At 44.1% G+C, this 115,343-nt stretch carries 114 protein-coding genes, 17 tRNA genes, 3 pseudogenes and 1 riboswitch (2 of these 135 only partly in view); of the genes and pseudogenes, 41 read left to right on the top strand and 93 right to left on the bottom strand.

Going from position 1 to position 115,343, the window contains the following annotated elements; translation table 11 throughout:
- The 4 genes from sbcE to MKX71_RS05410 form a co-directional block, all read right to left on the bottom strand.
- Positions 1–899, bottom strand: partial view of a DNA repair/recombination ATPase SbcE gene (sbcE, locus tag MKX71_RS05425; protein ID WP_339231823.1) — the beginning only. The gene continues 1,993 nt to the left of window position 1, outside the view; 899 of the gene's 2,892 nt are visible here — the first part of the coding sequence; its start codon is at positions 897–899; the stop codon falls past the left edge of the window.
- Between the two features lie 4 nt (positions 900–903).
- Positions 904–2,130: an exonuclease SbcCD subunit D gene (locus MKX71_RS05420; protein ID WP_339231822.1), complete on the bottom strand. Its 1,227-nt coding sequence runs from the start codon at positions 2,128–2,130 to the stop codon at positions 904–906.
- Between the two features lie 106 nt (positions 2,131–2,236).
- The gene (locus MKX71_RS05415; protein ID WP_003244912.1) at positions 2,237–3,496 is read right to left on the bottom strand and encodes an ABC transporter permease; all 1,260 of its coding nucleotides are present in this window, start codon (positions 3,494–3,496) and stop codon (positions 2,237–2,239) included.
- Complete coding sequence (locus tag MKX71_RS05410; protein ID WP_339231821.1) at positions 3,489–4,385, bottom strand: ABC transporter ATP-binding protein; 897 nt, start codon at positions 4,383–4,385, stop codon at positions 3,489–3,491. Before MKX71_RS05410 ends, MKX71_RS05415 begins: the two co-directional genes overlap by 8 nt.
- 126 nt (positions 4,386–4,511) lie before the next feature.
- Between MKX71_RS05410 and MKX71_RS05405 the strand changes: the two genes are divergently transcribed.
- Complete coding sequence (locus tag MKX71_RS05405; RefSeq protein WP_003233264.1) at positions 4,512–4,697, top strand: YhzD family protein; 186 nt, start codon at positions 4,512–4,514, stop codon at positions 4,695–4,697.
- Positions 4,698–4,717: 20 nt separating this feature from the next.
- Here MKX71_RS05405 and MKX71_RS05400 read toward each other — a convergent pair whose 3' ends face one another.
- Complete coding sequence (locus MKX71_RS05400; RefSeq protein ID WP_015252445.1) at positions 4,718–5,485, bottom strand: enoyl-CoA hydratase; 768 nt, start codon at positions 5,483–5,485, stop codon at positions 4,718–4,720.
- Positions 5,486–5,649: 164 nt separating this feature from the next.
- Between MKX71_RS05400 and khtS the strand changes: the two genes are divergently transcribed.
- The 3 genes from khtS (at position 5,650) to khtU (ending at position 7,773) form a co-directional block, all read left to right on the top strand.
- Positions 5,650–5,988, top strand: a complete 339-nt coding sequence (khtS, locus tag MKX71_RS05395; protein WP_010886463.1) for a K(+)/H(+) antiporter modulator KhtS — start codon at positions 5,650–5,652, stop codon at positions 5,986–5,988.
- A 63-nt stretch (positions 5,989–6,051) separates the two neighbouring features.
- Positions 6,052–6,549 carry a K(+)/H(+) antiporter subunit KhtT gene (gene khtT / locus MKX71_RS05390; RefSeq protein ID WP_003233269.1) on the top strand — a complete coding sequence of 166 codons (498 nt, stop codon included), beginning with the start codon at positions 6,052–6,054 and terminating at the stop codon, positions 6,547–6,549.
- A gap of 6 nt (positions 6,550–6,555) precedes the next feature.
- Complete coding sequence (khtU, locus tag MKX71_RS05385) at positions 6,556–7,773, top strand: K(+)/H(+) antiporter subunit KhtU (protein ID WP_181216935.1); 1,218 nt, start codon at positions 6,556–6,558, stop codon at positions 7,771–7,773.
- A 17-nt stretch (positions 7,774–7,790) separates the two neighbouring features.
- Here khtU and MKX71_RS05380 read toward each other — a convergent pair whose 3' ends face one another.
- Complete coding sequence (locus tag MKX71_RS05380; protein ID WP_339231819.1) at positions 7,791–9,296, bottom strand: coproporphyrinogen III oxidase; 1,506 nt, start codon at positions 9,294–9,296, stop codon at positions 7,791–7,793.
- A 111-nt stretch (positions 9,297–9,407) separates the two neighbouring features.
- Positions 9,408–10,274, bottom strand: coding sequence for a Cof-type HAD-IIB family hydrolase (locus tag MKX71_RS05375; protein WP_003233277.1), 867 nt, complete (start codon positions 10,272–10,274; stop codon positions 9,408–9,410).
- Between the two features lie 485 nt (positions 10,275–10,759).
- Between MKX71_RS05375 and MKX71_RS05370 the strand changes: the two genes are divergently transcribed.
- Positions 10,760–11,833, top strand: coding sequence for a DNA alkylation repair protein (locus MKX71_RS05370; protein WP_167408020.1), 1,074 nt, complete (start codon positions 10,760–10,762; stop codon positions 11,831–11,833).
- Positions 11,834–11,876: 43 nt separating this feature from the next.
- Here MKX71_RS05370 and MKX71_RS05365 read toward each other — a convergent pair whose 3' ends face one another.
- Positions 11,877–12,230, bottom strand: a complete 354-nt coding sequence (locus MKX71_RS05365; protein ID WP_003224239.1) for a YlbF family regulator — start codon at positions 12,228–12,230, stop codon at positions 11,877–11,879.
- Between the two features lie 92 nt (positions 12,231–12,322).
- On the bottom strand, positions 12,323–13,456 hold the full coding sequence (locus MKX71_RS05360) for a DUF445 domain-containing protein (protein ID WP_339231817.1): 1,134 nt from the start codon (positions 13,454–13,456) through the stop codon (positions 12,323–12,325).
- 266 nt (positions 13,457–13,722) lie between these two features.
- Between MKX71_RS05360 and spaC the strand changes: the two genes are divergently transcribed.
- The 6 genes from spaC (at position 13,723) to MKX71_RS05330 (ending at position 17,834) form a co-directional block, all read left to right on the top strand.
- The gene (gene spaC / locus MKX71_RS05355) at positions 13,723–14,814 is read left to right on the top strand and encodes a spore coat associated protein SpaC (RefSeq protein WP_021479650.1); all 1,092 of its coding nucleotides are present in this window, start codon (positions 13,723–13,725) and stop codon (positions 14,812–14,814) included.
- Positions 14,804–16,165, top strand: a complete 1,362-nt coding sequence (gene yheD, locus MKX71_RS05350; RefSeq protein WP_003245015.1) for a spore coat associated protein YheD — start codon at positions 14,804–14,806, stop codon at positions 16,163–16,165. Before spaC ends, yheD begins: the two co-directional genes overlap by 11 nt.
- A gap of 149 nt (positions 16,166–16,314) precedes the next feature.
- A complete protein-coding gene (locus MKX71_RS05345) occupies positions 16,315–16,533 on the top strand; it encodes a YheE family protein (RefSeq protein WP_010886462.1) in 219 nt (72 codons plus the stop codon).
- Positions 16,534–16,741: 208 nt separating this feature from the next.
- Positions 16,742–16,945, top strand: a complete 204-nt coding sequence (sspB, locus tag MKX71_RS05340; RefSeq protein WP_003233287.1) for a beta type acid-soluble spore protein SspB — start codon at positions 16,742–16,744, stop codon at positions 16,943–16,945.
- A 104-nt stretch (positions 16,946–17,049) separates the two neighbouring features.
- On the top strand, positions 17,050–17,175 hold the full coding sequence (locus MKX71_RS05335) for a hypothetical protein (protein WP_003245136.1): 126 nt from the start codon (positions 17,050–17,052) through the stop codon (positions 17,173–17,175).
- A gap of 38 nt (positions 17,176–17,213) precedes the next feature.
- Positions 17,214–17,834: an SDR family oxidoreductase gene (locus MKX71_RS05330; protein WP_161621456.1), complete on the top strand. Its 621-nt coding sequence runs from the start codon at positions 17,214–17,216 to the stop codon at positions 17,832–17,834.
- A 49-nt stretch (positions 17,835–17,883) separates the two neighbouring features.
- Here MKX71_RS05330 and bmrD read toward each other — a convergent pair whose 3' ends face one another.
- The 3 genes from bmrD to MKX71_RS05315 form a co-directional block, all read right to left on the bottom strand.
- Positions 17,884–19,905, bottom strand: coding sequence for a multidrug resistance ABC transporter ATP-binding protein/permease BmrD (bmrD, locus tag MKX71_RS05325; RefSeq protein ID WP_339231816.1), 2,022 nt, complete (start codon positions 19,903–19,905; stop codon positions 17,884–17,886).
- Positions 19,902–21,659 carry a multidrug ABC transporter ATP-binding protein BmrC gene (bmrC, locus tag MKX71_RS05320; protein WP_167408016.1) on the bottom strand — a complete coding sequence of 586 codons (1,758 nt, stop codon included), beginning with the start codon at positions 21,657–21,659 and terminating at the stop codon, positions 19,902–19,904. Before bmrC ends, bmrD begins: the two co-directional genes overlap by 4 nt.
- A 119-nt stretch (positions 21,660–21,778) precedes the next feature.
- Positions 21,779–21,940 carry a hypothetical protein gene (locus MKX71_RS05315; RefSeq protein WP_010886461.1) on the bottom strand — a complete coding sequence of 54 codons (162 nt, stop codon included), beginning with the start codon at positions 21,938–21,940 and terminating at the stop codon, positions 21,779–21,781.
- A gap of 163 nt (positions 21,941–22,103) precedes the next feature.
- Here MKX71_RS05315 and MKX71_RS05310 point away from each other — a divergent pair, with 163 nt between their 5' ends.
- Both MKX71_RS05310 and nhaC read left to right on the top strand, forming a co-directional pair.
- Entirely contained in the window at positions 22,104–22,604 is a 501-nt protein-coding gene (locus tag MKX71_RS05310) for a universal stress protein (protein ID WP_041851027.1), read from the top strand.
- 126 nt (positions 22,605–22,730) lie between these two features.
- A complete protein-coding gene (gene nhaC, locus MKX71_RS05305; RefSeq protein WP_029317547.1) occupies positions 22,731–24,092 on the top strand; it encodes a Na+/H+ antiporter NhaC in 1,362 nt (453 codons plus the stop codon).
- A 42-nt stretch (positions 24,093–24,134) separates the two neighbouring features.
- Here nhaC and dat read toward each other — a convergent pair whose 3' ends face one another.
- Complete coding sequence (gene dat, locus MKX71_RS05300) at positions 24,135–24,983, bottom strand: D-amino-acid transaminase (protein WP_327846957.1); 849 nt, start codon at positions 24,981–24,983, stop codon at positions 24,135–24,137.
- 284 nt (positions 24,984–25,267) lie between these two features.
- On the opposite strand from dat, the gene MKX71_RS05295 reads away from it, so the two are divergent.
- Positions 25,268–26,116 (top strand): polysaccharide deacetylase family protein, encoded by an 849-nt coding sequence (locus tag MKX71_RS05295; protein ID WP_032725295.1) that lies wholly within the window; start codon positions 25,268–25,270, stop codon positions 26,114–26,116.
- A gap of 23 nt (positions 26,117–26,139) precedes the next feature.
- Here MKX71_RS05295 and srtN read toward each other — a convergent pair whose 3' ends face one another.
- The 3 genes from srtN to MKX71_RS05280 form a co-directional block, all read right to left on the bottom strand.
- Positions 26,140–26,883 (bottom strand): sirtuin NAD-dependent deacetylase, encoded by a 744-nt coding sequence (gene srtN, locus MKX71_RS05290; protein WP_101172526.1) that lies wholly within the window; start codon positions 26,881–26,883, stop codon positions 26,140–26,142.
- A gap of 69 nt (positions 26,884–26,952) precedes the next feature.
- Entirely contained in the window at positions 26,953–28,068 is a 1,116-nt protein-coding gene (gene mscY, locus MKX71_RS05285) for a small-conductance mechanosensitive channel protein MscY (protein WP_015252461.1), read from the bottom strand.
- Positions 28,069–28,216: 148 nt separating this feature from the next.
- On the bottom strand, positions 28,217–28,324 hold the full coding sequence (locus tag MKX71_RS05280; RefSeq protein ID WP_009966908.1) for a YhdX family protein: 108 nt from the start codon (positions 28,322–28,324) through the stop codon (positions 28,217–28,219).
- A gap of 233 nt (positions 28,325–28,557) precedes the next feature.
- On the opposite strand from MKX71_RS05280, the gene MKX71_RS05275 reads away from it, so the two are divergent.
- Genes MKX71_RS05275 through crcB form a run of 3 tightly spaced genes read left to right on the top strand, consistent with a single transcriptional unit; the run spans position 28,558 to position 30,024 of the window.
- Entirely contained in the window at positions 28,558–29,289 is a 732-nt protein-coding gene (locus MKX71_RS05275) for a glycerophosphodiester phosphodiesterase family protein (protein ID WP_101172527.1), read from the top strand.
- Positions 29,276–29,671 carry a CrcB family protein gene (locus MKX71_RS05270; protein WP_029317545.1) on the top strand — a complete coding sequence of 132 codons (396 nt, stop codon included), beginning with the start codon at positions 29,276–29,278 and terminating at the stop codon, positions 29,669–29,671. The genes MKX71_RS05275 and MKX71_RS05270 overlap by 14 nt, the downstream gene beginning before the upstream one ends.
- Positions 29,668–30,024, top strand: a complete 357-nt coding sequence (gene crcB, locus MKX71_RS05265) for a fluoride efflux transporter CrcB (protein ID WP_015252464.1) — start codon at positions 29,668–29,670, stop codon at positions 30,022–30,024. The genes MKX71_RS05270 and crcB overlap by 4 nt, the downstream gene beginning before the upstream one ends.
- Positions 30,025–30,037: 13 nt before the next feature.
- Here crcB and MKX71_RS05260 read toward each other — a convergent pair whose 3' ends face one another.
- Both MKX71_RS05260 and MKX71_RS05255 read right to left on the bottom strand, forming a co-directional pair.
- Positions 30,038–31,423 carry a hemolysin family protein gene (locus MKX71_RS05260; protein ID WP_339231814.1) on the bottom strand — a complete coding sequence of 462 codons (1,386 nt, stop codon included), beginning with the start codon at positions 31,421–31,423 and terminating at the stop codon, positions 30,038–30,040.
- A 326-nt stretch (positions 31,424–31,749) separates the two neighbouring features.
- Positions 31,750–32,931 (bottom strand): pyridoxal phosphate-dependent aminotransferase, encoded by a 1,182-nt coding sequence (locus tag MKX71_RS05255; RefSeq protein WP_032721240.1) that lies wholly within the window; start codon positions 32,929–32,931, stop codon positions 31,750–31,752.
- A gap of 157 nt (positions 32,932–33,088) precedes the next feature.
- Here MKX71_RS05255 and cueR point away from each other — a divergent pair, with 157 nt between their 5' ends.
- Both cueR and MKX71_RS05245 read left to right on the top strand, forming a co-directional pair.
- Positions 33,089–33,520: a Cu(I)-responsive transcriptional regulator gene (cueR, locus tag MKX71_RS05250; protein WP_010886460.1), complete on the top strand. Its 432-nt coding sequence runs from the start codon at positions 33,089–33,091 to the stop codon at positions 33,518–33,520.
- Between the two features lie 60 nt (positions 33,521–33,580).
- A complete protein-coding gene (locus MKX71_RS05245; RefSeq protein WP_009966903.1) occupies positions 33,581–34,915 on the top strand; it encodes a hemolysin family protein in 1,335 nt (444 codons plus the stop codon).
- A gap of 68 nt (positions 34,916–34,983) precedes the next feature.
- Here MKX71_RS05245 and MKX71_RS05240 read toward each other — a convergent pair whose 3' ends face one another.
- Positions 34,984–35,583 (bottom strand): 1-acylglycerol-3-phosphate O-acyltransferase, encoded by a 600-nt coding sequence (locus MKX71_RS05240; protein WP_003233335.1) that lies wholly within the window; start codon positions 35,581–35,583, stop codon positions 34,984–34,986.
- 134 nt (positions 35,584–35,717) lie between these two features.
- Positions 35,718–36,713, bottom strand: coding sequence for an aldo/keto reductase AkrN (gene akrN / locus MKX71_RS05235; protein ID WP_003245422.1), 996 nt, complete (start codon positions 36,711–36,713; stop codon positions 35,718–35,720).
- A 196-nt stretch (positions 36,714–36,909) separates the two neighbouring features.
- Here akrN and sigM point away from each other — a divergent pair, with 196 nt between their 5' ends.
- Genes sigM through MKX71_RS05220 form a run of 3 tightly spaced genes read left to right on the top strand, consistent with a single transcriptional unit; the run spans position 36,910 to position 38,745 of the window.
- Positions 36,910–37,401: an RNA polymerase sigma factor SigM gene (gene sigM, locus MKX71_RS05230; protein WP_003224177.1), complete on the top strand. Its 492-nt coding sequence runs from the start codon at positions 36,910–36,912 to the stop codon at positions 37,399–37,401.
- A complete protein-coding gene (locus MKX71_RS05225) occupies positions 37,391–38,467 on the top strand; it encodes an anti-sigma factor (protein WP_010886459.1) in 1,077 nt (358 codons plus the stop codon). The genes sigM and MKX71_RS05225 overlap by 11 nt, the downstream gene beginning before the upstream one ends.
- The gene (locus MKX71_RS05220) at positions 38,455–38,745 is read left to right on the top strand and encodes an anti-sigma-M factor (RefSeq protein ID WP_003233341.1); all 291 of its coding nucleotides are present in this window, start codon (positions 38,455–38,457) and stop codon (positions 38,743–38,745) included. Before MKX71_RS05225 ends, MKX71_RS05220 begins: the two co-directional genes overlap by 13 nt.
- 30 nt (positions 38,746–38,775) lie before the next feature.
- Here MKX71_RS05220 and MKX71_RS05215 read toward each other — a convergent pair whose 3' ends face one another.
- Positions 38,776–39,204, bottom strand: a complete 429-nt coding sequence (locus tag MKX71_RS05215; RefSeq protein WP_009966899.1) for a GNAT family N-acetyltransferase — start codon at positions 39,202–39,204, stop codon at positions 38,776–38,778.
- Between the two features lie 109 nt (positions 39,205–39,313).
- Between MKX71_RS05215 and MKX71_RS05210 the strand changes: the two genes are divergently transcribed.
- The gene (locus MKX71_RS05210; protein ID WP_144482627.1) at positions 39,314–40,723 is read left to right on the top strand and encodes a PLP-dependent aminotransferase family protein; all 1,410 of its coding nucleotides are present in this window, start codon (positions 39,314–39,316) and stop codon (positions 40,721–40,723) included.
- A 35-nt stretch (positions 40,724–40,758) separates the two neighbouring features.
- Here the strand turns inward: MKX71_RS05210 and MKX71_RS05205 are convergent, their stop codons facing one another.
- From MKX71_RS05205 to citA, 4 genes are all read right to left on the bottom strand, one after another.
- Positions 40,759–42,114: a sodium-dependent transporter gene (locus MKX71_RS05205; protein ID WP_064671178.1), complete on the bottom strand. Its 1,356-nt coding sequence runs from the start codon at positions 42,112–42,114 to the stop codon at positions 40,759–40,761.
- Positions 42,115–42,231: 117 nt separating this feature from the next.
- Positions 42,232–43,629: a branched-chain amino acid transporter BcaP gene (bcaP, locus tag MKX71_RS05200; protein ID WP_003245791.1), complete on the bottom strand. Its 1,398-nt coding sequence runs from the start codon at positions 43,627–43,629 to the stop codon at positions 42,232–42,234.
- A gap of 251 nt (positions 43,630–43,880) precedes the next feature.
- On the bottom strand, positions 43,881–44,750 hold the full coding sequence (locus tag MKX71_RS05195; RefSeq protein ID WP_339231811.1) for an SDR family oxidoreductase: 870 nt from the start codon (positions 44,748–44,750) through the stop codon (positions 43,881–43,883).
- 73 nt (positions 44,751–44,823) lie between these two features.
- On the bottom strand, positions 44,824–45,924 hold the full coding sequence (gene citA, locus MKX71_RS05190; protein WP_015383204.1) for a citrate synthase CitA: 1,101 nt from the start codon (positions 45,922–45,924) through the stop codon (positions 44,824–44,826).
- Between the two features lie 108 nt (positions 45,925–46,032).
- Here citA and citR point away from each other — a divergent pair, with 108 nt between their 5' ends.
- Positions 46,033–46,908 carry a transcriptional regulator CitR gene (citR, locus tag MKX71_RS05185; RefSeq protein ID WP_003233357.1) on the top strand — a complete coding sequence of 292 codons (876 nt, stop codon included), beginning with the start codon at positions 46,033–46,035 and terminating at the stop codon, positions 46,906–46,908.
- 70 nt (positions 46,909–46,978) lie between these two features.
- On the opposite strand, the gene lytE is transcribed toward citR, so the two are convergent.
- Complete coding sequence (gene lytE, locus MKX71_RS05180; protein ID WP_063334956.1) at positions 46,979–47,983, bottom strand: peptidoglycan endopeptidase LytE; 1,005 nt, start codon at positions 47,981–47,983, stop codon at positions 46,979–46,981.
- A gap of 528 nt (positions 47,984–48,511) precedes the next feature.
- On the opposite strand from lytE, the gene phoA reads away from it, so the two are divergent.
- Complete coding sequence (phoA, locus tag MKX71_RS05175; RefSeq protein ID WP_339231807.1) at positions 48,512–49,897, top strand: alkaline phosphatase PhoA; 1,386 nt, start codon at positions 48,512–48,514, stop codon at positions 49,895–49,897.
- Between the two features lie 29 nt (positions 49,898–49,926).
- On the opposite strand, the gene spoVR is transcribed toward phoA, so the two are convergent.
- Positions 49,927–51,333 carry a stage V sporulation protein SpoVR gene (spoVR, locus tag MKX71_RS05170; protein ID WP_003233364.1) on the bottom strand — a complete coding sequence of 469 codons (1,407 nt, stop codon included), beginning with the start codon at positions 51,331–51,333 and terminating at the stop codon, positions 49,927–49,929.
- A 30-nt stretch (positions 51,334–51,363) separates the two neighbouring features.
- Here spoVR and MKX71_RS05165 point away from each other — a divergent pair.
- The 3 genes and pseudogenes from MKX71_RS05165 (at position 51,364) to lytF (ending at position 55,191) form a co-directional block, all read left to right on the top strand.
- Positions 51,364–53,024 (top strand): annotated as a pseudogene (locus MKX71_RS05165) (mechanosensitive ion channel).
- Between the two features lie 107 nt (positions 53,025–53,131).
- A complete protein-coding gene (gene nsrR / locus MKX71_RS05160; RefSeq protein WP_014479293.1) occupies positions 53,132–53,572 on the top strand; it encodes a nitric oxide-sensing transcriptional repressor NsrR in 441 nt (146 codons plus the stop codon).
- Between the two features lie 152 nt (positions 53,573–53,724).
- The gene (gene lytF, locus MKX71_RS05155; protein ID WP_338732963.1) at positions 53,725–55,191 is read left to right on the top strand and encodes a peptidoglycan endopeptidase LytF; all 1,467 of its coding nucleotides are present in this window, start codon (positions 53,725–53,727) and stop codon (positions 55,189–55,191) included.
- A gap of 41 nt (positions 55,192–55,232) precedes the next feature.
- Here the strand turns inward: lytF and MKX71_RS05150 are convergent, their stop codons facing one another.
- Entirely contained in the window at positions 55,233–55,556 is a 324-nt protein-coding gene (locus MKX71_RS05150) for a YqzG/YhdC family protein (protein WP_003233371.1), read from the bottom strand.
- Positions 55,557–55,756: 200 nt separating this feature from the next.
- Between MKX71_RS05150 and MKX71_RS05145 the strand changes: the two genes are divergently transcribed.
- Complete coding sequence (locus tag MKX71_RS05145; protein ID WP_003233373.1) at positions 55,757–55,999, top strand: YhdB family protein; 243 nt, start codon at positions 55,757–55,759, stop codon at positions 55,997–55,999.
- Between the two features lie 14 nt (positions 56,000–56,013).
- Here MKX71_RS05145 and yhdA read toward each other — a convergent pair whose 3' ends face one another.
- The 13 genes from yhdA to MKX71_RS05080 all read right to left on the bottom strand — a co-directional run bounded on the left by yhdA (position 56,014) and on the right by MKX71_RS05080 (position 70,342).
- Positions 56,014–56,538, bottom strand: coding sequence for an FMN-dependent NADPH-azoreductase (gene yhdA / locus MKX71_RS05140; protein WP_339231806.1), 525 nt, complete (start codon positions 56,536–56,538; stop codon positions 56,014–56,016).
- Positions 56,535–57,182, bottom strand: a complete 648-nt coding sequence (yhcZ, locus tag MKX71_RS05135) for a two-component system response regulator YhcZ (RefSeq protein WP_015252479.1) — start codon at positions 57,180–57,182, stop codon at positions 56,535–56,537. Before yhcZ ends, yhdA begins: the two co-directional genes overlap by 4 nt.
- Positions 57,179–58,318: a two-component system sensor histidine kinase YhcY gene (gene yhcY / locus MKX71_RS05130; RefSeq protein WP_032721229.1), complete on the bottom strand. Its 1,140-nt coding sequence runs from the start codon at positions 58,316–58,318 to the stop codon at positions 57,179–57,181. The genes yhcZ and yhcY overlap by 4 nt, the downstream gene beginning before the upstream one ends.
- A 148-nt stretch (positions 58,319–58,466) precedes the next feature.
- Entirely contained in the window at positions 58,467–60,212 is a 1,746-nt protein-coding gene (gene pgcA, locus MKX71_RS05125) for a phospho-sugar mutase (protein WP_247471441.1), read from the bottom strand.
- Positions 60,213–60,341: 129 nt separating this feature from the next.
- Positions 60,342–62,009 (bottom strand): glycerol-3-phosphate dehydrogenase, encoded by a 1,668-nt coding sequence (gene glpD, locus MKX71_RS05120; protein WP_021479678.1) that lies wholly within the window; start codon positions 62,007–62,009, stop codon positions 60,342–60,344.
- A 140-nt stretch (positions 62,010–62,149) separates the two neighbouring features.
- Positions 62,150–63,640 (bottom strand): glycerol kinase GlpK, encoded by a 1,491-nt coding sequence (gene glpK / locus MKX71_RS05115; RefSeq protein ID WP_339231804.1) that lies wholly within the window; start codon positions 63,638–63,640, stop codon positions 62,150–62,152.
- An 18-nt stretch (positions 63,641–63,658) separates the two neighbouring features.
- Positions 63,659–64,483, bottom strand: coding sequence for a glycerol uptake facilitator protein GlpF (glpF, locus tag MKX71_RS05110; protein WP_003233386.1), 825 nt, complete (start codon positions 64,481–64,483; stop codon positions 63,659–63,661).
- A 178-nt stretch (positions 64,484–64,661) separates the two neighbouring features.
- Positions 64,662–65,240, bottom strand: coding sequence for a glycerol uptake operon antiterminator GlpP (gene glpP / locus MKX71_RS05105; RefSeq protein WP_003233388.1), 579 nt, complete (start codon positions 65,238–65,240; stop codon positions 64,662–64,664).
- 27 nt (positions 65,241–65,267) lie between these two features.
- Positions 65,268–66,620 carry an aspartate aminotransferase family protein gene (locus MKX71_RS05100; RefSeq protein ID WP_339231802.1) on the bottom strand — a complete coding sequence of 451 codons (1,353 nt, stop codon included), beginning with the start codon at positions 66,618–66,620 and terminating at the stop codon, positions 65,268–65,270.
- A 420-nt stretch (positions 66,621–67,040) separates the two neighbouring features.
- Positions 67,041–68,582 carry a bifunctional GNAT family N-acetyltransferase/carbon-nitrogen hydrolase family protein gene (locus tag MKX71_RS05095; protein ID WP_003245514.1) on the bottom strand — a complete coding sequence of 514 codons (1,542 nt, stop codon included), beginning with the start codon at positions 68,580–68,582 and terminating at the stop codon, positions 67,041–67,043.
- Between the two features lie 15 nt (positions 68,583–68,597).
- Positions 68,598–69,260, bottom strand: a complete 663-nt coding sequence (locus tag MKX71_RS05090; RefSeq protein ID WP_003245030.1) for an HAD family hydrolase — start codon at positions 69,258–69,260, stop codon at positions 68,598–68,600.
- 127 nt (positions 69,261–69,387) lie between these two features.
- The gene (locus tag MKX71_RS05085; protein WP_003245462.1) at positions 69,388–69,810 is read right to left on the bottom strand and encodes a CBS domain-containing protein; all 423 of its coding nucleotides are present in this window, start codon (positions 69,808–69,810) and stop codon (positions 69,388–69,390) included.
- Positions 69,811–69,946: 136 nt separating this feature from the next.
- Complete coding sequence (locus MKX71_RS05080) at positions 69,947–70,342, bottom strand: YhcU family protein (RefSeq protein ID WP_317679989.1); 396 nt, start codon at positions 70,340–70,342, stop codon at positions 69,947–69,949.
- Positions 70,343–70,452: 110 nt separating this feature from the next.
- Between MKX71_RS05080 and MKX71_RS05075 the strand changes: the two genes are divergently transcribed.
- Positions 70,453–71,361 carry an RluA family pseudouridine synthase gene (locus MKX71_RS05075; protein ID WP_339202445.1) on the top strand — a complete coding sequence of 303 codons (909 nt, stop codon included), beginning with the start codon at positions 70,453–70,455 and terminating at the stop codon, positions 71,359–71,361.
- Between the two features lie 29 nt (positions 71,362–71,390).
- On the opposite strand, the gene srtA is transcribed toward MKX71_RS05075, so the two are convergent.
- Both srtA and yhcR read right to left on the bottom strand, forming a co-directional pair.
- The gene (srtA, locus tag MKX71_RS05070) at positions 71,391–71,990 is read right to left on the bottom strand and encodes a sortase SrtA (RefSeq protein WP_339231800.1); all 600 of its coding nucleotides are present in this window, start codon (positions 71,988–71,990) and stop codon (positions 71,391–71,393) included.
- Positions 71,987–75,613, bottom strand: coding sequence for an endonuclease YhcR (gene yhcR / locus MKX71_RS05065; RefSeq protein WP_339231798.1), 3,627 nt, complete (start codon positions 75,611–75,613; stop codon positions 71,987–71,989). The genes srtA and yhcR overlap by 4 nt, the downstream gene beginning before the upstream one ends.
- 82 nt (positions 75,614–75,695) lie before the next feature.
- Between yhcR and MKX71_RS05060 the strand changes: the two genes are divergently transcribed.
- Positions 75,696–76,349, top strand: a complete 654-nt coding sequence (locus MKX71_RS05060; RefSeq protein ID WP_009966881.1) for a spore coat protein — start codon at positions 75,696–75,698, stop codon at positions 76,347–76,349.
- Here MKX71_RS05060 and MKX71_RS05055 read toward each other — a convergent pair.
- Positions 76,281–77,250: pseudogene (locus MKX71_RS05055) on the bottom strand (hypothetical protein). The gene MKX71_RS05060 and the pseudogene MKX71_RS05055 overlap by 69 nt on opposite strands.
- Before the next feature lie 120 nt (positions 77,251–77,370).
- Positions 77,371–77,940 carry a YhcN/YlaJ family sporulation lipoprotein gene (locus MKX71_RS05050; RefSeq protein WP_003245125.1) on the bottom strand — a complete coding sequence of 190 codons (570 nt, stop codon included), beginning with the start codon at positions 77,938–77,940 and terminating at the stop codon, positions 77,371–77,373.
- A gap of 149 nt (positions 77,941–78,089) precedes the next feature.
- On the opposite strand from MKX71_RS05050, the gene MKX71_RS05045 reads away from it, so the two are divergent.
- Positions 78,090–78,536, top strand: a complete 447-nt coding sequence (locus tag MKX71_RS05045; RefSeq protein WP_339231796.1) for a hypothetical protein — start codon at positions 78,090–78,092, stop codon at positions 78,534–78,536.
- Positions 78,537–78,575: 39 nt separating this feature from the next.
- Here MKX71_RS05045 and tcyP read toward each other — a convergent pair whose 3' ends face one another.
- Positions 78,576–79,967, bottom strand: coding sequence for an L-cystine transporter TcyP (gene tcyP, locus MKX71_RS05040; protein ID WP_003244685.1), 1,392 nt, complete (start codon positions 79,965–79,967; stop codon positions 78,576–78,578).
- Between the two features lie 171 nt (positions 79,968–80,138).
- Between tcyP and dgcK the strand changes: the two genes are divergently transcribed.
- Positions 80,139–81,218: a diguanylate cyclase DgcK gene (dgcK, locus tag MKX71_RS05035; protein ID WP_144482638.1), complete on the top strand. Its 1,080-nt coding sequence runs from the start codon at positions 80,139–80,141 to the stop codon at positions 81,216–81,218.
- A gap of 2 nt (positions 81,219–81,220) precedes the next feature.
- Here dgcK and MKX71_RS05030 read toward each other — a convergent pair whose 3' ends face one another.
- Positions 81,221–82,051 (bottom strand): MetQ/NlpA family ABC transporter substrate-binding protein, encoded by an 831-nt coding sequence (locus MKX71_RS05030; protein WP_327845385.1) that lies wholly within the window; start codon positions 82,049–82,051, stop codon positions 81,221–81,223.
- A 435-nt stretch (positions 82,052–82,486) separates the two neighbouring features.
- Here MKX71_RS05030 and cspB point away from each other — a divergent pair, with 435 nt between their 5' ends.
- Complete coding sequence (gene cspB, locus MKX71_RS05025; RefSeq protein WP_003224086.1) at positions 82,487–82,690, top strand: cold shock-like protein CspB; 204 nt, start codon at positions 82,487–82,489, stop codon at positions 82,688–82,690.
- Between the two features lie 91 nt (positions 82,691–82,781).
- Here cspB and MKX71_RS05020 read toward each other — a convergent pair whose 3' ends face one another.
- The 19 genes and pseudogenes from MKX71_RS05020 to queG form a co-directional block, all read right to left on the bottom strand.
- Complete coding sequence (locus tag MKX71_RS05020; RefSeq protein WP_015715559.1) at positions 82,782–83,723, bottom strand: ABC transporter permease; 942 nt, start codon at positions 83,721–83,723, stop codon at positions 82,782–82,784.
- Complete coding sequence (locus MKX71_RS05015; protein WP_339231794.1) at positions 83,716–84,633, bottom strand: ABC transporter ATP-binding protein; 918 nt, start codon at positions 84,631–84,633, stop codon at positions 83,716–83,718. The genes MKX71_RS05020 and MKX71_RS05015 overlap by 8 nt, the downstream gene beginning before the upstream one ends.
- Before the next feature lie 16 nt (positions 84,634–84,649).
- Positions 84,650–85,348, bottom strand: a complete 699-nt coding sequence (locus tag MKX71_RS05010; protein ID WP_003233423.1) for an ABC transporter ATP-binding protein — start codon at positions 85,346–85,348, stop codon at positions 84,650–84,652.
- A 1-nt stretch (position 85,349) separates the two neighbouring features.
- Complete coding sequence (locus MKX71_RS05005) at positions 85,350–85,715, bottom strand: GntR family transcriptional regulator (RefSeq protein ID WP_003233424.1); 366 nt, start codon at positions 85,713–85,715, stop codon at positions 85,350–85,352.
- 2 nt (positions 85,716–85,717) lie between these two features.
- The gene (locus tag MKX71_RS05000) at positions 85,718–86,479 is read right to left on the bottom strand and encodes a hypothetical protein (protein ID WP_003245465.1); all 762 of its coding nucleotides are present in this window, start codon (positions 86,477–86,479) and stop codon (positions 85,718–85,720) included.
- A gap of 4 nt (positions 86,480–86,483) precedes the next feature.
- Positions 86,484–86,640 (bottom strand): annotated as a pseudogene (locus MKX71_RS04995) (hypothetical protein).
- The gene (locus MKX71_RS04990; RefSeq protein ID WP_339231793.1) at positions 86,640–87,014 is read right to left on the bottom strand and encodes a hypothetical protein; all 375 of its coding nucleotides are present in this window, start codon (positions 87,012–87,014) and stop codon (positions 86,640–86,642) included. The pseudogene MKX71_RS04995 and the gene MKX71_RS04990 overlap by 1 nt, the downstream one beginning before the upstream one ends.
- Positions 87,015–87,026: 12 nt before the next feature.
- Complete coding sequence (locus tag MKX71_RS04985) at positions 87,027–87,557, bottom strand: NAD(P)H-dependent oxidoreductase (protein ID WP_003233428.1); 531 nt, start codon at positions 87,555–87,557, stop codon at positions 87,027–87,029.
- A 22-nt stretch (positions 87,558–87,579) separates the two neighbouring features.
- Complete coding sequence (locus tag MKX71_RS04980; RefSeq protein ID WP_003233429.1) at positions 87,580–89,178, bottom strand: MFS transporter; 1,599 nt, start codon at positions 89,176–89,178, stop codon at positions 87,580–87,582.
- A 40-nt stretch (positions 89,179–89,218) separates the two neighbouring features.
- A complete protein-coding gene (locus tag MKX71_RS04975; protein WP_014476241.1) occupies positions 89,219–89,884 on the bottom strand; it encodes an HlyD family efflux transporter periplasmic adaptor subunit in 666 nt (221 codons plus the stop codon).
- Between the two features lie 35 nt (positions 89,885–89,919).
- Positions 89,920–90,384: a MarR family transcriptional regulator gene (locus MKX71_RS04970; RefSeq protein WP_003233431.1), complete on the bottom strand. Its 465-nt coding sequence runs from the start codon at positions 90,382–90,384 to the stop codon at positions 89,920–89,922.
- 159 nt (positions 90,385–90,543) lie between these two features.
- Positions 90,544–91,722 (bottom strand): sporulation protein YhbH, encoded by a 1,179-nt coding sequence (gene yhbH / locus MKX71_RS04965; RefSeq protein ID WP_003233432.1) that lies wholly within the window; start codon positions 91,720–91,722, stop codon positions 90,544–90,546.
- Positions 91,723–91,901: 179 nt separating this feature from the next.
- Complete coding sequence (prkA, locus tag MKX71_RS04960) at positions 91,902–93,797, bottom strand: serine/threonine protein kinase PrkA (RefSeq protein ID WP_003233433.1); 1,896 nt, start codon at positions 93,795–93,797, stop codon at positions 91,902–91,904.
- A gap of 349 nt (positions 93,798–94,146) precedes the next feature.
- The gene (locus MKX71_RS04955) at positions 94,147–94,854 is read right to left on the bottom strand and encodes a polymer-forming cytoskeletal protein (RefSeq protein ID WP_041851047.1); all 708 of its coding nucleotides are present in this window, start codon (positions 94,852–94,854) and stop codon (positions 94,147–94,149) included.
- A gap of 11 nt (positions 94,855–94,865) precedes the next feature.
- Positions 94,866–95,579: a polymer-forming cytoskeletal protein gene (locus MKX71_RS04950; protein ID WP_041851048.1), complete on the bottom strand. Its 714-nt coding sequence runs from the start codon at positions 95,577–95,579 to the stop codon at positions 94,866–94,868.
- Complete coding sequence (locus MKX71_RS04945) at positions 95,570–96,211, bottom strand: YhbD family protein (RefSeq protein ID WP_339231792.1); 642 nt, start codon at positions 96,209–96,211, stop codon at positions 95,570–95,572. Before MKX71_RS04945 ends, MKX71_RS04950 begins: the two co-directional genes overlap by 10 nt.
- Before the next feature lie 125 nt (positions 96,212–96,336).
- A complete protein-coding gene (gene trmL, locus MKX71_RS04940; RefSeq protein ID WP_003233442.1) occupies positions 96,337–96,819 on the bottom strand; it encodes a tRNA (uridine(34)/cytosine(34)/5-carboxymethylaminomethyluridine(34)-2'-O)-methyltransferase TrmL in 483 nt (160 codons plus the stop codon).
- Positions 96,820–96,856: 37 nt separating this feature from the next.
- A complete protein-coding gene (locus MKX71_RS04935) occupies positions 96,857–97,792 on the bottom strand; it encodes an amidase domain-containing protein (RefSeq protein WP_031315024.1) in 936 nt (311 codons plus the stop codon).
- 66 nt (positions 97,793–97,858) lie between these two features.
- Positions 97,859–99,019 carry a tRNA epoxyqueuosine(34) reductase QueG gene (gene queG / locus MKX71_RS04930; protein ID WP_003245522.1) on the bottom strand — a complete coding sequence of 387 codons (1,161 nt, stop codon included), beginning with the start codon at positions 99,017–99,019 and terminating at the stop codon, positions 97,859–97,861.
- Positions 99,020–99,101: 82 nt separating this feature from the next.
- Here queG and MKX71_RS04925 point away from each other — a divergent pair, with 82 nt between their 5' ends.
- A complete protein-coding gene (locus MKX71_RS04925; protein ID WP_003245517.1) occupies positions 99,102–99,725 on the top strand; it encodes a B3/4 domain-containing protein in 624 nt (207 codons plus the stop codon).
- Between the two features lie 90 nt (positions 99,726–99,815).
- On the opposite strand, the gene MKX71_RS04920 is transcribed toward MKX71_RS04925, so the two are convergent.
- Positions 99,816–99,889 (bottom strand) — tRNA-Gly (locus tag MKX71_RS04920).
- A 193-nt stretch (positions 99,890–100,082) separates the two neighbouring features.
- On the opposite strand from MKX71_RS04920, the gene MKX71_RS04915 reads away from it, so the two are divergent.
- On the top strand, positions 100,083–100,283 hold the full coding sequence (locus MKX71_RS04915; protein WP_009966860.1) for a helix-turn-helix transcriptional regulator: 201 nt from the start codon (positions 100,083–100,085) through the stop codon (positions 100,281–100,283).
- A gap of 1 nt (position 100,284) precedes the next feature.
- Positions 100,285–100,758, top strand: a complete 474-nt coding sequence (locus MKX71_RS04910; RefSeq protein WP_003245008.1) for a lipoprotein — start codon at positions 100,285–100,287, stop codon at positions 100,756–100,758.
- Between the two features lie 17 nt (positions 100,759–100,775).
- Here MKX71_RS04910 and rpsN read toward each other — a convergent pair whose 3' ends face one another.
- The 6 genes from rpsN to MKX71_RS04880 form a co-directional block, all read right to left on the bottom strand.
- Positions 100,776–101,045, bottom strand: a complete 270-nt coding sequence (gene rpsN, locus MKX71_RS04905) for a 30S ribosomal protein S14 (RefSeq protein WP_003233455.1) — start codon at positions 101,043–101,045, stop codon at positions 100,776–100,778.
- 111 nt (positions 101,046–101,156) lie between these two features.
- Positions 101,157–101,693, bottom strand: coding sequence for a hypothetical protein (locus tag MKX71_RS04900; protein ID WP_339232033.1), 537 nt, complete (start codon positions 101,691–101,693; stop codon positions 101,157–101,159).
- A 103-nt stretch (positions 101,694–101,796) separates the two neighbouring features.
- Complete coding sequence (ssuD, locus tag MKX71_RS04895) at positions 101,797–102,927, bottom strand: FMNH2-dependent alkanesulfonate monooxygenase (protein ID WP_003245787.1); 1,131 nt, start codon at positions 102,925–102,927, stop codon at positions 101,797–101,799.
- A 22-nt stretch (positions 102,928–102,949) separates the two neighbouring features.
- Positions 102,950–103,780 carry an ABC transporter permease gene (locus MKX71_RS04890; protein ID WP_010886451.1) on the bottom strand — a complete coding sequence of 277 codons (831 nt, stop codon included), beginning with the start codon at positions 103,778–103,780 and terminating at the stop codon, positions 102,950–102,952.
- The gene (locus tag MKX71_RS04885; protein ID WP_003245431.1) at positions 103,777–104,775 is read right to left on the bottom strand and encodes an aliphatic sulfonate ABC transporter substrate-binding protein; all 999 of its coding nucleotides are present in this window, start codon (positions 104,773–104,775) and stop codon (positions 103,777–103,779) included. The genes MKX71_RS04890 and MKX71_RS04885 overlap by 4 nt, the downstream gene beginning before the upstream one ends.
- Before the next feature lie 17 nt (positions 104,776–104,792).
- A complete protein-coding gene (locus MKX71_RS04880) occupies positions 104,793–105,560 on the bottom strand; it encodes an ABC transporter ATP-binding protein (RefSeq protein ID WP_010886450.1) in 768 nt (255 codons plus the stop codon).
- A gap of 407 nt (positions 105,561–105,967) precedes the next feature.
- Here MKX71_RS04880 and katA point away from each other — a divergent pair, with 407 nt between their 5' ends.
- Entirely contained in the window at positions 105,968–107,419 is a 1,452-nt protein-coding gene (gene katA, locus MKX71_RS04875; protein ID WP_014476225.1) for a catalase KatA, read from the top strand.
- A gap of 26 nt (positions 107,420–107,445) precedes the next feature.
- On the opposite strand, the gene senS is transcribed toward katA, so the two are convergent.
- Positions 107,446–107,643 (bottom strand): transcriptional regulator SenS, encoded by a 198-nt coding sequence (senS, locus tag MKX71_RS04870; RefSeq protein ID WP_003245192.1) that lies wholly within the window; start codon positions 107,641–107,643, stop codon positions 107,446–107,448.
- Positions 107,644–107,893: 250 nt separating this feature from the next.
- Between senS and MKX71_RS04865 the strand changes: the two genes are divergently transcribed.
- On the top strand, positions 107,894–109,249 hold the full coding sequence (locus MKX71_RS04865; RefSeq protein WP_181216910.1) for an FAD-binding oxidoreductase: 1,356 nt from the start codon (positions 107,894–107,896) through the stop codon (positions 109,247–109,249).
- Between the two features lie 39 nt (positions 109,250–109,288).
- Here MKX71_RS04865 and thiC read toward each other — a convergent pair whose 3' ends face one another.
- Both thiC and MKX71_RS04855 read right to left on the bottom strand, forming a co-directional pair.
- Positions 109,289–111,061 carry a phosphomethylpyrimidine synthase ThiC gene (thiC, locus tag MKX71_RS04860; protein ID WP_015715545.1) on the bottom strand — a complete coding sequence of 591 codons (1,773 nt, stop codon included), beginning with the start codon at positions 111,059–111,061 and terminating at the stop codon, positions 109,289–109,291.
- 132 nt (positions 111,062–111,193) lie between these two features.
- Positions 111,194–111,301: riboswitch (TPP riboswitch) on the bottom strand.
- A gap of 69 nt (positions 111,302–111,370) precedes the next feature.
- Complete coding sequence (locus MKX71_RS04855; RefSeq protein ID WP_003245002.1) at positions 111,371–112,063, bottom strand: Type 1 glutamine amidotransferase-like domain-containing protein; 693 nt, start codon at positions 112,061–112,063, stop codon at positions 111,371–111,373.
- 41 nt (positions 112,064–112,104) lie between these two features.
- On the opposite strand from MKX71_RS04855, the gene MKX71_RS04850 reads away from it, so the two are divergent.
- Positions 112,105–112,377 carry a spore coat protein gene (locus MKX71_RS04850; protein WP_010886449.1) on the top strand — a complete coding sequence of 91 codons (273 nt, stop codon included), beginning with the start codon at positions 112,105–112,107 and terminating at the stop codon, positions 112,375–112,377.
- Between the two features lie 84 nt (positions 112,378–112,461).
- Here MKX71_RS04850 and MKX71_RS04845 read toward each other — a convergent pair whose 3' ends face one another.
- Positions 112,462–112,665, bottom strand: coding sequence for a hypothetical protein (locus MKX71_RS04845; protein ID WP_003233478.1), 204 nt, complete (start codon positions 112,663–112,665; stop codon positions 112,462–112,464).
- A gap of 141 nt (positions 112,666–112,806) precedes the next feature.
- Between MKX71_RS04845 and spo0M the strand changes: the two genes are divergently transcribed.
- A complete protein-coding gene (gene spo0M / locus MKX71_RS04840) occupies positions 112,807–113,583 on the top strand; it encodes a sporulation control protein Spo0M (protein ID WP_003233481.1) in 777 nt (258 codons plus the stop codon).
- Between the two features lie 78 nt (positions 113,584–113,661).
- On the opposite strand, the gene MKX71_RS04835 is transcribed toward spo0M, so the two are convergent.
- From MKX71_RS04835 to MKX71_RS04760, 16 genes are all read right to left on the bottom strand, one after another.
- Positions 113,662–113,743: transfer RNA gene (locus tag MKX71_RS04835), tRNA-Leu, on the bottom strand.
- 265 nt (positions 113,744–114,008) lie between these two features.
- Positions 114,009–114,097: transfer RNA gene (locus tag MKX71_RS04830), tRNA-Leu, on the bottom strand.
- A 7-nt stretch (positions 114,098–114,104) separates the two neighbouring features.
- A tRNA-Cys gene (locus MKX71_RS04825) sits at positions 114,105–114,175 on the bottom strand.
- Positions 114,176–114,180: 5 nt separating this feature from the next.
- Positions 114,181–114,255: transfer RNA gene (locus tag MKX71_RS04820), tRNA-Gly, on the bottom strand.
- 49 nt (positions 114,256–114,304) lie between these two features.
- Positions 114,305–114,376: transfer RNA gene (locus MKX71_RS04815), tRNA-Gln, on the bottom strand.
- A gap of 9 nt (positions 114,377–114,385) precedes the next feature.
- Positions 114,386–114,461: transfer RNA gene (locus tag MKX71_RS04810), tRNA-His, on the bottom strand.
- Positions 114,462–114,485: 24 nt separating this feature from the next.
- A tRNA-Trp gene (locus tag MKX71_RS04805) sits at positions 114,486–114,559 on the bottom strand.
- Positions 114,560–114,564: 5 nt separating this feature from the next.
- Positions 114,565–114,649, bottom strand: a tRNA-Tyr gene (locus MKX71_RS04800).
- 22 nt (positions 114,650–114,671) lie between these two features.
- A tRNA-Thr gene (locus MKX71_RS04795) sits at positions 114,672–114,744 on the bottom strand.
- 5 nt (positions 114,745–114,749) lie between these two features.
- A tRNA-Phe gene (locus tag MKX71_RS04790) sits at positions 114,750–114,825 on the bottom strand.
- Positions 114,826–114,837: 12 nt separating this feature from the next.
- Positions 114,838–114,914, bottom strand: a tRNA-Asp gene (locus MKX71_RS04785).
- Between the two features lie 11 nt (positions 114,915–114,925).
- Positions 114,926–115,002 (bottom strand) — tRNA-Met (locus tag MKX71_RS04780).
- Between the two features lie 9 nt (positions 115,003–115,011).
- Positions 115,012–115,087: transfer RNA gene (locus tag MKX71_RS04775), tRNA-Val, on the bottom strand.
- A gap of 9 nt (positions 115,088–115,096) precedes the next feature.
- Positions 115,097–115,168: transfer RNA gene (locus MKX71_RS04770), tRNA-Glu, on the bottom strand.
- A 34-nt stretch (positions 115,169–115,202) separates the two neighbouring features.
- Positions 115,203–115,294, bottom strand: a tRNA-Ser gene (locus MKX71_RS04765).
- A gap of 5 nt (positions 115,295–115,299) precedes the next feature.
- Positions 115,300–115,343: transfer RNA gene (locus tag MKX71_RS04760), tRNA-Asn, on the bottom strand; it runs 31 nt beyond the window's last position.

Here is a 115,343-nt window from a genome sequence, read left to right as displayed (position 1 = left end):
TCCAACTCCGCCATCTTCACCCGAAGCGCCTCAAGCTGTGCTGATTTCGGGTGAAGATGGGATTCATATTTTTCCAGCTGATGCAGTCCGTCAGCAGGAAATTGTACTGCGTGTTCCGGAAATTCTGCAATCACCTGTTCGAGTGTCGCTTTTTCATTTAGCAGCGGCTTTCGCTCAATCGCTCCCTCAATCATTCGGATATGTCCCGCCGTCTCTTTCAATTCGGTTTCCGCGGCTGCAAGGCGGGCTTCAAGCGTTCGTTTTTCCTCGAGAAGCTGATGATAGCCCGCTTCCTCTGCTTCAGCCTGTTTTAGCTTAACTGCCAGCTGCTTAAGCGTTTCCAGCTCCTGATTCAATTGAGGGTTTCGCCCATTTGGTTTATAGAGCCTTTCGCTTTCCTTCGTCAGCCTTGAATCAAGCTTTGATACGGCTTCAGCACCAAACAAGCTGGAAAAGAGCAAAAATTCCCCTATCTTGTCCCGATTAAAGGCGTGAATTTCCTGCAGCCCGAATACGTCGAACGAATATATGGCTTTGTACAACGACCTGTCTGTGCCCTGGAACAGCTGCTTTAAAACATCTCCCTGCTTTACTTCGCCCTTTTCTGTGTACACGCTTAGTTTTTCGGCAGTCCCTTTCGTCCGTTCGATCTTCAGCACCCCATACTCAGGATGTTCAGCTTCAAGAACACCGCCGTAGACACCGCCTGTTTTCGGTTCATACTTTTTCGTTTTCGGAAAACCGAACAGCATGCTTTCAATGAATGACATCATCGTCGTTTTTCCTGCCTCATTTAATCCGTAGATGACTTGGACAGGAGAGGCGGAAAAGTCAAAGGTCCGATTGGAAAATTTTCCGTATTGGTAGATATGTAAAGATATAATTCGCAAAGCTGTCACCGCCTCATGTATCAAGCACCTTAAGCTGTCTTTTCAATAATATCTGTGCCTGCTCTTTTATTTCCTTTACCTCCTCTTGGCTAAACCGGTCCGCGTGCCTTCTATACACTGGATGCCGCTCAAGCCCTTCCAGCACGTCTGACAGATCGCTGCGATCAATGTCTTCAAATAAACCGCCAAAAAAAGGATCAAGGTTTGTTAGGTTTGCTTCGTTTTCTGTCTCATCGTCCAATCTAAGAGGCCAAACGAAACGTTCCTCCTCCGCTTCTTGCTCCTGAAGAGCTTCAAGAAACTCATCCAAGGTGCCTTTTGGCGCCTCCAGCAGCCATTCCGGCGCCGTCCCTTGTAAAACAAGCCTTACACAAACAGGGCTCCCCTTTTTCCGCAGCCTCGAAAACGTGTTCTCCACCATTTGAAAGAGGGCGGTCATATTCTTTGCCTCCGTCACATCAACCGCCGCTTTTTCCCACAGGACATCATGCGCTCTCTGAAATTCATAAGATATATCTCCGTTTGTCACATGAACGAGATAATAGCCTTTATCTCCCGTCTCCTTCATATGGCGTGCTTGCGTGTTTCCCGGGTAAATGACTGCCGGATGCTCGGCAGATAGAACCTGGCGTTTATGTATATGGCCAAGCGCCCAATAATCCATCCCGCTTTTCATGAGGTCGTCATGTGTAAACGGGCAATACGGATCGTGTCCTTCAGATCCTGACAGCGTGCCGTGGAGCATGCCGATATGAAACGGTGCATCAGTTGATCTCCGATAGCGGGCGGCTTGGTTTTCCGTCACTGCTCTGGCCTGATAGCTGAAGCCGTAAATGCTTGCTATGCGCCTGCCTTCTTTAAAAAACGATTTTTCTTCTGGAACAGCGGACGAAAAAATATGGACATTCTCAGGCCATTCAATCGGCGTCCACTCCCCGCCAAGATGATCGTGATTCCCAAAGATGACGTATACCGAAATCCCGCACTCTCTGAGTCTTTCAAACTGTTTTTTCAAAAAGAGCTGAGCCTTTAAGCTTCGATTGGCTTCATCAAACAGATCTCCCGCCAGCAAAATGAAATCAACGTGCTCTCTCACTGCAGCGTCTATCATATGTCTCACGCTTGCAAACGTGCTTTCTTTAATCCGGGCAAAAATCGGCTCCGGCAGATGCGATATCCCGTAAAACGGGCTGTCAAGATGAAGATCTGCCGCATGAATAAAGGTTAGTTCAGTCAACATTCTGCTCCTTTCCAGGATGAAGTACCCTTATTTTAGCACCGAATTCTTGCGAATGCACGTTCTGTCAATAAAGAAACAGCCTGAGAATCCCCAGGCTGTTTTCCAATCAGTTTTTCGCTAAACGTAGCGCTTGTTTGATCGCTTTGAACGCGCTTGAATTGCCGTAAATTAATACACCGCCTTTATAAATTCTGGCGCCGATAACGGCCAGTATGACAATGGTGAGCAGTGTGATTCCGATTCCGACAGCCGCCTGCCAGAACGGAATATCAAGCATGCCGACGCGCAGGAACATAATCATTGGCGTAAAGAACGGAATAAACGAAGTTACCGTAATAAATCCTGCGTCAGGTGCATTCAAACCGAACATCGCGATCATAAAACCGGCGACAACCAAAAGCGTCATCGGCGTGATCGTTTGCTGCACGTCCTCTATTCTGCTGACGACACTGCCGAGAAACGCGGCAAGTGTCGCGTACAAAAAGTATCCGAGCAAAAAGAAAATGACAGCATAGATGACAGTGGTTGCAGATACGTCGGTCAAATTAAGGAATCCGCCGACAGATGAAGCCGTTTCGCTCTTTTGGTTCAGCTTAAGCGACAGAGAGCCGGCTCCTATAATAATAGCAAGCTGTGTGATCCCGACAAGCCCGATACCAAGCAGCTTTGCAAACATTTGCTGGATCGGCGGCATACTTGAGATCAGGATTTCCATAACTCGCGAAGATTTTTCGGTTGCGACCTCCATCGCTATCATGCTGGCATACATAATCACTGAAAAATAAATGACGAACAGCATAATGTAAACAAGCCCTACCGTCTGGCCAAGCTCTTCCTCAGACTTTGCCCCTTCTTTCAGCGCCTTCTGCCCCACAGTAACGGGCGCATAAAGGCTGCTGATCGTTTCCTGCGACACGCCGAGCTCCGCTGTTCCGACAGCTGTTTTGGTTTGCGTCAGCGCCTGCTGCAGCGTTTGATACGTGCTTTCATCAGAAATCGTTAACGCTTTATATGTTCCTGAAATGGTCCCTTTTTCATCTCGTTTGATGATGAGCATGCCATCGAGTGATTCATCTTTGACTTGCTTTGTGACCTCATCCTCCGATTGCTTCGACAGCTTCACATCAAGATCGCCGTCTGTATCCACCGCTTTCAGCTGCTTAGAAAAAACCGGATATAATTCGTTTGTTTCATCAACAACGGCGATTTTTTCTTTCGCATCGTCACCTTGAAACAAAGAAATGATCGATTCCAGATTCGTTACAACTAAAACAAGCAGCACCGTGATGACAGTCGAAATAATAAAGGATTTTGCCATAATCTTATTTTTGTATGTATGAGAAAGCATGATCCAAAATTTATTCATAGACGGCCCCCACCTTTTCTATAAAAATATCATGCAGTGACGGCTCTTCAAGCTCAAACTTTCTGATAAACCCTTTTCCTTGGAGCATCGCAAAAATCTCTTGAGAAATGTCTTCATTGGCAATCTGCAGCTTGACGCCGTCGGCCGTTTCCTTCCATTGTAGAATGCCTTCATGAGACTGCAAAAAGCTTAGATCGTCATCGGAGTGAATGGTGACGTTCTTTTTGCCAAAGGAGCGCTTGATCTCCTTCAGCTTGCCTTGCACGACCGGTCTTCCTTTCTGCAATATGCAAAGGTTCTCACAAAGCTCCTCCACATGTTCCATCCGATGGCTTGAAAATAAAATAGAAACACCGCTGTTTTTCAGCGAGATCACAGCCTCTTTTAACAGCTCAACATTGACAGGGTCCAGGCCGCTGAAAGGTTCATCAAGAATCAGGAGGTCCGGCTTATGCAAAACTGCCGAAATGAATTGGATTTTCTGCTGATTCCCCTTCGAAAGCTCTTCCACCTTCTTATTCTCGTAATCTGTAATATTGAAGCGTTCAAGCCATGTCCCGAGCTCTTTTACAGCCTCTCGCTTCTCCATCCCTTTTAATCTGGCAAGATAGACGAGCTGATCCCTTACCTTCATTTTCGGATAAAGGCCCCGCTCTTCCGGCAAATAACCGATTTTGTTGCTGATATGATAATTCACAGGACGGCCCTTCCAGCTGATTGAGCCCTCCGTAATGCTTAATAATCCTAGGATCATGCGAAACGTTGTTGTTTTTCCCGCTCCGTTTGCGCCTAATAGACCGAACATTTGCTGTTCCGGAATATCTAAGTCCAATCCGTCAACGGCTTTATAATCTCCAAATGTCTTCGTTACGTGATCAATTGTAAGCACTGAATCTCCTCCTTCCCTGACCCATTATATACTAATTTTGGATAAAGAATAATAAAGGATTTTGATTTCCTTTTTAGAATATAAATGAAGAAAGACTGATAAACCTTAAAATGGAGGAGAAACCTGATGGCTGATTATTTCCTTACCGTATTTGATCCTTCGGGGAACACGCTGGTAAACGAGCAATTCGAGGCAGAACATGAAGAAGCGGCAAAAACGCATGGTGAAGCCCTCTTAAAAGAAAAAGAGCTTCATAGTCATACTCATCGTTTAGTCAATGCAGCCGGAAAGCTGATTTTGTTTCACAGATGATCAGCTTTCCGGCTGATCTGTTACGCTTGAAACTTCGGCTCCCGTTTTTCTAAAAAGGCACGGATTCCTTCTTGGTGATCCTTGGTCCTTCTCATTCTCTCTTGGGCGCTGCGCTCAAGGGATAGCACTTTTTTCAGTTCTTCAATTTGGAGGCTTTGAAAAATACCTTTCGTTTCGATCATCGCCAAAAGAGGGGAGGCCAACAGGGTTTCGATAATGGGTCTTGCGCCTTCGGCAGGGTCTCCGGCAAATGTCCCATCAAGAAGCCCCATATCGGCAGCTTCCGAGGCAGATAGTTTTTTTCCGCTCCAAATCAGTTTTTTCGCTTTTGCTTCACCGATTCTTTTCTTCAGCAAATAATGTCCTCCGCCGTCCGGAACAAGCCCAATGCCGATAAAATTCATCGCGAGAACGGCGTTTTTTTCAGCGAGCACAATGTCCGCACAAAGCGCCAAACTCAGGCCCAGTCCCGCAGCAGCACCATGAATGGCTGCAATTGTCACTTTCTTCATCTGATATAAATTCAGGGTGACAGCCTCAATCGTATCCATCAGCCGTTTAAATTGGTCAGGGTCATGCTCTGACATCATCATCCTGATATCACCGCCGGCCGAAAAGCCTTTCCCGCTTCCTCTCAGGAGAACGATGAGCGCCTCGCTTGCAGCCGCCATTTCGACTGCCTCCTTCAATTCAGACAGCATCTGTTCATTCAGGGCGTGATGGGCATCAGGCCGATTCAGGATAATCTCTGCAACGGCCCCATTACATGCATATTGAACAAACTCCATTAAAAGCACCTCCATGTATGCGCTTACTTTTTTCTTTCTCCTATACATTCCCCGCCATCCCCAAATAAACCTTTTTATTTTTCAAGGTCAATAGATACTGAAAAATGCATATTGTTTGAATGGAAACATAAAGTTTTATATAGTGAAAAAGAAGGGATATCTTGATGAGAAGGGAGGAAAGGAACATGGATAAATTGCTGATCAGTTTTCTGTTAAGTTTATTTATGGTGTACTTTCCCCCTTCGGACGTGGTTCTGCCTTCCCAGTTTGAAGCAAGCACTGACAGCTATGTGCCTATGTCTTCATATCCGCAGGAAACACAATCGGCAAAAACGCCATCGCCGGGCAGCATGCACCCGGCTGAGCTGATCAAAGAGTACAGCCCGCTGGCGCAGTCTGTCAGGCAGCTCTCTGTCAAACCACTTGACGAACCGCTGATAAACAGGCTGGAAAAGGCTTTGGCCGTCCCTGTCAAATACCAGTCTAACTACCTCCGAATATAATTTGCTCAAGTTTTATTTGTAACTCACCCCATACTGCCAACACTACATTCGGAGGGATTTTCATTGAATATTAAAGAAAACGATCTGCCGGGCATCGGCAAAAAGTTTGAAATCGAAACAAGAAGCCACGAAAAAATGACGATTATCATTCATGATGACGGAAGAAGGGAAATTTACCGGTTTAATGACCGGGACCCGGATGAGCTTCTTTCAAATATTTCATTGGATGATTCTGAAGCAAGGCAAATTGCAGCTATTCTTGGAGGCATGGTCTATAAACCGCAAGCTCTGGAGTCCATCGAAATGGCCTTCAGCGATCTTATTATTGAATGGTTTAAGGTCGAAAAAGGCGCCAAATCGATCGGGCGCACACTCGGAGAGCTTGATGTCCGCCAGAATTACGATGTCACTGTGATTGCCATTATCAAACACAACCAGGAAAAGCTCCTAAATCCCGGAGCCGATTCGATTATTGAAGAAAATGACACCCTTGTCCTCTCAGGTGAGAGAAAGCATCTGAAGAAACTGATTCACGATTTTCTTTCTGGAGAGGGCGTGTGAGCCCCGATGGACCATCTTGTATTTGAAGTCGGAACTGCACTTGTCCTTGTGGCAATCGCCAGTGTGATCGCCAATAAAATTAAATTTTCGATTATTCCGTTTCTGATTGTGCTGGGAATGCTTGTTGGACCGCACGCGCCGAAAATGGGGATTATTGATCTAACATTTATTCAAAGCAGTGAAATCATCGAGTTTTTCGGGCGAATGGGCGTACTGTTCCTTCTCTTCTATCTCGGACTCGAATTCTCTGTCGGGAAGTTAATCAAATCAGGAAAATCAATCGCGGTCGGCGGGACGATTTATATTTTGATTAACTTCAGCCTCGGACTGCTTTACGGGTTTATCACCGGATTTTCCTTTCTGGAAGTCCTCATCCTCGCAGGCGTCATCACAATCTCGTCAAGTGCGATTGTCGCAAAAGTGCTCGTTGATTTAAAAAGAACCGCCAATCCGGAAACCGAATTGATTCTCGGCATCATCATGTTTGAAGATATTTTCCTTGCCGTATATCTGTCCGTTGTTTCCGGCCTTGTACTAGGTGATGCGACATCCGTAGGGAGTGCGCTCTTGTCCATTTTGATCGCCTTCGGTTATATGCTGCTGTTTTTTATCGCAGCAAGAAAACTCCCGCCGCTGTTGAACAAACTGTTGGACATTCGCTCAAACGAAGTGTTTATTATCGTCATTTTCGCAGCACTCTTTTTTATCGCCGGGTTTTCAGAGACGATTCATGTAGCAGAAGCAATAGGCGCGCTGCTGCTCGGTTTGGTCTTTTCAGAAACAGAGCATTCCGATAGGATTGAACACCTCGTTGTTCCGTTTCGCGACTTCTTCGGTGCGATGTTCTTTTTCAGCTTCGGCCTCAGCATCGATCCGTTTTCGCTTGGTGAAGCGGTTTGGCTTGCGTTGGGTGCAGTGATTTTGACCATTCTGGGAAATTTTATCGCCGGAATGGTGGCAGGACGACGCGCAGGGCTTTCTCATAAGGCTTCATCGAATATCGGGCTGACGATCGTATCGCGGGGAGAATTTTCGATTATCGTTGCGAATCTCGGAATAGCCGGCGGACTGTCAGCCACATTAAAGCCGTTTGCCGCATTATATGTCCTCATTCTGGCGATTTTGGGACCGCTTGTCACAAAGGAATCAAAACGAATTTACCGCTTGCTGAACAAGGTATTTAAATGGAAGACTGAGGTTCAGCCCGCAAAAAAACAGGGATAAAAAAAGCAGCACTGTAATCAGTGCTGCTTTGTCGTTTTTTCAAAAATCTGCTCTAAATATTTGATTTTTTCGTCCGTGTAGTGCTCGAAGCGCTCATTGTACGATTTCGGATCTTTAGGATTCGCAAAATGCGTGATTTTCCCTGTATCCCGTTCAATAAATTTACTAGCAGCGCCGCAGCCGATTCCGATAATCGTCTGGACCTCTTCCATAATCATAATGTTGTAGATGCTTTCTTGTCCCGGCAAAGAGTATCCGACGTTTTCAAGGTTTCCAAGAATGTTTTTCTGGCGGTATAAATAATAAGGCACGTACCCATGCTCTTTCGTCCAGGCTACCGCGTCTTCCATCATTTGAGAAACCTCTTCCCTGCCGGCAACTTTGTACTTATGCTTGTTTCTCGTCATTTCTGACGCCCGTTTAAATGAAAGAGTATGAACGGTAAGGGATTCCGGCATCAGTTTTTCTGTTTCTGAAAGACTGTGCCTGAACTCCTTCACGCCTTCCCCAGGCAAACCAATAATCAAGTCCATGTTAATATTATTCATGCCTTGCTGGCGTGACAGATGATATTTCTCAATGGTCTCTTCAACCGTATGGTGCCGCCCGATCGCCTTTAGCGTTTCGTTTTCGTAGGATTGCGGATTGATGCTGATCCGATCAATGTCATATTTGTTTAAAACGGCGAGTTTTTCTTCTGTAATCGTGTCAGGACGACCGGCCTCCACCGTAATCTCACGAATGTTTTTCACATCCGGGAAGGAGCGGACCATTTCTTCATACAGCAGATCCATCTCCTCCGCTGTAATGCTTGTCGGCGTCCCGCCGCCAAAGTAAATGGTTGTAACCTTAACATCATGCTCCTTCAGCCATTCACCGATTTTCTGCATTTCGTAATGCAGTCCCCATAGGAATGAGCCGACTCTGCCTGCCTGTCCCTGGATGGCATACGCAGGGAATGTGCAATACGCGCATTTTGTCGGGCAGAACGGAATGCCGATATAAATGCTGACTTCATCCTTTACTCGGTACAAATCCGGCACTGCCGCCAGCTGACGATCAACAATTTCCTGCATTAGCATGATTTTTTCATCATGAATTAAATAGTCTTTTTTCAACTCAGCATGCGCTTGCTCCTTGGACATTCCGCTTTGCAGTTTTTTATGAAGCAGCTTTGTGGGCCGGATTCCTGTGAGGATTCCCCACTTCTGCGTAATGCCCGTATGCGCCTGAAGAAGATTGAGATACACATAAGAAATTGTGTTTTTCACTTGCTTAAAAGCTTCTTTTTCATTCATGCCGGGAGAAAAGAATTTTGTATGCTGTTCCTTTATGCCAGTTCCCTTCACTTCTCCCGAAACCGTCACATGCTCATCCGTTTGTGACAACGCTAAAGAAATGACAAAATCTGCGGGCTCCTCTCCGCCATACGCAAGCTCGCACTCTTCATAAAACAAATTTGCAATATTTTGCAGAGGCCGATGCAGGCGGTCATCATGTATGCCTTCTATTTTAATTTGCAACTTCATCACCTAATTTATCAGATTCAAAACTTTCTTTAGTGTACAGAAATAAACTGCTAAAATCAATCCGGCAAAAAAGCCGCCGCACCTGTCAGGGTGCGAGCGGCTTTTTTACACACGTTTCATGTGGAACTTATCAAGAAATCCTTTTCGCTGCTGCATTCGGAAATATTCCTTCATCATATAAGCGACACCTTGCTCGTCATTGGACCTTGTAACCCAATCTGCCTTTCTCTTAATTTCCGGAACGGCATTCCCCATCGCTACCCCAAGACCGGCAAGTTCGATCATCGGCAGATCGTCATACTGATGCCCAATGGCCACGACATCATCCATACTCAGGCCCAGCTCTGAAGCGACGAGGGCCAAACCCGCTTCCTTCGAGACACCTTTCGGGACGATATTCAGCTTCTCATCGTTTACGCGAATCACATCCACTGCAGGGAAGGCTTTTGTAATCGTTTCTGTAATGTCATGCTGAATGTCGTGCTCCGTGTAGACCTCGATGACGGGTGCACTCACCGGCTCATCCATGAGGAGATCGCTTAATGATTCAACGAACTGGACTGGATAAAAGATCGGGTCAGACGGATGAATGAGTGCTTTCCCCAATAAATTCGAATTCACCTTTTTCTTGTTTCCGATGGAATACTTTTCGTGAAGAAGCCGAATATTACATTGATAGCTCTCCAGCACTTGAACAATGTTAAAGGTATGATCATCAGAAATTCTTTTTTCAAAAAACGGGGCGTCAATTTTCTCAGCGATATATGCCCCGCTATGGGTGATCAGCTTGGCATCAAGCTTTAGCGATTTCGCTATTTTCTGTGCTGAGCGAAAATGACGGTTGGTCACAAGTGTGACGTAAATCCCTTTTTTCTTTACATATTCAATCGCGTCTTTCGTTGCCTGATGAATCTTCCCGTTCGACCGAAGCAGCGCTCCATCTATATTTAAGGCAAGCAATTGTTTTGACACAGAGATGTCCCCCTCCTTGATGACTGTACTTGTGTATAGGATATGACCCTGTCTCTGTGTTTAGAACAACCTTTTCTTAAAGCAAAAAAAGCCTGGCTCAGCAGACTTTATTTATGGCTTGTTGATAGGATACGATCGAAGCAGCCATTCTCCCTAATATCGTTATTTCGATTTACGAAAAATCATGTATCAGGAACCCCTTGTTTGACCAATGATGCGCTCCGAACACTTACTCTCTGTTGCTTATCCCCTCTATATAACGGCATGATATGCGACCGTATCCATTTGAAATAGGTAAGTGTAGGCGCTTTCAATGTTATTATCTCAGTTTTCTTTTCCGATGACAAGGGTTTTTTTAACTAAAAAAAGTAACCAACTTTTGTATATCCGTGGTAGGATCAGTTGTTAATTTTTAGGACTATACACTTGATCCAGAACGTACATTCCCATACAATATAAATAATAAACGAAAAAGCGGTGTTTATATGGCTGATTTAAAAGAAATATATAATGAAGAACTGATATCTCAGTTGATCCATCATGTAAGGTCATCCTATCCTGATTTTAATAAAAACAGATTCTTGGATACATTACGGCTGGAGGACTGGCCTGAACTCACTTTAAAAGAGCGGATGCGCCGCGTGACAGTTTCTTTATACGAAACTTTGCCAAAACAATACGTTGAAGCGCTCACAATTTTACGGGATACAGCCCCTCATTTTAAAGGACTCAGCGGAATTTTATTTCCAGATTATGTGGAACAGTACGGGTTAGCGCATTGGGAAGAATCAATAAAGGCATTGGAATACTTTACGCAATATTCGACCTCAGAATTTGCTGTAAGGCCTTTTTTGCTGTTAGATCAAGAAAAGATGATTGCACAATTGCTTGCATGGTCTGAGCATAAAAATGAACACGTGAGAAGACTTGCGAGCGAAGGCAGCAGGCCCCGCCTGCCATGGGGAAAATCGATACCGGCTTTGAAATCGGACCCTTCCCCCGTATTGCCGATCCTTGAAAAGCTGATGCAGGACGAGTCCTTATATGTAAGAAAAAGCGTGGCCAACAACCTTAATGATATATCAAAAACGCATCCTCATTTACTGAGAAAAGTCGCAGATCAATGGTATGGAACACATCCCCATACAGACTGGATTATCAAACACGCCTATCGGACCTTATTAAAAAAGGGTGATAAACAGGCCTTAGCGCTTTTTGGTTATGAAAATGCTGATTCGATACAACTACATGATTTAACATGCCAGCCCAAACGTATAGTTATTGGCGAAAGCCTTGAATTTTCTTTCTATATTCATTCAGACAGGGATCAAAAAGTAAGAATTGAGTACGCAATTGATTTTGTAAAAGCAAGAGGCCAGCGTCATCAGAAAGTATTTAAAATAACAGAAACAAATATACGAAAAAACGAAACGAAATCATACACAAGAATCCAATCCTTTAAGGATTTAACCACCAGAAAGCATTACAAAGGAATTCATACATTATCAGTGATCATCAATGGAAAGGTAAAAGATTCATTGGATTTCCAAGTTTGCTGAATGAATAAAAAATCCCTTCTTATCCAAGAAGGGATTTTGCTTATTAGCCTTCAACACTGCCGTAAAGCTCTTCTAAAGGCTTCATAATGATTTTGTTCAATTCACCAATCAGCATGCTCATGCGCTGCTCCGCTTCCATCAGCTGAGAAATTTTTTCGTGCTGCTGTACAAGCGCAACTGTTTTTTGAGCCTGCGTCACTTCTTCTTGTGTAATCTCTTCTCCTGCCATTTGTTTTTGCTGGAGTCTAAGCTGTACATCACGGAAGTTTTCGAACATGCGCTTCGCTGATTCATCTGCGTTAACTTCGTCGTAAAGGTTTTTTAAACGGGTGAACTCTTCGCTCCCGCGTAATGCATTTTCCAGATCATATGCTACATCATAAAAATTAACAGCCATTGTAAATAGCTCCTTTCATCATTGCCGTTTGACATACCACTCCACTATAACAGACTATGGAGCTCCTTTCATTAATCAAAACCCATTTCTTCTTAAAAAAGGATGACAAACAATGCTTGAATCGCGCCTATAATTCCGCCGAGAAGCCCCCCCAAATAGGTAATCATTTTAAATTCTTTTTTTGAAATGGACAGCACCATTTCTTCAAGACGCTCCACCGGGAACTGATCCACCTGCTCCTTGACGATTTCCTCAAGATGCAACCGTTTTAAGGCACTTTCAAGGTTGGACGAAATCCCTTCAAGCAATTTGTCTAACAGTGCCGGCAGCATTTGCTGGGTCAGCTCAGATTCATAGCGGACGGTAAGCGTGCCAATCGTATTGTCGAAGAAAGGGGCAGTCGAAAATGCTTGCAGCACTCTTCGTTTCAAACTGAAAATGAGCGCCTTTGCATTCCATTTTTCGTCTGCTTCATTAAACGTATACTCCCTCAGCTTGCCCCATTCGTTTTTTAAGAGATCAGAAAGCAATTTATTTGTTTCCTCATTGCGCAAGAATTTCAGCAGCTCCGGCAGCACGCGATCCGCAAGGCTTGAATTGCCAAGAAACATTTGCACCATGCTTCCAAGCATGCCGCGCTCTTTTAAAAAGTCATCAATCATATTGCCAAGACGGATTTTTCCTTCATCACTTTCAAAATAACTGACACTCCGTGACAATATATATCCTGAAATCATCGGAATCTTTTCCTCAAGCTTTTCCTGCACCTCTATAGGCACCAGCTCTTTTAACGATTGGTCCCCGTATTGGCGGAAAAGCTCATTCAGCTTATCATCGGTCCAGCTGCTGATCCATGCATCAGCAGCTTTTTCTGGGCGCTTCATCCCGGCTTTTTCAAGCGCTTCTTTTACTGTCACTTCAGAAAGTGACAGCTTTTGAATCAGCTGTTCCCCCACGCGAAGAGCCTGCGTTTTGGCTGCATCAGAGACGAGCCGCTTTTTAATGCCTTCAGGGGTTAAGAGATGATTGACTACCATCAGTCCCATTTGTTTTGCAAGTTCATCTCGCCGTCTTGGAATCAGCCCGGGCGTAAAAGGAACTCGCTTCCCAAACAAATAGTACGCTTTATACGGCCTAAACAGCATTTGAATTGCTAAATGATTGGTCACCGCTCCAATGGCAGCGCCGATCACGATCATAAAAATAAAGGTTCCTGCAATACCCATTCCTATTCATCTTCCTCCATCTGTGCTTCAGCTTTTTTCATATAGATTATGTACCTATACGTATTATAGAGGCTCATGCAATCACTTAGCAAACGAGGAGACAAATTCCTGTTCTTAGAAAATCAGCTTGTTCTTTTGGAATAGGGCAAGGTGGAGAATCGTATTCTGTAAAGTAGAATACCGTCAGCTGCGTTCGTCTTACATGTATTTAGTGTAAAGCTGCGGACACCCGCCGGCAGCTTTTGAATAAAAGGGGGAGTCTCACCATGATAACACTCGGTTTTATGTCCTTATCCCGCCAGCATGAAGCGGATTATTCCGCAGAACTGGCCAAAAGAGCACCCGAATTCGGCATACGTTTCATCCGGTTTACACCATTTGATATTTCACCTGACACTTTGCGTGTCAAAGCATCGGTCTATCATTCGGCCAGCAGCACATGGAACGAAACTGAAATGGCGATTCCAGATTATATTTATGATCGCTGTTTTTACGGCAAGGATTCACATTCCCAAAAAGCAAAACCAATCGTTGAGTGGCTCAAAAAATATCCGAAAACGGAATTTATCGGGCGGGGTCTTCCCGATAAGTGGACCGTCCTTCACGATTTGCAGCAGCACTCTGTAATCAATCCCTATATTCCCGAAACGATAAAGGTGAACCGCTACGAACAAATTCAATCCTTTTTATCCAAAGAAAAAGCCTGCATCCTTAAACCGGCATTCGGCGCGGGAGGCAGAGGCGTGATTCTTTTGAAGCTGGGCAAAAAAAACATCACAGCTACTTATCACATCGGAAAGGATAAGCAGACAAAAACGTTTTCCAACCAAACTTCTTTTAAAACATGGTGCAAAAAAGTGCTTCAGCATCAATATTTGCTTCAGCCTTACTTAAACATTCAAGATAAGGAACAATACCCTTGTGATATTCGTCTGTTTATGGAAAAAAACGAAGCAGGTGAATGGAATACAGTCGGAAAGGCAGTAAGACGCGGATACAAACACGGGCTGCTGGCCAATTTGTCAGGCGGATCTGATGCGCTGACATTTGACTCCTGGTTTGAAGATATACCGAAAAAACAGCAAGTGGTCTTACTAGATGATGTGTTTTCGATTACCCAATCGGTTCCGTATTATCTTGACGAGCGCTATGGGCCGTTGTTTGAACTCGGTCTTGATATATGTCTTGCTAAGGACGGGAGAATTTGGATTTTAGATATCAATTCCAAACCAGGCAGAAAGTCAATCCTGCGTGTCTCTCCCGAGCAAAAAGAACAGCTGTACACTTGTCCCCTAAAGCGCTGCCAATATCTGTTTTCTGAGCAAAGCCAGAAAGGAGTTCTTCCGCGTGAATCCTAAACGGTTTTTGATCGGCATAGACAAAACCAGTGAAAATACCCTGTTTCTGCCCTCTTCGCTGAAGCAAGACGGACTTTTGCATGCTGCATTCGGAACGAAGGTTGTCAGATGCCACGTTGCTTACAGACGGCATCTGGAACAAACCGTGCTTCTCTCTGAAAATCTGTTTCATGAGCTTTTGCTTCCCCACCGAAGCAGGGCAGATATACTGATTCATGATCATACAGTGCATATCGGGCCGTTAGTCGGCATCTTTACGGCAGGGTTTACTGTATCTCTTGAACGCCCATTTAAGGATCGTTCCCTCTTTTTTTCTAAGCTTGTCACGTTACACGAGCAAGCCGGGGGCTACTGCTTCGTTTTTGGCGCGCACCAAATCAATTGGGAGGAAGGCACGATTGAAGGCCTCCTTTACAGGGAAAACGGCTGGGAGAAAAAAATCGTTCCATTGCCGAACGTCGTTTATGACCGTTTGCCGAACCGAAAAATTGAAGATTCACTTCTCTTGCAACATACAAAAAAGAGGCTGATCGATGAATATCAGATCCCATGGTTTAATAAAACGTTTTTCAATAAATGGAACGTTCATCAATTGCTCGAAAAAGATCCAAGAACGGCACCCTTTTTGCCTAGATCCGAGCTGACACCGTCTGTGGAGCTGATTGATGAGCTCTGTGGCGCATACAAAAAAGTCTATATCAAACCGGCAAATGGAGCACTCGGCACCGGCATTTATCAGCTGACAAGAACAGATGGCGGCCTGACGGTAAAGCATACGAATGACGCCAAAACTTTTACATCAATTGATTATTCCGATGCCGCCTCATTCCTTGCAGAATTTCAAAAACATCACAACCCGTCCGACTTTCTCATTCAGCAAGGTGTTGATCTCATCGAATTTCAAGGCAAACCAGCGGATTTCCGTGTCCATACCAATAAAAACAGAAAAGGAAAATGGACAGTGACAGCAATCGCCGTAAAAATTTCCGGAAAGAACAGCATTACAACACATCTTTCTAACGGCGGCACTGTAAAGACACTTGCGGAAGTATACGATGATCCCGCTGAAAGAGTTGAGGTCATTAAAAAGCTTTCTGCAGCGGCACTGACTGCAAGCCATGTCCTTCATGATCATATCGAGGGATTTATCGGGGAGATTGGTTTCGATTTTGGCATTGATCAGAACGGTAAAGTATGGATGTTTGAAGCGAATTCGCGCCCGGGCCGAAGCATTTTTTCTCATCCAAATTTGCATCATGTTGATTCTCTTACAAAACGAAGAAGTTTTGAATACGCGTCATATTTATCTGAGAAGGCAATCACATCTCCTGAAGCATTGTGGCCTTCGTAACCTGTCCGCTTTTTTAATAAAGCGGGCTTATCTTTATCCAAAGCTGGGACAAACTGCATATTTAGGCCTCTTCAATGATGTTCTGAAACAATGATACAATGAACATAAGCCGTTTTTATTTAGGTCAATTGATACCAAATGTAAGGAGCGTGGCCGTAATGATTTCTCATTTCAGCTGGAAACCTTTGTTCCCAAAAGAAAAGCTGCCCGGATGGAAAATTTCATTTTATTATAAAGGGACCCATTATGAAGGCATCTATCATAAGAGCGGTGAGATTGAATGGGGAGACTTGTTTCCCGCCCGCGCTGACGAGCCTGCTCTTACAAACGAGATACATGAACTGATGCTTTTTCATATTTATGACTAGCTTAGCCTAAACGGCTAAGCTTTTTTTCTTTCTCAAGATTTACCACACAATTCTCCGCATGAGTTTCCGGCAATTTTAACATAATACGTAGTAACAAGCCGGCAAAGCATTGGGTTACGCCGAGGCGGCAGTGACACCCGAGAAGGGTTCACAGATTGGTGCAACTCCAGTTAACCCAACCATACTAAATAAAAAGGAGATTTTACACATGGCTAACCAAAACTCATCAAATGACTTACTAGTTCCTGGCGCAGCTCAGGCTATCGATCAAATGAAACTTGAAATCGCTTCTGAATTCGGCGTTAACCTTGGAGCGGACACAACTTCTCGCGCTAACGGTTCTGTCGGAGGAGAAATCACAAAACGTTTAGTATCTTTCGCTCAGCAGCAAATGGGCGGCAGAGTTCAATAACAATTCAATATATGGCTATAGAGGGCGCGGTTTCCGCGCTCTCTTTATTTTGTCACCCTTTTTTCCTGCTCCACATATCCTAGAAAAAAAGGGAGGGAATCGGGGTGTCATTCATCACCATTGTGAATTGGGAGCTGGTTCAATTCGTAAGTGTATCCATGATTCATGAATATGTTTCCCATCGTTCTGTTTATTTGTACAGGTATTCTTTCCCGCGCTGTTCAAACTGAGAACATCCTTTTATAATAAAAGGCGAGGAGGTTTTTTGATGAAAATCGCTTTATTAGGAGCCAGCGGCCGCGTCGGACAAGCCTTTTTAACACAAGCTGCAGCAGATGAAAGATTTGATATTTTCGCTCTGATCAGATCTCAACATGCTGATCTTCCCCTTTCAAAAGACAGAACCGTCATGGGGAACGCCCGCCGCTTAGATGATGTGAAAAAAATAATGGAGAATGCTGAAATCGTGATCAGCTGTCTAGGCACAGATGGTGATGATACCTTGTCAACTGCTATGGCACACATTCTCTCCGCTATGGAGGAACAGCATATCAAACGGCTTATTACGATCGGCACCGCAGGGATCCTAGATTCTCGATATGAACCGGGAAAATACCGGTTTGAAACAAATGAATCGAAACGAAAGCAGACCCGCGCAGCCAAGGAGCATGCAAAAGTATACGAAATGCTTAAACAATCATCATTAGACTGGACAATCATCTGCCCCACTTACCTCCCGGACGGAACAGCAACCGGCGTTTATCGTACGGAGCGTAACGTTTTGCCTGAGGGCGGCACAAGCATTTCGGTCGGCGATACTGCGGACTTTTTATATCGTGAGCTTGTTACAGGTAAGTATGTCGGATACCGTGTCGGACTGGCTTATTGACTACATAAACCAAAAACCCAAAACACGATTGTTTTGGGTTTTTTGAGCGTTATGCAATGGAATGTTTCTGTCCCTTTTGCAGTTCATACATTTGATAATATTGGCCTTCTAATGCCATCAGTTCCTCGTGGTTCCCTCTCTCAACAATTTCTCCTTTATCAAGAACCAAAATCTGATCAGCATTTCTGATTGTTGAAAGCCGGTGAGCGATGACGAAGGTGGTGCGTCCTTGTTTGACGACATCAAGCGCCTTCTGGATCACGGCCTCTGTCTCTGTATCAATATGCGCCGTTGCCTCATCTAAAATCAAGATCGCGGGATCAAACGCCAAAGCTCTAGCGAAAGAAATTAACTGCCGCTCTCCAGAGGATAGCGTGCTGCCTTTTTCAATCACGGGCTCATTAATGCCCTTCGGAAGCTTCTTAAGAAGAGGCTCAGCACCGACTTGCCGCAGTGCATTTTTTATTTCTTCTTCAGTCATTCTTTCGTCATCCAGACTTACGTTAGATCCGATTGTACCCGAGAATAAGTACGGGTCCTGAAGCACAATACCCATATGGGATCTGAGTTCCTGTCTTGACATGTTGTAAATGCTTTTTCCATCAATTAAGACATCACCTTTTTGCGCATCATAAAAACGAAACAGAAGATTCAAAATCGAGCTTTTTCCTGATCCGGTATGGCCGACGAGCGCTACGGTTTCGCCTTTTTGCGCAGTAAAGGAAATATGCTTTAATACCTCTTCACCTTCTTGATACGCAAATGACACATCACGAAATTCAACCCGCCCCAGCGCGCGCTCCTTCGCCGGTTCACCCGCTTCTTCCGTATTCTTTTCTTCAAGCAGTTCAAAAACACGCCCGGCGGAGACCCTTGCAAGCTCCAGCTTTGAAAACTGATTGACGATGCCTGTGATCGGCTGAAATAACCGGTTCAAATAATCGACAAACGCGTACAGTACACCGATAGAAACAATCCCGGCCGCATTCAGGCTCGCACCGCCAAAATGCCAGATCAGACAGACGAACGCAAGATTGCGGATGACATTGACCAAATTATGGGACATTAAGGAGTTTAAATTCAGCATTCTGTTTTGGAAATAAAAATGTGATTCATTTAATTCCTCAAATTCTCTCATTGTTTCCTTTTGATGGCGGAAAGCCTGAATAATGGTCATGCCTTGAATTGACTCATTCATTTTTGCATTAATGTCACTGTTGATCGAGCGGATTTTTTGGTTGTAATATGACGCATATCTCCGGTATATGACTGACCACAGCCAGATAATCGGCACAATTGCCAGACATACAAACGCAAGCTTCACATCAAGCAGAAACAAAGCCGTGAATATCCCGAACATATAGATTCCGCTTGTCACAAATGTTGAAAGCACTGTGACATATAAATCCCTGATAGCCTCCGTATCATTGGTAATCCGCGCAACGACTTTTCCGGCCGGAAGGTTGTCAAAATAGCGAATCGGCATTTTCTGTATGTGCGAAAACACGTCCTGCCTCATCTTTTGGATTATCCGATTGGCGCTCATCTGCAGCAGATAATGCTGTCCGTATTGAAAGAATACCGAAAACACAAGCAAGCCCCCATACAGGCAGATCAGAAACACCATTCCCTTTATTTCCAGCTGATAGAACTGGAAAAGTTCCTGCTTAGTCAGCTTTTCGGCAGCATATGCCCGGCTCTTGTCTCCGTTTGTGATCGTCAGCTTCCCGTCAGAAACCGTTCTATTCCCGTCGAAGCTGACAGCCTGATCAACAAAATAGAACGCCATTCCCACTTGATAAATATGCGCTTCTTTTGCTTTTGAAACAGGCTCCTGCAACCGGTCCTCTCTGACATATGAGACGCCGTGAAACTGAACGGCATTTTTATCTTTTTCCGCAGCTTCATACCATGTTTTCTCAATGCCGAGGATATGGTCGTCTATCATTTTTTTGCCAATAAAGGGCCCAGTCAGTTCTGCACCGACGGCGACAGTTAGCAAAAGGACGGCTGTGATCAGCAATTTTCGATAAAGAAGTGCGTATCTCCATAACGTTTTTCCTATTTTCATGCCCCTGCTCCCCCTTCTTCCGCAGTGAACAGCTGCTGTCTTTCATATTGTTCCCGGTACCACCCATTATTGGCCAGCAGTTCTTGATGCGTGCCTCTCTCAGCAATGACGCCGCCGTCCATCACAAGGATCAGGTCAGCGTGCTCTACCGCGGATAATCGGTGTGTCAAAATAAATGTCGTTTTTCCTTTGCGGTTTTCTCTGATGTTCTTGATAATTGCAGCCTCTGTTTTGGCATCTACAGCGGAAAGTGAATCATCCAGAATCAAGATTTCCGGATTCGCCATGAGTGCTCTCGCAATCGAAATTCTTTGTTTCTGCCCGCCTGACAGTGCCACGCCTTTTTCACCGACCATTGTCTCCAGACCGGACGGAAGCATGTGCAAATCTTTTTCAAAATGTGCTTCGGCAATGGCTTGCTGAACCTCTTTATCAGTTGCATCCTGTTTTCCGTATAAAATATTTTCTTTTACAGTCCGTGAAAACAGTAAATGATCCTGCGGCACATATCCGATCCATCCGCGGAGCTGGTCAAGAGGGATTTGCTGAATCGGTACGCCTGAAAATGTAATGCTCCCTTCACCTGGAGGATACTGGCGCAAAAGCTGCTTAATAATTGTCGTTTTTCCGCTCCCGGTTTTACCGGCAATCCCGACAGTCTGCCCTTTTCGCACCGTAAATGAAATATCCTGAAGATTGTCACTTGTTGAGCTTGGATATGTAAAGCTGACATGACTGAAAACGATATCTCCAGGCTCTTTAAGATCAGCGGGCTGTTTTGGATCTGTCACATCCGTTTCATAAGAAAGAGTTTCATTTACCCGGTCTAATGACGCATTGCCGCGCTGCATCACGTTAATGAGTTCACCGATTGCAAACATCGGCCAAATCATCATGCCGAGATAAACGTTAAAGGACACTAACTCTCCAAGCGTCAGCTCGTTCCGGAATACAAGAAACGCTCCGTAGCCGAGCCCAATCAGATAGCTTGCGCCGACAAGCAGTTTCACCGTCGGCTCAAACAGTGAATCAATAAAAGCCACTTTCATATTTTTCTGATAAACATCAGCGGTCATTTCATTAAACCGGCGAACATCGTTTGTTTCCTGAACATACGCGCGAATCACCCGCACGCCTGAAACAGATTCCAGCACTCTGTCATTCAGCGCCCCGAACGCGTTTTGGGCCTCAGTAAACCGCTCATGAATTTTACTTCCATATAGACTGATTGCAATCGCCATGACTGGAAGCGGGATAATGGCGGCGAAGGTCAGCTTCCAGCTGATCAAAAACCCCATCGTCAAAAAGATCGTCATCATAAACATCGTAGAATCGACTAACGTCAAGATGCCAAACCCTGTCGTTAAACTGACGGCCTGAAGATCATTTGTCCCTCGTGCCATTAAATCGCCTGTCCGGTTTTTTTCATAAAACGGCGGCGACATAGTCAGCAAATGCCCCATCAGCTTCGTACGAAGAATTTTCTCCATCAGATTCGCTCCGCCAAACAGCTGATGCATCCAAAAATAAGACATGATATACACGGCCGCCGTCAGCACAAAAAAGATACCGATATAAAACAGCAGCCCTTCCGCAGTAAATGCCCCTGTTTTCATATCATCTATGGCGTTCCCCAAGAGCTTAGGCGGAAACATTTCAATGACATTGACTGCTAATAAAAGGACAATCGCAATCGTATAGCGCAGCCAGTACGCCTTAAAAAACCAGCCAAGCTTTTTCAAAACTGAAAACATCTATCCCCATCTCCTCATCAGCCGCCTTCTATTTTTTCCTTGCAGCTTTTTTCATCCAGTTTGGCACGAACTGCCCTCGCCTCTGTATTTGTCTTCACATCCCATACACCTGTCTTTCCTTAGATTTTGTATATAAAAAAGGCATGAAGCGTCAGCTCCATGCCTTTTTTAACCGATATGTTACGCACAGCGCTTTTCAGCGCGCGGTCCGACCTAAAAAACCGTTCACGAAAACAGAACAAAAGGTTTGCCGCGCCAATATGAAACTGTTTGATAAACACGCAAATTCCTTGGCATAGCAAACCCTCCTTCCATTCTGATTTCATCTTTTTATCATCATATAAACAAAACCTTTTATTGTCAATCATTACTTGAATAGGAAAAGGTTAATTGTGCTCAAATCCGGGTAGTAGTGTTGTAAGACGCTTTGAAAGGGTGAGAAGGATGTTCCATGCTGACCGTATCATCGTTGCGTTTGACGGAAGTGAAAATAGTAAGAAAGCGCTTCAGACAGCCATTGATCTTGCTAAAACCGTAAATGCCGCTATTACCGTCGCCCATTCACATGATATGAAAGACAATCAGACCGTCATCGACCCGCCCAGACCCGCAGCTGAGGCAAGCTATATCAGCGGAGGCATGACAAGTGTTCCTGATCCGCTGATATCAGATGTAACATCACCTGAGCCAATGATCTATGAAGACCGTACAGAAGAAGTCATCGCCGAAGCCAGAATGATGCTGAATGAACAGCAGGCAGATGGAGATATCGATATATTAGAAGGCGATCCGGCTGAATCAATTATCGAGCATGCAAACCGCATTTCTGCCGATCTGATCGTAACCGGAAGCAGAGACCAAAACAGGCTGAAAAAGCTAATATTCGGAAGTGTAAGTGAAAAGCTTTCAGCGAAATCGGATATACCCGTCCTGATTGTAAAGTGAGCACGCCCTGTGCTCACTTCTTTTATATTCATAATTGTGAAAAAACATAGATTTTCGTTTTTTTCTGTTATAATGCTTTCGTGCCCAAAAGCACAAAAGCATTAAAGATAAATATGGGGTGTTATTTTGGATTCTCAAAAAAAGCTGACGTTTCCGTTAGCCGTCGGTTTATTTATATTCATGTTATGCATTATTATTTCTTGCTTATTCTTGCTTCATGTAGAACCTCATATCCCGCTGTTTTTAAGTGTTGTCATGCTTTCAGCAGCAGCTTTATGGTTTGGATTTCCCTGGAAGAGCATTGAAAAAGGGATTGTAGACGGGATCAAAAACGGCGTACAGCCGATTATCGTTCTAGCGCTGATCGGCATCTTAATCGGCGCCTGGATGTACAGTGGCGCCATACCGACTGTGACAGTTTATGCCCTATCCTTTATTGAACCAAGCCATCTTCTGTTGACTGCTTTGTTTTCATGTATGATCATCAGCACACTTGTTGGCTCAAGTCTGACAACTGTAAGCACAATCGGAGTAGCGCTGATCGGCGTGGCGAGCGCGGCTGGCGTTCCGCTTGAATGGACAGCAGGCGCAGTCATATGCGGCGCTTGTTTTGGGGATAAAATGTCGCCGATGTCGGACACAACCAACTTTGCAGCCGGAATAGGCGAAATACCAATCTTTGAACACATTCGCCATATGATGGGCACAACCATTCCAGCTTTGCTCATCACTGTCGTTCTGTTTTACTTTCTCGGTTCATCAGTGTCAGCGGACGCTGCTTCAACCGATAATATTCAGCAGGTCATAACCGGAATAAAAGATGCTGCAAACGTGACACCGTGGGCCCTTCTTTCTCCGCTCTTAGTCGTTTTGCTGGCAATGAAACGGGTATCAGTAATCCCCGTTCTGACTGCCGGAATTATTTCCTCGGGAATTTTGACTGCTATTTTTGTACCCGACAGCAGCCTGCAGGCGTTTATGACAGCTTTACAAAATGGCACAACTTTCGAAACTGACAATGAGGCAGCCGCTAAAATTATTAACAGAGGCGGACTGCAATCCATGATGGGCTCTGTCTCTCTCATTATGATTGCTTTTGCACTCGGCGGATTGATGGAGAAAATCGGATTGATTTCTGCACTATTGGAAGGCGTCATGAAAGGCATCCGCTCAAAAGGCCGTCTTGTTGCAGCAACTGTCTGCTCAAGCATCGGCGTCAACTTGGCAACGGGCGAACAGTATTTATCGATATTAATACCGGGACAATCATTTAAATCTTTATATGACAAACGAAACATCCAGCGAAAATTTCTGACAAGATCATTAGAGGACGGCGGAACATTAATTAACCCATTGATTCCTTGGGGCGTCAGCGGCGCATTTATGGCGAGCGCACTTGGTGTTCCAGTCATAGACTACATCCCATTTACGTTCTTCCTCTATATATCGCCAATGATCTCCATTTTGATTGGATTTGTTAAAAAATAAAAAGAGCTCCGCTGTATAAAGCGGGCTCTTTTCTTTGTTCATTTATGAAATGCTAGCAGCCTGTTGAATGCTTTCTTGAAAAGCAGCCTGAAGCTGTTTGGTCACCGGTCCGGGTTTCCCGCTTCCGACCGATTGTCCATCGAGCGTCACAACCGGAATAATTTCTGCCGTCGTTGACGAAATAAAGATCTCTTCCGCCTGTTTCAACTCTTCTTCACTGACAGGAGTCTCATCCAGTTTGATCCCATTCTTCTCAATCAGTCCTAAAATATTCATCCGTGTAATTCCATTGAGAATGAGCCGGTTAACCGGATGTGTTCGCACCGTGCCGTTGATAACGGCATAAACGTTAGAGGATGTACCCTCCGTAACAACGCCGTCCCTAAGTAAAATGGCTTCAAATGCTCCCGCTTCATAGGCCCTTTGCTTCGTCATGACATTATACAGTAAATTCAGACTTTTGATATCACATCTTAACCAGCGAAGATCTTCATCTGTAATGGCCGCCACTCCGTATGCCTGCTCTTGCTCCGGTTTTTTCACCGTAAACGTATAAGCAGTAGTCTGCGGCTCGAGGCCGGCTTCATACTGGTGTTTTCGCGGGGCCACACCTCTTGTTGTCTGAATGTATACCGCTCCCTCACTGACCGCATTTTCCTGTACAAGCTTTTGCAGGTCCCACTCGAGATCTTCTATACTGAATGGCAGTGAAATTCCGATTTCAGCAGCACTTCTGAAAAAACGCTCTGCATGCTCACGTAAGCCGAACAATACTCCTTTGTATACCCTGATCACTTCATAGATGCCGTCACCAAACTGATAACCGCGATCTTCCAAATCGATTGATGCTTCACTGCGCCCAATCAGCCGGCCATTGACTAAAACCTTCATAAAAGCCCTCCCTTTTCGAGATGTCCCTGATGTCATTCAAGCTGTCATTGTCACTAATTCTACCATATTGGACAAGCTGAAAAACAGAAAGATCAAGAGATCTATAGCGGAAAGGAGTTTATTTTTTCCTTAAAATCTGACATTTCGACAAATTTTCTATGTGCTTTCCAGTTTTATTCCTGTATACTTGACTGGTAATACATAGGTTGTAAACATAAGGCATCTTCATAAGCTGCCTGCTGTACAGCATTATGTAGAGATTTTATGCCAATGGAGAGATTGTTATGCGACAAACGAGAGGAGAGGCTTCTCCTTCTGCAGTTTCGCTTGCTTTTAAATTTGCAAGTTTAGCAGTTTTATGTGTGCTGCTTTTGCTTATGGTGATTTTGGGTTATTCTAACAGTTCAACGAAAGCAAAGGAAGTCACTGTCACAACTAACGGACAGCTTCGAGATGAGAAGGAAAGCCTTAAGCTGAAAAACGACTCCCCCGATCTGCTGATAAAACATCTGCAGACAAAGCAGGACATGGGAGATAAAACGGTTTACTTAACCTTCGATGACGGCCCGTCAGCCTTTACAAACCGCTTGCTCGATGTGCTGAAAAGCGCTGATGTAAAAGCAACGTTTTTTATGCTGTCACCGCGGATGAACGAATTCAAACAAGCTGTGAAAAGAGCAGAAAAGGAAGGCCACGCACTCGGTTTACATGGCGTTACCCACAATAACAGATTGTTCTATCAAACACCGACATCTCCGCTAAAAGAAATGCAGGAGGCGCGTGACACGCTGCAGGACATTACAGGATATAAAACCGCTCTTGTCAGAACGCCATACGGAAGCAAGCCGTCACTAACCCCCTCACAAATCCGCAATCTTGAGAAAGACGGTTTTGTATACTGGGATTGGACGATTGACAGCATGGACTGGAAATACCGAAATTCAAAGTATGTGACGGCCGTGTTAGAGCAGCTTGAAAATATGGAACACAGCTCTTCAGGCCGCCCGAATGTGATTCTCATGCATGATCTTCCCGCTACCGTAAACGCGCTGCCGGTACTAATCAATAAATTAAAAGAAAAAGGCTATTCCTTCGGAGTGTTAGAGGACACAATGGTTCCTGTTCATGAATAAAAAAGTGAGGCGCATAAGGCGGCTCACTTTTTTATGCCCAAACTTCGGGCAAACTCACCGATTTTTTGATGGATGACCATGTCAAACAAGCTGTCGCAATACGTTGGTTCAAGGTTTATGATGACTTTCTTCATGCCGGGAATCAGACTTGCATCCTCAGGCACAAATCTAGCCGGAGCCACTTCGAGAGACGTGCCGATAACCAATAAAAGATCTGCTTGATCCAGCTTTTCATAAAGGGTGTCAAAGTGCATGACGGCGTCGCCAAAGAGAACAACATCGGTTTTTAATACCGTTCCGCAAATGTCCCCATTGTTTCCGGCCGCCGTGCACTCCGGCACCTCCCGCTCCAGCAAATGGGGAAGATCATATCGGGCGCCGCATGCCGGACAAGCTGCTGTCTGGATAGAACCATGCAGTTCGTATACATACCTGCTCCCCGCTTTTTTATGAAGACCGTCAATGTTTTGCGTGAAAATATCGACCTGCTTCCCTTGCTTCTCCAGCTCAGCTAAAAGCAAGTGTCCTTCATTCGGTTCAAAGCTGCCGCTCATTTTCATCTGGAACAATTCTTTGAATTTGGGCCAAAACAGACGCGGATGACTTAAAAAATAATCAAGGCTCATCGCTTCCATTCTTGAGGCATCTTCCGTCCAAATGCCCCCTGCTGAACGAAAGTCGGGAATCCCTGATTCTGTGCTCATTCCCGCTCCTGTCAGCACAACAATTCTCTGTGCTTCATGTAGAATATTTTTGAATGCTTCCAACTCAACACCGCCTTTTTCTCTTATTTTACCATGAAAAAGACTCCGCCTCTGTCAGACGAAGTCTCTCTTTTAAGCCCGTTCCTTTTCCTCTTTATTTAGATTCACCTGGAATGGGTCGCTTTCGTGCTTTTGCTTGACAACAACCATTTGGCCGGGATATGCAAACTGGACACCTTCTGCACCTAAAATCTCAATAATTTTATAGTTGATATCCTCTCTAATATTAAGGTTTTCAGCCCAAACTGTCGTTTTTGTATAGAAGTTAAAAAATAAATTGTAGTAGCTGTCGGCAAACGTATCAAAGTTGACCATGATTGTTTCATTATCAACGCCCTCATGCTCTAAGAGCATTGTTCTGAGAGAATGAATGGAGCGTTCAAGGTTCTCAATCGGCGTAGCGTAGGACACATGGATGGAAAACGTAATCTGGCGTTTGGTCATTCTTGTCCAGTTCGTGATCGCTTCCATCGACAGCGTAGAGTTCGGCACCGTTACAAGCGCCCCCTGTGCTGTTCTGAATCTCGTGCTCCTAAAGGTAATATCCTCGACTGATCCTGTTACTGTCGACGTCTCCACCCAGTCACCAATTGTAAACGGCTTTTCAGTAATAATAATAATACCGCCGAAGAAGTTGCTGATGGTATCCTTCGCGGCAAGCGCAAAAGCCAGTCCGCCAAGACCAAGGCCCGCTACAAATCCGTTGACATCATAATTGAATTCCTGAGCGATCACACTGACACTGAGCGCAATGATCACAAAACGGAGCAATTTGGATAAAAACGGGGCCAGAATGTCATCCATGTCAAGCTCGAAGCGCTGGTTCACCTTATGGAAGATAAACGACGATGTTGCGGTCAAATTACAAAGACCCCAACACAAGAGCGCCACAATCAGTGAGCGGTATATTTTGCTGATGACCGGCATTTGCTCATCTAAAAACGGTGAATACCGGATCGCTAAAAACAGCCCAAGGGCAACAAAAAACCATCTGGCCGGCTTATCAAACGCCAGAACCACCTGTTTAAAAATTTCTGTTTTCGGCCGGTTTGTCAAATTAAAAAGCAGGTTAAAAAAATATCTTGTGAATAATTTTCTAAGTATAAGAAACACCAGCAAAATCGCCAAGCTGATGCCGATTTGTATGATGTTATCAAGCGTAAAATACTGCTGCAGATAATCCGGCATGACTGTCTCCCCTCTATCCCAATCAATTGTTTATTATACTAAAATATTCGTAAGGATGTTCATTTAAATGTCTTATGCAGCACAAAACCCCGGCTAAACGCCGGGGTCATTTCTCAATTCATCTATCAGCCAGATTCAATAGGGACAGTCACTTACCTTTTTTCGTTTGTGTCTGATCAAGGAGAGTTGCTTTTTGCATTTCAGCATCCGTTTCGGCTTTAATTCTTTCCTCCACTCTGATTCTCCCTTTTCCCATGATCTCGCCTCCTTTTTTGCTATTATAAAGGATCATATTTTGTTGTGAACATGTCGAAAGACCTAATTTTCTGACGAAATGTGTTCTGATACGCTGAGTGTCTTTTTTTAGTTATACGCATTCCTCAGCCCGGACCATTCCGATATGGCAGAAAAAATTCACCAGTTTGTATCGCGGTGCATATATGGATTTGATACAATAACAGAAATGCCCATACGAGGAGCTGACTTAGCTTGTACATCATTGCCCATCGCGGAGCATCCGGCTACGCTCCGGAAAATACGATTGCCGCATTTGACCTTGCGGTGAAAATGAATGCAGATATGATCGAACTGGATGTCCAGCTTACAAAAGACAGGCAGATTGTTGTGATACACGATGACAGGGTTGACCGAACAACAAACGGATCGGGCTTTGTTAAGGATTTTACCTTGGAGGAATTGCAAAAACTCGATGCAGGAAGCTGGTACGGTCCCGCTTTTCAAGGAGAGCGTATTCCAACCCTGGAAGCGGTGCTCAAGCGCTACCACAAAAAAATCGGCCTTTTAATTGAACTAAAAGGCCATCCGTCTCAAGTCGGAATTGAAGAAGAGGTGGGACAGCTATTAGGGCAATTTTCTTTTTCTATCAATAATATTGTTCAATCCTTTCAGTTCCGCTCCGTCCAAAGGTTCCGCGAGCTTTATCCTTCGATTCCGACAGCGGTCATTACAAGGCCCAACTTTGGCATGCTGTCCAGAAATCAGATGAAGGCCTTCCGCTCTTTTGCAAACTATGTCAATATAAAACACACACGGCTTAACCGTCTGATGATCGGCTCCATCCATAAAAATGGCTTAAACATATTTGCATGGACTGTCAACAATCAAAAGACAGCGGCAAAATTACAAGCCATGGGCGTGGACGGCATCGTTACAGATTACCCGGATTTCATCATAAAGGATGGCAAACATGAAAATATATAGCGCGGTTTTTATCGGAGGCGCGCTTGGCGCCTGCCTCCGATACGGATTAAACTTATGGATACACACCGGTCAGTTCCCGGCGGCAACCTGGCTGGAAAATGCGGCAGGCAGCCTTCTATTAGGCATTTTGACCGGATTTTTTCTGATCGGGGCAAAACGGCCTCTGCTGTCGGCTTTTTTAGGCACCGGCTTTTGCGGAGGCTTCACAACAATGTCCACGTTTTCTAAGGAAACAGTGATGCTTTTGCAAGGACAACCCTCATTGGCTCTTTTATATGTGGCAGCCTCATTGATATCAGGGATCATATTTGCACTGATTGGTGTTTTTGCGGGACGGCGCATAGCAGGCATTCAGCAAAGAAAGGGGCTGCAGGAAAGATGACACTAGCGGGTATTTTCATAGGGGGCGGACTTGGCGCAATGCTTCGCTTCTGGCTTGGCAATGTCATAACCGCCAAAACCAAAGGTCTCAGCCTGCCCATTGGCATACTGACAGTCAATATTCTCGGAGCTCTCGGGCTCGGAATATTTACAGGACTTCACGTTGCAAATGCTTCGGTCTCGCTTATCATCGGCACGGGGTTTTTTGGCGCCTTTACGACCTTTTCCACCTTCAGCGTTGAAACTATTCAACTCCTTATGGCCAAACGTGTAATAGAAAGCATCTTGTACATCGCCCTGACACTTTGCGGATCGCTTTTGGCATTTTGGTGCGGCTGGACAATCACAATGTAAAAAAACCTTGAGCTTATTTCTCGCTCAAGGTTGCACTGTTCAGCATCACAGGATCGGGCAGCGGCAGCTTGTGGTGCGCCGTAATCCCGGTTGTGTTGCCGGCTTCTTCTTTTATATCGATTTGCTTGATTAATCGGCCGTCCATCTTCAGCACCTTTATCGAATATGAACCGATGCGAATGGATTCACCAGCCTCAATATCGATGTTTTCTTTTAATATTAGCCCGCCGATCGTATCGACGTCTTCTTGAATCGATGCGCCAAGAAGGCTGTTCACCTGATCGATCCGAACCTTTCCATCCATCACATAATGGCCGTCGCCAAGCTTTTGGATCAGCGGCTGTTCATCTTCATCAAATTCATCTCTGATCTCTCCGACAATTTCCTCAAGAATATCCTCTGTCGTCACAAGTCCCGAGGTTCCTCCGTATTCATCCGACAATATTGCCATATGAATGCGCTCGCGCTGCATTTTAATCAGCAAATCATGAACCGGGATCGTTTCAATCACTTCGATGACCGGCCTCACATACGGATGGATCGTCATCTTCATTCGTTCTTCTTCTGTCATAAACAGCAAATCAGAAAACAAATGCTTCGTATTGACCAAACCGATCACACTGTCTTTGTCTCCATCTGTGACTGGCCAGCGCGTGTATTTTTCCTTCAGCATGACTTCAAGCATCTCGGCCATCGTCATCTCAGTTGACACAGCAGCCATTTCCTTCCGCGGTATCATAATTTCTTTGGCGATCCGATTATCAAATTCAAAAATCTTATTCACATATTTATATTCAGACGGATTAATCTCTCCGTTTTTTAAACTCTCAGATAACAGCATCCTGAGTTCTTCCTCAGAATGGGAACCATCATGTTCTGACGCAGGCTTCAAACCGAACATCCCGCATAAAAGCCGCGCCGATCCATTGAGGATCCAAATAAACGGAAACAGGAGCAAATAGAATAAACGCAAAGGGCCCGCTATCAGTAAAGTCAGCTGTTCTGCCTTTTGAATCGCGACCGTTTTCGGGGCAAGTTCACCTACAACAACGTGCAGGAACGTGATCAAGCCGTACGCGACTGCAAAAGAGGCTGCATGTGAAACCGAGTCTGGCAAGCCGAGCGGTTCAAACAGTGGATCCAGCAGCCGTTCAAAGGCCGGTTCACCCAGTACGCCAAGTCCAATTGATGTCAATGTAATGCCCAGCTGGGATGCGGATAAATATTCATCCAAATCTGTAATGACACGCCTTGCGAGTATCGCCCGTTTGTTTCCTTCTGTGATAAGCTGATCAATTCTGGATCTCCTTACTCTAACAATCGCAAACTCGCTTGCAACGAAAAACGCGGTTAAAGCAATGAGCACGCCAATTAAAATCAGACTGTCAATATCGTCCATTTAACCCTATCCTCTCAACAAAGGATAAGGAGTCACCTCCTGATATAATCATTTTTCCTTAACATTGAGGTACGCGGTGTATTGTTGCCTAAGCAGAGGGCCCCATCATACCACCTCCAAAAGTCAAAGTTTGATTATAAATTGTATATTTTATTGTAACACAACTCATTCCAAAAATGATTTTTAATTTTTAGACTTTTATCATGAAGAAAGCCTTAACTGCATGCCTGCTTGTCAATTCTGCGCCTGTCTGGATTGGAAGAGGAAGGATTTTGCGGATATAAAAAGAAAACAGCCTTGAGAACTGTTTTCTTTTCTTTGCCTACTTAAGCAAAATCTTTATATAAAGAAATGAAAATGTCCCGTGAGTTTTTAATCTGCTCGATCGGCACACTGAAGGATAATCGGAAATGCCCGCTCATTCCAAAACCGCTGCTCGGCACAATTAATAATTTGTATTTTTGGGCGGCATGCACGCAAAATGCAACTTCATCTTCAATCGGCGATTTCGGAAAAACAAAGAAACCTCCCTTTGGCATTTCAAATTCAAAACCGGCTTCTTTTAAAATGTCTACCATTAAATCCCGGCGCTCTTTATAAGCGCTCGCGTCTACTCTTAAATCATCCATTCGTGCCACAGCCCGCTGCATCATGACAGGGGCATTCACAAATCCAAGCGTTCGATTACAATACACAAAAGCGTTGATCAAAAGGTCCGCATCCGGCATTCGGCTGTCCAATCCGATATATCCGAGCCGCTCCCCGGCTATGCCGAGATCTTTACTGAATGAGCTGGCCAATATCACACGATGGTACGATTGAAACGGATTTGCCAGCTCTTCATCATAGATTAATTGACTGTACGGTTCATCAAACAGCACATAAATCCTCTGGCCGCTCTTCTCTTCTATTTCTTTTAATAAAGCGCCTAAATCGTCTATATTTTTCTGGCTGAGAACCGTGCCTGTGGGGTTATGCGGTGTATTGAGGATCAGCCCTTTCGTCTGTGGAGTGATCGATTGCCTTACCGCATCAATGTCGATCTCAAACCGGCCTGTCAACGGGCAGCTGACGGCCTTTCCCCCGTAGTTCTCAATATACAACTTATATTCAGCAAAATAAGGTGCGAGAATAATGACCTCTTCCCCAGGGTTTACGATGCTTTTTAACGCAACATTCAAAGCGCCTCCCGCGCCCACCGTCATGACGATACGCTCCGCTGAGAAATCAGCTTCAAAACGCGACCCCAGAAATTGCGCGACTTTTTCTCTCGCTGCAGGAAGCCCTTGGTTTTGTATGTATCCGTGGCTGCCTTTTTCAGCTTCCTCTATTAACGCTCTCTTAAAAGCTTCAGGCGGTTCAACAATCGGGTTGCCGAGTGAAAAATCAAATACCTGGTCTTCCCCGAACTCCTTCTTCAGCCTTGCACCTTCATCAAACAGCTTGCGAATCCATGATCCTTTATTTAAGTTTTCTTCAACTTCCCGGGATAACCCAGCCAATTTCATCTGTCCCTTCCGCATATAAAAAATTTGAAAATTCTATCTTCCTATGTTACTTCAATCAGATGATGAATTCCACAACTTCCAATTCCGGTCTGAAAAAAACAATAAACTTGTGCAAGACACCGTTCATATATTAAACTATTCTCATAACTATAACGTGATGGTTGGGAGGGATATAGATGGGGCTGAGACTTATCGCATCAGTGAACTAGCGGCACTCGCCGGAGTAACGAAACGGACAGTTGATTATTATACGAATCTCGGTCTGCTTACGCCGGCCAGATCCTGTTCAAATTACCGTTACTACGACGAAAATGCACTCAAACGACTTATATTTATTGTAGATTGCAAGAAGCAGCGATTGGCCCTGTCCGATATTAAAGATCGACTGGAGAACCAGTTTCCCTCTTCAGCTAAACTTGATGATGAAATTGGAAATCTGGCATTAGAAATTGATCATATGAATCAAAACATCTCCGGAATCTTGCATCGGTTTGAACGGCTGAAGCCCGAGGATCGTGACAAGCTGAAAAGCAAACTCCCGCCTGAAAAGCTCGCCGTGTTCCAATCATTTATGCTGCTGTTAAGTTAAAACCATTTTATCTAACAGGAGGTGTTACCTTCATTCTCATTGCTAGAGTGAAGGTTCTAATTGGACATAGTGAATTTGATTTTAGTTGCTGTTTTAATCGCCCTGACGGCATTTTTCGTGGCATCTGAGTTTGCCATTATCAGAATCAGAGGCTCACGGATCGATCAGCTGATCGCGGAAGGAAATAAAGCAGCAATAGCCGTAAAAAAAGTGACCACGCACCTTGATGAATATTTATCTGCGTGTCAGCTCGGAATTACATTGACTTCCATCGGATTAGGGGTTTTAGGTGAATCAACGATCGAAAGGCTGCTTCACCCGCTTTTCGTACAAATGAACGTACCAGGTTCCCTTTCACATGTCATATCGTTTATTTTTGCGTATGCCATTATCACGTTCTTACACGTTGTTGTCGGAGAACTTGCACCTAAGACAGTCGCTATCCAAAAGGCGGAAGCAGTGTCTATGCTGTTTGCGAAACCGCTGATTTGGTTTTACCGCATCGCGTTCCCATTCATTTGGCTTTTGAACAATTCTGCACGGTTATTGACCAAAGCATTTGGCCTGGAGACCGTTTCAGAAAACGAACTGGCTCACTCAGAAGAAGAGCTGCGAATCATTTTGTCTGAAAGCTATAAAAGCGGTGAAATCAACCAATCAGAGTTTAAATATGTAAATAAAATCTTTGAATTTGACGACAGGCTCGCGAAAGAAATTATGATTCCGCGGACCGAAATTGTCAGCCTTCCGCATGATATCAAGATTTCTGAAATGATGGACATCATTCAGATTGAAAAATATACCCGCTACCCTGTGGAAGAGGGCGATAAAGATAACATTATCGGGGTTATTAACATTAAAGAAGTGCTGACCGCCTGCATCAGCGGTGAGGTATCTGTTGATTCCACCATTTCTCAATTCGTCAACCCGATCATTCATGTCATTGAATCTGCGCCGATCCAAGACCTGCTTGTCAAAATGCAAAAAGAGAGGGTCCACATGGCCATTTTGTCTGATGAATACGGCGGTACTGCCGGGCTTGTGACGGTTGAGGACATCATTGAGGAAATTGTCGGTGAAATCCGCGACGAATTTGATATTGATGAAATTAGCGAAATCCGCAAAATCGGCGAAGGCCATTATATTCTTGACGGAAAAGTGTTAATTGACCAAGTAAACGACCTGCTAGGCATCCATTTAGAGAACGAAGAAGTCGATACAATCGGCGGCTGGTTCCTTACTCAAAAATACGATGTTGAAAAAGATGATTCCATCATCGAAGAGGGCTGCGAATTCATCATTAATGAAATTGACGGCCACCACGTCGCATATATTGAAGTGAAAAAGCTTCAAGAAGAAGAACTTCTGGAGACAGCTAACCAGCAGGAAGCATAATAAGAAAAGCACCTTGTATAAGGTGCTTTTCTTATTTTCACAGTTTCAGGGCAATCTCTCAGAACGCCTTATAGCTGATCAAGTTTATTCTCTAGTTCTTTAATCCGCTGATTCAAAGCCTCTGTCATTGCTGCAAGTCTTTCCTTTGAAGGCAGGTGGGCAAAATCAGCCTGGTGAAGAGGCTCACCGATAATCAGCTTCATTTTTCCTTTTTTGAATAACTCTTTTCCGCTTGAAGGGCCCTGATATGCAGCGGGGACAAGCGGCGCTTTCCCCATTTGCGCAATCGTCACCGCACCTCTTTTCAAAGGCACATCCTCAGAGGTTCTTGTTCCGCTTGGGAAGATACCGACGATCTCTCCTTCTTTCAGCAGCTTAATCGGCGTTTTAATACTGCTTGGCCCGGGATTTTCCCGATCTACCGGAAAGGCATGAATTTTCTTCAGAAACGAACCGATCCATTTATTTTGAAAAAGCTCTTTTTTCGCCATGTAGTGTATTTGATAAGGAAGAATCCCGACTCCGAGTGTAATCACATCAACCCAGCCGGAATGTGTACACGCGATGACAAAACCTGAATCGGCCGGAAGGTTTTCTTTGTTATACACCTTCACTCCTCCGCGAAGAGAAAGAATAACTTTTAAAGCATTTGCACAAAACTTATACATATCGCACTTCCTTTGTCGTAATCAATGATTCTTTCTGTCATCTATTATAACAACATTTTTTATTACCTGGTACTAATTTTTAAGATTTCTCCCGTTAAAACGCCAAAAAGCTGAGGATTCGCCCTCAGCTTTTGTTATATTTCCTCTCTGGTCGGCGGGGCCATAAACTCCGGTCCGACAGGGTCTGATATCGTATTTTCCAATATAGTATTGATATCTTTCTGATCTTCACTGTTCAACGTCCAGCCTGTAATCTCAGATAGGGCCTCAAGCTGCCCAGGCTTTCTTGCTCCCCAAAGAGCGATATCCGCTCCCGGCTGATCTAAGATCCATCTGACAGCCAAGTGAATCACTGATTTTCCATAACGTGTCTTCGCCAGCTTATCCAATTGATTCACAGCAGAAAGATACTCTTTAAAGCGGGGCTTCTGGAATTTTGGATCGTGATTACGCAGATCATCGCCCTCAAATGTATATTCTTCAGTCATTTTGCCTGTTAACAGCCCTCTGCATAAACTGCCGTATAATAATGTTGTTATCTTGTTATCTTTCGCATAAGGAAGGACACTCTCTTCCATCTCTCTTTCAAACAGATTATATGGAGGCTGAATCGTATGGAGAGGTGCGACGGCGCGAAATGTATCCATTTGCTCAATTGAAAAATTGCTGACGCCAATCGCCCGGATTTTTCCCGCATCATATAATTCCTTCATGACTTCAGCCGTTTCTTCAATTGGCACAAGCGGATCGGGCCAATGCACCTGATAAAGATCAATATAGTCTGTTTGAAGCCGCTTCAAAGAATTCTCAACTTCCTCTACAATTCTCGCTCTGTTCGCATGGCGGAACAGCTGGTTGTTCTTCCAGTCCAGAGCCGTTTTCGTTGCGAGAATCACCTGGTCTCTTTTGCCGTACTCTTTGATTGCCTTTCCGACGATTTCCTCGGACTGCCCGAAGCCGTAAGCCGGCGCGGTGTCAATCAGTGTAATCCCCTGATCAAGAGCGGCGCGGATTGTTTCAATCGATGTTTTTTCGTCAGTGCCTCCCCACATCGTTCCGCCAATGGCCCATGTGCCGAGGCCGATTCTGGAGGCTTCTATTCCTGTATCTGCTATACTGGTATATTCCATTGTGCCACTCCTTCACTTTTTCACTATCTTTTCCCCTCTGGAAAAAATGTTAAACATTTCTCCGCACTATCTTTTGCGGCCATTTTTGGGTACTATATAGTAATGGTGTTTGATTAGGTATAAAAAAGCCGTTTGCATGTAATGTGCAACTTTAAACCTTTCTTATGCGTGTATAACATAGAGGGGAGAAAAGGCAGTGACGATCGATGAAATTTACCAAATGTACATGAATGATGTTTACAGGTTCCTGCTCTCCATGACAAAAGACAAGCATCTTGCTGAAGACTTGCTGCAGGAAACCTTTATGCGGGCATACATACACATTCACTCCTATGATCACAGCAAAGTAAAGCCCTGGCTTTTTCAAGTGGCGCGAAACGCCTTCATTGATTACGTCAGAAAGCATAAGAAAGAAGTAACCATTTCTGATGACTTAATCGGAAGCCTCTTTCAAAATGCTGTTCAAAGTCCTGCCCATCAGGTAGAGATAAAGGAAGTGCTGACTGGTTATATGTCCGAGCTCCCCGATAATTATCGGGAGGCCTTAACGCTATATTATTTAAAAGAGTTAAACTACAAAGAAGCATCCCATATTATGAATATTTCAGAGGCGAATTTTAAAAGTGTTTTATTTCGTGCCAGACAGCGGCTGAAAGCACTTTATAATAGAGGTGTTAATGATGAATGAAGAATTTAAAAAGCGTTTTGATCAATATAAAAATGGGGAAATGAGCGACCAGGAAATGACTGCATTTGAGGAAGAACTTGAGAAGCTCGAAGTATATCAGGAACTGATTGACAGCGAACTAGAGGACGATAACGATTGGGATCTCAGCATCAGTCCTGAAAAACAAAAAGCGATTTTAGCCTACGGCAAACGCAAGTCTTATTTGCGAATTTCTGTGCTTGCCGTCATTTCGACATTGATGATTTTGCCGCTTTGTACGCTGGGAAGCTACCTCTATTACGGAATGGGTGGGAAACACAGCACCGGCAATGAGTTTATGGAAACTGCCGCAGTCACTGTAGCCCTGACCATGCCGAATGTTCTTGTTGATACTTCCGGACTGAAAAGCCAAGTGAAGCTATTTGGAATGAATACGGAATTCCCGCTGCAAAAGCAGATTGGCACGAAGACGGCTGCCGTAGGGAATGAACGGGTTGAAATGTTTTATAACAAAGTAAAAGCGCCGGCAGTAAACTACTATGACTTAGAAGTGAATAAAACCGGACATTACTTTACACATCCTTCAAACAAGTCTGAACAAACGACCGCAAAAGCAGAAAAAACGTTAAGCACATTGCCTGAAGGAACGGTATCAGAGGTCTACCTTTCATATGACCGTGCATATCCGACAAAAGACGTGTATAACAAATTCAAAGGCTATGATGTGAGCTTTTTGTGGAACGCAATCGAAACAGAGAAAAACACAAATAAGACAGCTTCCACAGAACCTCTTGGCTATCCTGGAAAGGATTCAAAGTTCTTGGCCGCCCTTAATACAAAAGGCAAGTCGAATGGCGATCAGTTTATCAACGCCCTAAAATTCATGTCCAAACACGAAAAATGGGCTCAGGTCATTTCAAAACGGAAAGACCTGAATGTAGATAACCGATTAGATTATGTAGAGAAAAACGGTGTCAATGTATACGGTTCGGTCGTTACAGGGCCAACCAAGGAAATCCAGCGCATGCTGAAAAATAAATCTGTAAAATCAGCGAATGTCGGCGAGGTGGAATTATGGAACTGGTAAGAATTTTTAAAGAACACAATGTATTCGGCTGGATCTCTGTCGGGACAGCGGTTCTGTCCCTGCTGTTGCTGAATTTGGCCATTATCAGCAATGTCACGTTTTATTCCTATCAAATGCTTCCATTCGCCATGGCTGCCGTTCCGTTCGGCGTTGTTGAACTCTTCATCAAGAGAGGGCGCACAGGCCCCGGCCTGCTCGGCGTCATCCTTAATCTCTTTGTGATTATTTGTGTGTATACCATTGTATCTGTAGATACGAATTTACAGTTTGGCTTTTAAAAAAGACGCCTTTTCAGGCGTCTTTTTTCGTTATACCGGTTTTCGGAACAAATAACTTTCTATAGTAAAACCCATTTTATCTGTATAAAATCGATGTGCGTCTTTACGCTGAAGGCCAGATGAAAGACTGACAAAACCGAGTCCGGCTTTTCTCGCCCAGTCTGAGGCATAATCCAAAAGCATTTTGCCGTATCCCTTTGATCGGCAAGGTGCCGTTGTAACAAGATCCGCAATCCACAAGTGCTCTCCTTTATGAATGGAAACTCTCGGCAGAGCCCCGCACAGCGCTCTGATTGCTGTATTTTCATATAAGGCAAACAGCATATACGATTCTTTCTGCACACAGGCTTCAAGCCTTTGTAAATACGTCTCTATATCCAGTTCTGTTCTCAATTCACTCATAATCGGATACGACTCAGCCCATTCTTCTTTCGAGGTTAATTGTTTCATATGGATCATCTTCTCAATCCCCTTTCCTTTCGTTACAATGATCATAGCTAATAAATGGCATTTGCCAAATAGCCAATATCAGAAAAAATGACCATGCCAGCTACAAAGGAGACATGAGATGGATATTACGCCGTTTCTTGATAAAAAGAGCAAAACACCGCTGTATGAACAGCTTTATACCTTTTTTAAACAAGAAATTTCACATGCGCGAATCACAAAGGGAACAAGACTTCCGTCAAAACGCAGGCTCTCCAGCTTGCTCGATGTCAGCACGGCAACTATAGAACGAGCTTATGAGCAATTAACTGCTGAGGGCTATGTCAAAAGCAAGCCGAAAATCGGCTGGTTCGCGGCGGAAGTAGAACCAGGATTCCCGACAGCTCCTGACCATTTTCAGCAGTCTGTACAGCCGGGATTACATGAAAAGAACGCACCTGCTATTGACTTCCATCAGGGCAGCGTTGATCTGACCCTCTTTCCCTTTAACGCATGGAGAAAAAGCATAGTAAAAAGTCTTGAGCGCTATTCCGGATTGTTTCACACCTCTGGCGACCCTCAAGGAGAATACGAACTCAGACACATGATTGCCCGATTCGTCAGGCTGTCTCGGGGAGTAAATTGCGAGCCCGGCCAGATTATCATCGGCGCAGGAACCACCGTGCTTCTGCAAATTCTTTGCCTTTCGCTAAAGCCAGGTACAAAAATCGGTTTTGAAGAACCAGGCTTTCATCGTTCAAGAAGGATGTTTGAAGCAAATCACATGGATGTCACTCCGATTTGTTCTGATGCAGAAGGCGTCCTGCCGGATGAGCTCTACCGTCAGAATCCTTATCTCATGTATACGACTCCTTCGCATCAGTTTCCGATTGGGACCATTATGACGATTACCCGCAGACAGGAGCTGCTGGCATGGGCGGCAGAAACAAATTCATTCATTATAGAAGATGATTACGATGGAGAATTTCGCTACAGCGGCCATCCCATTCCGTCTTTACAGGGTCTTGATCCGAATGGCAGAGTCATATATCTGGGCACTTTTTCAAAGTCACTTCTGCCTTCCTTGCGGCTCAGCTTCATGATTGTGCCCCCTGAACTCATGGAACCGATCCAAAACAATGCTCAGTTAATGAAGCAGACCGTTTCTGCCCACTCGCAATTGGCACTGGCAGACTTCATCGAAACCGGAGAGTGGCAAAAACACATAAATAGAATGAGAAGCTTATACCGAAAAAAACACGCTATCCTGTTAGAAGCCATTCGCTCTGAACTGGGAAACACCGTTGAGATTCTCGGTAAGAACTCGGGGCTTCACATTCTGCTGCGCCTTTTGTTTCCAGCAAGTGAGGAAGAAGCAATACAAGCAGCCGCAGACCACGGTGTAACTATCTATCCCGTGTCTCCCTCATATAAAGAACAGACGCCTTTTGCTTCTGTCTTAATCGGTTATGGCGGTTTGTCAGAAGAGGACATCAGGCTCGGCATCCAAAAACTGAAAACGGCATGGGCACCGTTGATATCATCTTATTAAATAAAAAACAGGCCCCGGAAACGGAGCCTGTTTTTTTAAAATGATAAAATTCCGATTAAATTTAAGAACACGATAATAATGGCAAGCGGCACGATAAAACGAAGCAAATAAAACCACGAGTAAAAGAATGCTTTACCTGCATTTGATCCATTTCGCATTTCAGCCAAGAGTTCACTTTTCGAAATTTTCAGCGGGATAAATAGAGAAATTAACAGAGCGCCTGAAGGCATCAAAACATTGCTGACGGTAAAATCGGCAATATCAAAAAACGTTTTGCCAAATAGGTGCACATCACTCAAAACGCCATAAGACAAGCAGCATGGGATTCCGACCAAAAAGATCAAAAGCCCGCTCGTCCATGACAGTTTTTTTCTCTTCTTTTCGTCCCCTTTTCCGATTGTGGCAACGATAATTTCAACCATCGAAAATGCTGAGGTTAAGGCTGCAAATAAAAATGCAACGAGAAAGCCGATAAAAAACAACGTGCCGAACGGAAGCTGTTCAAAAACGGCCGGAAGCACTGTAAACAGCAATGTCGGTCCTTCATTTGGCTGAAAACCGAATGAGAAAACCGCCGGAAAAATAGCCAAACCTGCCAAGAGTGTCACAATGATATTCATCAAGACAATGGAGGCTGCCGAACGAGGGATATTTTGTGTTTTCGGCAAATAGGAGCTGTAGGTCACCATCACCGAAACCCCCAGTGTTAACGTAAAGAAGGCCTGTCCCAGCGCGAATAATATGGATTCCGGAGTCAGATCGCCGAAATGAGGCACAAGCAGAAACTTTACGCCTTCCATTGCACCATTAAGCGTAAGAGACCGAAGAACGAGCAGAATAAACAATAAAAACAAAATCGGCATCATCACCGCGCTTACCCGTTCAATCCCTTTTTGAACCCCTCTTGCGACAACGATGACAGTAAGTACCATAAAGACAAGCTGAGCCGCGAGCGTCTGCACCGGATTTTGGATAATAGAAGCAAAAAGAGCGCCATACTGTGCTTGAGAAAGCCCGGACAGTGAGCCTGACGCCGTTTTTACGATATACAGCAAAATCCATCCCCCAATTACACTGTAAAACGACAGCACTAAGAAACACGCGGCTACGCCGATCCACCCTGTAAGAAACCAAGCTGATCGCGGCGCTTCTTTTTTATATGCATCAATGGCATTCGTCTGGTTCCGTCTTCCAAAAATAAATTCCCCCACCAAAAGCGGATAGCCTAAGAGGATGGTAAATAACACGAAGATAAGAAAAAAGGCTCCACCCCCATTGGTCCCCGCTACGTAAGGGAATTTCCAAATCGCGCCCAAGCCGATAGCCGAGCCGGCCGCTGCCATGACGAAACCAATTTTCGAAGCCCATTGGACTGGTTTTTGCTCAGACAATAAACGTCACTTCCTTTCCAGCCTATATTATCTCTTATTTTTGTCTTCATTTCTATAGATTCATTTGCCAAGAACAGAAAAGAGGCGGCCTGTATGGCCGCTCTCTTTATCAAAAGGTTATTGATTTAATTTTGAATGCTTTCTTGAATACAGGAAATAGATTACCAAGCCGATTAACAGCCACACTAGGAAGCGGACAATCGTCACCCATCCCAGATTTAAAATCAAGAACAGGCAGAACAGAATCGCCAGGCCTGGGATCACGGGAACTCCCGGGCATTTAAAAGCTCTCGGAAGATCAGGCTGTTTCTTTCTCAAAACGATAACTGCCACAGAAATCAGGACAAATGCCGACAACGTCCCGATGTTCACCAGCTTTGCAAGTTCATCCAGCGGAACAAGTGAGCCGAGAAGCGCCGACATCGTTCCGAAAAACCAAGTGGCTACATAAGGTGTTTTGTGCTTTGGATGCACTTTAGAAAGTGAACCCGGCACAAGTCCGTCACGCGACATGGCAAACATGACGCGGGTCTGCCCGTAAAGCATCACGAGCATAACTGTTGTCATTCCCAACACGGCGCCAATATCAATGATGCCTGCCACCCAATTTTGCCCTGCGCTTTGAAGAACAAGAGAAACCGGATGATCCACACCCGCAAATTGAGCAAACGGGATAACCCCAGTCATGATGGCTGATACGGTGACATATAAAATCGTGCAGACCAGTAAAGAGAAAATAATGCCTTTAGGCAGATCCTTCGCGGGATTTTTCGTTTCTTCCGCAGCAGAGGATACAGCGTCAAATCCGATAAAAGCAAAGAATACGAGCGCCGCTGCACTGAACACGCCGCCAAAGCCCATTGGCATAAACGGCTGCCAGTTGTGCGGCTTCACGTAAACGGCTGCCACCGCGATAAACAGCAGAACAACCAGTATCTTCAAGATAACCATGATATTGTTGACTCTTTTTGATTCTTTGATGCCTAAATAAAGCAAATATGTGATCGCCATTACAATGACGAATGCAGGAAGATTAAACAGGGTAAAGGTGCCTTTCACTGCGCCCGGTGCCGCTGTTAAAGCAACCGGAAGATGAATGCCGAGCCCTGATAAAAACGATTGGAAATAACCAGACCAGCCGACCGACACTGCACTTACCGCCAGCATGTATTCTAAAATTAAATCCCACCCGATAATAAAGGCCATAAGCTCTCCCAATGTCGCATAAGTGAATGTATACACCGAACCTGAAACAGGCACACTTGACGCAAATTCCGCGTAAGACAGGGCGGCGAATAAACAAGCCAACGCCGCCACAACAAATGAAATCGTCAGCCCGGGACCGGCCGTGACTGCGCCTGTTCCCGTCAGAACAAAAATCCCTGTGCCAATAATGGCGCCGATTCCAAGCAACGTTAAATCAAATGCCCCTAATTCTCTTTTTAAAGACTTTTCCCCGCTCGTCGCAGCGATTAAATCCTGAATGCTTTTCTTCCTAAAAACGCTCCCTTTCATTCCCCTTCAACTCCCGATCATCTATTTTTATATATTTTATTTGAATTTTCTGAATTCATGAGCAACAATGGTCATTTTTCTTTTTTTTCTACTATATTTGTACTGGTCGCGAATCATTCCTTTCTCCTACTCAATATTATATATAAAATTGCAAAAATGAAAACAAAATTGTTAGAAAAATCGACAATTTTTTTATTTTGAAATTTTTCACCACACAAAAAAAACCAGCTCTGGAGCTGGTTTTTCGTTGATCACGTTGAAATAAAACGGCCGCCATTCACATGAATGGTCTGCCCTGTCATATAGGAAGATTCGTCAGACGCCAGCAGAACATAGGCGCCTGCATGCTCAACCGGCTGTCCCGGTCTTCCCATTGGGGTATCCAAGCCGTGCTGTTTCACTTTTTCCTCAGGGAATGTCGCCGGAATAAGCGGTGTCCAAATCGGACCGGGCGCCACCGCATTCACTCTGATGCCTTTAGCTGCGAGCGACTTCGCCATGGAACGCGTAAAGGAAACAATCGCACCCTTTGTGCTGGAATAATCAATTAACGCCGTATCCCCTTCATAAGCGGTAATCGATGTCGTATTAATAATGGCACTCCCCTCTTGCAGGTGAGGCAAAGCTTTCTTTGTCATATGAAACATGGAAAAAATATTTGTGCGATAGGTTTTTTCCAGCTGTTCTGTTGAAATATTGAGAATGCTGTCCTGCGGATGCTGTTCAGCGGCGTTGTTCACTAAGATATCGAGTTTACCAAAATGGTCCACTGTTTGCTGCACAGCTTGTTCACAATGGTTCTCGTCCCCGACATCTCCCGGGATAAGCAGGCAGCGGACATTCTCCTTTTCGATCCGTTTGCGTGTTTCCTCTGCGTCCGAATGCTCGTCTAAGTATAGAATGGAGATATCAGCCCCCTCTTTAGCAAAGGCAATAGCTGCTGCTCTACCTATTCCGCTGTCGCCTCCAGTAATGATCGCGACTTTTCCTTTCAGTTTTCCGCTTCCTCGATAATCCTCGTCCTCTGACAGCGGCAGCGGATTCATTTTTGACTCAATGCCCGGCTGTCTGTCCTGATGCTGCGGTTCTTGTCCTTCTGTTTGTCTGTCCATTGGGTTCACATTCATCACTCCTAGACATGTGGTTGATACTGAACGTTACCACACGACAGAAATGACTAAACGCCAAAATATGTTATGAAAGAACTTCCTCGGGAATGGCACCGGTATATTGCGCTGACGGGCGGAAAATCATGTTGTTTTCTGCCTGTTCCAGTACATGGGCGCACCACCCTACCATTCGGCTTGCTGAAAAGGTCGGAGTAAACAATTCATCGTCAAAATCGATGGCCTTCATCACTGCAGCCGCGTAAAATTCAACATTTGTGTACAGCTTTCGTCCCGGTTTGTAGATTTCTAGCAAACGAATCGCTTCTGCTTCTACATGCAGCGCAAGATCAAGATCACGGTCATTGCCGGCCACCTGTTCTGCTTTCTGTCTCAAAGCTTCTGCCCGCGGGTCTTTTGTTTTGTACACCCTGTGGCCGAATCCCATCAAGCGCTCTCCTTTTTCGAGTTTTTCTTTCAGATATGCTTCAGCATGTTCTTTTTCTCCAATGTCTTCAAGCATTTTTGTCACCGCAGAAGGAGCACCTCCGTGCAGCGGACCTTTCATCGTACCGAGAGCAGCCGTGACGGCTGACACTAAATCACTCTCTGTAGATAACGTGACTCGTGCCGAAAAAGTCGATGCGTTCATGCCGTGCTCCATGGCCAGAATCATATAGGTTTCAAGCGCTTTCTTTTTTGCCTCTGAAGGCTGTTCACCTGTGAGCATATAATAGTAGTTTTCGACATGTCCGTACTGGGAAGAAGGTGCAATTGCTTGTTCGCCGCGCGTCCATCTTTTTCTGTATGCAATGATAGAAGGCGTGATTGCAATCAGCCGGATTGCTTCCTCTGTTTTCGGATGGAATGTGTACGTATTTTCCCCCAATGCTGAAACAACCGTTCTCAGCACCGACATATCGTCCATGTTGTTTGGCAGTGATTGAATCAAGCGCTCAATATGTTCCGGAAGATTCCGTTCCGCAGCCAGCTTATCTTTAAATACCTGCAATTCTTCAGTTGAAGGCAGTTTTCCAAATAAAATCAAATAAGCCGCTTCTTCAAAGCTGTGATTCAGTGCGATGTCTTTTGCATGATGTCCTCTGTAAATCAGACGCCCTTTTTCACCATCAATATGGCTGATGGATGTTTCTACACATGTAATTCCCTTTAATCCGTAATGTACCATTTGTATTCCCCCTATCCTTTTCTGTTATTATAGTAAATATAATATTTAAATAATAATGAATATTTTAAAGGGAATTAATTAAAAATATTAATCAGAGGGAGAATAGAAATGGATTTCAAATGGCTTCACACCTTTGTGACCGCTGCAAAATATGAAAACTTCCGAAAAACGGCGGAAACGCTTTTCTTATCTCAGCCCACTGTGACCGTACATATCAAGCAATTAGAAAAAGAAATCAGCTGCAAGCTGTTCGAGCGTAAAGGCAGGCAAATCCAGCTGACTGATGAAGGCAGGGCGTATTTGCCGTATGCGCTCAGGCTTCTTGATGATTATGAAAACAGCATGGCAGAGCTTCACAGAGTGAGACAAGGCTACTCTCAAACCTTACAGCTCGCGGTTTCTCCGCTTATTGCAGATACTGTGCTTCCTTCTGTCATGAAGCGGTACACAGCAATGAATACGGAAACAGAAATGGCGGTTACGATTTTCGAATCAGCGGAAATCGCGTCACTGATTAAAGCCGGGGAAGCAGATATCGGACTAAGCTGTTTAAAGGTACAGTCTTCTTCTTTAAGCTGCCACTGCTTATACAAAGACCCTGTCGTCCTTGTTGCCCCGCCCGATAAGCGTTTCATAGAAGACAACGAAATTGATGCCAAAGAGGTGCTCGAACAATACCTGCTTTTGACCCACAATCACCCTGATTACTGGGACGACTTGCTCCGTCAAGTCAGAATGACATTTCCATTTGTGAGAACAATGAAGGTCACTCAAACACATATAACGAAACGGTTTATCAAGGAAGGACTCGGAGTTTCATTTCTGCCTTTATCTACAGTAAAGCGTGAGTTAGCAGAGAAACAGATGATCAGAATTCCTTATCAGTCTGTACAGCTGCCCTATGCCGGCGCTTACGCGATTGCCCTTTATGAAAATAAGAAAGAAAAAAAATTCTTGGATTTTTTATCACATTTTCATTTTTAGGAGCAACCAAAACGCCTGTGCTCCGTCTAATGAAAAAAACCCGTTCCAATGAACGGGTTTTCTCTAAAAATTAGAATCTTTTCGCACCGAGGTAACGAGGCTTCCAGTAGCTGTTGTTCAGGCTGCTGACTTGTACGCCGTCAGACCCTGCATGAATGAAACTGTTGTTTCCAATGTAAATCCCCATGTGAGAAGGGCCGGATTTATATGTCGTGAAGAAGACGAAATCACCAACAGACGGGCTGGCAATGCTCTTCATAGAACTCCAGTATCCTGCAGTGCTTGTTCTGCCCACACTTGTTTGTTTATTCAGTACGTACCAAATGAATCCGCTGCAGTCAAAGCCGGAAGTTGTCGTTCCGCCCCATTTATATGGCGTTCCGACTAACGCTTTTGCATCAGAAACCAGTTTGCTCACATTAAGTGATGTAGATGACGTTTTGCTGCTTGAAGATGATGAAGATGAAGCAGGTTTTGAGCTGCTTGTGCTTGTTCCTTTCACCTTCAATACTTGGTTGACATAGATTACATCTGATTTTAAGCCGTTTAAGCTTTTTAATTTGCTAACCGTAGTGCCGTATTTGCTCGCAATTTTAGAAAGGCTGTCTCCGCTCTTCACTTTATAAGTAGAAGTGGAAGATGATGACACTTTTGATGAGCTGGAGCTGCTTGAACTAGTTGAACCTTTCAGTTTCAGGACTTGTCCAACACGAAGCAAATCTGATTTTAAGCCATTCAGCTTCTTCAGTTCATTGATTGTCATGCCGTATTTTTTTGAAATTTTCCAAAGGCTGTCCCCGCTCTTTACTTTGTATGTAGAAGAAGAGGAAGAAGAACTGCTGCTTTTTGAACTTGTAGATTTGCCGTTAATCGATAAAGTTTGTCCCACGTAAATAATGTCTGAACGAAGGTGGTTCTCTGATTTAATTTTACTGATCGTTGTGTCGTATTTTCTTGAAAGATCCCATAACGTGTCGCCTTTTTTCACCTTAATGCTTTGTGCAGATGCCGCTCCTGCAAATAACGTCGATCCTAAAACAACTGCTGTCGTAGCTGTAATGATTTGCTTTTTCATATTTTCCTCCCCAAATGTTAACTCTCTATATATGTATCTCTTTTTTTTAATTATTCTTATTGATTTCTATTATAAGGATAGATTCCCATCAGAAATAGTCTTGACTTCATGTGACAAATTTCTTAATTATTCGTTCTAAAAAAAAGTTTTTAAGGGTATTAAATATTTCATTTTCGTTGCAAAGGTGACAAAAAATGAGTGCTTTTGTCATGTTTTATGGGATGTTTTTCAACATAAAGGAAATAAATGAAAAACTTTCGGGGTCGGCTCACATACCGGAAAATGAGTGATAAAGAATATTCGAGGAGAGCTGCGGTTATCCGCAGTTTTTTTATTTAAACAAACATATCATGCAAAGACAGAGAGGTAAAGATTTTTCTGAAAAATGAATGCTTTACATCAAATAAGGCAAGATAACGAAAAGTGTTTTTTCATTTCCTTACAAGGCTTTACTTATTGTTTACATGATCAACAGCCATATTTAACAAAATTTCCCTAACATGATAAACGGAATACATTAAAGGAGGCATGAAAAAAATGAATTTGTTTCAAAAAATGAAATCAAAATTTCTGCCAATCGCCGCTGTTTCTGTCCTTACAGCTGGAATTTTTGCCGGAGCTGAGCTGCAGCAAACAGAAAAGGCCAGCGCCAAAAAACAAGACAAAGCTGAGATCAGAAATGTCATTGTGATGATAGGCGACGGCATGGGGACGCCTTACATAAGAGCCTACCGTTCCATGAAAAATAACGGTGACACACCGAATAACCCGAAGTTAACAGAATTTGACCGGAACCTGACAGGCATGATGATGACGCATCCGGATGACCCTGACTATAATATTACAGATTCAGCAGCAGCCGGAACAGCATTAGCGACAGGCGTTAAGACATGCAACAATGCAATTGGCGTCGATAAAAATGGAAAAAAAGTGAAATCTGTACTTGAAGAGGCCAAACAGCAAGGCAAGTCAACAGGGCTTGTCGCCACGTCTGAAATTAACCACGCCACTCCAGCCGCATATGGCGCCCACAATGAATCACGGAAAAACATGGACCAAATCGCCAACAGCTATATGGATGACAAAATAAAAGGCAAACATAAAATAGACGTGCTGCTCGGCGGCGGAAAATCTTATTTTAACCGCAAGGACAGAAACTTGACAAAGGAATTCAAACAAGCCGGCTACAGCTATGTGACAACGAAACAAGCATTGAAAAAAAATAAAGATCAGCAGGTGCTCGGGCTTTTCGCAGATGGAGGGCTTGCTAAAGCGCTCGACCGTGACAGTAAAACACCGTCTCTCAAAGAAATGACGGTTTCAGCAATTGATCGCCTGAACCAAAATAAAAAAGGATTTTTCTTGATGGTCGAAGGGAGCCAGATTGACTGGGCGGCCCATGACAATGATACCGTAGGAGCCATGAGCGAGGTTAAAGATTTTGAACAGGCCTATAAAGCCGCGATTGAATTTGCGAAAAAAGACAAACATACACTTGTGATTGCAGCTGCTGACCATACAACCGGCGGCTTTACCATTGGCGCGAACGGGGAAAAGAATTGGCACGCAGAACCGATTCTCTCCGCTAAGAAAACACCTGAATTCATGGCCAAAAAAATCAGTGAAGGCAAGCCGGTTAAAGATGTGCTCGCCCGCTATGCCAATCTGAAATTCACATCTGAAGAAATCAAAAGCGTTGAAGCAGCTGCACAGGCTGACAAAAGCAAAGGGGCCTACAAAGCTATCATCAAGATTTTTAATACCCGCTCCAACAGCGGATGGACGAGTACCGATCATACCGGCGAAGAAGTACCGGTATACGCGTACGGCCCCGGAAAAGAAAAATTCCGCGGATTGATTAACAATACGGACCAGGCAAACATCATATTTAAGATTTTAAAAACTGGAAAATAAAAAGGATGCAGAACGCTGCATCCTCTTTTTTATAAATATCTGCGGTGAACACCTTTTCCGTCGTACGAAAACATGACTTCCTTATCCTCAAGCACAGACTCAATGTGCACGCTTCTTCCCCAAAGCTGGAATAAATAAGGGAGCACTTTCTCCAAATATTTCAAATCTAACTCTATTCCCTCATACCAATGCTTAATATAGAGCTCGTTATTTTTCATATAATCGCCGTCGTTTACTGTCAAATATGGAAAACCGCCATTTACCCGCATGCTTACGAGCTGGTCGCGCACCGACTTCCACTGTTTATCGATGATTTTATAATCTCGGCCCTGTTTTTGAAACAAATAAAGATCCTCGCGCATGACCAATTCTTTGGTTAAATAATTGCGGATGAAAGAGATATCGGATTCAATCTCCCTGACCTCAAACATTTTCTCCCGGCCGGAGTCAGGCTGCACGCCCATTTTCTTCATTTCCTCCGTCGGGTTGTTGTACCTCTTTTCAATGTCTTCAAATATTTTCAGCCCTAAATAATAAGGATTAATGCCTGTTTTGGACGGCTGAACGACACCTGCATTCAGCTTGGCGAACTCGATCGCTTCATCAGAGGTTAAATCAAGCTCACGTATAATTCGCTGGTGCCAATAGGAAGCCCAGCCCTCATTCATAATCTTGGTTTCCAGCTGAGGCCAGAAATAAAGCATTTCCTCTCTCATCATCGTTAATATATCACGCTGCCATGGCTCCAGCTCCCGGGAATGCTCCTCGATAAAAAGCAGGATATCTTTTTCAGGCCGCGGCGGGAACGGTTTTTTCGATTTTTTCACTTGTTTTTTCGGCTTCTTTTCATCCAAAGACCATAGATCATCGTAAGGCGTGGCTGCCTCTTCAATCTCCTCTTCCTCATCATCCACACTCCATTGGAGCTTTGGTCGGACCAACGACGGATCGATATGCTCCTGAATCGAAAGGATCGCATCTAAAAAAGATTCGACTTCTTTAATCCCGTGAACCTGTTCATAGTGTTTTATCCGTTCAGCCGTTGCCGCCATGCTTTCCACCATATCGCGCTTCGTGTTTTGGAAACGGCAGTTGTTTTTGAAGAAATCGCAATGGGCAAGAACGTGTGCGACAATCAATTTATTTTGGATCAGTGAGTTGCTGTCCAGCAAAAAAGCGTAGCATGGATCTGAGTTAATGACCAGCTCATAGATCTTGCTTAACCCTAGATCATAGTGCAGCTTCATCTTGTGAAACTGCTTGCCGAAGCTCCAGTGGCTGAATCTTGTCGGCATCCCGTACGCGCCAAATGTATAAATAATTTCAGCCGGGCAGATTTCATATCTCATCGGGTAGAAATCAAGGCCGAATCCTTTTGCAATTTCGGTAATTTCCTCAATTGCCCGCTGTAATCCCTTCTTCTCCTCCGCGTTCAACCGAATCCCCCCTACTTGGACTTATCTATAATGTATGAGCCCGCCAGACAAAAGATGATAGCCTCACTCAGGCAGAAAAAAATTCCCCCGGCACATTCAGCTGTTTGCTTATTGGATCAGTGGGTAAACACACACCATACTACGAAAAAAAGGAGCGATACCAATTGAATGTAGCAGACGTGCTTTCTTCTTATCTCAGTAAGCTGCCAAACGTAATCATTGCTTTACTCGTCCTATTAATCGGATGGGCTATCGCTAAAATCATTGAAAAAGCGGTATACAAAGGGCTCAGCAAAACAAAAATCGACGACAAGCTCTTTGCTGGGAAAAAGCCTTCACGCTATTCCTCAGAAAAAGTCATAAGCAAGGTCGTTTATTTTATCGCACTGATCATCGTCTTTATTTTATTCTTTAACATTTTGCACCTGACAACAGTGGCATCGCCGTTTGTCAGTATGCTTTCGGCGATTGCAGCGGCGATTCCAAGCGTGCTGAAAGCCGGACTCATTCTGCTGTTAGGATGGGCTGCAGCCTCTGTTTTGAGCTTCCTTGTCAAAAAAATCGGGATGAAGCTGAACACGAGTGACAAACTGCGCAAGTGGAATTTGGTGTCTGAAGGAAAAGATATTCACCAGGCTGTCAATACCGCTTCACAAATTGTCTTTTATCTCGTGCTGCTTGTTTTTCTGCCAGGGGTCTTATCTTCTTTGAAAATCAGCGGCATTTCAGGTCCTTTTACAAATATGATGGAAAGCGTGCTCGCTTTTCTGCCGAAATTATTTGCAGCGGCGCTTATCGTATTAATCGGCTGGCTTGTTGCCCGCCTTGTTCGTGGTATCATTACGAATTTCCTTGCGAGCATCGGCACGGAGAGATTCGCGGCACGTATGGGTTTATCAATTTACTTAAAAGATACAAGCCTTTCAGCAGTCATCGGAACAATCGCTTATGTGCTGATTATGATTCCGGTGGTCATTTCAGCGCTTGATCAGCTGGATGTCGCTGGCATTTCAAAACCGGCTGTCTCTATGCTGAATACGATTTTAAACATGCTTCCGAACATCTTGATTGCCATCGTGCTTGTTTTAGCGGGTATCTGGGCAGGAAAATGGGTGAAATCCATGGTGTCCGGACTGCTCCATCGCGCAGGCTTTGATTCTGTCTTAGGGAAAATGGGCATGGAAGCCGGAACGCCTGCAAAGCTGTCCTTGTCTCAAGTTGTCGGTATGATTGCGCAAATCATTGTCATTCTGCTCTTTACAGCTGAGGCGCTTCAAATTGTTCGGCTGCACTTCCTCGTAGAAATTGCCACTGGTATCATCGCGTATCTGCCGAATGTCCTTGTCGCAGTATTCATTCTCGGACTCGGCCTTTACGCAGGAGAATTGGTGAGAAAAGTGCTCTCAAGCATGATAAAAGGCCAGGAATTCAAGTCTTTAGCGCCTATTGCTAAATATACGATTATCGCACTTGCTTTCTTTATGGCCCTGGATCAGCTTGGTGTCGCTGCGACAATCGTCAATTCCGCGTTTATCATCGTTCTTAGCGGCTTCGCACTCGCTTTCGGTTTATCCTTCGGCCTTGGCGGTAAGGATTTTGCATCACGTTATCTGTCTACATTTGAACGCAAAATGCAAAACACAGAAATCGAAAAAAACCGTAAAAACCAAAATCCGCCGAATGACATGTAAGCAAAAAACATGCACCCAGCTGGGTGCATGTTTTTTTAATTCCTTTTTTTTCATTTTTCAATCGATTATGATAAGATATAGAAAATGTCTTATTCTGAGGTCTTATTATGAAGTTAACCAATTATACAGATTATTCATTAAGAGTGTTGATTTTTCTGGCTGCAGAGCGTCCCGGAGAACTTTCAAATATAAAACAGATTGCCGAAACGTATTCTATTTCAAAAAATCATCTCATGAAAGTCATATACAGGCTCGGCCAGCTCGGCTACGTAGAAACGATACGCGGACGGGGCGGCGGCATACGATTAGGCATGGAACCTGAAGACATCAACATCGGTGAGGTTGTCAGAAAAACGGAGGACGATTTTAATATTGTTGAATGTTTTGATGCGAACAAGAATCTCTGTGTTATTTCCCCGGTTTGCGGCTTAAAACATGTGCTGAATGAAGCGCTTTTAGCCTACCTCGCAGTTTTAGACAAATACACACTGCGCGACCTCGTCAAAAACAAAGAAGATATCATGAAGCTTTTAAAAATGAAGGAATAGATTAAGATTCCTTCTTTTTTTATGCCCTTTTTCCCCCTTATTGTTAAGATAATTTGGCTATTTTTATAAAAAGGCAAAACGATGAGACAAATGTGCCGATATAAAAAAGAAACAGCAAATGCAAAATCATTGGGGGAAAAAGGAGAGCTAAGATGAAAAAGAAATTAGCAGCAGGGCTGACAGCATCTGCGATTGTCGGCACAACTTTAGTAGTGACACCAGCTGAAGCAGCAACGATTAAGGTCAAAAGCGGAGATTCTTTATGGAAACTGGCCCAAACCTATAACACAAGTGTGGCGGCCCTCACATCCGCCAATCATCTTTCGACTACTGTTCTGTCGATCGGCCAGACGCTTACTATTCCAGGCAGCAAATCCAGCACTTCTTCATCTACTTCAAGCTCAACAACCAAGAAGAGCGGAAGTTCTGTTTACACAGTGAAAAGCGGAGATTCACTTTGGCTGATCGCAAATGAGTTTAAAATGACCGTGCAAGAACTGAAAAAATTAAACGGACTAAGCAGCGATTTAATTCGTGCTGGGCAGAAATTAAAGGTGTCCGGTACTGTTTCTTCAAGCCCTAGTTCCAGTAAAAAAAGCAACTCTAATAAGAGTTCAAGCTCCAGTTCAAAAAGCAGTTCTAATAAGAGTTCAAGTTCTTCATCTTCTACGGGAACATATAAGGTGCAGCTTGGAGATTCACTTTGGAAAATTGCAAACAAAGTCAATATGTCCATCGCTGAATTGAAGGTCTTGAACAACTTAAAATCAGACACCATTTACGTGAATCAGGTGTTGAAAACAAAATCAAGCGGCTCTGATACGTCTTCTAAAGACACTTCATCCAAATCGAACCAAACTTCAGCAACAACTAAATATACCGTTAAAAGCGGTGATTCACTTTGGAAAATCGCAAACAACTATAACCTGACTGTACAGCATATCCGAAATATCAACAATCTGAAATCAGATGTGCTGTACGTTGGACAAGTATTGAAGCTGACAGGTAAAGCATCTTCAGGCTCTTCATCATCGTCGTCTTCTTCGTCAAATGCAAGCTCCGGCACGACGACTACATACACGGTGAAAAGCGGTGATTCCTTATGGGTGATTGCTCAAAAATTTAAAGTAACAGCTCAGCAGATTCGTGAGAAAAACAATTTAAAAACGGATGTCTTGCAGGTTGGCCAAAAGCTGGTCATTTCCGGAAAAGCTTCATCATCGTCTTCATCCGGTTCTTCAAACAACACCAGCTCAACGAGTGCGAAGATTAACACAATGATTTCGGCCGCTAAAGCGCAGCTTGGGGTTCCGTATCGCTGGGGAGGCACGACACCGTCCGGGTTTGACTGCAGCGGATTCATTTACTATGTACTGAACAAAGTCACATCCGTATCTAGATTAACGGCAGCGGGATATTGGAACACAATGAAATCAGTTAGCCAGCCTGCTGTCGGAGATTTCGTTTTCTTTTCAACATATAAAGCCGGCCCTTCCCACGTCGGAATTTACCTAGGCAACGGGGAATTCATAAATGCCAACGATTCCGGAGTTGTCATTTCCAATATGAACAACTCTTACTGGAAACAGCGCTATCTCGGTGCAAAACGATATTTCTAAAAACAGAAACTGTGCGGCCTTAACGGCTGTACAGTTTTTTATTAGAGCCTAAAGACGTTGATGCTGATCATATGATTTGTCACCGGATGAAAATAGACTTCGGCCCGAACAGAAAAAGTGTCATCTTTCTGTCTGACTGTCACCCGAAAGACATCTTTAGTCTGCTGATCATTCACCTCTGTACGCCCCATATAAGCATAATCAGAAAATGAAGCGCCCTTATATTCATCCTGAATTTTGCTCCAGGCAAGCTGTTCCCACTTTTGAACGGACTCGTCTGTGTCCGTTGAATGACCTTTTGCAGCCATTGACACGATAATCAATCCGCAAAAAAGAAGTGCGATGGTATACGGCAGGGATTTCATTTTTTCAGTCTCCTGTACCCAGAATATATTCCCTCATAGGTTTACCAAAAGCGATATCTTCATTCAGGCATTTTGATTTTATGTCTCCCTCATATTGCTACCCCTTTACTGACGCAGACGGCAAGTTTTGCCCCGTCAATAACAGAGGATGCGGCATAAACTAATCATGAACTTCTCACCCAAGAAAGGAGAAGCGATTCATGGATTATGCCGATTACGATAAAGCGCTTTATTACACCCATCGTTCTCAATGGGATAATTTATTAATTTTAATGGTGCGTACAGAGGACGATTTGTTATCAAAACGAATTGAGCATTTTCTGCATGCATATCATTTTGAACAGGATTACGCCGTTTTAGAAAAGATGCTGTATTCCCTTCTCCGTTATATTGATCATGCCACAGAGCTGACTTATGAAGATCAAATAGCCCTTCTCACATAAACAAATCCCGGCGTTTAGACGCCGGGATTTCCTGCTTTTGCGAACATGCTGAGTTCTTCGACAAGCTCTTTTATGCTTTCCTTAATGTTTTCAGCCACTGTAGCATTTTCAACATCAATATGCACCGGATCAAGCACCAGCTGCTTCGGAATGACATTGGCGTAGACACCCCGCATCACAGTTCTCATATTGTTCAGCGCATTGATGCCGCCTTTTCCGCCTCCCGCTACTGCCAATAATGCAACGGGCTTATATTTGAATTGTTCGCTGCTTAGAAAATCCAAGGCATTTTTTAAAGCGCCGCTCATGCCGCTGTGATATTCAGGCGATAATAATACAATCGCATCCGCTTTAGAAACGCGTTGCTTAAGCTCCTGTACCTTCAACAATTCAGATTGATCAGCTTCACCGTTAAAAATCGGCAATACAAACTCGCTTAGATCAATCAAATCCGTGTGATACAGAGCTGAAATATAGGATGCTGCAATTCTTGTTCTGCCATGTTTTCTAGGCGTGCCATTTATGACTAACATGTTCATTTCGAGATCTCTCCATTCAGATTATATTTCACTGCGAAAAGCGCTGCTTGCGTGCGGTCGGCCACTTCAAGTTTTGCTAAAAGATTCGATACATGGGTTTTTACTGTTTTTTCTGAAATAAACAAGGCTGCTGCGATTTCTTTATTGCTTTTCCCGTTTGCTATTTCAGTCAGAACGTCTTTTTCCCTTCTTGTTAATTGATAGTATTTTTCTTTTTCCGGGTCGTGCTGATTTTTCATATGTGTCAGCACATGGGGCATAATAGCTGTAGAAAGCTTGTATTCGCCAGCATGCACTTGTCTTAGTGTTTTCACCAATTCCTCGGGCTCCGTATCCTTTAATTGATACGCCTTCGCGCCTGCCTGAAGCGCGGGGATGACGTGCTCCTGATCAGAGTAGCTCGTCAGCACAATGATATTCGTATCCGGAAATTGCTGTATTGCTTTTTTAATGGCTTGAATGCCGTCCATCTCGGGCATAGACAAATCCATTAGCACAAGATCCGGCTTTGTCTCTTCGATGACACGGAGAGCTTCTAATCCAGTTGCAGCTTCTCCGACGACTTCAATATCATCCTGGGTGGCAAAGAAAAAACGCAGACCCTTTCTGACAACATGATGATCATCAGCAATGACAATTTTCATACCGCCCCTCCTTTTCGGCTTGTTAGCGGAAGCCTGATGGACAGCTTTGTTCCTGTTCCAAGCGCTGACTCAATCCAAAACTTAGCTCCGGCTTTTTCCGCTCGTTCTTTCATACCCTTGATGCCAAGTGAAGGCAGATCGGCATGCGCTTCATAGCGAAATCCTGCCCCATGATCGATGATATCCAGCTCCGCATGGCACAAAGAAGCAGTCAGACTAACATACGCCGTATCCGTTCCGGCATGCTTTTTGCAGTTATTTAAAGCTTCCTGTACGACACGCCATAGCATATGCTCCTGCTCATCAGTCAGAACAGGACAGCCTTTTTGTGTAAAAATGATCTTCAATCCAATGAGCGCACCATAGCTTTTAATGGCTTCAGCCAGCCCTTTTTCCAATCCTCCGGGGCGAAGCTGCCAAATTAACGCTTTCATTTCTGCGAGCGCGTCCTGTGATAGGTTTTGGATGAAATCAATCATCTGCTGTAAATTTTCATCTTTTGTTAGTGTCTTCGCAGCTTTGGCAGTTAAACTGACGGAAAACAGCATTTGATTGACTGAATCGTGAAGCTCCTGAGCGAGGCGGTTACGCTCCATTAAAAGAGCATTTTTTTGTTGATATTCAGAAAGCCTCATACGCTGGATTGCCGTTCCGATCTGAAAGGCGACAGACTCGAGTAAATGCAGCTCTTCCTCATCAAACATGGTTTTTCCGGCCGCCGCTACATTTAACAATCCGAATCTTCTGTCCCCGTCTTCTAAAGGCACAGTTGCATGATGCGTAATCCCTTCTGTATCAAAACAATGCAGGTTTTCTGCTGATTCGATGCGTTTGCAGTTCATGATATTTGCAGCCTTTCTAAGCCCTCCGTTATTGAATTTCGTCAGGCAGTAACACTCCCCTTCGCACATCAGCACTTTTTCCTTGCGGCTTAAAGCCGGGGGCAGATAAGCGTCGGCCGCTAACGTATAAGACCCATCTTCTTCGATCAGAAAAATCCATCCGGATTGAAGATTTGTCAGACTCAGCAACTCTTTTAAAACTTCATCCAGTGTTGCTTTGATATCGTGCCCTTGATTTAAGGTTTCCGCAATCGTTTTCAGCGTTTTTAATTTTTCCATCCTCGTTTTGCTCACGTTTCTCACTCCGGCATTGATCTTGTATTTAAGATTATACCAGTTTTTTGTATTTCATTACTTCACTTGTAGGATGATTTTCTTTCAGACTTTTGGATGAGAAAAAGAAAAAGCCGGATCATTTACAATGACCCAGCTCATACTTGAATTATTTTGCTGTTGACTCAACAATTTCATCCACCGTCTTCATTACATCTTCAGAAAGGGAGGCAAGACGCTGTTCACTGTCTTCCAAAGATGACCCTTTTACGGCGAAATAAAATTTCACCTTCGGCTCAGTTCCTGAAGGACGAAGACAGAACCAAGACCCGTCTTCCAGGAAGTATTTCAATACATTTGATTTTGGCAAGTCGATGGCTTCTTCTTTGCTTTCAGTCAGAAGCGTCCGTTTGCTTACAGCGTAATCTTCTGCTGTGACAACCTGTTTGCCCGCCATTTTCTGCGGCGGATTTTGTCTGAAGGAAGCAAGAATCGCTTCAATTTGCTCTGCTCCTTGTTTGCCTTTCAGCGTCAGGGATTTCAGCCCTTCACGATAAAAACCATACTCGTTAAAGAGATTGATGAGCGCCTCATACAAAGACATTCCCTGTTTTTTATAGAACGCGCAAACTTCAACTGCCAAAAGCGCAGCCTGAATGGCGTCCTTATCGCGGGCAAAATCCCCGATTAAATAACCGTAGCTCTCTTCATAACCGAATTGGAAGGTATACTGGCCTGATGCTTCGTATTCCTTGATCTTTTCACCGATAAACTTAAAGCCTGTCAGCGTATCAATCGTATCAAGGCCGAATGAAGAAGCTACAGCACGGCCGATTTCGCTTGTGACGATCGTTTTGAGAACAACACCGTTATCAGGCAGGATGCCTTGTTTTTTCTTTTCAGAAAGCAGGTAATGAAGCAGCAGCGCTCCGGTTTGGTTTCCTGTCAGCACTGTATATTTGCCTTGATCGTTTTTCACCGCGATGCCGAGGCGGTCAGCATCAGGATCTGTCGCGATGAGAATATCTGCATTCTGCTCCTCCCCAAGCTTAATGGCATATTCGAATGCCGCATGCTCTTCCGGGTTTGGCGATGTAACAGTGGAGAAGTTTGAATCCGGCAGTTCCTGTTCTTTGACAACCGTTACATTTTTGTAGCCGAGTGCTTCAAGTCCGCGTCTGACCGGTTTATTTGCAGTTCCATGCAGCGGTGTGAAAACAACCTTTACATCTACTTCTTCTGATAATTCAGGATGTACAGAAATGGACGCCAGTTTTTCTGTATAAACTTTATCAATATCTTCACCGATGATTTTGATTAAGCCTTTTTCTTTTAACTTATTTTCTTCGTCCACTGTGATCGTCAGCTCATTTTCAATCGCGTTTACCTGCTCAATGACGATGTCCGCTTCCTTTGGAGGCAGCTGGCCGCCATCATCCCCGTATACTTTGTAGCCGTTATATTCAGGCGGGTTATGGCTTGCCGTTACCACAATTCCCCCATAAGCGTTCAGCTGTCTGACAGCGAATGACAGCTCTGGCGTCGGGCGAAGCTCATCAAACACGTATGTTTGGATGCCTTGTGTCGCAAGTGTTTTTGCCGCTTCCATCGCGAACTCCGGAGATTTATGGCGGGAATCATAAGCAATGACAACGCCCCGTTTTTTCGCTTCCTCACCTTGCTTCGAGATGTATGCCGCAAACCCGGCCGATGCTTTGCGCACAGTGTAAATATTCATCCGATTTGTCCCGGCGCCGATTTCCCCGCGCATTCCGCCGGTACCGAATTCAAGGTCTTTATAGAAACAGTCCTCAAGGGCCTGTTCATCTCCCTCTAATTCAATAAGGCGCTCTTTTAATTCCGGATCTAAATGTTCTGTCTGTTTCCAGCGTTCATAGCTCTTTCTCCAAGTCATATTCGTCCTCCTATGTATCAGCTTATGCCATTATTTTATATGAAGCGGGTGCCTCTGTCACTTGATAACCTGAGATCTGGCCCTTTCCACGTAAAAAGAAATAACGGGCTGCAGACAGCCCGTTATGATTTATTGCTCAAGCGGTACGACCGCATCGTGTAAAAGCTTGTTGAGGTTTTCTGTATGTTTGTTTTTCGCCTGCTCATCCCATTGGAATCGCTCGCTCATAAAATCAATAACGGCATCTTTATATGTTCTTACCCAATTGATATCAAAAAATAAACGTCCCGTTCTGCGGACAAAGAAGTCAGCAGGAGTTGCAGTCATCTCTTCTTCTATACTGTATTCTGCCTCAGCAAGAATATGAACCGGAATGTTGCGTTTCGCGGCCTCATCTTTCAGCGCTTCTACCCGGTCAAAGACGCGATCTACGTTAGAGCCGTATCTGATCGCCAGCTGTTTTGCGTCTTTTTCTGATAAACCGGCTGCAATTCCTTCTTTTGTTTTCGCGGTAACGAAGGACATAAGATTTTTCGAACCGCCGACGTGCCCGCCAGAGATTGGCATGTTTTTCGTTTTACATGGTCCAAAATCCTTTTCGCCCTCTTCTTTTAAGCGATCACGGACAAGATCAACGATGTGCTCCGCCATTTTTCTGTATCCAGTCAGTTTTCCGCCGGCAATGGTGATCAGGCCTGAGTCAGATGTCCAAATCTCGTCTTTCCGTGAAATTTCAGAAGGATCTTTGCCTTCTTCATGAATCAGCGGACGCAGCCCCGCCCAGCTGGATTCGATGTCATTCGCAGTGATATTCAGTTCCGGGAACATGTAATTGATTGATTTGATGACATAATCACGATCCTCCGTTGTCATCCGCGGATGCTCCAGCGCCTCTTTGTAAACAGTGTCTGTTGTTCCCACGTATGTTTTGCCTTCACGAGGAATCGCAAATACCATCCGGCCATCAGGTGTATCGAAATATACAGCCTGTTTCAGCGGAAAGACAGACTGGTCAAATACAAGGTGAATGCCTTTTGTATGCTGCAAATGCTTTCCGTTTTTCGAATGGTCTTTTTCTCTGAGCTGATCGACCCAAGGGCCTGTAGCATTGACAATTTTTTTCGCATACACTTTATATTCTTTCTTTGTCAGCACATCTTCAATTAATACGCCGACGGCTTTGCCTTTTTCGTAAAGAAGCTCCTTCACTTTGGAGTAATTCACAGGCTCTGCCCCGAATTTCACCGCTTCCTTCATGACTTCGATGGTCAGTCTCGCATCGTCAGTGCGGTATTCCACATAGTACCCGCCGCCTTTTAAGCCGTCTTTTTTTACCAAAGGTTCTTTTTGCAGCGTTTCTTTTGCTGAAAGCATGCTTCTTCGTTCTGACTTTTTCACACCTGCAAGGAAGTCATAAACCCTTAACCCGATTGATGTTGTAAATGAACCGAATGTGCCGCCTTTATGAAACGGAAGCAGCATCCATTCCGGTGTAGTGACATGCGGGCCGTTTTCATACACAATCGCCCGCTCTTTTCCTACCTCAGCGACCATTTTCACTTCAAATTGTTTTAAATAGCGCAAGCCGCCATGTACCAGCTTCGTTGATCGGCTTGATGTTCCCGCCGCAAAGTCCTGCATTTCGCTTAGAGCGACCTTCATTCCCCTTGATGCCGCGTCAAGAGCTGTTCCGGCTCCTGTAATTCCTCCTCCGATAATAAATAGGTCATATGTTTTTTTCGTCATGTCTGTCAGCATGCGATCTCTTTCAAGACTTGAAAATTGATGTTTCATCATTACGTCTCCTCCTTGTTGTCACGGTAAATAGAAAAAGAGACCACAACAGCCAAAGTGCATGCTTACACTTTGGTGCTGTGGTCTCTCCTCATCTCAGGACCGTTCTTATTAACTTGTAACCATTATACCATAGTATTACTTTATTTAAAAGCCATAGCTGCTTTCACGGCTTTTTGCCAGCCTTTATACAGCTCATTTCGTTTTTCGTCTTCTAATTCAGGCTCAAACCGTTTATCCAGATTCCACTGGTTCGCGATTTCAGAACGGTCCTTCCAGAATCCCACAGCGATACCCGCCAAATAAGCCGCGCCAAGTGCAGTCGTTTCATTAATTTCCGGGCGCTCCACAGGAACATTCAACAGGTCTCCTTGGAACTGCATTAGGAAATTGTTTTTCACAGCTCCTCCGTCTACACGAAGCGTCTTTAATGAAATGTTTGAATCTGCTTCCATTGCGTCAAGCACATCTTTGGTCTGATAAGCCAATGACTCCAGTGTCGCACGGATAAAGTGCTCTTTTGTTGTCCCTCTTGTCAGGCCGAAAACCGAACCGCGCACATCGCTGTCCCAGTAAGGCGTTCCCAGTCCGACAAAGGCCGGAACGACATATACGCCGTCAGTTGAATCCACTTTCTCTGCATAAGATTCGCTAAGCGAAGAGTCCTGGAACATTCTCAATCCGTCTCTAAGCCACTGGATGGCAGAGCCTGCGACAAAAATGCTTCCTTCTAACGCATAGTTCACTTTTCCGTCAATGCCCCAAGCGATTGTTGTCAAAAGCCCATGTTCGGACTTAATTGCTTTTTCCCCGGTATTCATCAGCATGAAACATCCTGTGCCGTATGTGTTTTTCCCCATGCCTTCTTCAAAGCATGCCTGGCCGAACAATGCGGACTGCTGGTCGCCTGCCGCTCCAGCAATCGGGATATTTTTTCCGAAGAAGTGATAATCAACAGTCTCCGCATACACATGAGAGGACGGCTTCACTTCAGGGAGCATGGATTTCGGTACGCCTAGAATGTCGAGCAGTTCATCGTCCCATTTTAAATCGTAAATATTAAACATCAGTGTTCTTGAGGCATTGGAGTAATCGGTCACATGCGCTTTTCCGCCTGACATTTTCCAAATGAGCCACGTATCAATCGTTCCAAACAGCAGCTCGCCTTTTTCCGCTTTTTCTCTCGCGCCTTCCACATTGTCTAAAATCCACTTCACCTTCGTGCCGGAGAAGTATGGATCGATTAAAAGCCCAGTTTTTTCTCTGAATTTATCATTATATCCTTTTTCACGAAGTTCCTCACAAATGCCGGACGTCTGTCTGGACTGCCAAACGATTGCATTATAGACAGGACTTCCTGTATCTTTATCCCACACAACCGTCGTCTCGCGCTGGTTCGTGATGCCGATGCCGGCAATTTGAGAAGCGCTGATTCCTGATTCAGAGATGACTGAGGCGATAACCGCGAGGACAGAGCCCCAAATTTCATTGGCATTATGCTCAACCCAGCCAGGATGCGGGAAGTATTGTGTAAATTCCTTTTGAGCAGAGTGGACAATTTTGCCTTCTTTATTAAACAGAATCGCTCTTGAACTTGTCGTCCCCTGATCTAAGGATAAAATGTACGTTTCCATAAGATGTCTCCCCTTTGATTAAATATATTTAGAATTTGATAATGTTTTAGCAGAATGTGATTTCGTATAAACATAGAGTCCTAACAATACCACAACCAATATAACGCTTACAATCCAGAAGCTGCTTGTGATGTGCCCTTTAAATGCAGCGTTGTAAAATACACCGCCGAATGATCCGCCTAAAATCGGGCCGACTACCGGAACCCATGCGTATTTCCAGTTTGATGAGCCCTTCCCCGGAATCGGAAGAAAAGCGTGGGCTATCCGCGGACCTAAGTCACGTGCAGGATTGATAGCATAGCCGGTGGTGCCTCCCAGAGAAATACCGATTGCTACAATGAGGAAACCGACGATTAAAGGATTAAGTCCTTCTGTAAATTGATTTGCCCCAATAGCCAAGATTCCAAGCACAAGGACAAATGTCCCAATCACTTCGCTTAAAACGTTTGCAAATGTATGCGGAATGCTGGGCCCTGTTGAGAAAACACCCAGCTTGGCAGCGGGATCATCCGTTGACTTCCAGTGCGGGAGGTAATGCAGATAAATAATCACCGCACCGATGATCGCTCCGATCATTTGCGCCGCAATATAAACCGGAACCTCTTTCCAAGGAAAATCTCCTACAAATGCAAGCGCTATCGTTAGCGCCGGATTCAAATGGGCACCGCTGATGCCGCCAACCGCGTATGCCGCCATCGCAACACCCAATCCCCATCCAAATACAACAACAATCCAGCCAGACTGGAATGAAAGCGATTTCTTTAAATTGACACCTGCACAAACACCTGCACCAAAAATGATAAGCAGCATCGTACCGATGACTTCTCCCCAAAATGCTGTCATAGCACATTCCTCCTAAAGTCACGATTAAAAAGCATGATAGAGAAGAAGAGAATAAAAAAACCACAACAAACCGCTTTACGGGTGCATAAACATTTGCCGTAAAGAGCTGCTGTGGTCTCCGAGTTCTCCATCACAATGTATTAACCTAGTGCAATTGTATCAGTGCATGAAAGCGGTGTCAATCACTTTCCGTCAAAAAGTTTTCATATTTTTTCCACAATTTGGTATTAGATGTTGTGACAGCTACAGCCCCCGCTTTCAATGCCTGCTCTACATCCTCTTCCGTACGGATGAACCCCCCGGCAAAGATGGGAATCCCTGTTTTCTCTTTTATTTCCTGAATGAGTGACGGAACGATGCCGGGAAGCACTTCGATGAAGTCAGGCTTATGCTTGCCGATAAACTCCATGCTTTTCTCCATCGCGCTTGTATCAAGCAAAAACAGGCGCTGAATGGCATAAATTTTCTTCTGCTTCGCTTTGGCAATCACGTTCGATCTTGTGGAAATAATCCCAGCGGGCTTGATATCCTGACATATAAATTCCGCACCGTATTCGTCATGCTTAATCCCTTGAATGAGATCGACGTGCACCATCATGTTCTTTCCGTGCTTTTGCGCTTCTTTGATCACGCCCTTCAGCTGGCCGAGATGAATATCAAGAATAACACCGTAAGAGAACGAACTGTTCAAAAACTCATCAAATTGCTTCATATTGCGAATAGCCGGTAAAATCGGCTGGTTGTGAAAACTCATCATGTGCTCCTTTAATAAATCACTTTTATATTATATCGTTTGAAAGCTTTCTTTCACCGTATTCACGATAAAGGAAAGGTCCTCTTCTGTCAGGCAAAATGGCGGCGCAAGCTGGATGACGTTGTTGTAGCCGGCAACTGTATCGCCGTTTTTGCCGATGATCAGCCCTTTTTCTTTGCACGCCGCAACCACTTGGTTTACTTTGGCGGCATCAGCCGGCTCTTTAGTCAATTTATCTTTGACGAGTTCGATTCCGATCAGCAGCCCTTTTCCTCTAACATCCCCGACTGCCGGGTGTTCTCTCAGAGCTTGAAGCTCACCTAAAAGCTTTGCTCCAAGATCGCGGGATCGCTGAATCAGCTGTTCGTCCTCCATAATTTGCAGGTTTTTTAACGCCAAGGCACAGGCAGCCGGGCTTCCGCCGAACGTGTTCACGTGGCGGAAACGGTCATAAGTAGCTTCCCCCTGATACGCTTCGAAAATGTCCCGTTTCACAGCAGTCGCTGACAATGGCAGATACGCGCTTGTGATTCCCTTTGCCATCGTAATGATATCAGGCTTCACACCGTAGTGCATAAACCCGAACGGCTCACCTGTTCGTCCAAACCCGCAGATCACTTCATCGCAAATCAAAAGGGCTCCGTGGCGCCGGCAAATGTCCTCCACCTTTTTCATATATCCGTCCGGCGGCATTAGGATGCCCCCGCCTGTAATGATGGGCTCCATAATGACCCCGGCAATCGTTTCGCTTAATTCCCATGTCATGATGCGGTCGATTTCATTTGCGCTTTCAAGCGTGTCTGCATCATCAGGATTCCGGTATATATCTGGCGGAGCTGCATGCAGAAATCCTTGGCTCAAAGGCTCGTATTTATATTTCCGCTGCGCCTGTCCGGTAGCTGAGAGCGCTCCCAATGTATTGCCGTGGTATGCCCGATATCTTGAGATGAATTTATAACGGCTGTGGTCGCCGTTTTGCAGATGGTACTGGCGGGCAATTTTAAAAGCAGTTTCGTTTGCTTCCGATCCGCTGTTGGAAAAAAAAATAACATAATCGCCGCCAAGCCATTCATTCAGCTTTTCCGCCAGTTGAATTGCGGGTGCGTGACTTTGCGTTAACGGGTAGTAAGGCAGCTCCTTTAGTTGCTCATAGGCAGCCTCCGCAAGCTCCTTTCTGCCGTAACCAATGTTGACGCACCACAAACCGGACATCGCATCCAAATAGCGGCGTCCGTCTGTGTCGGTTACCCAGGCCCCTTCGGCCTTCTGGGCTATCAGGCTGTCCGCTTGATGCGCTCCCTTCATGGCATGCCACACAAATTGCTCATCTTTTTGCTTTAATCCCTGATTTTGCTGAATGTTTTCCATCCCCATCATCTCCATTTCATTAGCGTTCCCTATAATGCCAATTCAATTGAAACAGACCTTCTCTTTATGTGATGTCTTGGTGATGATTTCCCTGCCTTCAATATAAAGCCAGACCGGGTCAGAGTCAATAAACCGCGTAAATAATAAAACATCCCCTTTCTCAAGAAGAAAGAGGATGCAGCTTCCAAAGCAAAACAGGCAAAGTGACAATGCTCAGCATCGTACTGATAAAGGTCGCACTCGAAACAACTTGGACAGCCATTGTAATAGCAATGTGAAGCCTAGCCGTTTTCTGTATGATATAGGAAATGGCGAAAATACAGAAACTCCATAAGGCACCTCCACTATACAATTTACTTTTATTTTAAAGAAAGCACCTAAACAATTCCGCTTTTGTTTAAAAAAACCCGCCAATTCAGGCGGGTTTTTTGGGAATTATTTTTTATATTGAATATGATAAATATCACGTCGTCTGTCTTTTAGCTGGCGCACTGTACCGTTTTGGCGCTGTCTTCTGAGAATTTCCAGGTCAACATCGCCGATGACGACCATTTCAATATTCGGGTTTGTTTCGCCGACAATGCCGTCTCGGGCGAATTCAAAATCAGACGGGGCAAAGATGCCTGACTGGGCGTATTGGATATCCATGTTTTCCGTTTGCGGAAGGTTTCCGACCGTTCCAGAGATAACCGTATAAATTTGATTTTCAACCGCTCTAGCCTGCGAACAGTATCTGACACGCAGATAGCCTTGACGGTCTTCTGTACAAAATGGCGTAAAGATGATTTTGGCTCCTTTATCAGCCGCAATCCGGGCAAGCTCAGGAAATTCAATGTCATAACAGATCTGGATCGCGATTTTCCCGCAGTCCGTATCAAACACGCGAACTTGGTCTCCTGCGCTGATCCCCCACCATTTGCGTTCATTCGGCGTAATATGGAGTTTGTATTGCTTTTCGATTGTTCCGTCCCGTCTGAACAGGTAAGCGATATTATAGATCTTGCCTTCCTCTTCGACGAAATGAGATCCGCCGATAATGTTGACGTTATACTTCACAGCCAAGTCAGTAAACAGGCTGATGTAATCTTCTGTATACTCAGTAATTCTCTGCACCGCCAAGCTCGGTGACCGTTCCTCAAGGAAGGACATCAGCTGGGTTGTGAAAATTTCCGGGAACACCGCAAAATCAGATCTTGCGTCTGAAGCAACATCGACATAGTATTCTACTTGATTCGCAAATTCCTCAAAGGAATAAATTTTCTTCATTTCGTATTGGATCACACAAATTCTAACAGGGAACGCCGATTTATAATAGCGTTTTGTCTGCTGCGGTAGATAATCGACATTATTCCATTCCATCAGCGTCGCATACTTGATCGAAGCTGTATCATCCGGGAGATAGTTCGGGTTAATTCGCATAAGGGTAAAGCCGTTCATCAGCTGAAAAGAAAGAACCGGATCGTATATTTGGTGGCGTGTCACCTGTTCAACATACTCTCTCGCTGTCATTTCCTCTGCATATTTGTGATAGTTTGGAATCCGTCCGCCTATGATGATGCTTTTCAGGTTTAAGCGTCTGGCTAAGTCCTTTCTCGCCTCGTACAAACGGTGGCCGATCTTCATTCGTCTGTATTTCGGGTGCACCATGACTTCAATTCCGTACATATTTAAGCCGTCAGGATTATGGTTGGTGATATAACCGTCATCTGTAATGTCCTGCCACGTATGGCGGTCATCATATTCATCAAAGTTAATCAGGAGACTTGAGCACGAACCGATAATTTCACCCTCGAATTCTGCACAAAACTGTCCTTCTGGAAAATGCTCCAAATGGCTGATTAAATGCTCCCGCTTCCAAGGCTCCATTCCTGGAAAGCAGTCCTTTTGAAGATCGATAATCTTGTCGATGTCTTTCTCTTCGATATTGCGGATAACCATTTTCTTTTCAAAACGGGTCAAATCTAATTTCTCAGACAACCTACTCGCTCCTTTCTAGTTTTGTGAGTTCAGATGATCAAGCAATAGGGCGAGCTCCATTTCCGCCATTGATTCAAGCCTGTGATCATAGTCTTCAAACATCAAGGTGCCCGTTACTTTATTCGGGACAATGACACACTTCATTCCTGCGCGTTTCGCAGCAATCGAACCATTGACAGAATCCTCAAACGCGAGACATTCCGCTGGCGATACCCCCAGGTTCTTTGCCGCCAATAAATAGAGCTCAGGATTCGGCTTCACCTCTTCCACATCATCAGCCGTTTGAATAACTTCAAAATCATCAAACAGGCCGATTTGCTTCAAATGGCCGGACACCCATTTATAATCAGAGCTGGAAGCAAGGCCTATTTTTAAGCCTAAATCCTTTGCCGCATTCAAATACGCTTCGACACCAGGTCTCGCTTTTTCTGATTCCATGCGTTTAGCAAACCGCTCTCTTCTCAATTGTGTGAGCTCTTCATGGTTCAGCTTTTTCCCGATCTGCTCTTCTAAATATTCAAAAGGCCGGAAACCCGCAGCAGTTCCGATGACCTTTCCCCAGACAGATAGCGGCAGCACTGAGCCGTGCTCTTCAAATATTTCCTGAAGAACCTCATATTCGTGTGTTTCTGTATCTAGAATAAGCCCGTCAAAATCAAAAATTAACGCTTTAATCACTGGGTACAACTCCTTTAGTACGAATTGAGACATATGTATACACTCAACTATACCCCGAAACAAGTCTGCTTTCAAAAAGTAAGGTTTTATGTGAAGAAAGAGCCTGCACACTGCAAGCTCTTTCTTATTAATGAATGTTTTGGTGAGAAATGTTTGTCAGCGCTGATCCCGCAGACTCGTTCGACATCTGATTGACTGCCAGGTCTCCAAGCGCAACGATCCCGACTAGATTGTTTTGATCTACAATAGGAAGGCGGCGGATTTGGTGCTGGGCCATCAGTTGCGACGCGTCTTCCAGACTCATATTAGGGTTTCCTGATACGAGTTCTGTTGACATCACTTCTGAAACGGGTGTCTGGCCATCACGGCCCTGAGCTGTAGTTCTTAATGCAATGTCACGGTCAGTCAGCATTCCTTTTAAAACACCTTGCTCTACAACGGGGATCGCCCCGACGTTATGCTGTTTCATTAGAGAAGCCGCTTCCTGAATCGTTTGATTCGGAGAAACGGTTGCCACCTGCGTTGTCATTGTATCTTTAACTGAACTCATTGTCAGCACCCCTTTCAATCATTAGTATGTTCAGACACGAGCCGTTTAAAAAGGGAGTTAGAGGAAAGGTTTTATGATATGATTTCTCTGATACAAAAAGAGCTTTTCTAAAAATAGAAAAGCCCTTGCCGCATGATTATATCAGCCTTCTTTGACCGAAAAAGGCTTTGTTAGTCTTCTTTTGAAAGTCAGAAAAAGCAAACGGAAAATAAATCCCAAAATCATTCAGCATCTTGCTGTTTTTTTCAAAAATCGCCTGATCACTCAAATCAGAGTGCGGCGAAGGCTTGGTCAGGATAATATGTATCATTTGCAGACAAGCCATAATTTGAAATGCTTCTTTTAATGTTCCTTGGTAATAATGGTTATTTAAAGACAGAATACCTTTCTTTTTAAAGCGCTGAATGTCCAGTTCGGAGAAATAAAGAGGAAATACATCATGGATCAACTCCATAGACAGCTCCTTGATAAAGCTCTCCTGTTCTGCAGTTGCTGCGTTCACAATTCTCACGTCAATCACCTTTCTTGCCATCGAATATCCTAAGTCTTACTCAAGAATAGCACAGAAAAAAACGCGAAAGCTAAGGTAAGTGTTTCCTATGAGAAACAGCAGCCTTCCGCTTCGAAAAGGAGCCATTTAACATGAACCAAAAAGGCAGAGGGCTTGAGATCCTCATCAATGAAAAACAGGACGGCCAATGGCTGTTTTCCGTACTCAAAACAGCGCTCAAAGCTTCTAAACCAGTGATACAAGACTGGATGTCCCATCAACAGATAAAGGTCAATCACGAATCCGTCTTAAACAATATGATTGTAAAAAAGGGAGACCGTGTGTTCATTGATCTTCAGGAAATTGAAGCATCTTCGGTCATTCCGGAGTATGGCGAGCTTGATATTTTATATGAGGACAATCACATGCTCATCGTCAATAAACCCGCTGGCATCGCGACGCATCCGAATGAGGATGGGCAAACCGGCACACTGGCTAATTTGATCGCGTATCATTATCAGATAAATGGCGAAACATGTAAGGTGCGCCACGTCCATCGTCTTGATCAGGATACATCTGGCGCTATCGTTTTTGCCAAGCATCGTTTGGCACACGCCATCTTAGACCAGCAGTTAGAGAAAAAGACGCTGAAGCGTACGTATACCGCCATCGCTGAAGGTAAGCTACGGACGAAAAAAGGGACAATTAATTCACCAATCGGCAGAGACCGCTCACACCCGACAAGACGCCGGGTTTCACCAGGCGGGCAAACTGCCGTCACTCATTTCAAGGTAATGGCCAGCAATGCGAAAGAACGGCTGTCGCTCGTTGAATTAGAGCTGGAAACAGGCAGAACACACCAAATCCGTGTTCATCTGGCGAGCCTCGGCCATCCGTTGACAGGAGACTCGCTTTACGGAGGCGGGAGCAAGCTGCTAAACAGGCAGGCACTGCACGCCAATAAAGTACAAGCGGTTCACCCGATAACAGACGAGCTCATAGTTGCTGAAGCCCCTTTCCCTGCTGATATGAAAAACCTTTGCCGCACATATTTTTTATGAAGAAAAGCCGCAGGCACCGCCTCGGCTTTTTAAGTCACTCGTTTTCCATATATAATATAGCGCTTCGGGGCATTTCCGACATATGAAAACGGATAACAGGTCGTCAGAATAAGCTCTTCCTTTTCATGCTGGAGCGTGATAATAGATGTGTCATCCTTATCGACAATTTTTGTTTTTACAATTTCATATGTGAATTCTCCATATGACAGGAGAATGCGGAGCCGATCCCCCTTTTCCAGCTCTCCCGTCCGGCGAAACACGGTATCCCGATGCCCCGACAGCACAATTTGTCCGTTTTCATCAGGATAATAGCTGTCCTTGTAATGCCCGACACCTTTTTCTAAATCATCAGCATCGGTGCCCTCCACGATCGGAAGCTCTGCATTGATTTTCGGTATTTCCAAAATGCCGCTCGCTTGGCCGGTCTCAGGCTTAAATGATGCTTTGTTCTTTGCTTGATCTGTGCTATTTTTCGTCCCCAAAGGTTCCTGCGGCGGCTTTTTAGCCGCCAGTTTTGCTTCTTTTAGTGTCTGTTCCGTTTTCATATTCGTATCAATCAATTTAAAGCCTCCATAGCCTGCGATCACTAGGCCGGCAGCAATGATGAATAGTGGAATAATTTTTTTCACGTTCTGGAGGCGCTCCTTTTTCTTCTGACATATAGATAAGTTCCTGACAATGTCACCGCCGCACCGATCACCATAAAGTTATAGTAGCCCGCTGACGTATCCGGAAGCGGATAATCAGACCCGCTTTCCGCAGTCTCGGTTTGTAACGGCAATGTGCTGATGCTATTAGCAGTATCAGCGGTTTTTGTGTTGTTGATTCGTATTTCATTGAATCTCGAAATGGCTGAAGGCGGCAGCTGATGAACCGGCGCTGTGCCCGGAGTCTCTTTTATATCAGGCAAATCCACATCAGGCTCTGGAACCTCTTTCATTGGATGCTCCGTCCCCGGGTCTTCTGTTACAGGATCTTCAATATCACTGGCTTCAGCAAGCTTAATTCTTCCCTCTTTTGTATACGCAATTGGCTCATCAAAACTCTTCACGTACTCAACTGTCGCTTCCAAATCCTCAGGCCCTGTCACCGGATTTTTTCCCAGCAGTCCGATTGGCTGATATTTGGCTCCTGTCGCCGTCGCCATAAAGTTGTTGACGGTCAATGTATATGTGGCATCGGGCTGGATCTCGGTGCCATCTGCCATTTTCATATCAACTGCTTTTCCGGTTTCTTTATCCCACGTATACGTAAACCCGCTGATGCTGTAGTCAGGCCCAAAAACCGGCGAGATTTGAGCATTGATAATCTCTCTTAAATCTTTTCCTTTAATCTCAAGCTTCGTTAACACATTTCCAAACGGCTGAATATTGTAAAGATCTCCCCACGTAATTGGACCCTTCTTCAGCGCTTCACGTATGCCGCCGCCATTCATAAGGGCAAAATCCGTTTTCATGGCAGCTCTCATACCATCCGCAATCAGGTTTCCAAGAGGTGTATCGCCGTCATTTGAATACCCCCCTTCCATATCAACAGCGGCTTCGCCGACTACCTCGCTGATAATCGGTTCCGCAATTGTTTCGTATTTCTTTAAAATGGCTGACGCGCTGACATCCGGTTCGATTTTACTTTGATCAACATATACGATTTCCGCGGACTTTTTGACAATGTCTTTTGTCGTTTTATCGATCTCTACATCAACGACACCTATCGCTTTTCCATATTCAAACGCTTGAACAATCAGTTTTCCATTCACTTCACCGTTAACAACCTGATGATTATGCGCGGCAAAAATCACGTCAATTTCAGAATCTGTTTTGTTTGCAAGATCAGCAGACTCACCGGTAATGGCGTTGCCGTTTTGTTCAGCTGACATATGTGCGAGAACCGCGATGGCCTTCACGCCTTTTTTCTTGAGCTCTTCGGCCGCCTTATTCACCGCTGTTGCTTCATCTGTAAACTCGATATTTTTTATTCCTTCAGGCATAACCATGCCAGCTGCCGACTGTGTGACAACCCCGATAAAAGCAACGGGTACGCCCTCCACATTTATGATGTCATAAGCCGGCAAAAAGGGCTCTCCAGTTGATTTCATTTTACAATTGGCACATACAAGGGGAAAGTTCTGTCCATCATATCCGCTTGTGCCTTTCGGATGATCACCGCCATTTAAGATCCTCAGCAGTTCATCCGTGCCTTCATCAAATTCATGGTTTCCCACGGTTCCGACATCAAATCCGATGTCCTCCATCAGTTCTACAGTCGGTTCATCTTGAAGAAGAGAGGAAACTGGAGAGCTTCCGCCGATCATATCTCCCGCGTGCACAATCAGCGAGTTTTTCTTTTCAGCCTTTTTTTCTTTTAAATATGCGGCGGCATAATCCATGCGTCCAAACGTGCCGTCTGCAATTCCATTTCCATCAAGATCAAGCTCATATTGCTGATCGATTTTGCCATGCAAATCATTCATGCTGAGAATTCTAAGCGGCACATGTTCTTGAGGTGCCGTTTGCCTTTTTTTATATCCCGCGCTCTCCGCTTCACTTGCTGAAGCGAAGAAAATTCTGTTTTCCACAGCTACCTTCTTCCAGTCAGCTGGCTGCACATATGTTTTATTCGACGAGTCCCCCACATATCTTGTTAAGCCTTTCCCTTGCTCTCTGGCTCTGAATTCAAACGGCATTTCCATGAGGGGATCGTTTTCATTCCAAATTCCTTTTTGATCTTTTTTTGCAGCGGCTACTGCGGCCTGAAATTGCTGATAATCCTCTTCATTGTCAACCGGCCAAATAAAATACGTCGGAGCATAGCCATTTTTTACAAGCTCTAAGTTTACGTTGGAACCTGATTCGGTTATGACTTGTCCAAGCAATCTGCCATAGCTGTCCTTGGCTTCACTCCCGACCTTGACAGTAATTTTATCACCCGGGGACAGAACCGTTTTTAGATAGTCAGATGCTTTTTTGCCAAATCTTAATTGATTTTCATCTGCGTCATTTTTTGGTGTGTGATATGTTTCGGGTGTATCTACATTTACAAACCGGATTTTTGTCGTTCCAAGCACCGGAGATTTGAGATGAATGGTATCGCCGTCAACTACCCGGTCAACAATCCCTTCATATTCTCCCTTCGCAGACGGAGGTGCGGGCTGCTCTTCAAGCAGCTTCAGGTCAGCCGATTTTCGCGGAAGCAGCTGAAAGGTTTGGTATCTGCTTAACACACCGGTAAATTCATACCATTTGCCCTCATCAAGCTCGTTTATCACCCCTGTTTCATTCATAACCCGGAGCGTCATTGCATGATGGTCGTCATCAATCATTGTTACATTGTAACCGCCGCCGGCAGGAGAACTTGGAATTGAGGAAACAAAAGCGGTTAGTTTCACAAGGAGTCCTTCATACTGATCACCTAGGCTGCCGTTAATTAGTTCATTGATTGTTAAGTGTTTGGGGGCGGGTAGGGATTGGTTTGACTTGTTGATTTTGATGCCTGATGAGCTTGGAACGATTTCTTTCAGCCCCTGGTAAGACGTGATTTTCCCTGTCACCGTGACATCCATACCCTCTTTTAATTCGGGAAATTGTTCAGGGGATGGCGAATAAATGTTAATGCCTCCGGTTTCATCTTGCAAAAAGGTCGACAGTTTCCCGCCTCCGATTGCGTTTTGATCAGCTGTAATGATCCCTTTTATCGTTACTTCTTCATTCAGCCTTCCCCGTGCTTCATTTATGGTCACTTGCTGTTCAGCCGGCGGAGTTTTCGTGTCATCGGTTACGTTCATCGACTGAACGTTTTTAAGTCCTGTCGTGTTAAAGTAATTTTCAAGCTTTCCTTGAACCGTTATCTTTTTCCCAAGAAGAAGCGGATTGGTTTGCAGCCCAAAATGGCTTCTGAAGGCGGAGGGGATTTGCACAGGAAGGATGTGTTCGGGCGATGTCTCATTTTTACGGTCTGCCAGCGCGACATTATAATCATTTGAGAAAGGGCTTGTCAGCTTATAATGCTGCGGGGAAACAGCCTGGCCGACTGCATATCCTTCGACAAGCGCCTGTCCTTCTTTTTGCTGTATTGCCTTCTCAATCGATATAGGCTGTTGCGGTTCAGCTGCCTTTACAGCTTCGAACGTGTACATTACATTTAAGAACATCAATGCCGTGATCAACACAATATGCAGAATACGCCTCATCATATTTCCTCCCTTATACACATAATGACAACGATTTTGTCTGCTTATCATTTCGACAGACAGCATATAAATCCTTTCAGGCTTCTGCATAATACACGGCAGACTGACACAAAATACAGCTGATCTGAAAAAAAAGGAGGAATTCGGTTTGGATCAGTTCAATCAGCAGCAGCAATCCCAAATGAACAAAGGTATTCCTGGCAAACCGCATAAAAACCACGGCGGACATGAAATGTTTGATATGCATGAGGTGCTTTCCGGAACACTTACTGTGCTAGATCAGTTTATGATGCTGAGACAATTCTGTAAGGATCAAGAATTACTAAACATCCTTGATCGTCAACATCAATTCATTACATCTCAATACAATATAACTGCAGAATGCTTCAAAACAGGCAGCGAACCTTCACAAAAAACAGCAACTTATATGATGAAGGAGGACAACCAGACTGTTTACGGCATGCAGCCGTCACAGCCTAAAAAACCTGTTCAATCCATGAATGATATTGATGACAGCATCATCAGCCGACAAATGCTTTGCGCGATTAAAGCACAAGCTTCTATGCTGACGATGGCTTCTCTGGAAATGACAAATCCGGCCGTAAGACGCGTACTGTCTGCGCAAATTCAGGAGTATGTTGAAATGGCATTTGAAATTTTCCTATACCAAAACAAACACGGCTATTACCAGGTTCCTCAGCTTGATGCGCAGGATATGGAACAGCTGAGAAATTCATTCGCCCCTGCCCAAGGACAAATGCCTCCGACACAAGGCGGAATGGGTCAGCAAGGACTTCACTAATAACAAAGGCATTGGATAGATACTATCCAATGCCGCACTGTTTTTTTTCAAATTTTTTCTTGAAATCTTTTTCAAATTGATCAAGACTTTCCTTTGTTGCTGATTTAAACCCTTTTTCAAAGTCCCCTTTTTTTGCTGTTTCCTTAATCATTTCTGAAATAATGTCTTTCCCATATTTGTCCGTCAGCTCATCGATCATATAAAAGCTTTGCAAATAGACATCAGTGTCATATTCGGCTCTGGCTTCCTGCCAGTCTCGATCAGTCTGCAAACGGTCAAAGGGCACGACAGAAAACGTGATCGGATCTATGAGCAATTCATAGTTTGCAATCCACTCGCTTAACCCTTCATGAAACCATAACGGAAACTCATCGGGATCCGTCTCAAGCTCCTTCAATTTCTGGTGAAACGCATGGTGCGAGTATTCATGAATCAACAATCTCTGGTACAAATAAACCGCTACCTCGTCCCCTTCTAACAGTTTCTTTTTCTCTTCAGGCAACAATCCGATCAGCTGCTCCCGTTCAGAATAAAAACCAACTACATCCAATAAACCGGAGTAAGCCTCCATCTGTTTTTCATTAGGAAAAAAAATAATGTCAATAGGCTTTTGATTCGAATATCCAATCATAATCTGATTAATACTGACCGCATATTCAAGCGTTTCTTTCGTTAATGGCAGTAAGGACTTTTCCTTAGAAGTGTAATAAATATCGGCCTGTTTGAATGACTCTTTCTTCATGTGCTTCGTCACTTGTTCTTTTGTTATTCCAGATGCCTGACCTGGAAAAGACAGGATATACATCGCGCTTGATACGATGGCTGAGCTCACAGCCAGCATCACAAGGACTCCGCACAGGAATAGAGCGGATGCCGCACGCTTTCCTATGCCATCCCGCAAACGTCTCCCTCCCTGAGCCGGTCCGTCTTGTACCTTTTTATTTTTACTCTATGCAGCCTGAGTTCGCAGTGTGTCATTAACGCAAAGAAAAAGCCGCACAAATTGTGCGGCTTTTTTTATTTATTCAGCGTTAGGGAATACGCGCTGTACAGTTTGTGTAAATTCATCAAATAATCCGGCGATTGGGTCACCATTTTGAATACGTTTTCCATATCCTTGCATACGCTCTACAAAATCAGGGTTAGCTGAAACGTAAACATTATCAATGTTTTTGTCAGTAGATCTTACCTTTTTGGCTATTTTTTTCTTCAGATTGTTTTCTACTGCACCTTTATTTCCATTGGTTAAAACGACTGCAACGTAGGCTTGATTTCCAGCCACAATGATATCGGCATGCTTTACTTCTTTTAGGTCTGTTACTTTATCAGCTGCTTCATCAGCAACCTCAAGTTTTCGGTCGTTGTTATTATCGTCATTTACACGATTGTTATTGACATTATCATTAACATTGTTGTCAACGTTATCCCGATTGTTTACATTCCGCATATCGTCATTGGCCGGATTTCGATAATTTACGTTTCTTACATCATTATTATCACGTCTGCCCTCACCTTGGTCGGCCACACCGCAGCCAGTCATAAGCAAAGGGATAAGAAGCACAGACGCAAGGACTTGTTTTTTTCCAAACATGTGAATTCCTCCTTTATCACTTTACTTATAGGTTTTTCTAACTGGCTTTAATTATGCATGCAAATCTGGAGGAAATGCTTTCCCGGGAAATATAACGGTTAATTTGTCTAACGAGGGGGAAAATATGAATACACTGCAAAGGAGGGATCATGTTGTTCAACAAGCGAAGAGGAATCAGCCCCGCAGCATTGATCATAGGATCAACTATGCTTATTGCTGCACTATCACCTCAGATCCGCCAAAGAATCAGCGGGTTTATCACAGGACAAATGAACAGACGAAATTCAGAAAATAACACGTTTGATGCTTCTAATGTAGGAAACATGGTCAAACAAGCATTTAGCAGAAGCAGCGGTGATAACCAAGACCGTTCGCAACATCAAAGCCAGCGGCAAAATGGCCGTCAGCACCAGCACGCAGGACAGCAGCAACCACAGCATCAGCATACACAGTCTCAAACTAGGCAAACTGAGACACCCGCGAAAAAAAGACAGCCGCATTATGCTGAACCCATTCATTTTGAACAAAGCGCAATGAATGTCATGGACGACAACACGATGATGGAAATGCTGGAGGACTTAGAACCCGGCCGTTAAAAAAACGTGTAATCCTGTTGGATTACACGTTTTCATATGTTACGCTTCTTCAGCTTCAATCACTCTGGATTGATCATGAAATGCCCCTTGATCAATTTCCTTTGTGACCTTACTTGTAATAAGACCGGATGTCATGCTTCCGCTGACATTCAAAGCAGTACGCCCCATGTCGATTAACGGTTCAATTGAGATTAACAAACCAGCGAGCGCGACAGGCATGTTTAATGATGATAAAACAAGAAGCGCCGCGAATGTCGCTCCGCCGCCGACTCCGGCAACACCGAAGGAGCTGATGGCAACGACTGCGATAACAGTGATAATAAACACCGGGTCAAATGGATTTTGGCCGACAGTCGGAGCAATCATCATCGCCAGCATCGCAGGATAAATCCCGGCACATCCATTTTGGCCGATTGAAAGACCGAACGAACCGGCAAAGTTTGCGATTCCCTCCGGTACACCCATGCTTCTCTGTGTTTTAATATTCAGCGGTAAAGCACCTGCGCTAGATCTTGACGTAAATGCAAATACAAGTACAGGCACCGCTTTTTTCAAATAAATCACCGGATTCAAGCCGCTGAACGTCAGCAGCAGCAAATGAATGATAAACATAGTGATTAACGCGGCATATGAAGCAATCACGAACATGCCCAGTTTTAAAATGCTGTCAAGATCACTCGTTGCAATTGTTTTTGTCATGATGGCCAGCACCCCATAAGGCGTCAGTCTCAAAATGAGTGTGACAACACGCATGACAATGGCATAAACGGCATCAACCAGTTTTTTAAATGTTTCTGCCTGTTCCGGCTGTTTGTGTTTGACGCCGAGGAATGCCACTCCAAGGAAAGCGGCAAAAATAACGACAGCGATTGTTGAAGTCGGTCTAGCTCCCGTGAAATCTAAAAACGGGTTTCCAGGCAGCAGTTCAACAATCTGCTGCGGCAGCGTTTTCGCTGTCATATCCTCTGATTTCTGCTGAAGCTCCTGCCCCCGTGAAAGCTCTGTACTTCCTTGGTCAACCTGAATCGCCTGCAGATCAAATGAAAGCGCGGACGCGATACCGACAGCTGCAGCAACTGCTGTTGTTGCTACTAAAATCCCGATAATCAAACCGCTGATTTTCCCAAGATTTTTTGTCAGCTTCAGCTTTGTAAATGCGCCGAGAATCGAAATAAAGACGAGCGGCATGACAACCATCTGAAGCAATTTGACATATCCGCCCCCGGCAATATTAAACCAGTCGGCTGTTTGAATGACTATATTTGAAGTCGGGCCGTAAATCAGCTGAAGCGCAAATCCGAATACAATTCCCAGCCCCAGCGCAGTAAATACACGTTTAGAGAAGGAAACATGTTTTTTCTGCATAACAAAGAGCCCTAAGATAAGTAAAAATAAAATAAATACATGTAATACAACCAGTAAAGTCTCCAAAGCAGGTAAACTCTCCCTTCAAATTTTCTCATTTACTATATTACACTAATTCCGATGGGTCAAGTGCGAATTATTTTAACTTATCAATTCAAGTAAAAAAACCTTATATAATGCCTTTTTTGTTCTTTTCTTTCCCTTCCATCTTTAGTACCTTATATAAGGGTGATAATATTGCTGAAAGAACTGTTTGTAAATTTGACCATTTTAATCACATTTAATTATCTCTTCACCCACCTGTTTAAAGAAAGGTTAGTACATAAAAAAGACAGCATATCTTTTCAAGCTGTTAAAGGACTGGCCTGCGGTTTGCTCGGGGTTATTCTGATGGTTTTTGGATTTACCTATCAGCATTCAATTATTGATCTTCGAAATATCCCTATTATGATTGCCGCTCTTTATGGAGGCTGGGTTTCAACGGCAACGGCCCTGGCCATGATCACTGCAGGCCGCTTGCTGATTACGATGAACACATCTGCACTATACTCGGTTATTATCATTTGTATCGCTGCCATTCCGTCACTCATTGTTTCTAGAAGAAAAAAAGTTCAACTAAAACATGCTTTCTATCTTTTAATAATCACAAATAGCTTGATCTCCTTTTCCTTTTATTTTCTTATAGATTTACATTCATACGAACTTCATTTGTATTTTTGGATCATATCAATAGCGGGCGGCATGCTCAGTTTATATATTATTGATCATGAAACAAATGCACATCTTCTTTTTAAACAATATAAGTTTCAGGCGCACTTTGACTTTTTAACAGGCGTGTATAACCGAAGAAAGTTTGAAGAAACCACAAAAGCTCTGTATCGGCAGGCGGCCGATACCCCGCATTTTCAATTTGCACTGATTTATATGGATATCGATCATTTTAAGACCATCAATGACCAATATGGCCATCATGAAGGAGATCAGGTGCTCAAAGAGCTAGGGTTACGTCTGAAGCAGAGCATCCGAAATACTGATCCTGCCGCTCGGATCGGCGGTGAAGAATTTGCCGTGCTCCTGCCGAACTGTTCTCTTGATAAAGCAGCCCGGATCGCTGAACGGATCAGGAGCACTGTAAGTGATGCACCGATTGTATTAACAAACGGCGACGAGCTTTCAGTTACGATATCACTAGGGGCCGCTCATTACCCCAATAATACGGAACAGCCAGGATCCTTGCCCATTCTTGCCGATCAAATGCTTTACAAAGCGAAAGAAACGGGACGGAACAGAGTGTGTTTTTCAGAAAAAAAAGAATGAATTCAATGTTCGAATTCATTCTTCCAATCTGAAAGACGTTTCAAAGGCAGAAAAGCCGGGACAAGATCTCCCTGATATTCTTTTTCTATAAATGCCGCTGTATCATCAGCTTGATAAAGCTCAAGAATGGTTTGCAGCGCTTCCCGATCTTGATCCTCCGCTCTGACAACAATCAAATTCATCTCTTCCTCAGACATGAGTCCGCCGCTCTTTAGCGTATGCTTTTTCGGGTTCAAGCCCGCTTTTTTTGCTTCTGATGGTTTCATGACAAACACGTCGGCACCGCTCACTGCATCCTGTTGCCGGACAGCTTTTAATTTCAGGTGTCTCGGATTATCTTTAATCATATCAACTGAACCTGTCCCGTTAAATCCGTTTTTCAGCGTTAGCAAACCCGCTTCCTGGAGCACCGTAAGCGCCCTGCCAAAATCGAACGCTTTATCCGGAACAGAAACGACAGCTCCCCGCGGTATATCTTGGATTCGGTCATATCGTTTTGAATAAATGCCCATGGGCGTTATGTATGTCGTCCCGAGCGGTGCCAAATTAAGTTTGTATTTTTCAGTGAACGACTGAAAATATGAAATGGTTTGAAAGGCGTTGGCATCAATTTCTTTGTTAGCAAGTGCGATATCAGACTCCGCATAATCAGAAAAAGGGATCAGCTGAATATCCAGCCCTGCCTCTTCAGCCTTTTGAGCAATATAGTTCCATATTGCCCCGTCAGACTCAGCAATCCCGATTTTTATCGATTCATGTTCTGCAGACGGTGAACATGCAGTAAATGAAACGAGAAGAACAAGGACGAAACTGCATATAAGCCACTTTTTCATTGTGACCATACTCCTATCTATGTATTAGAGCATGCAAGCAATATCAGACATAAAAATCATACGCTCTCTTAGTTGATAAACGTTGTCATTTGTAATATTGATTAACTTTTACCTTACTCATATCCAATAAGGTTGTCAATTCCTATTACTTATCTTCCCAAAATGAAGGAATACTAAGGCAAACGTATGATCACATATCGAGAAAACAGATGAATTTCCGTAAATAAATATCAAATTGAAAAATAAATATGGTATTTTCCGAAAAAAATTTCAATAAGCAGTTGTTTTTTCTGAAGATTACTGGTAGAGTAAAGGTAATTATTTTTGTTCGAACTATCTTTAAGAAGAAAGTTTTGTAAGAGTTTTCGTCTTGAAAGTTTGTTAAGAGCAAGAATAGTGAATTTAAGCGTTATGATCGCTTTAGGAGGAAATTTCATGTTAGAAGGTAAAGTAAAATGGTTCAACTCTGAAAAAGGTTTCGGATTCATCGAAGTAGAAGGTCAAGACGATGTATTCGTTCATTTCTCTGCTATTCAAGGCGAAGGCTTCAAAACTTTAGAAGAAGGCCAAGCTGTTTCTTTTGAAATCGTTGAAGGAAACCGCGGACCACAAGCTGCTAACGTTACTAAAGAAGCGTAAGCATAAATTGATATGAAAAACTGCAGGTGCAAACCTGCAGTTTTTATTTTGACAAAAAAGCTGTTTTGCATAAGCAAAACAGCTTTCTTTATTAGTTTGCAATATCCCGCTTCATGAAGATTCCGAAAGCAAGCAACAGGAAGATGATAAAGTAGATCGCCAGCATGACGAGAGAAAACGTCATAGTCATCCCTTTTATTAACGGTGTGCCATCCACATACTGAGTCAAGTCGACATTAGCAAACAATATATACTTTGCCCAGTCAAATTTCGCTGCAATAAATGCAGTTGCAGTCGTACCGGCAACCAACAAGAAGATGGAAAAACCAACCGCAAGAGAGCTGTTTCTGAATACCGCAGACAGCATAAACGCCATCGTCGCCACCATTAAAGCCGAGACGGATTCAGAAAGATACGTTGTGGCCAAATGCCCCATCATGTTTTGCTCAATGACATGGCCATCCTTATAGATTAAATGAATATTCGCGGCGGTTTCACCACCCGTTCCGAAGAAGATCAACCCTAATAAAGTAGAACCGATAAATAAAATCAACAGCAACAGGAGCCCAAACAGGAGAACTGTAATATATTTGGACATCAAAATTTGAAAACGGCTGAGCGGCCGAATCATTAATAGCTTAATCGTTCCCCAATTAAATTCGTTAGCGACAATTCCGGCCGCGATGATAATAGTAAACAGACCGGTAAGGATGGTAAAGTTTGCCGAATCCGTTACATAAGACCATGCCGTATAGCCCGTGTCACTAGGGATATTATGCTCGATGCGATAGTCGTTGAGTGTGATTGTTTCTTTATACCCATCTTTCAGTGAAGGATCTTCTTTGATTTCTTTCTTTAATTCGGCGTTTTGTGCTTGAAGCTCTTGTTTCCAATGGGAATTTGATTCACCAGCAGAAAAATGATTCGCCAAAAATGCAAATCCAACCATTGTCAGCCCCAGAATTCCGATCATCACCCATGTTCCGGCACGGCTGAAAATTTTGAGCCACTCATTATAAATCAAATTAAGCATGCTGAACCTCCTCTTTTGTTTCACCTGTCATTTCTAAGAAACGGTCCTCTAATGATTTTGTTATGACCTTGACCTCATAAATACGGATTTGCTGCATCACCAGCAATTCAATAACCGCAGGGACTTCCTCTTTAGCCAGTTTGATTTCTACACCATTTGTCTTACTCAGCAAATCGTACTGATTTAAAACAGCAGCGGCTTCACTCGGCTGCTCAACCTGGAAGAAATATGTATCATTCTCATCAATGTTTTCATCTTTTACATTTTGAATATCGATCAGCTTTCCTTTTTGCAGAATCGCAATTCGATCACACATCAGTTCTATTTCTGACAGCAGGTGGCTTGAAACGATGACAGCCATTCCTCTTTCTCGGGTCAGCTTCTTTAAATGATCTCTGATTTCTCTGATCCCCGCCGGATCAAGGCCGTTTGTCGGTTCATCCAAAATCAGCACTTTCGGATCGTGCAGAAGGCATTGTGCCAAGCCAAGACGCTGTCTCATCCCCAGAGAATATGTTTTCACCTTGTCGTGGATTCTGTCTGTTAAACCGACCAGTTCAACAACTTCATCAATTTTTTCCTTCGTGACACCCTTGACCATCCTTGCGTATTGCTGGAGATTTTTATATCCGCTCAAAAATTTATACAGCTCGGGATTCTCAACGATCGCTCCGATATGCTTAATCGCCTTGGCATATTCTTTCGTAATTGATTGGCCGCAAATGAGGACATCACCTTTCGACAGCTTCATTAACCCCACCATCATCCGGATGGTTGTCGTTTTCCCCGCTCCGTTTGGTCCTAAAAAACCGAATACCTCGCCTTCACGAATCGTAAAACTGAGATCATCAATGATCGTTCGGCCTCTGATGTTTTTAGTCACGTTTTTCAATTCCAACACTGTTTTCATCATATTCCTCCTCTTTCTAGCAAACTTCCATTTTTGATTTAAACCATTGCAAAACAGACATGCCTTCCTGTTCACGAATATCTTCTACTTCACGCTGCGCAACTTTTTCTCCATTGGCGAGGATGATTACTTCATCTAACAAAGTCTCAATTTCATCAATTTCATGTGTCGCGATCACGACAATCTGCTGCTCAAAATCAATGTACGACACAAGGCTGTTTACGATGGAATCCCTGACCATCGGATCAAGCCCGGAAAAAGGTTCATCAAGCAAGATGACGTCTGCCCGTCTCGCTAAAGCAAGAACGATTTTCAGCCTGCCCCGATTTCCTTTTGATAGCTTTTTGATCTTTTTTTCCGGATTCAGCTGCATCTCATTCAATAGCTTATAAACCTGTTCTGTATGAAAATCAGGAAACTGCGACTGATAAAAATTCACCATATCTTTAACAGTGAAATGCGGATAAAACATATCAAGCTCAGTAAGATAAGCCGTTTGACGCACCATTTCTCTCGTAACCTGCTCTTCATCAACTTTTACAAATCCTGAAGTCGGAAACAGAAGGCCAGCCATCATTTTCAGGGTCGTTGACTTGCCGCTGCCGTTCGGTCCGATCAGGCCATAAATCCGTCCGGATGATAGGGTGATTGACACATCATTGACGGCCGTATGGCGGCCGTATTTTTTTGATACATGTTCTAGCTTGATTTCCATTTTAGCCTCCCTCTGTGAATGTTTTAATCCCTTCTAACATTTCTTCTTTCGTTAGCCCCAGCTCTTTCATTTGCTTGACAAAGCCTTCCAGCACCTCTCGTGTCAGCTTGTCTTTCAGCTCGTCTACGATTTCTGCTTTTTCCGCAATAAACGTCCCTTGACCTCTTCTTGTCTCCACAATACCCAGCCTTTCCATCTCACTGTAAGTTCTTTGAATTGTATTGGGATTTACCTTAGTTTGAATCGCCATTTCTCTTACTGAAGGAAGCTTGTCTCCTGGGAGCAGCTCCTTCCTGACCAGCCTATAAAAGATCTGATCAGCGATCTGCAGATAAATCGGTTTCGAGGATTGGAATTGATTGTCCATATTTACACCTCTACTTTACGATCAAGCAGTTTTGAAGCCATGATGAGCAGCAAGAATGTGATGACTATAGCAATAGGAAACCCTAGCACAGACAGATGGATAGGTTTTAGTTCCAATCTCCAAACATTGTGGAAGTGGAAATCAAAATTGCAATAGACTGTTACAGGCCAGAAATGCTTTTGAGATTCAACCAAAGGGCTTATGATGTATTCATCGAAGAATAACCACATTGCGACCAACAGAACCATCGCAGCCCACCGCATTCCGCGCCAATTTCTGAGAGAGTGAAAAACAGTCCAAAACACAATGACTGTTACTGACATATCTAACGAAGAAATAAGCCCATACATATTCAGCAAAGCCACTGTACTCGTTATATCAACTTGATGCTCCAGCAGATTTTTTACAGAGAGCATATGATACATCCATATGCCATAGGCTGTTAATGCCAACTGAATCACAAATTGATAGAGCAAAGATGCTGCCAATTTAGAAGAAAACAGCCATAAGCCGCCATTTGGATTGTACAGCCAAAGCTGTGATTTCCCTTCCTTGCGAAGGTGATAAAAAACAAAAACAGGAGATAAGAAAAGCAGAAAAAAAGCAACTGCAACAAAAAAACCAAAAATGACTAGAGGTTCTTTCGTGCGAGAAGCTATAATATGGCCTGTTCCCAATAAGAAAATGATTCCGCATATCCATACTAGCAGCCACATTCTTGAAAGCTTGATATCTTTCTTTAATAAACCTAAAAAAGAATTCATGTCTTTACCTCCCGGAAAAAATCCTCGGTGTATGAGTAACATAGTACACTAGATCAAGATGGAATACAACATATTCCATGGATTTATTTGATAAAAACATAATTGATGGAAACAGCAAAAAAGGCAAACCCGCCATGAGTAAACGGATTTGCCTTTTTCATTACTTTTTCTTATTTTTCATAGAGAGCAGCGCATCACGATAGCTGCGGTCCTGCATTTTGTCACTTTCCTCAGTGACCTCTTCTTCTGCATGAACTTCATCAGAATGCTTAAACTTTTGCAGCGCCTGCCTGTAAATATCATCACCCATTGTGTCACGCTTCTCTTTTGGAGAATCGTTTTTGACAACGGATGGCGTATGCTCGGCAGCCCTTGCTTCAGCAGGGTAATACGCTTCGTTTTTTTCCTCTTCTGGAGGTGCGATTCTATCGGTTGCTTCTTGCTTCTCAGGTCCAGGTGAGGCGTTGCGGACGTTAAATGTAATAAGGGCCGCAATGACAATGACAGCAGCAATTATTGCTATAATAATGGCCATTTCAACCTCTCCTTACTGTCCTGCTGTTAGGTTTCCTGTGACTTGGCTGACACGTCTTCCCAACGCGCGTCCAAGCTGAATACCTTCCTCAGACATTAACTCATCACTGTCTACCGGACAAGTGACACCTGCTCCGTAATAAGAGCCATAAAGTGCGTTTTCAGGCACGTTGCCAGGCAGTCCGACAACAATCATGCCTTGGTGGAACATCGGCGTGATTAAATTGTGCATTGTCATTTCCAAGCCGCCGTGTGTTGTTGCCGTTGTGCAGAAGACAGCACCGACTTTGTTGATCAGCTCGCCTTCAGCCCACAAGTAGCCAAGTCTGTCGATCCAAGTTTTAAGACCGGAGCTGATTGTTCCGAAATGCCCTGGGCATCCCCAAATAATCGCATCCATATCTTTAAGCTTGCGGATATCAGCCTGATCTACATGGTCGATGAACACTTCAGCCGCGTCGTTTTCTCTCGCGCCTTCAGCAATCGCTTCTGCAAGCACTTTAGTATGTTCGCCTTCACTATCATACACTACATAAATTTTCATTCAGGAAACCTCCCTGTACAGATTAAGATTCCTTAGCTTCTTTTGGAGCAGGAAGTAATGAAAGCTCCTCTTTTTTCTTCTTACGCAATTTATCTTTTCTGACGTCACGCAGGAAGATACTTAAAATCAAACCTGCTACACAGAATAAGGTTGCCCACATAAAGGCATCATTTATCCCCATGACATTGGAATCGAGTGACGCGTGTTTATAAATATGTGAGTACACATATGTTTTCGCCGTATCATAAGACACATTCATATTCACCATTAAATTCGAAACTGCATTTTGGAACGCATGGAGGAAGTTCGGGTCCGCCGTGCTTGTTTTATCTGCAATTTGTGAATAATGGAATGTCGTCCGGTTTGTATAAATCGTCGTAATTAAACTTGTTCCGATTGATCCGCTGATTTGGCGAAGCGTGTTGCTCATCGCCGTTCCGTGGCTGTTCAGACGGGCAGGAAGCTGGTTCATCCCGGCTGTCATGACTGGCATCATTAAGAGAGACATACCAAATGCACGAATTGAATAGATCAGCATGATGTGTGTATATGGTGTATCAATTGTCAATTGCGTGTATTGATACGTTGTTACCACTGTCACGAGAAGCCCGATAATCGCAAGCGGTCTCGGTCCGAATTTATCGAACAAAATACCTGAGATCGGTGACATAATCAGCATAACGATCGCACCCGGAAGCAGAAGCAGACCGGATTGAAGCGCCGTAAAGCCGACCAGGTTTTGCAGATAAATCGGTAAAAGGAACATACCAGTGTAAAGTGCCACTGTAATAATGATATTAATGACACTCGAGAGTGAGAAAATGTCATATTTAAACACTCTGAAATCAAGCATCGGATCATCATGACGCAATTGCTGAACAACAAAAGCAACAATTGCAATGGCTCCGATAATAACTGTAGACAATACAATCGGGTCGGTCCAGCCGTCAGATCCGGCTTCACTGACTCCGTATAATAAGGAGGCGAATCCGACAATCGAGAGGATTGCGCCAAGAGTATCGAGTTTGATTTTTTGCGGCTCCACCATATTTTTAAAGATGAAGAAAGCCACAATGATAACAATTGCGCCGATCGGCACAAGTCCGTAAAACATAATGCGCCATGTATAATGCTCAATAATCCACCCGGAAAGAGTCGGGCCGACCGCTGGAGCAAACATCATCGCTAGCCCGAAAATCCCCATTCCTTTCCCCCTGCTTTCAGGCGGGAAAATTAACAGAATGGTTGTCATAACGAGCGGCTGCAAGATACCTCCGCCCACGGCCTGAATCAAACGGCCGATCAGCATTGTAGAGAAGTTAGGTGCGATACCGCAGACTAACGTACCGAGCGTAAAACAAAACATCGCGACGAGAAAGAGACTCCGTTGGCCAAATCGTGTAATCAGGAAAGCAGATAACGGAATCAATACACCGTTAACAAGCATGTAACCTGTTGTAAGCCACTGAATCGTCGTTGCACTTACGCCAAATTCAGTCATTAAGTGCGGCATTGCAACATTAAGCAGTGTTTGGTTTAGGATTGCCAAAAATAAACCCGCCATTAGCACAATCAGCAATGACATAGGGTTTTTTGCATTTTTTTCTTTGCCTGTAGCCATCTAAGACAACCTCCTTTCATGGTTTGATGACTGATCTGTTTTACTCAGAAATTTTAACAGATGCATTCATTCCAGGAAGCACCTTATCAGATGGGTTTTTGATTGAAATTTTCACAGGAATTTTTTGTGTTACTTTTGTGTAGTTTCCGCTTGAATTTGTAGATGGAAGCATATCAAAAGTTGAGTTAGTCGCATAGCCAATTTCTTCTACAGTACCGTCAAATGTTGTATCAGGGTCTCCGTCAACTACTACGTCTACACTATTTCCTACTTCAATATCCGCAATATCTGTTTCTTTAATATTTGCTGTGATGTATAGGTTGTCCATGTCAATCGTTTGTGCAATTGTTGTACCAGCTTGTACGGTTTGTCCGTTTTTCACTTCGTTTTTCACAATTGTTCCATCCATAATGGATTTTACGTCAACAGTTTGTTCGCCTTTGATTTTTGCAACTGTGTCGCCTTTTTTCACTGTTTTTCCTTCGTCCAGATCCCAGTCAGATACTTTACCTGCCGCTGGAGCAGTAATAGCAGCCATATCGCCCGCTACTTTTGCTTCATCTGTTTTTACGTAGTTTGTGCTTTGATAATAGTAGTAAGCACCTCCAGCTATAATTGCAAGAACAACAATCAAACCGATAATGTTGGTCAGAATTAAACGTCCTCTGTTCATTTTGTTTTCTCCTTTCGTTTCATCCTCTATCATTTTGCGGAAAGCTGGTGAAAATATGTGAGAAGTTTTTAATTACCGCTTTTTTCTGAACAGCCTTCAGCAAGCTTCGTTAAGCTTCCGGCTAGTTTGCGCAAATACTGCAGCTGGGAGGTATCAAGCTTTTGGTACAAGCCAGCACCCATTTTTGCATATTGCACAGCGGCTTTTTCTATCAGTTCTTCCCCCTCTTCGGTTAACTGAATCATGACGATACGGCGGTCATCCGGACTGTCATATCGATTCATCAATTGGCGCTTATACAGAATATCTGTCATCCGCGTCACAGAAGCAGGCTTAAGATCAAGCGACATTGCCAGCTTGCTTAGCGGGGTGCTTCCGCTTTGATGAATTTTAAACATCAGCAAATATTGAAGGACTGTAATATCAAAAGGCTCAAGCACAATCTCCAATATCTTCTTCTGTTTTTTATATATCGCCCGAGACGTATCGAAGAGCTGTTCAAAAGTGAGCAAAGCACGTTCTGATTCAGTCAACTCCTTTTCACCTCATTCCTCAATAATAGTTCACAAGATAAAATATTAATAAATGAAAGAAGATTTGTCAAAGGAAAAATTTCTTTTTCTCCCGTATTTTTTTCGCAAGCGTTTTCTTGCTTTTATTAAATAAAAAAAAGCCCTGAAATGGGCTTTTCATTACGAAAATTGATGGCTTACACCAGACTCTTCATTTCTGAAAAAGTTCTTTAGAGCCTGAAAAACATCAGATTTCTGTTTTAAAATATAGTACTTAAATTTCTCATCTTTTACATTTTTATATGCAGACATTAACGTTGAATGCCTGTTGTACTGATTGACCTCGCCGTAGCAGAATAGATTGGCCTTCTTCATAATATCATTGACCAGTTTCACACAGCGCGCGTTATCAGATGTCAGGTTGTCACCGTCAGAAAAATGAAACGGGTAAATGTTATAGCGGGCGGGATTGTACTTTTCATCAATAAGCTCAAGCGACTTCCGATATACGGAAGAACAAATTGTTCCGCCGCTTTCTCCCTTTGAGAAAAAATCCTCCTCCGAGACCACTCTTGCTTCTGTATGATGGGCAATAAATTCAATTTCCACAGTCTCGTATTTTGTCCGCAAAAAACGGGTCATCCAGAAAAAGAAGCTTCTGGCCATGTATTTTTCCCAAACCCCCATACTGCCGCTTGTATCCATCATTGCTAAAACGACGGCTTTTGATTCGGGCTTTGTGATGTCATTCCACGTCTTATATTTCAGGTCCTCCGGATATATTGGATAGAACGACGGTTTTCCTGACATTGCGTTTCGTTTAAAGGCTGACATCATCGTTCTTTTCTTATCAATATTACCGGTTAACCCTGTTTTACGGATATCATTAAACTCGATATCTGTATGAATGATATTGTCCCGCTCTTTTTGCTGGAGATTCGGAAGCTCTAATTCTTTAAAAAGCGCTTCTTCTAAATCCATTAATGAAACTTCCGCTTCATAATAATCCTCGCCTGCCTGATCACCGGCACCCTGCCCTTTTCCAGGCCCTTGTTTTTTGTCTGAACCATCCCGGGCCACAACATCTCCAACCTGGCTCTCGCCGTCTCCTTGCCCTACATGTTTATTTTTATCATAGTTATAACGGATTTTATACTCATCAAGTGAACGGATTGGGATCTTCACTACATCTTTTCCATTAGACATAATAATGCTTTCCTCAGTTACGAGGTCCGGAAGATTGTTTTTGATCGCTTCCTGCACTTTTTTCTGGTGGCGCTGCTGGTCATCGAAGCCTTTGCGATGGAGGGACCAGTTTTCCTCAGAAATCAAAAAATGGCCGCTGTCATTTTGGGACATGAATTCCCCTCCTTAACCATTTGTGGTCGTGATACATACGTATTCCGGCTTGTGCCAGATTATGAAACAAGTCTTTCGAAAAGATTTATATTCATCATATGCACATATGCATGTTTAATTGACAAACTATTTAGAAAATGGGACAAAATAACCCGCCCTATTCGGACGGGTCACGTTGCTTATCGGTTCAGCAGGCTGCCGACATATTTCAGCAGCTCATTGGCGCTCGTCGAGTTGTAGCCGTGCTCATCAATTAAACGGGCCACGACTTCATTTACCTTTTTCAGCTGCTGCTCATCCGGCGTTTTTGTTGAGGTCGTAATTTTAACGACATCCTTCAGATCAGCAAACAGCTTTTTCTGAATAGCTTCACGCAGTCTTTCATGGGAATTGTAATCAAACCGCTTGCCTTTTCTCGCATAGGCTGAGATGCGGATTAAGATTTCTTCGCGGAACGCTTTTTTGGCGTTTTCCGAAATGCCGATCTGCTCTTCGATGGATCTCATCAGCTTTTCGTCAGGGTTCATTTCCTCTCCTGTCAAAGGATCACGAAGCTTGTTTTTATTGCAATAGGCCTCTACGTTATCGAGGTAATTGTCCATAAGTGTTTTTGCTGATTCTTCATATGAATAAACAAACGCTTTTTGAACTTCCTTTTTCGCAATATCGTCATATTCCTTGCGGGCGGCAGAGATAAAATTCAAATACCGCTCCCTGTCCTCGCTTGAAATTGATGGGTGCTGATCAAGACCTTCTTTTAAGGAGCGAAGGACATCGAGAGAATTAATCGATTCCATATTTTTTCTGATAATCGTTGAAGAAATCCGGTTGATCACGTACCGCGGATCAATTCCGCTCATGCCTTCATCATTATATTCTTTTTTCATATCCTCAACGTCGACAGAGTTATATCCTTCCACACTTTCCCCATCATACAGTCTCATTTTCTTGACCAGATCAATATCCGACCGCTTCGGCTCTTTTAACCGGGTAAGGATTGAGAACATCGCGGCGACCTTCAACGTATGCGGGGCAATATGAACATCCGCCACATCGCTTTCTGCAATCATTTTTTCATAAATTCTCTCTTCCTCAGACACTTTTAAATTATAAGGAACCGGCATCACGATGATTCTTGAGTGCAGGGCTTCATTCTTCTTATTAGAAATAAATGAGCGATACTCCGTTTCATTCGTGTGAGCCACGATCAGCTCATCAGCAGAAATTAACGCAAACCGCCCAGCTTTAAAATTCCCTTCCTGTGTCAAGGAAAGCAAATGCCAGAGAAATTTCTCATCACATTTCAGCATCTCCTGAAACTCCATCATCCCGCGGTTCGCTTTATTCAGCTCTCCGTCAAACCGATAAGCACGCGGATCTGATTCTGAACCGTACTCGGCGATTGTTGAGAAATCAATACTCCCCGTCAAATCGGCAATATCCTGAGATTTCGGATCAGAGGGACTGAATGTTCCAATTCCCGTACGCTTATCTTCTGAAAAGAAGATGCGCTCCACCTTCACATCCTCAATTCTTCCTCCGTACTCTTCCTCCAGCCTCATGACATTTAAAGGAGAAAGACTTCCTTCTATTCTAATGCCGTATTCCCTGTAAAAGTCATCGCGTAAATGATGGGGGATTAAATGTAGAGGGTCCTCGTGCATCGGGCAGCCTTTAATCGCATATACAGCGCCATTATCTGTCAGCGTGTACGCTTCGAGACCTTTTTTAAGCATTGTGACCAGCGTGGATTTACCGCCGCTCACAGGCCCCATCAGCAATAGAATCCGCTTTCTGACATCTAGACGTTTGGCAGCCGGATGAAAATACTCTTCCACAAGACGCTCCAGAGATTCTTCAAGCCCGAACAGCTCGCGGTCAAAAAAACTGTACTTCTTGCGTCCGTCAATCTCCTCTATCCCGCTGTCTTTTATCATATTAAAAACTCGAGAATGAGCAGATTGCGCGACCATCGGATTTTCTTTAATAATCTCCAAATAATCGGCGAAAGTTCCTTCCCATTTCAGCCGCTGCTCTTCCTCTCTGTACTTTTCAATTTTCTTTAATATATCCATAAGGACCTCCTCTATCATGTTTGATACACTATGCAAATAAGGTACTTTGATACAATCTATGCCGCCATCCCGTGATACATGCTTTGGTTTCTTAAAAATAAAGATACTTATACATCGTTGACAAGGCAGACCGCGACCGTTCATAATAAAGAAAAATACAGAATCATCCAGACTCGGACAGCACGGAAAAATTGAAGAGGGGGAGAGACGGTGAAAACAATCATCATGATGGGTGTCATTGTCACTTTTTTAGTATCAATTTTTACCGCAGGATACGAAAGCAAGCCTGGAAAAGAATAAAAAAGGGTGCTCCTGAAAGAGCACCCTTTTTGTATAACAGAACAATGTTTTACAGTTTTGTTTTTTCTTTAATCTGTGAATGCGGATCGCATTCATATTTGTTTTCGTACTCAATTGTTCCGATACTGCATCCCGGCCCGATGATCACTTCTTTTCCCCTGACAACTGCCGCTTCGGTATTCTCCAAATAAACCCGATCGCCTTCTATGACATCGGCGATCAGCTTCACTTTCTTCCGATAAAAAAAACTCGCGCGTCTTTTCACTGTAATTGTTGTTCCGCCGATTTCCTGCACATGGCTTATATCATGGCTCAATCCCAGCTTGATCTCACCCGAATTTAATAACCCCGATACATCAACACAGCCTGTGACATGGAACATTTCTGTTTCACAATCACCTTTTACGCTAAGCTTCCCTTTCACATCGCAGGATTCTCCAGTCATATTCCCGCCAATTTCAGTCTGGCCTTTCAGATTGAATCGATCAAATTGAAGTGAGCCGCTGACTTTCATTGTCCCATATATATTGATTTTGCCGGCTGTCAGATCGCCTTTACATTCACTTTCTCCGAGCACACGCAGCCGCTCAGTCTCTGCTTTTCCGAGAAAAAGGCCCGTTCCGTATATGCGGCAGCCTACAGCAGACAGCCCTTCTCCAACTACACCTTCTCCTTTGATGCTGACATTGTGATACGCGCCTCCTGCGGCATGCCCAGCGCCATATAATTTTAAATTTCCCAGTTTTGTTGTCTCCATTATGATCCTCCTTACAACTTTGTGGATGTTTCAACCGACGCGCTTGGATCACAGGTATAGTCCCCACTGTATTCGACGGTTTCAATCTGGCAATCCGGGCCGATGACCACTTTATTACCGCGCACGGTTTTCGCCTTTGTATTTGTCAATTCAATCACGTCACCTTCGATCAGCTCTGCTGTTAGAACAGGCTGCGGCATCAATCTGAGCAATGTCAGCATTCCTTTTCTGCAGGTCACTTGAAGATGGCGGCAGCCGATCTCCCGCGCATAGCTTTCCCCTGCAGAAAGCTTAATGATCACCTGGTCTGCATTTAAAAGCCCGCTGATTTTGCATTTCCCTTCTGATTGAAAGGTTTCTGTTTCACAATCTGCTTCCATGACAGCTTTTCCGCTAATGTCAATTCCATCAGCCTTGACAGTGCCGCAAAATGTTGATGATCCAGCGATTTTCAATTGTTTTGCAGATACCTCTCCTTGAATAAAACCAGTGCCATTCATCCGGATAGATTCTGCTTCAACGTCTCCATGTATCTTTCCTGAACCGCTGATGGTTACCGCTTTCGCTTTGACGCTGCCGTCAGCTTTTCCGTTTCCATTAAAAGAAAAAGTATCACACTCCACGTCCCCGGCCACTGTCCCGCTGCCATTAATCTCAACAGATTGAAATGTTCCTCCCTTTGAACTTCCTGATCCGTTTATCACCAGCTTTTCCACTACATCCATTGATGGCCCTCCTGCATAAATGTTGTTTTTAATTCCTCTGAAGCTTTTAATAAATCTACCCGTTCCACAACCTTTACGGATGATTCAAACAAAATGCTGTCCGCCGCAGCCGCTATAAAACAAGTTGTGACACCGAGCTTGCGGAGCACAATCAGCTCCGTCTGTTTTTCAATCTCTTCATTATTATGCTTCTTTAATACCTCTGCAGCCATTTTTGCTTCTGCAAGGCTGACATTTCCAGACTGCAGCAGTCCCTCAAGCACATATAGCGAAAGCAAATCGCTGGATGAAAAAACCGGACTTCCTCCGTCTTCTGAATAGGCTTCAAGAGCAGGCCTTGAAACCAAACCTTTATGAAGCAATTCATCAGCGGTCATGCTGACATCCTTCATTTTCGGCGACAGCATTTCCCTCATTTCATCCAAAGACAAATTTTCTTTCATCTTTTGAATCATTGATATACGTTTTAAAATCTCCTCTCTCGGAAAAAACGTCTCTTGCCCTGTAAATGTGGATTTACGAATAAACCATTCCTCAGGTATTAAGTTTTTCCGCTTCCATCGATACAGCTGACCGTATGAAATCGATGTTCTTTCAAGTAATTCTTTTTTAGAGATTAATTGTTCTTCCATAAGTCCAGCTCCTTTGATGGGTACATTGTAACATAACACTGTTACGTTGTTAAGCCCAAAAACGAAACAAAGCATTTCAACATCCGCAAAAAAACCCGCCCATCATCGATGAGCGGGTTTTTTCACTATTTTAAATCACGGTAATTTTGCTGGCGCAGCGCTTCATAAACAAGAATCGCGGCAGTATTGGACAGGTTTAACGATCTGACATGCTCTGTCATCGGAAGACGCAGGCAGCGGTCCATATTATTTTGAATTAAATCCTTTGGCAAACCGCTTGTTTCTCTTCCGAACACGAAGAAATAATCCTCGTCAAGATCAGTGTAATCAAATGATGTATGAGGCTGCTGGCCAAATTTTGTAATAAAGAAAAACTGGCCTTTTTCATATGCCTCAAACAATTCTTCTAACGAATCATGATACACAACATTAACAAACTCCCAATAATCGAGTCCGGCACGCTTCAGCATTTTATCATCCGTTGAAAAGCCGAGCGGACGAATCAGGTGTAGCGTTGTATTGGTTGCTGCACAAGTACGTGCAATATTCCCTGTGTTAGCGGGAATTTCTGGTTGATATAAAACGACATGTAATGCCACAATGTTCACCTCTGTTTTTCTTATCCGCCCATCATTATAACATTAATTACTCTTTTGTCGTATCATCAACGATATGAAAAAAGGCATATCGTATTGACTGCGTGTATGCCGTAGAATCCTCATATGACCAATACCTCATCCGGCTGTCATAGGTCTGGGCGTTGACAAGCGGCATATTGCCTTTGTCCTTTGCCACGACAATCGTTGTATGATTAAAGCGGCCGTCTCCTTCGAAGTCATAGCAAATCACATCGCCCGGCATCAGTTCTTCCGCTGATTTCACCCGCACCGCACGCAGTCCGGCCTTTGAATTCGACAAATACATTTTCATAGAGTGCGCCACCGTCCAGCTGTAGCTCCATGAGCTTTGTTTCATCCACCAGCCTGATCCCCTGTTCGGATGACCGCGCATCGGCGCGCCTCCTGCATGAAGACACTGAGAAATAAAATTTGTACAGTTATCGCTGAAATTTTTATAAGCAGGATTGCGCTTGTTCCAAAATTTCTCGGCATATTGGACAGCGCCGAGACGATCGTATTGAAAAGCCCTGCCAAACGCTTCTCTTTCCTCTTCAGCTTCAGAATAGTCAATAATACTGGTCCCTTCATGAAATCCAGCCGGCTTTTTCGCAATTTCCTGATCACTAATCAAAATGTGATCATACAGGAAAGCCATTCGCTCCTCTATGTGCTCTTCTATATACAAGCTGTCATCTTGTTCCTTACACACGTATTCGTAATGGATGGTATACGAAAGGCAGGTCGTTCCGTCATCCTCAACCCGCACATGATTAATCACGGCCTTTGCTTTCGCTTTTATGATGTCAACTTTACGTTTTTCCAGAAGCTTTTTCTTACGCTCCATGACTTTAAGGTCTCCGACTTGAGACTCCTGTCTCATAGCATGCCCGTTAACCAGAAAGCCCAGCCGCTCCTCCGCTAATTGTTCTAAAATGTACTTCAAGCTCACCCCACCCGCCATACTTTTTTATAGAGAAAAAACACTTGGATGATCTCAAGTGTTTTTTCCTTCTGCTCTATACGTATGTCAGGACAGGCCTTGTTTAGTCATGCCTGAAGCTTTTAGCAACTCAATTCCTTTTTCAATTTCCAGCTTTGCCTCTTCATCCTTCTCTTTTTCCAGCGCTTTTTCAAGCTCTTCCGCGTAGGCGGGGTCTCCGATTTTTCCGATTGCCCATGCGGCTGTCCCCCTGATGACAGGACGCGGATCCTTGTGCATCAGTTCCGTCAATTCAGGCAGTGCGGAAGCATCCTTAAAATGGGCAAGCGCGAGAATGGCGTTTCGCTGAATCGGTTTTTTTCCGCGCCAAGAACCTGAGACATGCCCGAATTTCTCCTTAAATTCCCGATTGCTGATGGCCAAAAGCGGCTTCAATAACGGTTTGGCAATCTCAGGATCAGGCTCCATTTCCGGATGAAGATGAAAATCCTTCCCTTTATTGAGAGGGCATACCGTTTGGCACGTATCGCACCCGTACAGGCGGTTTCCGATTTTTGTCCGGAATTCATCAGGCAAAAATCCTTTTGTCTGGGTCAGAAAAGAGATGCAGCGCTGCGCATTAAGCTGCCCGGGATTAACCAGTGCTCCCGTTGGGCAGGCGTCCAAGCATTTCGTGCAGGACCCGCACATATCTTCAATCGGCACATCAGGCTCAAAAGGGATATTTGTGATCATTTCCGCCAAATACACATAAGAGCCATACTCGGGTGTTGTGATCATACAGTTTTTCGCACTGAATCCGATTCCGGCACGTTCCGCAACGGCGCGATCAGACAATTCACCTGTATCAACCATTGACTTCGTTCTGATATCCTCATGCTTGCTTTTTAGAAAATCCTCCAGCAGATCAAGCTTTTCCCTCAGCACATCATGATAGTCTTTTCCCCAGGAAGCTCTGCAAAAAATGCCCCTGCGCTCAGTTCTCGTGCTTCTCGGCGCATCCTTCATTCTGGAAGGATATGCGAGAGCAATTGCCACTATTGATTTCGCTTTCGGCAAAAGAAGCTTCGGCGTCACCCTTTTTTCGATATCTGGCTCTTCAAAGCCGGAGAGATAGCCGAGTGATTCTTGAAGAATCAAACGGTCTTTTAAACTGTCAAAAGTATCAGCGGTCGTAAAACCAATCTTGTCTACGCCAATGCTTTTCGCGTATTCAATTAATTCTTCTTTGAGCTGATAAACGTTCATGTTTTGCACAGCCTCCTTTCTTTGTGATAAAACGACACAGCGTTTATAATAGGTTGATATCACGTAACTGGAGTGAATGCTAGTGAATATCAAACTTGATTCTGTTATTACTGAACGTGCGGCCGGCTTACATGCAGCTGCTGTCATTTATGAGAATATCGAAGTCGGCTCCTCACCGCAAATGCTGAAAGGCAGACTCCGCCTGTTTCAAGAATCCTTGTTTTTCGACTATGCGGACGGCGGTATATCCGATGAATCCTTCGTCAAGGAATGGCAGAAACTCTTTAAACAGCTTAACCCTTCATTTGAGGGAGAAACAACCCCAATGGAGGACATGCTGGTCCCGATATCCAAGGAACAATTCATGGAAAGTAAAGACTCGGCCCATGACACAATCGATTTTTTCGCATTAAAATATTCTCTGCCTATTATGATTTATGATGCCGGAAAGCTTCATGAGCCGGTCCGGATCTCATTGGGAGAAAAAGAAAACATACTGCTTTTCTCTGATGAAAACGGCATTTTTGGCGATTTCAAAAACAGCGTCAACCACTATCCCGTTTCAAACGAGACTAAGAATATGCTGCAAATCATTTTTTTCCCGCCATCGATTGAGAAAAGCAGCGCTGTTAACCTCTTATCATCATTAACGAAAATGTTTGAACAAATTCACGGCGGCACCCATACAGTACATTGGCTTACGTAAAAGAACACGAATACCGTGTTCTTTTTCACATAAAAAAACGCAATACTTCGTTTATCTGAGAAACGAAACACTGCGTTAATAACGTATGTATGGAGCGGGTGATGAGAATCGAACTCACGACATCAGCTTGGAAGGCTGAGGTTTTACCACTAAACTACACCCGCATTTGTGATTGTCAGCAACAGTACCGCTCTGACTTTTTTTATATTACATGTTTATTTATTTTTCGTCAAGGGAATATAAAAATTTTGTCGAAAAAAAGTTATCTTTTTGTAAAGTTGTTAAGTTCCATTTACATAATGTTAAGTATACTATACAATATAATCAATCGAGATTGTGAAGGGGACAGACGTCATGATGAAAAATAAAGTAAAAGAGCTGAGGGCACGCTTCGGCTATTCTCAGGAAAAACTCGGAGAAACGGTCGGCGTCACAAGACAGACTGTGGCAGCGATTGAAAAAGGCGATTATGTTCCCTCACTGCTGTTAGCACTGAAAATCTGCAAAGCCTTCTCCATGAAAATGGAGGATGTCTTTTGGTTAGAGGAGGAAAACTAAGATGAGCATGAAAACAAAAGCAGCTTTTCACCTTGTTTTATTTGGCCTTGCATGCTGGGCGCTGATTTCATACTTTGAAGCCTCAGAAGGCATAGCATCTTTTTTCGGCACAAAGAGCGGCGGGATGGTATTTGATTTAAACCTCACTCCCTTTATTCTGTTTGTTGCGGCGTCTGCGGTTTATTTGTACTTACAGAAAAAAAGCCGCCCTGCCAGAAAGCAGCTACTTCTGCCTGATGAGTTTGAAGAGCAGGATGAAAGAGAGCAGATGATGACGGCAAAAGCATGTCGCGCGTCATATATCGCTGTCTACTTCTCGCTGCCTGCCGCAGCGGTTCTTCTCATTTTTTATCCGCTATTTCAATCGCGCATTCCGTTTTTCCCTATTATTATTGTGTTTATCATCATGATCATCCAGCACCTTTCCTACGTCATCTCTTTCAAGAAAAACGAAAAAAACTCCGGCGCGCTGTAATCGGCCGGAGTTTTTTCTTACCAGCTTGCTTTTTTCACACCGGGAATCTGGCCTTTATGGGCCAGCTCCCTGAAAGCGATTCTGGACATTTTAAACTTCCTCATATATGCTCTCGGGCGCCCCGTTACCATGCAGCGGTTGTGAAGCCTTCCCGGTGCTGAATCTCTTGGCAGCTTGCTGAGTGCCTCGTAATCTCCTTTTTCCTTCAACTCGCGTCTAATACCAGCGTATTGCTCAACAAGCTGTTGGCGTTTTAACTCTTTTGCCACTTTTGATTTTTTAGCCAAGTCACATAGCCTCCCTTTAAATCGAAATTGTTACGATTTAAAATGTATCATGCACCATTCAAAAAAGCAAGCATACCGCTTTGTAAAACAGACGGCCTGAAGCCGCCCATTCTAATGATGCAATTCCACATAATACAGTAACGCATCTTGATGCTTAATGAGCTCTTTTTTATGTTCAGAGGTGTGCATTGTCTCGTCAGTCCCTCTAATACTGCTGCCGATCAAAGCAGGCTTCTCGAAAGTAATCGGTTCCAGCGATGAAATATTCTGAGTCATTTCCTGTGTTGTGCTATCGTCGCGTTTCACCGATGAATCAGCCGCTATAGTTCCCTGTTTATCCACAATGCCAAAATGAATGGTGGTATGTTTATTCTTTCCTTCCCCCTCTTCATTCTCAAAATAAACAAATTGTATGGTATCAGTTTTTTCCTCTGAATAATCTGCACGAACCGGTCCAAACCTCTCAACAAGCTTTCCCTTTTGATAATGTTCGATGTACATGTCAGCTGAAGAAATACCTTCACCGATATTGACGGCTTCGGCAGTGAATGCCTGTGAAGCTGCGACATCCATTCTGTTTTTTTCAAGATCTGATATGTCCGCCGCTTTGATTTCCATCTGTTTTGAATGTCCGCATGCTGACAGCATAGCTATGAGGCAAATGACTGCCGCGCTTCTCAATGTTTTCAGAAAAAAAGCCCCCTTTTTTTGAATATCATACCATGTTCGGGGGGCTGTATTTTAGTTAAACTCATGCATTTTTCTCTTTGACAAAATAAGTGTTTCCTACCGCTTCTCCCCTTTTGTTCTGAAGCTTTCTCGTCCGATCATTTTCAAACGGCAAAAGCGGAAATACAAGCTCTGCAAAATAATACGCTTCTTCTAAATGCGGATAGCCGGAGAATATAAACGATTCTATGCCGAGTGCCTGGTACTCCGCTATCCGGTCGGCAATCGTCTGCGGATCACCGACAAGAGCTGTTCCTGCCCCTCCTCTGACCAGGCCGATCCCCGCCCACAGATTCGGGCTGATTTCAAGCTTCGTCCGATCGCCTTGATGAAGGACGGCCATCCGCTGCTGGCCTGAAGAGTCGTAACGGCTCAAAGCTGCCTGCGCTTTGGCAATGGTGTCATCATCCAAGTGGCTGATCAAGCGCTCTGCCGCTTCCCATGCCTCTTGTTCAGTTTCACGGGCAATGACATGCAGCCTAATGCCAAATCGAACGGATCTCCCTTCTTTTGCCGCTTGCTTTTTGACTCTTTCTATCTTTTCTTTTACTTGTTCAGGCGGCTCACCCCATGTCAAGTACACGTCTGTATGCTTTGCGGCAGCTTCAATTCCAGCCTGTGACGAACCACCGAAATAGATGGGCGGATGCGGCTCTTGCTGCGGCGGGAAAAGCAGATTGCTGTTTTCCACTTTTATATGCTTTCCTTCATAGGAAACCGTTTCTCCCTGCAAAAGTCTCCGCCAAACGGTTAAAAATTCGTCTGTTGCCTCGTAGCGCTCATCATGGCTGATAAACAGGCCATCGCCTGCCAGCTCATACGGATCGCCCCCTGCCACAACGTTGATCAGCAGCCGGCCGTCTGAAATGCGGTCTAGGGTGGATGTCATTCTGGCTGCCAGAGAAGGCTGCATTAAACCAGGTCTTACCGCGACTAAAAACTTTAAGTCCTTTGTTTCTCCTGCCAGTGCCGACGCTGTAAGCCACGGGTCCTCGCACGATCTTCCCGTTGGCAGAAGAACTCCTGTATATCCCAGCCTGTCTGCCGCCTGCGCGACTTGTTTAAAGTAAAGATGATCCGCAGTCCGTCCATCACTTTCAGATCCTAAATATCTCGCGTCTCCATGAGTCGGTATAAACCAAAGAATTTCCATATTCATCTCCCCTTTATATCTTTTATCCTTCGTAGCTGTTTCTCCACTTTAACAGCTTTCGTTCAAGCAGCCTGACGAAGGAATCCGTCAGCTTTCCAACCACTGCAAAAATGATAATCCCTGCAAAGACTTTATTCGTTTGTGAAAACTGTCTCGCATCCATGATCATATAGCCGACTCCCGAGCTTGAGCCCATCAGCTCTGCCACAACGAGCCCGAGCCATGCAATGCCGAGCGATAAGCGAATGCCTAGCAATATATTGGGCAGGGCTGCCGGCAATATCACTTTGGATATCTGCTGATGCCATTTAAATTCAAGCACCCGGGCGACTTCAAACAGCTTCGCGTCAACCCCGCGGATGCCGTTAAACGTATTGATATAGACAGGAAAGAAGGCACCGAGCGCAATCAGCAAAATTTTAGATACTTCGTCAAATCCGAACCATAAAATAAACAGCGGCGTGACGGCCAGATGAGGTACGGTTCTAAGCATTTGCAACGACGGATCAAGATACAGCTCCGTCCGTTTGGAAAATCCGGCCAAAATCCCGATCATCAATCCAAGCCCCGCGCCAAGCAAAAAACCAAGTGCCGCCCGATAAATGCTGATTTGCAGATGGCCGAACAGTTCGCCGGACAAAATAAGCTCCTTAAAGGTCAGAACAATCGTAACAGGTGTAGGCAGCACTGTAGCGGACACAACCCCCAGCCCGCCGATGACCTGCCAGATGGCAATGATGACAGCGGGCAGTAAAAGCCCCTTCATCCAGCCGTATCTCTTCCTTCCGGGCTTTTTTCGCACCGCTTCCGCATTCGTTTTGGGCAGCGAGCCCGCAGCCTCTGCTTTCATCATTGATCACCTCCTGAGGAATGCTCCTCTAATGCTTTTTTGATAAAAGTGTTATCGACAACATCCTTCACATCAATCTTCTTATCTATCGCCTTTGTTCGAAATTGAAAATCTGCTGTTTCCTGCTGTGCTTTCACAATGTCGTCACTGATGATCTCATTAAGTGGCTCAGTATTTTTCAGCACATTTTCGACGACCTTTTTATCGAGATCTTTAATGTCAGAATATAAGTCCGCTGCTTCATCCAGATGTTCCTTTTGCCATACAACGGCTTTATTAAACACCTTCAGAAAACGGACCACTTCGTCTGGATGCTCTTCTGAAAACTTTGTTCTTACTAAAGTAAAACCCGGTGAATATAAATCTGTGCTTTCTCCGTTCACAAGGATTTTTGCTCCGTGTTTCATTGTTTCTAAGGACAAGTACGGCTCCCAAATGGACCAGGCATCAACAGATCCGTTTTCAAATGCGGAAGCTGCTTCATCAGGCTGAAGCTGAATAATTGTCACATCGTTAGCTGACAACCCCACTTGATCAAGCGCTTTATACAAAAAATCAAACCCGCTGCTGCCTTTGGCGACTGCAATTTTCTTCCCCTTTAAGCCCTTAACGTCTTGAATGCCGCTGTTTTGATTGACAAGGATGCCGTTTGCTTTCAAGCCGTCCTGAGACAAACCGATTTCTTTAAAGTCAATGCCTGCCGCCTGTCCAGCGATCACAGGCGAATTACCGACTTGAGAAAAATCAAGTTTGTCTGCCGCAAGGCCTTCAAATTGGGGCGGACCGCTTTGAAACTCCACCCATTTCACTTTGATGCCTTCTTTTTCAAATGCATCTTCGAACCAGCCTTTTTCTTTTGCAATCAAAAGGGGGCTTAAGCTTTGCTGAATACCAATACGAATTTCCTTCAATTGTTTGTGGTCACCGCTGGCTCCATTTGCTCCACAGCCTGCGAGCAGAAAAATAACGGCAACCAATACAATGAGTCCTTTTTTCATTTCCGCTTCCGCCCTTTCTATATCCCTGATCCTTCTGCGTACTCCAAATCTTCTGTTTTCTCGAATTCCGACAGCACTCTCTGTCTGATCGCTTGGAAATCCGGAGTCGTCCGGTTTCGCGGATACGCCAGGTGAATGGGCATCAGCTTATGGATTTTCCCCGGTTTGGCCTTAAGGATCGCAAGCTCATTTCCTAAATAAACAGATTCATCTATATCATGAGTCACGAGAATCATCGTTGTTTTTTTCTTCCTCCATATATCCAGCAGCACGTCCTGCAGGTGTTTTCTTGTAAAAGCGTCGAGTGCACCAAACGGTTCATCTAAAAGCAGCACCTCAGGCTCCCGCAGCAGGGCCCGGGCGATGGCTACTCTTTGTGACATGCCGCCTGACAGCTCGCGCGGATATGCTTTTTCCGATCCTTTCAATCTGACAATCTCGATCAGTTCATCCACCTTTTGTTTGACTTTTGGGTCCTTCAAATTCAAGTCGGCTGCAATATTCTGCTCAACAGTCAGCCAAGGAAAGAGGCGGTGTTCCTGAAAAATAAATCCTTGCTGAATACCCGGAGCTGTTACGCTGCGGCCGTTAATTTCCACACTCCCGTCATATTCAGAATCAAGCCCTGCAATAATCTTTAACAGGGTGCTTTTTCCGCACCCGCTCGGTCCGATAAGCGTTAGAAATTCGCCTGGTGCGATTGATAATTCTATGTTTTCTAAGACCGTGTTTTTGCGGCCTTCTTGAACAAATGCCTTTTCTTTGATGCTGATGGTCACAGCCACTTTTATCCCTCTCTTTCTGCCAACCCCGCCTTCAAAAAAAACAAAAAGGCCCCCATCTCTGTTCTTGTAGAGATGAGAGCCTTCGGCGGTCCGATCAGCTGCCCAATTGTTTTTTTGTTTGAATAACATGTTAATTCAAATTATTCCGATATGTCAACTCTTTTTTAAATACGATTTTTGATATCCTTGTTTATCACTTACTCTGCTTGTTTCGCAAATAGAGAAGGAAAAATTATTTCTCCAAAAATTATTAAGTGTCATAAAAAGCTGTTACAACAAGGTTTTTCAACAATTTCGATACTATATATCGATTAATAGAGATAACTATTTTATAATAATTATAAAATAATATTGACTTTTTACTTAGAGATGATATTATGTTCTTATAAATTCCAAGAGGTGATAACATGAGTTCAAATAAACTGACAACTAGCTGGGGCGCTCCGGTTGGAGATAATCAAAACTCAATGACTGCCGGTTCTCGCGGACCAACTTTAATTCAAGATGTACATTTACTCGAAAAATTGGCCCATTTCAACCGAGAACGTGTTCCTGAACGTGTTGTTCACGCCAAAGGAGCAGGCGCACACGGATATTTTGAAGTGACAAACGACGTAACAAAATACACGAAAGCCGCTTTCCTTTCTGAAGTCGGCAAACGCACACCGTTGTTCATCCGTTTCTCAACAGTTGCCGGTGAACTTGGCTCTGCTGACACAGTTCGCGACCCGCGCGGATTTGCTGTTAAATTTTATACTGAAGAAGGAAACTACGACATCGTCGGCAACAATACGCCTGTATTCTTTATCCGCGATGCGATTAAGTTCCCTGATTTCATCCATACACAAAAAAGAGATCCAAAAACACACCTGAAAAACCCTACGGCTGTATGGGATTTCTGGTCACTTTCACCAGAGTCACTGCACCAAGTGACAATCCTGATGTCTGACCGCGGAATTCCTGCGACACTTCGCCACATGCACGGCTTCGGAAGCCATACATTCAAATGGACAAATGCCGAAGGCGAAGGCGTATGGATTAAATATCACTTTAAAACAGAACAAGGCGTGAAAAACCTTGATGTCAATACGGCAGCAAAAATTGCCGGTGAAAACCCTGATTACCATACAGAAGACCTTTTCAATGCAATCGAAAACGGTGATTATCCTGCATGGAAACTATATGTGCAAATCATGCCTTTAGAAGATGCAAACACGTACCGTTTCGATCCGTTTGATGTCACAAAAGTTTGGTCTCAAAAAGACTACCCGTTAATCGAGGTCGGACGCATGGTTCTAGACAGGAATCCGGAAAACTACTTTGCAGAGGTAGAACAAGCGACATTTTCACCTGGAACACTCGTGCCTGGTATTGATGTTTCACCGGATAAAATGCTTCAAGGCCGACTGTTTGCTTATCATGATGCACACCGCTACCGTGTCGGTGCAAACCATCAAGCGCTGCCAATCAACCGCGCACGCAACAAAGTAAACAATTATCAGCGTGATGGACAAATGCGTTTTGACGATAACGGCGGCGGATCTGTGTATTACGAGCCTAACAGCTTCGGCGGTCCAAAAGAGTCACCTGAGGATAAGCAAGCAGCATATCCGGTACAAGGCATCGCTGACAGCGTAAGCTACGATCACAACGATCACTACACTCAAGCCGGTGATCTGTATCGTTTAATGAGTGAAGATGAACGTACCCGCCTTGTTGAAAATATCGTTAATGCTATGAAGCCGGTAGAAAAAGAAGAAATCAAGCTTCGTCAAATCGAGCACTTCTACAAAGCGGATCCTGAATACGGAAAACGCGTGGCAGAAGGCCTTGGATTGCCGATTAAAAAAGATGCTTAATGTAGAAATGCAAAAACCCGCTGTAATCAGCGGGTTTTTTTATATTTAGTTACACATTGCGTATGCTTCTCATCAATCTTCATATAAATTTCTTCCATTAGCTCCGCGCTGTTTATAATCTCTCGTTTGTTTTTTTCAATCAGCAGCTCAAGCGGCAAAATCTGATTCCCGTAGGTTTTTCGCTTCCTGAATCGTTTTCTCCCCTTTTCTTTTTTGACTCCCATCAATAATCCCTCCTTTTTCATACAAAAAAGGCCCTTATCTAAACGATAAGAGCCTTCGGTGTTCCGATCAGCGCGATAAATTTGAAAAATTTGTACTGACCATGTTAATTCATACAATACCGACCTGTCAACTATTTTTTGAGGGTGTTGACACTGTATCAGATTGCATCCCCGCTTTTTCCTTATACACTCTTTTCCCCTGACGCATAAGCTAGAGAAACTAGAATACGAGAGAAAGAGATGTGGGAGTGTGGAAAAGACAAAATTGACCGGACGTATCGTGACACGGGATGATCCGGACTATAACAAAGCAAGAACCAATATTAACCTAAGCTTAGAAAGGTATCCTGACATCATTGTGTTTTGCCAAAACAAACAGGATGCACTCAATGCGCTGAAATGGGCGCGTGAAAACCGTGTGCCTTTCCGTATTAGAGGCGGCAGACACAGCTATGAGAACTTTTCCCTTTTAAATAACGGTCTTGTTATTGATTTAAGCGAGATGAAAAAAATAACTGTGAATCAGGATAAAAAGCTGGCCTATATTGAAGCGGGGGCTGAATTGGGAGAAGTCTATCGGACACTCTGGCAATACGGCCTGACGCTTCCCGCAGGCACCATTGCTAATGTAGGGCTCACAGGTTTAACTCTCGGAGGGGGAATTGGACTTTTAACAAGGGCTGCCGGCCTTACTTGCGACAGCCTCGTGCAGCTTGAGATGATCGTAGCAGACGAAAAAGAGGGCGCTGATCTGATTACAGTCAGCTGTTCAAATCATCCAGACTTATTTTGGGCGTCTCAGGGAGGCGGAGGAGGCAATTTCGGCATAGTCACCTCCATGACATTTAAAGCAGTGCCCATCTCTCAAGTGTCGATTTTTTCTATAACATGGGGATGGGATGATTTTGAGGAAGTATTTAACACGTGGCAGCACTGGGCCCCGTATACAGATGACCGGCTTACATCATCAATAGAGTTTTGGCCTAAAGAAGTAAACCGCATAGAAGCCCTCGGCCAATTTGTCGGGCCAAAAACAGAGTTAAAAAAACTGTTAAAGCCTTTATTGAAAGCAGGAAGCCCAACAAGCGGAATGGTAAAAACAATGCCGTTCATCGAAGCGGTAACCTTTTTTAACAGCCCGGGAGGCAATCAGCCTCAAAAAATGAAACGCTCCGGCTCTTTCATTGAAAAGCCATTATCAGAACGTGCGATTTCAACAATAAAACACTTTTTAGAGCACGCTCCGAATCAAAACGCCAGTGTCTGGCAGCAAGCACTCGGCGGGGCAGCCGGACGGATCGCTCCCAACCAAACGGCATTTTATTATCGTGATGCAATCATTGCCCAGGAATACTTAACAAACTGGACATCCCCTGGAGAAAAAAGACAAAACGTCCGCTGGATTGAGGGGCTGAGAACGTCCCTTTCGAGAGAAACGATGGGAGACTACGTAAATTGGCCAGATATTGAAATCAGAAACTGGCCAAGAACATATTACGGCGAAAACGTTGAACGCCTCCGCCGTGTCAAAACGAAATATGATCCAGAAAATGTTTTCCGCTTTGAACAGAGTATTCCGCCGCTTCGACGCTCTCTGTTTTTCTAAAAAAAAATGAAGATGGAGCATTCTCCATCTTCATTTTTTTTATTGATATAAATTGCTTCCCGTATCGACAAACTCTTTTGCTTTTTCTTTTAATCCTTTATTTATGGCTTCTGCTTCACTGAGATCGTTTTTCTTCGCATAATCCCGAATATCCTGTGAAATTCTCATGCTGCAAAATTTCGGACCGCACATGGAACAAAAGTGAGCGGTTTTTGCTCCTTCAGCAGGCAGGGTTTCATCATGGTATTCAAGGGCTCTCTCCGGATCAAGAGATAAATTAAACTGATCCCGCCAGCGGAATTCAAAACGGGCTTTCGATAACGCATCATCCCGGGTTTGTGCTCCGGGATGCCCTTTTGCAAGATCCGCAGCGTGCGCAGCGATCTTATATGTAATGACTCCTTCACGAACATCATCACGATTTGGCAGTCCCAAATGCTCCTTCGGCGTTACATAACAAAGCATTGCTGTCCCGTACCAACCGATCATCGCCGCTCCGATCGCTGAAGTAATATGGTCATATCCCGGAGCAATATCCGTTGTCAACGGCCCCAATGTGTAAAAAGGCGCTTCTTTACAAATGTCCATTTGTTTATCGACATTCTCTTTGATTTTATGCATCGGAACATGGCCAGGACCCTCAATCATCACCTGAACATCATGCTTCCAGGCAATTTGCGTTAGCTCTCCAAGCGTCTCTAATTCAGCAAACTGCGCTTCGTCATTGGCATCAGCAATTGATCCGGGACGCAAACCATCCCCAAGAGAGAAAGCAATATCATACATTTTCATAATCTCACATATTTCTTCAAAATGTGTGTATAAAAAGCTTTCTTGATGATGAGCCAGACACCACTGCGCCATAATCGCTCCCCCGCGTGACACGATACCAGTTGTCCGTTTGGCAGTCAGCGGTACATACCTAAGCAAAACACCCGCGTGAATCGTAAAATAATCCACTCCCTGCTCTGCCTGCTCGATTAGCGTATCACGATAAATCTCCCACGTTAAATCCTCAGCTACGCCGTTTACTTTTTCAAGCGCCTGATAAATCGGAACAGTTCCCACAGGCACGGGGCAATTGCGGATAATCCATTCACGCGTCGTATGAATATCTTTTCCGGTAGAGAGATCCATCATCGTATCCGCTCCCCAGCGGATGGCCCACGTCATTTTTTCCACTTCTTCTTCAATGGATGACGTAACCGCTGAATTCCCGATATTTGCATTAATCTTCACATGAAAATTCCGGCCGATAATCATTGGCTCACTTTCAGGGTGATTAATGTTTGAAGGAATAATCGCCCGGCCGCTGGCTACCTCGTCTCTGACGAATTCAGGAGACACATGCTCACGAATGGCGATAAATTCCATCTCAGGTGTAATGATCCCCTTTTTTGCATAGTGCATTTGTGTGACATTTTGACCTGCCTTCGCCCTCAGCGGTTTCCGCTTTAATCCTGGATAGCTTACGTTTGGTTTTGCTTTTTTATAACCGTTATCTTCTGGTTTTATAGCCCGACCTTCATACTCTTCCACGTCACCGCGCTCTGTGATCCATTTTTGGCGGAGCGGCTTTAATCCTTCTTGAATATTAATGGTTACTTCAGGGTCCGTATACGGTCCGCTTGTATCATAGACACGCACAGGCGCGTTTTCCTCTTCGCCGAACGATCCCGTCGTCGGACTCAATGCAATCTCCCTCATCGGCACTTGGATGTCCGAAGAAGAACCCTCCACGTATACCTTCTTGCTGCCTGAAAAACTTGACATAATGGAAATGTTGGCTTGCTGCACTGAATTGTTTTGCATTACTTTTCCTTCCCCTTTCTACGTTTGAAAGGACAAAATCAAGCCCATAACCAGCACAAAAAACCGGATTCATATAAATGAACCCGGTTACAGTCAGAAAGAAACATATTATTGCCCAGCAAGACAATAACAAAAACAATTCCTCTACTTCCCCACGCTGGTACGAACCAGATCAGGTCCAAAGGGTTAAGAAGCTTGCCTTCTCTCTCAGCCCGAAAGCGGGCACCCCCAGTAACTATTGATTTCGCACTCATCTTATCATAAAATCAATCTGAAAAAAAGAGGAATATAGATAATATTCAGCCAATTTCACCCTAAATATTTGACCGGCAACGGGATTTCAGCTATTTCATGTTCAGCCATCATCACCCGATATGCCTTTGCACCCGACCTTGAACTCACAGTCTGAAACAGCTGATCATTTATGAAATGGAGAGCAGCCCCATCATCCGCTGCATAGCCACTGCATAAGAACTTGTTAGATATCAGCTGGTGGTATGCCGGTCTCCGATCCTTTTCCCCGTCATAATGGGGACAAAAGCTCCCTTGCAAAAAACCTAAACTTTTCAAACTTGTCAGCGGTCCGGCTGAATCTGTCACCCCTTCTTCAAACCAGCAGATCGCACCGGCACTTATTCCAGCTACAACCACACCGTTCTTCCATGCTTCCCTGAGAATATGGTCCAGCCCCCACTCTTTCCATAACACAAGTAAATTCCGCGTATTTCCCCCGCCAACATAAATCACGTCCATTTCCATAACAAAAGAAACTAAATCTGATGATGGTGGCTTAAACAAAGATAAATGAGACGGCACGCAATCCAATGTTTGAAATGCATGATAAAACCGCTGAATATAGTTTTGGGAATCTCCGCTCGCCGTCGGCAAAAAACAAATACGAGGCTGCTCTCGTTTTGATTGATTGAGGATATATTGATCGAGGGACAAATTATCCGGCTCCATCGAAAAACCCCCGCCCCCCATCGCAATAATCTGCTTCATCATCACACCCCCCAACAAAATTTGTTGCTTATTATAGCATTTTGTATAGAAGCAAGAAACAAAGTCAAATACTTTCTTATCAGGAGCTGCTAAAAAAACAAAGGAGGTGGTTTCCCATTGAACAAAGTCTTTGTCCCAAAGATATTCTTGATTTGTTAACAACAATAAAAACCAGCATTAACAAATACACTGTCGCAACAACAGCAACCGAAAATCCCCACATCAGAAGAGCATTGCATGATCAATTAGATACAGCTGTTTATCTCCATGATGAACTGTCAGATCTTCTGTTAGAAAAGGGGTGGCTCGGGTGAGCAATTCCAAATCGATTCGCTTTTATCTTACAGCAAAGACCACAAAAAGAGACGGGATCTCAAAGATGAGATGCCGTCTCTTTTTTATTGCTCCACTCTTCTTAAAGCCTCATTTACCGTTTCTTTTATAAACACGTCTTCACCGCTTAATCGGTCTAAACTGAGATCGCCGTTTCTCAGCCTTTCGGAAATATTGTTTATATCCTCCTCTACTGTGATTTGCAGCTCACCAGCCAAAAACATTCTGTGTAATTCATCTGCAACCAAACTTTCTTTATTCACTTCCATCGACTCCTTTATTTTCAATATTATTCTTAGTCTGTCCCTAGGCCGAGACGAATAATAGGAAAAAAGTATGAATCAAACGAATCTTTTTTCCTCCTTCTTACGTATATCTGTTGAGAAAAAAGAAAAAGGGGAAGATCTAACATGTCATTTTTTAAGAAGCTTGCGGCAAGTGCCGGAATTGGAGCTGCAAAAGTAGATACAATTTTAGAAAAAGACGCATATTTTCCAGGAGAAGAAGTACAGGGAACGGTACATGTCAAAGGCGGAAAAATCGCTCAGGACATCCGTTATATCGATTTACAGCTTAGCACACGGTATGTCATTGTAAAAGACGATGAAGAGCACCGGAAATACGCTACAATTCATTCTTTCCGGGTCACTGGTTCATTTACCATACAGCCTGGTGAAGAGCATCAATTTCCGTTCACATTCACTCTGCCTCTAGATACGCCGATCACTGTAGGGAAAGTAGAGGTTGCCGTGGTGACAGACCTTGACATTCAAGGCGGTATCGATAAATCCGATCATGACCGCATTTTCGTTGAAGCGCACCCTTGGATTGAAAATGTGCTTGAAGCAATCGAAAACCTGGGCTTCCGTCTTAACGAAGCAGACTGCGAACAAGCGCCCTACTTCCAGCGTCGTCTTCCGTTCGTTCAAGAATTCGAATTCGTTCCGACTTCCGGATATTATCGTCAGATGCTTGATGAATTAGAGCTCATTTTCCTTTTAGACGAAGACGGTTTGGAAATCATTTTCGAAGTCGACCGCAGAGCAAGAGGACTCCGAGGGTGGTTGGAAGAGATGTATAATGACGGAGAACAGCTTGTACGCGTCCGTTTCAGCCAATCAGAGCTTGAAGATACAGAAGAGCTAGAAGAGGTGCTAGAAGAGATCCTAGACCAATACGCTGAGTAAGTATAAAAAGGAGCCGAGGCTCCTTTTCTTTAATAAAAAATAAAAACCCGTTTCTGTTAAGAAACGGGTTTTTCAGTATACCGGTGGTCGGGGTCGAACCGACACTCCAGAAGGAACACGATTTTGAGTCGTGCGCGTCTGCCAATTCCGCCACACCGGCAAGTTTTACGTCGTATCTAACCGACGAATATAAATATATCATGGATCTCATAAAGTGTCAACGTATTTCAAAAAAGTTTTTATGGAAATATAAAATAAAAGTGTTGAAAGACTAGCTATACAGCCGCTTTATAATAGGCCTCGGAACTTAACTTGTTATGATAAATCAAAGCATTAAAAAAATGATCTACTTATGTAGATCATTAATATGATTAGTTATAATGATAAAACACAAACACCAATTCAACTTACCATGTAAGTAAAATTGGTGCCGAGGGCCGGACTTGAACCGGCACGGTAGTCACCTACCGCAGGATTTTAAGTCCTGTGTGTCTGCCAATTCCACCACCCCGGCAATAAGAAGGCGACACCCGGATTCGAACCGGGGATAAAGGTTTTGCAGACCTCTGCCTTACCACTTGGCTATGCCGCCGTAATTGGAGCGGAAGACGGGATTCGAACCCGCGACCCCCACCTTGGCAAGGTGGTGTTCTACCACTGAACTACTTCCGCATTTTTAATGGACTTAATACATTATATGCAGTTGATATAAAAAGTGAGACTGGGCTAGCTGGATTCGAACCAACGCATGACGGAGTCAAAGTCCGTTGCCTTACCGCTTGGCTATAGCCCAATGATAATATGGGGCGATTGATGGGAATCGAACCCACGAGTGCCAGAGCCACAATCTGGTGCGTTAACCACTTCGCCACAACCGCCATAATCTCAAGATGTCATAAATTTGGCAGGGGCAGTAGGAATCGAACCCACACCGGAGGTTTTGGAGACCTCTGTTCTACCGTTAAACTATGCCCCTATAAATGGTGGAGGGGGGCAGATTCGAACTGCCGAACCCTGAGGGAGCGGATTTACAGTCCGCCGCGTTTAGCCACTTCGCTACCCCTCCACATTAAATTTTGAAAAAACAGTGCCGGCAAGAGGACTTGAACCCCCAACCTACTGATTACAAGTCAGTTGCTCTACCAATTGAGCTACACCGGCATAGGTGGTGGCTCGGGACGGAATCGAACCGCCGACACACGGATTTTCAGTCCGTTGCTCTACCAACTGAGCTACCGAGCCTAAGTATTCAAATGGCGGTCCGGACGGGACTCGAACCCGCGACCTCCTGCGTGACAGGCAGGCATTCTAACCAACTGAACTACCGGACCATTTTAAAATTTGGTTGCGGGGGCAGGATTTGAACCTGCGACCTTCGGGTTATGAGCCCGACGAGCTACCGAACTGCTCCACCCCGCGATGATATAATGGTGGAGGATGACGGGCTCGAACCGCCGACCCTCTGCTTGTAAGGCAGATGCTCTCCCAGCTGAGCTAATCCTCCATCATATAATGACCCGTACGGGATTCGAACCCGTGTTACCGCCGTGAAAGGGCGGTGTCTTAACCGCTTGACCAACGGGCCCAGACTTTCAATTGTAATTATGTATAAGTATCAGTGGCGGAGAGCAAGGGATTCGAACCCTTGAGACGGAGTTGACCGCCTACACGATTTCCAATCGTGCTCCTTCGACCACTCGGACAGCTCTCCAATAATGGCTCCGCAGGTAGGATTCGAACCTACGACCGATCGGTTAACA

It is taken from the genome of Bacillus sp. FSL M8-0071, assembly GCF_037975455.1.
GTDB classification, from domain to species: Bacteria; Bacillota; Bacilli; order Bacillales; family Bacillaceae; genus Bacillus; species Bacillus subtilis.
This window is presented reverse-complemented; position numbering and strand designations above follow the sequence as displayed.

Coding starts and splice junctions, on each gene's coding strand:
- MKX71_RS05420 (WP_339231822.1), bottom strand. CDS start 2,130: ATGTTGACTGAACTAACCTTTATTCATGCGGCAGATCTTCATCTTGAC.
- MKX71_RS05415 (WP_003244912.1), bottom strand. CDS start 3,496: ATGAATAAATTTTGGATCATGCTTTCTCATACATACAAAAATAAGATT.
- MKX71_RS05405 (WP_003233264.1), top strand. CDS start 4,512: ATGGCTGATTATTTCCTTACCGTATTTGATCCTTCGGGGAACACGCTG.
- MKX71_RS05400 (WP_015252445.1), bottom strand. CDS start 5,485: ATGGAGTTTGTTCAATATGCATGTAATGGGGCCGTTGCAGAGATTATC.
- khtS (WP_010886463.1), top strand. CDS start 5,650: ATGAGAAGGGAGGAAAGGAACATGGATAAATTGCTGATCAGTTTTCTG.
- khtU (WP_181216935.1), top strand. CDS start 6,556: ATGGACCATCTTGTATTTGAAGTCGGAACTGCACTTGTCCTTGTGGCA.
- MKX71_RS05370 (WP_167408020.1), top strand. CDS start 10,760: ATGGCTGATTTAAAAGAAATATATAATGAAGAACTGATATCTCAGTTG.
- MKX71_RS05365 (WP_003224239.1), bottom strand. CDS start 12,230: ATGGCTGTTAATTTTTATGATGTAGCATATGATCTGGAAAATGCATTA.
- MKX71_RS05360 (WP_339231817.1), bottom strand. CDS start 13,456: ATGGGTATTGCAGGAACCTTTATTTTTATGATCGTGATCGGCGCTGCC.
- spaC (WP_021479650.1), top strand. CDS start 13,723: ATGATAACACTCGGTTTTATGTCCTTATCCCGCCAGCATGAAGCGGAT.
- sspB (WP_003233287.1), top strand. CDS start 16,742: ATGGCTAACCAAAACTCATCAAATGACTTACTAGTTCCTGGCGCAGCT.
- MKX71_RS05330 (WP_161621456.1), top strand. CDS start 17,214: ATGAAAATCGCTTTATTAGGAGCCAGCGGCCGCGTCGGACAAGCCTTT.
- bmrD (WP_339231816.1), bottom strand. CDS start 19,905: ATGAAAATAGGAAAAACGTTATGGAGATACGCACTTCTTTATCGAAAA.
- bmrC (WP_167408016.1), bottom strand. CDS start 21,659: ATGTTTTCAGTTTTGAAAAAGCTTGGCTGGTTTTTTAAGGCGTACTGG.
- MKX71_RS05310 (WP_041851027.1), top strand. CDS start 22,104: ATGTTCCATGCTGACCGTATCATCGTTGCGTTTGACGGAAGTGAAAAT.
- dat (WP_327846957.1), bottom strand. CDS start 24,983: ATGAAGGTTTTAGTCAATGGCCGGCTGATTGGGCGCAGTGAAGCATCA.
- MKX71_RS05295 (WP_032725295.1), top strand. CDS start 25,268: ATGCGACAAACGAGAGGAGAGGCTTCTCCTTCTGCAGTTTCGCTTGCT.
- mscY (WP_015252461.1), bottom strand. CDS start 28,068: ATGCCGGATTATCTGCAGCAGTATTTTACGCTTGATAACATCATACAA.
- MKX71_RS05280 (WP_009966908.1), bottom strand. CDS start 28,324: ATGGGAAAAGGGAGAATCAGAGTGGAGGAAAGAATTAAAGCCGAAACG.
- MKX71_RS05270 (WP_029317545.1), top strand. CDS start 29,276: ATGAAAATATATAGCGCGGTTTTTATCGGAGGCGCGCTTGGCGCCTGC.
- crcB (WP_015252464.1), top strand. CDS start 29,668: ATGACACTAGCGGGTATTTTCATAGGGGGCGGACTTGGCGCAATGCTT.
- MKX71_RS05260 (WP_339231814.1), bottom strand. CDS start 31,423: ATGGACGATATTGACAGTCTGATTTTAATTGGCGTGCTCATTGCTTTA.
- MKX71_RS05255 (WP_032721240.1), bottom strand. CDS start 32,931: ATGAAATTGGCTGGGTTATCCCGGGAAGTTGAAGAAAACTTAAATAAA.
- cueR (WP_010886460.1), top strand. CDS start 33,089: ATGGTTGGGAGGGATATAGATGGGGCTGAGACTTATCGCATCAGTGAA.
- MKX71_RS05240 (WP_003233335.1), bottom strand. CDS start 35,583: ATGTATAAGTTTTGTGCAAATGCTTTAAAAGTTATTCTTTCTCTTCGC.
- akrN (WP_003245422.1), bottom strand. CDS start 36,713: ATGGAATATACCAGTATAGCAGATACAGGAATAGAAGCCTCCAGAATC.
- MKX71_RS05225 (WP_010886459.1), top strand. CDS start 37,391: ATGATGAATGAAGAATTTAAAAAGCGTTTTGATCAATATAAAAATGGG.
- MKX71_RS05220 (WP_003233341.1), top strand. CDS start 38,455: ATGGAACTGGTAAGAATTTTTAAAGAACACAATGTATTCGGCTGGATC.
- MKX71_RS05215 (WP_009966899.1), bottom strand. CDS start 39,204: ATGATCCATATGAAACAATTAACCTCGAAAGAAGAATGGGCTGAGTCG.
- MKX71_RS05210 (WP_144482627.1), top strand. CDS start 39,314: ATGGATATTACGCCGTTTCTTGATAAAAAGAGCAAAACACCGCTGTAT.
- bcaP (WP_003245791.1), bottom strand. CDS start 43,629: ATGAAAGGGAGCGTTTTTAGGAAGAAAAGCATTCAGGATTTAATCGCT.
- citA (WP_015383204.1), bottom strand. CDS start 45,924: ATGGTACATTACGGATTAAAGGGAATTACATGTGTAGAAACATCCATC.
- citR (WP_003233357.1), top strand. CDS start 46,033: ATGGATTTCAAATGGCTTCACACCTTTGTGACCGCTGCAAAATATGAA.
- lytE (WP_063334956.1), bottom strand. CDS start 47,983: ATGAAAAAGCAAATCATTACAGCTACGACAGCAGTTGTTTTAGGATCG.
- phoA (WP_339231807.1), top strand. CDS start 48,512: ATGAAAAAAATGAATTTGTTTCAAAAAATGAAATCAAAATTTCTGCCA.
- nsrR (WP_014479293.1), top strand. CDS start 53,132: ATGAAGTTAACCAATTATACAGATTATTCATTAAGAGTGTTGATTTTT.
- lytF (WP_338732963.1), top strand. CDS start 53,725: ATGAAAAAGAAATTAGCAGCAGGGCTGACAGCATCTGCGATTGTCGGC.
- MKX71_RS05150 (WP_003233371.1), bottom strand. CDS start 55,556: ATGAAATCCCTGCCGTATACCATCGCACTTCTTTTTTGCGGATTGATT.
- MKX71_RS05145 (WP_003233373.1), top strand. CDS start 55,757: ATGGATTATGCCGATTACGATAAAGCGCTTTATTACACCCATCGTTCT.
- yhdA (WP_339231806.1), bottom strand. CDS start 56,538: ATGAACATGTTAGTCATAAATGGCACGCCTAGAAAACATGGCAGAACA.
- yhcZ (WP_015252479.1), bottom strand. CDS start 57,182: ATGAAAATTGTCATTGCTGATGATCATCATGTTGTCAGAAAGGGTCTG.
- pgcA (WP_247471441.1), bottom strand. CDS start 60,212: ATGACTTGGAGAAAGAGCTATGAACGCTGGAAACAGACAGAACATTTA.
- glpD (WP_021479678.1), bottom strand. CDS start 62,009: ATGATGAAACATCAATTTTCAAGTCTTGAAAGAGATCGCATGCTGACA.
- glpK (WP_339231804.1), bottom strand. CDS start 63,640: ATGGAAACGTACATTTTATCCTTAGATCAGGGGACGACAAGTTCAAGA.
- glpF (WP_003233386.1), bottom strand. CDS start 64,483: ATGACAGCATTTTGGGGAGAAGTCATCGGTACGATGCTGCTTATCATT.
- glpP (WP_003233388.1), bottom strand. CDS start 65,240: ATGATGAGTTTTCACAACCAGCCGATTTTACCGGCTATTCGCAATATG.
- MKX71_RS05100 (WP_339231802.1), bottom strand. CDS start 66,620: ATGGAGATGATGGGGATGGAAAACATTCAGCAAAATCAGGGATTAAAG.
- MKX71_RS05085 (WP_003245462.1), bottom strand. CDS start 69,810: ATGAGTTCAGTTAAAGATACAATGACAACGCAGGTGGCAACCGTTTCT.
- MKX71_RS05080 (WP_317679989.1), bottom strand. CDS start 70,342: ATGGCAAGAAAGGTGATTGACGTGAGAATTGTGAACGCAGCAACTGCA.
- MKX71_RS05075 (WP_339202445.1), top strand. CDS start 70,453: ATGAACCAAAAAGGCAGAGGGCTTGAGATCCTCATCAATGAAAAACAG.
- yhcR (WP_339231798.1), bottom strand. CDS start 75,613: ATGCTGTCTGTCGAAATGATAAGCAGACAAAATCGTTGTCATTATGTG.
- MKX71_RS05050 (WP_003245125.1), bottom strand. CDS start 77,940: ATGTTTGGAAAAAAACAAGTCCTTGCGTCTGTGCTTCTTATCCCTTTG.
- MKX71_RS05045 (WP_339231796.1), top strand. CDS start 78,090: ATGTTGTTCAACAAGCGAAGAGGAATCAGCCCCGCAGCATTGATCATA.
- MKX71_RS05030 (WP_327845385.1), bottom strand. CDS start 82,051: ATGAAAAAGTGGCTTATATGCAGTTTCGTCCTTGTTCTTCTCGTTTCA.
- cspB (WP_003224086.1), top strand. CDS start 82,487: ATGTTAGAAGGTAAAGTAAAATGGTTCAACTCTGAAAAAGGTTTCGGA.
- MKX71_RS05020 (WP_015715559.1), bottom strand. CDS start 83,723: ATGCTTAATTTGATTTATAATGAGTGGCTCAAAATTTTCAGCCGTGCC.
- MKX71_RS05015 (WP_339231794.1), bottom strand. CDS start 84,633: ATGAAAACAGTGTTGGAATTGAAAAACGTGACTAAAAACATCAGAGGC.
- MKX71_RS05010 (WP_003233423.1), bottom strand. CDS start 85,348: ATGGAAATCAAGCTAGAACATGTATCAAAAAAATACGGCCGCCATACG.
- MKX71_RS05005 (WP_003233424.1), bottom strand. CDS start 85,715: ATGGACAATCAATTCCAATCCTCGAAACCGATTTATCTGCAGATCGCT.
- MKX71_RS05000 (WP_003245465.1), bottom strand. CDS start 86,479: ATGAATTCTTTTTTAGGTTTATTAAAGAAAGATATCAAGCTTTCAAGA.
- MKX71_RS04990 (WP_339231793.1), bottom strand. CDS start 87,014: ATGGCCATTATTATAGCAATAATTGCTGCTGTCATTGTCATTGCGGCC.
- MKX71_RS04985 (WP_003233428.1), bottom strand. CDS start 87,557: ATGAAAATTTATGTAGTGTATGATAGTGAAGGCGAACATACTAAAGTG.
- MKX71_RS04980 (WP_003233429.1), bottom strand. CDS start 89,178: ATGGCTACAGGCAAAGAAAAAAATGCAAAAAACCCTATGTCATTGCTG.
- MKX71_RS04975 (WP_014476241.1), bottom strand. CDS start 89,884: ATGATAGAGGATGAAACGAAAGGAGAAAACAAAATGAACAGAGGACGT.
- yhbH (WP_003233432.1), bottom strand. CDS start 91,722: ATGTCCCAAAATGACAGCGGCCATTTTTTGATTTCTGAGGAAAACTGG.
- prkA (WP_003233433.1), bottom strand. CDS start 93,797: ATGGATATATTAAAGAAAATTGAAAAGTACAGAGAGGAAGAGCAGCGG.
- MKX71_RS04955 (WP_041851047.1), bottom strand. CDS start 94,854: ATGGAGACAACAAAACTGGGAAATTTAAAATTATATGGCGCTGGGCAT.
- MKX71_RS04950 (WP_041851048.1), bottom strand. CDS start 95,579: ATGGATGTAGTGGAAAAGCTGGTGATAAACGGATCAGGAAGTTCAAAG.
- MKX71_RS04945 (WP_339231792.1), bottom strand. CDS start 96,211: ATGGAAGAACAATTAATCTCTAAAAAAGAATTACTTGAAAGAACATCG.
- MKX71_RS04935 (WP_031315024.1), bottom strand. CDS start 97,792: ATGGCGGGTGGGGTGAGCTTGAAGTACATTTTAGAACAATTAGCGGAG.
- queG (WP_003245522.1), bottom strand. CDS start 99,019: ATGAACGTTTATCAGCTCAAAGAAGAATTAATTGAATACGCGAAAAGC.
- MKX71_RS04915 (WP_009966860.1), top strand. CDS start 100,083: ATGAAAAATAAAGTAAAAGAGCTGAGGGCACGCTTCGGCTATTCTCAG.
- MKX71_RS04910 (WP_003245008.1), top strand. CDS start 100,285: ATGAGCATGAAAACAAAAGCAGCTTTTCACCTTGTTTTATTTGGCCTT.
- MKX71_RS04900 (WP_339232033.1), bottom strand. CDS start 101,693: ATGCTGTCAGCATGCGGACATTCAAAACAGATGGAAATCAAAGCGGCG.
- ssuD (WP_003245787.1), bottom strand. CDS start 102,927: ATGGAAATTCTTTGGTTTATACCGACTCATGGAGACGCGAGATATTTA.
- MKX71_RS04890 (WP_010886451.1), bottom strand. CDS start 103,780: ATGATGAAAGCAGAGGCTGCGGGCTCGCTGCCCAAAACGAATGCGGAA.
- MKX71_RS04885 (WP_003245431.1), bottom strand. CDS start 104,775: ATGAAAAAAGGACTCATTGTATTGGTTGCCGTTATTTTTCTGCTCGCA.
- katA (WP_014476225.1), top strand. CDS start 105,968: ATGAGTTCAAATAAACTGACAACTAGCTGGGGCGCTCCGGTTGGAGAT.
- senS (WP_003245192.1), bottom strand. CDS start 107,643: ATGGGAGTCAAAAAAGAAAAGGGGAGAAAACGATTCAGGAAGCGAAAA.
- thiC (WP_015715545.1), bottom strand. CDS start 111,061: ATGCAAAACAATTCAGTGCAGCAAGCCAACATTTCCATTATGTCAAGT.
- MKX71_RS04855 (WP_003245002.1), bottom strand. CDS start 112,063: ATGAAGCAGATTATTGCGATGGGGGGCGGGGGTTTTTCGATGGAGCCG.
- MKX71_RS04845 (WP_003233478.1), bottom strand. CDS start 112,665: ATGGAAGTGAATAAAGAAAGTTTGGTTGCAGATGAATTACACAGAATG.
- spo0M (WP_003233481.1), top strand. CDS start 112,807: ATGTCATTTTTTAAGAAGCTTGCGGCAAGTGCCGGAATTGGAGCTGCA.